We start from the raw sequence: 115,343 nt of genomic DNA, 5'->3' as shown, positions 1-115,343 counted from the left end.
AAACTGCATTGGTTAGTCCGCGAATATCCATTTCAACCTGCCCATTTAATTGATCTCGATGTTGAAGTCGACTTTAGTCAAGTAACCACGCCTGAGGATCGGGTTGCCGTGATTACAACGGAGCCTTTAACGCATAATGAAGCATGGACAGCATACCAAGCCGGGGAAATGATTTTATTTCAGCACGGTAAGCCGATTCTGCATGCCTTGACTCGAGTGGAGCGTTTAATCCGCGAGGCAGAAAACCCAGCCTTAAAACGAGTAACTAAAGCAGACCAGTATTAATATTTAAAAAGGTATTAATAATATATATATTAGATATACCTTTTATGAGTAAAACCTTTTTATTTTTTAGTTATTCTAATAAAATTAGATAGATATTTTTTCTAACTGGTTAAAAAATACTTGAGTGTTTTGATTGGTTAAAATATTAAAATAAATATAAAACAAGGGTTTAATTTATTTTTCTTATAAATAGTTAAAATCTGACAAAAATGCTGTGTTTTTATTTAATTGCTTTGTCGATATTATATTCTTATTCAATAAATCAAATATGGTTTGGGGTTCGATCTGGGTATGAAATGGTCTGTCGAATATAATACAGGAATCGAGGTGATTGATGATCAGCATCGTCGCATTCTCGATTATATTAATGAAATTGATGAATTAAATGAGGGCGATGATCGGGCGAAATTAAAAGGTATTTTGGATAATATCATTGATTATACCCAGTCTCATTTTACTTTTGAAGAAAGCTTACAAGAAGAAGCAAACTATAAATATCGCGTACCACATAAGCGTGTACATGACTTATTTATCAAAAAGATAGAGACTTATCGTCAACGTTTTGAGTTGGGGCAAGAAATTGATAGTGAGCTGCATGAAGCACTATCAAAATGGTTAATCAACCATATCCGCCATGATGATGCAGATTATGTGGGCGCTGTAAAGGAAAATATGATTGGAATCATTAAGGAAAATGAAAAGAAAAAAGGGAAAAACTGGTTTTCTCGATTCTTCTCATAATAATAAGACAATAATAAAAGACCCCTTATGATAAATAATAATAAGGAGTGGTATGAGTGAACATAAGGGGTTTACTTAATAATATAATAATTCGTGCGCAGCAAATCATCGTAAGGTGATTTGCTTCTTTCTTTCGATATCTTTTGTTTTGATTTTCAGGCGTGAGAAAGGCAAAATAGATTGAATATTTCATTGCAAACTCCATAAAGCGCAATGAGCTCAAAGATTTTTCAAGGAATGCATTATGCAGGACACAACTCTGTCACGCTGGCTTGCACCAGTGATGGCGTTTTGCCTATCTTTTGTCATGATTACCACATTGGCGCCTACTGTTGGAATCCAGATCGATCGTCAATTCGATTTCTGGCTACTGTGGTTAGGCACCATGATTTTATTGGCATTACCTATCGGTTATCTTGAAATTGCTTTAGCTAAACGTTCGCAAACGACTGCATTACAGGCACTTTCTAGCTTAACACGTGATGCAGATGCGTCACCAAAATGGCGTATTGTGGGATGGTTGGCGGTTGTTTTTGTCCCATTTTTTGCTGGCAGTATGCTGATGACAGCAACACAGGTGACCAGCCAACAACTTGGATTAGATCTCTCAAGCCAAGTGGTTTTTGCGATTTTTGCGGTTGTGGCATTGGCACTGTCTTTTATTCCTCGTCAGTTTTTAATCGTTTTAACCCTGCTCGGGGTACTCGCTGCACTCGTACTTGCCAATGTGATGGGAACCCATTTACAAGCATGGCATTGGACGGGTGTCGAGTTTAAGGAGTGGGGCAATGCGACAGTACTTGCTTTGGTCGCAAGTGGTTTAGGCCTCGGTTTATATTGGCAGAGTAGTTTAGCAGCAGTAAAGCAGCAAGATGCCGCTACAACTGCGGTATTGCCGATTTGGGTGGCACAACTGCTTGCGGTGATTGCATTTGGCTTTTTCTCAGTTCAAACACAGCTTCCAGCGTTAGTATGGGTTTTTGCGGCAACAATGTCTGCTGCCTTATTAATTCAATTTGCCAAAGAGCAATTGGCGCAGCGTCAACTTGCGATTGTGATGCAATGGCTCATTTTACTAGCGGCAATTGCTATTTGGGCTGTGCCACAAGTCGAGCAAATTTTTAATACCTTGTTAATGTTATGGGGACTAGTGATTTGCCTAGTTTATGCATTGTTTGCTGGCTGGATTATGAAGATTAGCCATTTGCGCAAAGCGATGGGCTTTAGCAATGAGCTGTTTTATAACCTCTGGCGTATTGCCATCCGTATCGTGTTACCACTTTCAATTGTGGTGGCAATGATTGCGGTGATTGGGCAAGTGCTGTAATGGAGCAGGTTCAACAGGTTTGGGTGGCTTATGCACCACCTGAGCAGCAATTTCATCTCGCAGTTCGTTTTCATGAGGGTATGACGGCGCAACACGCGATTGATGCCAGTGGCTTAGCTGAGCAGGTAAGCTTGCCAGAGCTTTTGCATTTGGGAATATTTGGTAGCAAGATTGAAGCAGATACCGTGTTGCATGCGGGTGATCGTGTTGAGATCTATCGCGCGCTTACCATTAACCCGAAAGATATTCGGCGTAAGCGGGCGGCGAAGAATCCAGTTGGGCGATTTATTAAAGGTAATCGTTTTAGACCATCAAGCTCATAAAGAAAACCCCTCACGATTGATTCGATGAGGGGTTTCTTTTTACGGGAAAGCCGTTATAGTGGTGGCGCAGTCAAAATCGCTTCTTTTGATGCCGGTAAACCAGGTTGTGACTCTGGAATCGTATCTAAACCTTCCAGGCGTTCGACATTACCATTCGCATCAAAATAAACTTTTAAATGTTGACCGTGAGCCGCAGGTATTTTTGCTTTTTTCGCATAAGTACCTGGGATATAGTTGTAGATGTAGTCCCAACGTTGTGGATTCAGTGGATCTGTCACTGTTGGACTACCAAGCAAGAAACGGACTTGCTGAAAGCTCATGCCCACTTGTACTTGAGAAGCTTGTGCTTTGGTTAATGGTGTTCCCTGTGGAATATCAACTTTATAAACACCAAAGACTGAACAACCGCTAAGTACTGAAGTGACGAACAACGCCAGCATGATTTTTTGCATTTTGCTACACTATCCTGATAAATGATGATGCATTTGGTTCAAGGATAGATCATACTGCATCTAAACTCTATTGCCTATTCCAACTTAAGATTTGTTGAGAGACCTTTTTTTATGCCGATTTCCAATCAAGACTTACGCAAAGCTGGACTTAAAGTTACCCTTCCTCGTATTAAGATTTTGGAATTATTAGAAAATTCAAAACAACATCATTTAAGTGCTGAAGATATTTATAAAACCTTGCTTGAACAAGGTGAAGATGTTGGCTTAGCGACGGTTTACCGTGTGTTAACACAATTCGAAGCTGCAGGTATTATTCAGCGTCATCATTTTGAAAACAATCACTCTGTTTTTGAAATCATGCAGGAAGATCATCATGATCACCTTGTTTGCTTAAATTGTAATAAAGTTATTGAATTTACAAATGATATTATCGAGAAAGAGCAACATTCAGTTGCAGACCAACATGGTTTTGCTCTAACTGGACACTCTTTAAACCTATACGGTTACTGTAGTGATGCAGAATGCCAAGAGGCTTATCGTAAAAAATAAGTTGTATTGAGTAAAAAATCTAAGTGTTCACGAAAACTGAACAAATAAAAAGGGAAGGTTACAAAAACCTTCCCTTTTTTAATGGCTTAATTTGAATTATTGGCCATCGAAGGTGATGTTACGGCTGGCACTCAATAACTGGTCTGCGCCTTCTTCTGACAGTTTGATGGTGAGACGTAAGTCGTTTGGCGAGTCTGCGTGTTTCAAGGCATCTTTATAAGTAATCTGACCTGCTTTATAAAGGTCGAATAGGGCTTGGTCAAAGGTTTGCATACCCAATTCGCGTGAACGTTTCATCAGATCTTTAATCTCATGAATTTCACCTTTACGGATATAATCCGCCAAAAGTGGTGTATTGATCAAAATCTCAATCGCAGCACGACGTGAATTACCATCCGGTGTTGGAATCAACTGCTGTGCGACGAGCGCTTTTAAATTCAGCGACAAATCCATATACAATTGACTATGACGGTCTGCTTCAAAGAAGTGAATAATACGATCCAGTGCTTGGTTAGCGTTGTTAGCGTGCAGGGTGGCAAGCACCAAGTGACCTGTTTCGGCGAAAGCGATGGCATAGTCCATGGTTTCACGTGAACGAATCTCACCAATCAAGATTACGTCAGGCGCCTGACGTAGTGTATTCTTCAGCGCAATCTCAAATGAATCGGTATCAATCCCGACCTCACGCTGTGTCACGATACAGCCTGCATGTTGATGCACAAATTCAATCGGGTCTTCAATGGTGATGATATGACCTTTGGAATTTTGATTACGGAAACCAATCATTGACGCAAGAGACGTCGATTTACCTGTACCTGTTGCACCTACAAAAATGATGATGCCACGTTTGGTCATCGCCAATTCTTTGAGTACTTCTGGCAGTTTTAGATCATCCATGCTTGGAATATGGGTTTCAATCTTACGCAGTACCATGCCTGGCATATCACGTTGCTGAAAAGCACTGACACGGAAACGAGCAGTCTTTTCACGGTTCATGATCGCGAAGTTACATTCACGTGTCTCTGCAAATTCTTTACGCTGCTTGTCGGTCATAATGGATTGCACCAGTTGACCTACAATTTCCCCTGAAAGTTTCGATTTGGAAACAGGCACGATCTGCCCGTTAATTTTCATTGAAGGTTCAACATCCGCAGTGACAAATAAGTCCGATGCATTTTGTTGAATCATCAAATTGAGTAAATCATTAAAGTCCATGATATTTCTCTAATCCATTTATTTTTATAGGAATGATTCAGGTTGTTTGGCCACGGTACGTGCAGTTTGAGGGCTAATTAAGCCTTTAGACACCAGTGTTTTTAGGCTTTGATCCAAAGTGGTCATTCCGTAGTTGGCACCTGTTTGGATCGCAGAATACATTTGTGCGACTTTGTTTTCACGGACAAGGTTACGAATCGCAGGAATACCGATCATGATTTCATGTGCAGCGACACGACCGCCGCCATTCTTTTTCAATAGTGTTTGAGAAATCACGGCTTGCAGAGATTCAGACAGCATGGCACGCACCATGTCTTTTTCTTCTGCAGGGAATACGTCGATGACACGGTCAATGGTTTTCGCCGCAGAGGTGGTATGCAGTGTACCAAACACCAAGTGACCTGTTTCCGCAGCGGTCAGTGCCAAGCGGATGGTTTCTAAGTCACGCATCTCACCGACCAGAATAATGTCAGGGTCTTCACGTAATGCTGAACGTAGTGCTGCATTAAAGCCGTGGGTATCGCGATGTACTTCACGTTGGTTGATTAGACATTTTTTCGATTGGTGTACAAATTCAATTGGATCTTCGACCGTTAGAATATGGTCATAACGGTTTTCGTTAATATAGTCGATCATCGCTGCAAGTGTGGTGGATTTACCCGAACCCGTTGGGCCTGTGACGAGTACAATTCCACGTGGATAATCACAGATTTCTTTGAAAATTGAACCTAAGCCCAAATCTTCCATCGTTAAAACTTTAGATGGAATGGTACGGAACACCGCACCTGCACCACGGTTCTGGTTAAATGCGTTGACACGGAAACGGGCAATATTCGGTACTTCAAATGAAAAGTCAGTTTCTAAATCTTCTTCAAAGTCACGACGTTGTTTATCATTCATAATGTCGTACACCAAGCGATGTACATCTTTATGTTCAAGTGCTGGTAAGTTAATACGACGAACTTCACCATCCACACGAATCATAGGAGGCATACCCGCTGAAAGGTGTAAATCGGAAGCACCGTTTTTAACTGAAAAGGCGAGTAGTTCTGTAATATCCATAATTTCCCCGAAACAAACTAAAATGTCTCATTATTTTGTAGAATAATATAAGGCTTTCATTCGGGCTTACCAACACCTTAAAGAATGGAAAGCAAAAAAAGATTTCGTAAATGAGAACTGTGTCAATGAATCAATCGCAACAATCCCGCCAATCTGTTTTAAATCAAATAGAACAAGCCTGTCAGCGTGTTCAACGTGATCCTGTAACAGTGCAATTGTTGGCGGTTTCCAAGACACATCCTGGTGCCAGCCTTCGCGAAATGTATGCAGTCGGGCAGCGTTGTTTTGGTGAAAACTATTTACAGGAAGCGTTAGAAAAAATTGAGGAATTAAAAGAACTAGAAATCGAATGGCATTTTATTGGACATGTGCAGCGTAATAAAACCAGGCATCTGGCTGAGAAATTTGATTGGGTACATGGGGTTGATCGTTTGATCATCGCTGAGCGTTTATCCAGTCAGCGTTTAGATACTCTACAACCCTTGAATATTTGTTTGCAGGTGAATATTGATGGGCAAGATTCTAAAGATGGTTGCCAACCTGCGGAGGTCGCTGAACTGGTTCAGCAAATCAGCCAGCTCCCCAATATCCGTTTACGTGGTTTGATGGTGATTCCTGCACCCGAAAATCATGCTGCATTTGCTGATGCTAAAGTGCTATTCGAGCAAGTGAAAGCGCAACATGCACAACCGCAAGACTGGGATACCTTAAGTATGGGCATGTCTGCTGATCTGGACGCTGCAATTGCGGCAGGTTCAACCATGGTGAGGGTAGGAACTGCATTATTCGGAGTACGGGATTATTCAAATTAATATAGCGTGAATTGAATAAAGAGCCGTATAAATAAAGAACAAATTACAATTATATAAAATATCTCTGCTGCTGAAAAAAACGGCATAAATTAGAATGACGTGTTTATTCATTTATATTCAACCTGAATATAAATGAATCACGATTATTTTTACAAAGATAAAAATTGAATTTAGGATCACGTTTAAAATGAAAAAACTCTATTTTTTAATCTCTTTTATTTTATGTCTATTTTTAGCAGCGTGCAGTAAAAAACAGAGTGATGTGGCTGCAGAGGCTGCCGATAGTAATGCTCAAGTGGCTGTAGATGAGAAACTGGGTACCAAATGGGGCGATGAGATTAGCTCTCATGTGACCGAGGTGAATTTAAGCCGTTTAACCGAGCAACCGATTGCTGAATCACAAGTCCGTTATGCCAACAAACAATATCAAGGCAAGACCGTTAACAGTATTTCGTTGGCAGCAGGGAAAATTAGTTTTTCTATTGTTGATGATACTGATCAACCCTTTGCTTTATCTCGTGATGGCCAAAACTATTATCTCTCAGCAAAAGATGGTCAAAGCTACCAATTAAAATATGAAAACCATACCGACAATACCTATGAAATCGTCGCAAGTGTTGATGGGATCGATGTTTTAGATGGCAGTGCCGCTTCACGAAATAATGCAGGTTATGTGCTGCATCCGCACAGTGAAATTACCATAGAAGGCTTCCGTAAGAGTGACTCTGCTGTCGCTTCTTTTACCTTTAGTAAGCCTGAGGATGCTTATGCAGCAAATTCGGATAATGGCTCAATTCAGAATACAGGCATTATTGGAACAGCGATTTATCAAGTTGAATCACTGAAGTCCGCTGATGCAGCTGCAGAAGAAAAGCCATCTAAGTATGCTCCTCCACCAAAGGCTTTCCCCGCTGATAAGAATGAATAATGGATAAAAACATCCCTAAAAGATTGGTTAGCTTGAAGGGATGTTCTTATTTAAAAATAAGAATTTCTATAAGACGTTTAAAATCATATAGATTTTGATCGGCCAATGATAAATGAATAGAAGGCAATCTAGCCTCTGTTATTTAAAATGTAGGTATATAAATGAATATCGCAAAATGCATATTGACTGTTTTAATTGTTGTTATATGTACTTCTAGTAAGGCAACTCCAACACCTGAAATTGAAAAAGCAGTTATTTCTGAGCATAAAACATATCAGGATTTTAAAGAAACTTTTATGTTTTTAATTGCAAAACTAGCGGAAAATACTGGAAATGATTCGCAACAAGATGAGGTCATTGATGCGCATTGGGCATGTGTACATCAAAATCAAATTGTTAAGATGTTTAATAATAATCAAAAATATAGAAAACAGTTTGACCAAGAGTTTGCCAAAGAATATACAACATTTGATGATACTTTAAAGGGCTTTCAAAAGTCTGTGCTCGAAACCAAATCTGTTTGTGCTGAGATGAAAACAGCCTACGACAAAATTTAAAGTTCAAAAAGGGGTGCAATTAGAACCTAATTCATCCCTTAAATGACTTCGAACTTGACCAAATGGTTATGCCTGAATTTTTAAAGGTCTTTGTGCATATTTTCTTTTTTTAAGTTATTTACTTTAAGCCTTTTAATGTTTCGATGAAGTTTTTAAAATCATGAAGATTTTGATCAGCTATTGCTGAGGAAATCGCTGGATTGGGATGAAAGAAAATGCTTTTCATCCCGACAGCCTGTGCACCTTGTATGTCTGCCAGTTCATTATCTCCGACAAAGATACAATCTTGTGGGCAAACACCAAGCTGCTGACAAGATAATAGAAAAATTGCGGGATCTGGTTTTCTCAGTCCGACTGCTTCGGAAATAATGATGCTCGAAAAGAATTCAGTCAGACCTAACGCATAAAAATTATGTTCTTGAAAGGGTGTTCTGCCATTAGAGATTAATCCAATTAAATAGCCTTGTTGTTTTAATTGGATGATGGCGTTTTCTACATGTTTAAAGCAGCATGAAAATTTATTAAAATCATTGATATAACTGGTTAAAAGAATTTCTTTAGAATGATGCTGAATTAAAAACTCCTGAATCAGATTTTCATACACATGGTCTTTCCAAACTTTGCCATTATCATCCAATTCAAGAAAGCGCTGGATAAATTTTTCTCTGTCATCGGCAGCAACCAATTGAAAGAAATTAATCTGCCACGTGAGGAATTTGATTAATGATGCCGTCCGATCAAGTAAGGTTTGATCGAGGTCGAAAATAACCGCTTTTTTCTGATTCATGTGATTTAAGAATAGTGATTATTTAATCATCATAATGCTTTAACCGACAATTTCAATCCGACTCGAACCTGACCCAATCGGTTGTACTTGAATTTGTACAGGAATACGCTCATGCATTTCCTGAATGTGTGAAATTAACACCACTTTACGACCCTGACTTTGCAGCTGATCTAAGGCATTCATCACCATATGTAAAGAGGAGGCATCCAGCGTCCCAAAGCCTTCATCAATAAACAGTGATTCGATTTTCATAGAACCTGAAGCCATATTGGCAATTGCCAAGGAAATCGCAAGGGCAGTCAGGAAAGACTCACCACCAGACAATGAAGCCACTGAACGGGTTTCTCCATCCATATCATGGTCAATAATGGCAAGGCTGAGGGAGTTCTCTAAACGTTTTAAGGTATAACGCTGTGACAACATACTGAGTTGTTGATTGGCATATTCAAGCAGAATATCCAAATTATATTGCTGGGCCAAATCACGGAAATCTTTACCTTTAGAATCACCAATCAAACTGGAAATTTTATTCCAGCGATGTTCCTGTTGCTGAATCTGCTGGATTTGATCTGCAAATTGTTTTTGCTTGGCAACATTTTGTTGATGGAGTTCCAATTTTAGTTTGAACTGATCGCGTTGTTCAGCTTGCTGCTGTAAGTTCTCATGATTGAGATGGATGTGTTCAAGCAGCTGAGTCTGTTCAATTGGCGGCTGTTGTTGCTGATGAGCATCTAATTGCTGTTGCAGTGTTTTGAGTGCGGAGGCGGCTTCATTGAGTGAGCGCTCTGCATTGTGTAGTGATGTTCGAATCTGCTGTTCTTGCTCAGCACGAATGGCAAGTAAATCTGCGAATAGATGTTCTTCAAACTCAGGATGCTGGCTGAGCCATGCTCGAGTTTCGGTTTTGGATTGGGCAAGGCTAGCTTGCTGCTGCTGTTGTTGAGCCTTGAGCTGTTGCAGTTCATTTTTTTGCTGTTCAAAGCTTTGACGAGCCTGTTCAAAACCTTGCTTGATCTGCTGATATTGATTTTGGAGTTGCTGACGCTGTTGATCATGCTGATTTAACCATTCATTGGCTTTAAGTTCGGTTAAACCTGTCATCGCTACAATCAATTGATGTGCTGACTCGGTATTGTGTTTGCCTTTAATCTCGATGTCTTTGAGTTGTTGGTTAAACTCGGTATGTTGAGTCAGTAAACCAACTAAATTGGACTTTAATAAATTCAGTTGCTGTTCGAGTTGGTCTTGTTGTTTGCTGAGTGTTTCAGCTTGTTCAAGCTGTTGGGCACGTTGTTGTAAATGCTGCTCAAGCTGTTGTGAGTAGGCTAAGGTTTGTTGCTGCCATAGGTTTTGTTCATCGCTATTCAGGCAATCTATAATATGCTGAATCTGTTGTTGTGACTGCTGTACGCTTTCCAGTTGATAGCGGATATTTTGAATGGTTTGGTTCAGGTGATAGTGGTCTTTATTGGCCTGATGCAATTGCTGTAACTCAAGTTCGATCTGCTGTTTGAACTGGGTTGTCTCATTGATGCATTGCTGTTGAGCTTTAGCCATTTCCACATGCGGCTGAGTTAAATCTAAGGGGACGTCGAACTGTGCTGCATGTTTGACTAACTCCTGATGTTGCAGTTTGAATTTATCATCCGCTTGTTGCATGGCAGATTGCAATTGAGTCAGTTCGGTACGAATCTGGGTAAATTGCTGCTGTGTGTTTTGCCAAAGTTGAAAGCATTGTTGCTCTTGTTGAATGGCCTGTTGCTCTTGCTGTTGTTGAAGTTCATACAAGGCTTTGGAGAGCTGACTGGCATCATCACGGTAGGGGTGTTCGGTGCTGCCACAGACCAGACAGGCTTCGCCGTGTTTGAGTTCAGCACGCAGATGTTCAATATTTTCAGCATGTAGTAAACGTTGTTGTTGCAATATTTGCTGCAATTTTTCCCGTTCAGTTTTGGCAGACTGGAATTCACCTTGGCTGGTTTGTAGTTGTTGTTCAATCTGCTGGTGTTGTAGCTGTGTGCTACTGAGCTGATGACTTAGTTCATCACATTCTTTTTTAAGTTCAAAATAATGCTGCAATTTTTGTTGAATGATATCCAGTTGATTTAGTCGAGCCTGTTGTTGCTCTCTGAGTTTTTGTTTCTGCTCAATTTGGTTTTCAATCTGTTGTGGTGTGCCAAATTTTTGAATGAGCTCATTCAACACGATCTGATCTTGTTCAAGCTTGGACTGAGCCTGTTGAATCGAACCTAAATTCTGTTCGACTTTTTGGTATTGCTGAATAAATTGCTTGAGTTGCTGCAGATGTGCATTCAAGCCTTTATCTAAAGCGGAGAATTGTGCGCTCTGTTGCAGCTGTTCAGAGCAACTTTGTTGTTGTATGGATAGGCTGTGGCGACTTTGTTCAAATTGCTGCTGTTGCTCAAGCAATGGTTGCTGTTGCGCTTCGTTTTGGTTTAAGCGGACTTTGGTTTTCTTATATTCATCAGCAATATATTCACGTTCCTGTACATATTTACGCACTTGAGTGAGTTCATGCTGATGGTTTTGTTCAAAGCTTTGAAATTGCTGTAAGGCCGTTTCAGCCTGCGTATAAGCTGCTTTTTCTTGCTCAAATTGGGTGCTTACAGCTGTAAATCGCTGCTGCTTGTGTTGAATCTGCGGTTCAAGCTGTTGCAGTGCTTTTTCCAGTTGTTGCTGTTGGAACACAACAGGACGAATGCCTGAGAAGGTTTCGAGTTGGCTGAGCCGACTGCGATCTGCTGCTAAAGCCTGATGTGCTTGAATTTGAATGTCATGCTGTTGCTGTTTCAGTGTGATTTCAGTTTGAAGTTTCTGTCGCTGTTCAAACCATTGTTGCTGTTGATTGAGCTGAACTTTGTCGGCTTCCAACTGCTGAACCTGTCGCTGTACCTGCTGGAATTGAGCCTGTAATTCAGCTATTTCTTCATCTGAGCGAATTTCGATATGACCGAGCACATTTTCGAGTTGCTTGCGCTGGTTACTGATTTCACGGGTCTTTTCAAAAGCCAGTTGTCCAATTTTGGCAAAAATACTGGAGTTGGTCAGATATTCAAGTAATTCTCCACGTTCATTATCGCGTGCCTTTAAAAATGCGGTCACTTCGGACTGCGCCAACAGTACCGCACGAGTAAATTGCTCAAAACTGAGTTGGGTAATCTGTTGAATATGCGCTTCAACCGCTTTGGTTTTATCTGCAATCACCACGCCATCGGTCAGACATTTGAGTGAACGTTGTACACTTTGTAGTTTGCCACTGGCATTTTCACGGGCACGTTTAATTTCCCAACGTGCGAGGTAATGTTTCTGGTCTTGCGCCACAAAACACAGTTCGGCAAAACCATGGCCTGTGCCGCGACGTAGAACCGTTAAAGGGGAGTTGGTCAGCAGTTCAGAACCATCGACATCTAACAGTTTGCCATCACTTTCTTTGAGACGGGGAATTTTATTAAATAAGGCCAGACACATGGCATCTAAAATGGTGGATTTACCTGCGCCGGTTTTTCCAACAATGGCAATTAGTCCAGCACTGGCCAAAGGCTCAGTTTCAAAATCAATAAAATGCTCATCTGCCAGAGATGCCAAATTTTTCAGTCGAATTGATAAAATTTTCATGGCAGGTCCTTAAACAGTCTGATCATCTTCAAGTTGCTTTTGTGCTTCTGCGACCAAACTCATAAAGTCTTGAGTGACTTCATCATCGGCGTGATAGCCTTTTTTCTCCCAAATTTGCTGAAATAGTTTTTCGGGTGTCGGTGGTTCTAAACTAATACTTTGCTTGCACTCTGCATTGCTTTCATTGGAGAGATATTGTCTGGAAATGCGCACCAGTCGATAACGATCTTTGGGCAGGGCATCTTCAAATTGTTGTCGTAAATTGGGTTGAGGTGGCGTCGTGGTGTGATATTCGATATCGACATATTCACGGTGCTCCAGATTTTCGATCGGTTCATTTGGTAGATTGCACAGACGTTGCATGACTACACTGAGTTCATCTTTAATTTTATGCAGTTGAATACTTCGGGGTATTGGCAACGCTTCAAAGCTAAACGCGTCTTCATTTTTTTTAGGATCAATGCTGACTTCAACCACTTGATGTTTATAGTTGATTTCACTAAATGAGAGTGGAATTGGTGAACCACTATAACGAATATGTGGATGCTGTACCTTTTGTGGTTTATGTAAATGACCCAGCGCTACATAATCAATGCTGTCATCGAACAGTGCTGTAGACAATGCTTCTTCATTGCCAATGATAATCGGCCGCTCTGAATCGGAAGTTTCACCACCTTGCATATGCGCATGTGACATTAGAATTAAGGCTTGATCATCAGTTTTACGGCGTTTGGCTTCTTCAATTAATTGTTGATGTAGATAAGCAATCGCATTTTGGCTATTGGTGGTGTGTTCATTAAAGCCTGTAATTTCAGCTGAACGTAGGAATGGCAGGGCAATACACCACGCCACAATCTGCTTTTGTTCATCATAAATCGGCAAAATTAAACGTTCTAAATCGAGGCTTTTATCTTGATTCCAACGAATCACCCCAACGGCTTTGGCATTATATTTTTCTAATAATGGCTCTACTTGTTCAATGCGATAACCCGAGTCGTGATTGCCTGCAATCATCAAGGTTTGCATCTGTGGGGCAAGCTCATGTGCATCGGCAAGGAATTGATACAGTTGTTTTTGTGCCTGTGAGCTGGGGTTGATCACATCAAAAATATCGCCTGCAATCAATAAGGCATGCGGTTGTTTTGCTTTGATTTGCTCCAGTAACCATGCCAGAAATTGTTCATGTTCGTAGTGGCGGGAATGATTATAAAAAAACTGCCCCAAATGCCAGTCAGACGTATGAAAAAAACGCACAGTCATAAATGAATCTAAAAATAAAATAAACCAGAATAAGGTAGCACGTATTCAGAGGGAAGGGAGAGTCTTACTCAGCAGAAAAGCACTACAAGATGCCGCTTGATCATTTTTAAGCGATGCTCTAGTTTGATCTCCAGACCATTATTTTAACAATGAGGAATATAAAATGAGCTTAGGTCAAGTAAGCCGCGAAATTATTGATCACATCATGCTGATCGGTCTGGATCGAGTTGCAAAGCGCAATGCCTTTGATAGCCATATGATTCAGGATTTATCCCTTGCTTTAACAGAATATGAAAACAATGCTGAATTGCGTTGCGCCGTGATTTTTGCGCATGGTGATCATTTTACCGCGGGCCTAGATTTGGTTGAATTACAGTCTAAAATTTCACAAGGCATTTTTAATTTTGCAGCGGATCAAGTGAATCCGTGGGGAACAGGCGGTCGACATCGGACTAAACCTGTGGTGGTGGCTGTACAAGGGATCTGCTATACCGCTGGGGTAGAGTTAATGCTGAATGCCGATGTGGTGATTGCCAGCGAAAATACAGTATTTGGTCAGTTGGAAGTATTACGCGGCATCATGCCATTTGGTGGTGCAACAGTGCGCTTTGTACAAGCTGCTGGTTGGCAAAAAGCCATGCCTTATTTATTGACGGGGAAGACCTTTAATAGCAAAACGGCATATGAGCTGAATCTCGTCTCGGAGGTGGTGGCGTCAGGGCAGCAACTTGAACGTGCCTTGGAAATTGCTAAAGAAATCTGTGTTTCTGCGCCGCTGGCAGTGCAAGCTTTATTGGCTTCTGCAACTGATGCAGTCGTGGAAGGGCAAACAGTTGCATTTGAAAAAATGAACAATTATTTAATGCCGCTGTTTGTATCTGAAGATGCTCAAGAAGGCGTTCGCGCCATGTTAGAAAAACGTCCACCGCAGTTTAAGGGGCGGTAATCATTTAAATTTAACTTGAATTTAGCAAGTTACTGCGCCTGTTCATCGATTTCACAAATCCCAAAGGTATTATGATCGAGGTCGATGAAATAGCCTTGCCAGCAGCGGTTAGGTATCGCAAATTTTTCCATGGCGATAATCCCACCTAAACTTAAAATTTGAGCTGCGGTTTCATCGAAATTTGCCACCTCTATACTACAGGTAAAGGCATTGGTTCCACACCCTGTTGCTGGTGTTGCTACAGGACGTTGTAATAAACCGCCATGAATTCCTGTTGTTGCGATACGATAATATTCAATGGGTAGGCCTTCTACTTTTTCAAATTTCCAGCCAAATACGGATTGATAAAAGTGAATGTCACGTTGTGGATCTGATGACTGAATTTCAAAATAAATAATGTTGTTCATTCCATCTGTCCTTAATTTTTATAGTAGTAGAATTATTCTAAAGAGATATGGAATTGAAGAACGAGAGATTTATGTAAGCAGATGCGCTTTTTGCGGTTTGATCATAAAATCGCATTGAATACATTTGAGTAAAGTATAAGAGGTTAATCCTGTATTGATGAAGATTATTAAATTAGCGAATCATCCTGAATTGCAAGAACAGGCTGCCATATGGTTTTCGAATCAATGGGGGATTCCTGTTGAGGCCTATCGAGACAGCATACAAAGCTCGATTGAGCAGCCAGAAGGAATTCCGCAATGGTATGTGATTCTGAATGAACAACAGCACATTATTGCTGGCACTGGGGTGATCGATAATGACTTCCATGAGCGCAAAGACCTGAGCCCAAACCTATGTGCTTTATTCGTAGAAAAGATTTATAGGAAGCAAAATATTGCCAGACAGTTGCTGGATTTTGCCCGAATGGAGATGAAAACATTAGGCATTGAAAAGCTCTATCTGGTGAGTGACTTAGATGATTTCTATGAAAAGTGTGGTTGGACATTTTTAACTATGGTGACAGAAGATGAGGGTGGGCTGATTAAAATGTATGTAGCCAATATCTGATCAAACTCAAATTTCAGGCAAATAAAAACCGACGATTCGAGTGATGATAAATCGTCGGTCAAAATCTTTTTCAATGGTTCTGGCTGCTAACACAACCATTGCGAAAGATGGAGAGTCATAATGAAAGGTCACCGAAAACATTGCGGATGCCGTGCAATGTACAATCGGTTGCTGCGACCTTATACCTTATATAACGACACTGGTTGAGGATTGGTTGACATAAAAATGAAAAAAAAGTGAAAAAAATTTATAATTATTTTCTAAAGCCAGTCTAATTAGGTTTATCTTTATGATTTCATTGCGTTTGTACTATATCTGGTTTTTTATAATTTGTTTTACTGCGACCTTGTTGGTCGGTGTACTGGCAGCTATTTTACCCAATAGTATTGGGGGCGTGTTGACTGCGATTCCTTATTTAATTGCCATCATTGTTATTTTATTCAAATTTTTGAAGAAACAGCGCCGTGCACCGACGCCACAGGAAAGGAAACGTTTAAGCATTGGATTTAGTCTGATCTTTTGGGGATACAATGTCTGTGGCTTATTGTTAGGGCTGTTTATTTTTGCACGTAAAGATCCCGAAGTTTGGCAAAACTTCTTGTTATATCTAAAACAACCTGCATTTCTGCTTAGTATTTTAGCAATGTGGTTTGTGATCGCCGTGCCGCTCTTCTTAATTACCTATTGGTTCTATGGGCCGCAAGCACAAAGAATGGCCAATAAAATGTTTAGCTAGTCGAATAAAGTTCACTTGTAATCTCCTTTTATTCTGCTAAGACTTAGATGTGGAGTTGGATCAATATCATGCGGGATGAGAGTGGGATGCAAAAACAGACAGTTTTAATCACAGGCGCAAGTGGCTTTATTGGCTCTCATTTGTTGCCTTTTTTATTGGAACGACAATATCAAATTATTGCGTTGACCCGACAACCCAATCGAGTTTCTCAGCATTCAGACCTGCGTTGGGTGAATGATCTTGATCAAATTGAAACGCAACAGATTGATTATGTAATTAATCTGGCGGGTGAAAATATTGGCGCAAAACGCTGGACTGAACAGCGTAAGCAGCAATTAATACACAGCCGTGTTGCGCTGACAGAACAACTGTATCAATGGTTGGAACAACGGCAAATTTTTCCGAAATGCATTATTTCTGGGTCTGCGATTGGTTATTATGGTATTGATCCACAAGAACAGTGGAAGTTGGTTTGTGATGAAAATACAGCACCGCAAGCGATTTTTATGTCTGAACTTTGCCAGAAGTGGGAGCAAGCCGCTTTAAAATTTAGCCAACAAAATACCAAGATCATTCGTTTGGGTGTGGTTTTTGGGCAGGGTGGGATTTTGCCACAAATGCTGTTGCCGATTCGATTGAATGCGGTTGCAAAAATTGGTTCAGGGCAGCAACCTGTGGTGTGGATTCATATCCAAGATGTACTGAATGCCATGGTTTTTTTGCTGCAATCTACTCATCCTCAACAGATATATAACCTAGTTGCACCTGAACAAATCAATCAACAACAATTTGCTCAAACGGCTGCTCATGTTTTAAAGCGCAAACCTTTTATGCGAATGCCTAAGTGTGTATTTACATCAATGCTTGGCGAACAAGCACAGCTTATTTTAAATGGCCAATATGTGACGCCCAAGGCCTTGCTGGAACAGGGCTTTCAATTTCAATATCCAGATTTAAATGTGGCATTAACTGCGATTCTAGCAAGAAATTAAATCCTGTCGCTTTAAGCGCAGAGGAGAATAAGCATTCGGATCAACCAATGTCTCTTGTCCTAAAATGAGTTGGCGCAGCAAACGTGCTGAACCTGAGCCCATACATAAACCATTGCGGAAATGTCCAAAATTGGCCCAGAGGTTTTCTAACTCAGGCATTGCGCCGATATAGGGAATACCTTGTGGAGAACTCGGGCGTAAACCCGCCCAGCGTTTTACAATCGGGAATTGCGCTAATTCAGGCACCATCTCTAAACAAGCGTTGAGAATATCCTGTTGGGTGTTTGCATCCACCGCGGTGCTAAAGCCTGTATCTGCCATGCTTGAACCACAGACGATATGACCATCTTGGCGTGGAATCAGATACATCACTTGATTCATGCACATGGTTGGTAGCCAGTTTTCAGGGGTTTTAAATAACAGCATTTGCCCTTGTACAGGATGTACGGGGATATTGCGCTGGATTTGTTGCTGCCATTGCTGACTCCAAGCACCCGAGGTAATCACGACATGATCTGCGCTAAATTTCTGACCCTCTGCAGTTTCAATTCCGAGCACTTTCTTATTCTGAATCATTAACTTTTCAACAGGGCAATGCTCAAAGAAACGAACAGCGGGATGTTGTTTTAAATAGCAAATTAACGATTGTAATAAACGTGGATTACGAACATTGGACAGGTGTGGGAAATAAATAGCTTGTTGGAATTGTTGGGAAATATAGGGATTAATCTTTTCGAGTTTGGGGCGACTGAGCAGTTCACAGTGTTGCATCGGTTCTTGATGTCGCGTGGCATAATTCAAACCAATTTCAAAATCTTCCTGATCAAAGATCAGCATGCCCGTATCGTGGATTTGAAAATCAATACCCGTAACAGGCAGCAGTTTTTCATTCCATGTTTGGTAGAGTGCCTTGCCGTATTGGGCCAGCTGATTCACTTCGGGCGCATAACGCCAAGGATACATGGGGGAAAGGATACCTCCACCCGCCCATGAGGCAGCCTGACCTGCAAGCTGTTGGTCAAAAATATCGACAGAGCAGCCTTGTTCAGCAAGTTCCAATGCTGACATTAAGCCACTAATACCCGCACCAATGATGGCAATATGCATAATAAAGTTAAGCCAAGTTAAAGATTCCCCTCTTTATCAAAGAGGGGTTAGGGGAGATTTTATTTCATCTCTTTTAATTTACGTGCTGCATCTTCTGCAAAATAGGTCCAGATCCCATCTGCACCTGCACGACGGCAACACATCAATGATTCTAGAATCACGTTGTCAGAGAGCCAACCGTTTTGAATCGCACCTGCAAGCATGGCGTATTCACCACTCACTTGATAGATAAAGGTTGGGACACCGAAGGTATCTTTAACTTCACGAACCACATCTAGATAAGGCATACCCGGTTTAACAATCACCATATCCGCACCTTCTTGCAGATCCAGCGCAATTTCATGCAGGGCTTCAGCACGGTTGCCAATATCCATCTGGTAATTGTATTTATTGCCACCTTTCAGGTTACTGGCAGAACCCACCGCATCACGGAAAGGTCCGTAGAAGCTTGAGGCATATTTGGCTGAATAGGCCATGATGTTGGTGTAGATAAAATCGTTTTGCTCTAATGCTTGACGAATCGCACCGATACGACCATCCATCATGTCACTTGGTGCAATTACATCGGCACCAGCGGCAGCATGACTGAGTGCTTGTTTCACTAAGCATTCAACGGTTTCATCATTCAGTACATAACCCGTATCATCAATAATACCGTCTTGACCATGTGTGGTATAAGGGTCCAATGCACCATCGGTAATCAGAACCATTTCTGGCAATTCTTTTTTAAGTAGGCGACAGGTCGTTTGAACCAAGCCATTGTCGTCCCAAGCAGCTTCTGCGGTTAAGCTTTTATCTTGTTGTGGTGTGACAGGGAATAAGGCAAGTTTTGAAACCCCGAGTTCAAGCAAGGTTTCTGCTTTTTTTAGTAATAAATCAGCCGACAAACGTTGCACATTGGGCATGCTTGGAATGTCTTGGGTTTGTTGTTGTCCTGGTAGTACAAACACTGGATAAATCAAGTGATCTGCCGTTAAATGAGTTTCGCTGACCATGGCACGAAGTTGGTCATTTTTACGGATACGGCGCATGCGAGTCGCAGGAAAAGCTGGACGATTGAACGTATAAGTCATAACAATCTCGATGTTCAGTATTACACTATAGGAATAATTGGGGTATTTCGTCACGCTAGGGAGAGCTTAGCGTTGTTGCCCAATTACAGAACCCCGCTATTGTAGCCCCATATTTTTAGATTTGTGCAAAATAATGGAAAGTTATTCTTTCCATTGAGTGTAGGCCGCGTATGAATGATGTAAAGAGAAACTGGACTGGGAATATTCAGCTAGGTGCCAAGGCAGACCACCAAGTGGTGTTGAAACAGCTGTGCAAGGCATTCAATGCCTGTCCATTTTTTAACTACAGTGGCATGGTCATGCGAGTGGTCGATGATCAAATTGAAGCCTATGTTGAGATGCAGCCAGAACTGGTGGGGAATGTGGCATTTCAGATTTTACATGGTGGCGTTGCTGCCACGATTCTGGACAGTATTGGTGGGGTGGTTGCGATGGAGCAGCTTTATCGCCGTGCCACGCCAGAAGATTTACCTGATACCATCAAAAAAGTATCGCGTTTAGCGACGGTGGATATGCGGGTGGATTATCTGGCACCAGGACGTGGCAAACATTTTATTGCCCGTGCGGAAACCTTACGCCTAGGTCGTAAAGGTTGCACTATGCGTATGACCATGGTCAATGATGAAGATAAAGCGATTGCAACCGCAATTGCCTCGTATGCCTATTAATTTAGATGGCACAACCTCTGTTGTCTTTTAGGCAGCAGCTTCTGTCCTGAACACCGCTTCCTTTTTTTGCATCGATATCGTATTTCTATCTTGAACGATTTAAGCGTCAGAAAAGGGAGCGTCATTGTGGCAAAGCCAATCCATCATTTCGATTTTCTCAGCCATAATCGTGCAGCTTGGGATCAGCAGGCGAGAGAGCAGCAAGCTTGGTCACGTCCTGTCAGTCATGAACTGATTCGCGCAGCTCGTCATGGTGATTGGGAGCTACATATCACGCCAAGACCATTATCCAAAGCATGGCTCGGTGAGATTGTCGGAAAAAACATCCTGTGCTTAGCCTCTGCAGGTGGTCAACAAGCACCTGTGTTGGCGGCTGCAGGCGCGAATGTCACGGTCTTTGATCTTTCTGATCAACAATTGCAGCAAGACCGAATGGTTGCTGAACGGGAAGGACTTCATTTAAAAACTGTTCAGGGAGATATGTGTGATTTGCAGGCCTTTCAGGAGGCTGAATTTGATTTGATCATTCAACCGATTTCAAACCTGTATGTTGCCGATGTTGAAGCGGTATGGCGGGAATGCTATCGGGTACTGAAACCGCAAGGGGTTTTGATCGCCAGTTTTTATAATCCTGTGGTTTTTATTGCAGATCGCAATCCTCAATATGCCAAACAGGGGCTGATTCACCCGATTTATAAATTACCTTATTCCGATCTTCAAGATCTGAGTGCAGAGGCGCTCAATGCCAAACTGCAAGCAGGTGAGGCGGTGGTGTTTGGACATAGCCTCACGGATTTAATTCAGGGGCAACTGGCCGCAGGTTTTCTGATTCAAAGCTTTTATGAAGATGATCAACCACAACCACGTTTTTTAGTGGATCAATTCATGCCAACCTTTTTGGCAACACGGGCGATTAAAAATTAGCGGCCTATCTTCCCTAAAGTATGATTCGATGAGTCGGGTTGGGGTGCGAATATTTCTACCTCAATTGGCTGCATCATCTTTCTATAAAGCGATCTAAAAATAATTCACACACTGGATAGAGATCTGGAAAAAGTGGATAGAGCTGGGCCATAAATCAGGCTTCAATCATGAAAAGGTTTTTATGGATTGGAGGAGATGAAAATGGCTCCACGTAATATTGCAGAATGGCAAGATTTCATCACAGGATGTTTGGATTTTCGCCCGAACGATGGCGTATTCCGTATTGCACGCGAGATGTTCACAGAGGCTGAGCTTTTCGATTTGGAAATGGAATTGATCTTTGAGAAAGTTTGGATCTACGCCTGTCACGAAAGTGAAATTCCCAATAATCATGATTTTTTAACGGTTCAGATTGGGCGCCAACCGCTGATTATTAGCCGTGATGGTCAAGGTCAATTACATGCCATGGTCAATGCCTGTGAACATCGTGGTGCGACCTTAACCCGTGTGGCCAAAGGCAATCAATCTACCTTTACCTGTCCGTTCCATGCGTGGTGCTATAAATCAGATGGTCGTCTGGTCAAGGTTAAAGCGCCTGCGGAATATTGTGAAGATTTTGATAAATCCAGTCGTGGTCTCAAACAAGGACGAATTGCCAGTTATCGTGGCTTTGTTTTTGTCAGTCTGGACACACAAGCAACAGATACCCTTGAAGACTTTTTGGGGGATGCCAAAGTATTCCTCGATTTAATGGTGGAGCAGTCGCCAACAGGTGAGTTGGAAGTCCTGCAAGGAAAATCTGCTTATACCTTTGCAGGAAACTGGAAGTTGCAAAATGAAAATGGTCTGGATGGCTATCACGTCAGTACTGTGCACTATAACTATGTCTCAACCGTACAACATCGCCAACAGGTTAATGCAGCTAAAGGCGATGATCTGGATACCTTGGATTACAGTAAATTAGGTGCAGGTGATAACCAAACCGATGATGGCTGGTTCAGTTTTAAAAACGGTCATAGTGTCCTGTTCAGTGAGATGCCAAATCCAGCCGTGCGTCCTGGCTATGACACGGTGATGCCTTATCTGCTGGAAAAATATGGTGCTAAGCGTGCTGAATGGGCGATGCATCGCCTCAGAAACCTAAACCTCTATCCAAGCTTGTTCTTTATGGATCAGATCAGTTCTCAACTACGGATTGTGCGCCCTGTGGCGTGGAATAAAACCGAAGTGATTAGCCAATGTCTGGCGGTCAAAGGAGAGTCAACAGAAGCGCGTCGTAACCGTATTCGACAGTTTGAAGACTTTTTCAATGTCTCTGGATTAGGTACGCCAGATGATTTGGTGGAGTTCCGTGAACAGCAAAAAGGTTTCCAAGCGCGTTTGGAGCGGTGGAGTGATATTTCTCGTGGACAGCATAAATGGTGCTATGAGTTGACGCAAAATGCACAGGATCTGGGGATTCAACCTGTGATCACGGGCCGTGAACTGACGCATGAAGGCCTCTATGTCAATCAACATGGTCAATGGCAGCGCTTAATGCTGGATGGCTTAAATCGCAAGGCCTTAAAAATGCAGGATATTACCTACCAGTTAGATACTGTGACAGAGGAGGTCTAAGCCATGACTGCTGAATTACATTTTGCTGTTTCACAATTTTTATATCAGAAGTCTGAACTGTGTGATCGTTATGATTGGGATGCCTATCTGGAATTGTATGATGAAGATAGCGAATATCACATTCCGCAATGGATTGATGACCATCGTTATGTCGAAGATCCGAATCAGGGCTTGTCTTATATTTATTATGCCGATCGTTCAGGTCTGGAAGATCGCGTATTTCGTATCCGTACTGGTAAGGCGGCATCGGCGACACCCTTACCCCGCACGCAGCATAGTATTCAAAATGTACAGGTTAAAACTCTGCCAGAGGGTTTGATTGAAGCCAAAGTCGGTTGGAGCACCTTATATAACCGTCAAGGACTGGAAGGTTGTTTCTATGGACATGCCACTTATCTGTTAAGACCTACGGCGGAAGGATTCCGTATCCGCCGTCAGCACACGATTTTGCTAAATGACAAAATTGATTCGGTCTTAGATTTTTATCATGTTTAAGGGAGCATCATGATGGGACATTCAGTTGCGCTTAATTTTGCCGATGGAAAAACCTTTTTTATTTCAGTTCAAGAGGATGAGTTACTGTTGAATGCCGCAATTCGTCAAGGCATCAATTTACCCTTGGATTGTCGTGAGGGCGTGTGCGGAACCTGTCAGGGTCAATGTGAAACAGGCATTTATGAACAGGAATATGTGGATGAAGATGCGCTGAGTGAACGTGATTTGGCTGAGCGTAAAATGCTGGCTTGCCAAACGCGGGTCAAATCCAATGCGGCCTTTTATTTTGATCATAGTTCTGAAATCTGCAACGCTGGTGAGACACTGAAAATTGCCAGCAAAGTGACTAAGCTTGAACTGGTTTCAGAGACTACCGCCATCCTGCATGTCGATGCCAGTGCCCATGCCAAGCAACTTGAGTTTCTGCCAGGTCAATATGCCCGTTTGCAAATCCCTGAGACAGAAGATTGGCGTTCTTATTCCTTTGCCAATCGCCCCAATCCAGATAATCAACTGCAATTTTTAATTCGCTTATTGCCTGATGGGGTAATGAGTAATTATTTACGTGAGCGCTGCCAAGTGGGGCAAACCATCATGATGGAAGCACCTTTGGGCAGTTTCTATTTACGTGAAGTGCAACGACCGTTGGTGTTTATTGCAGGTGGAACAGGTTTATCTGCTTTTTTAGGTATGCTGGACAATGTTGCCGAGCAAGCCAATGTACCTGCAATTCAGTTGTATTACGGGGTTAATCAGGAAATCGATTTATGTGAGCAGTCGCGGTTACAGGCCTATGCGGAACGGTTACCAGATTTTAACTATCAACCCATCATCACCCAAGCTTCAGAGACGTGGACAGGAAAAACAGGTTATATCCATCAGCACCTGAATCGGGAGCAACTGGCGGAACAAGCCTTTGATATGTATTTATGCGGGCCACCGCCGATGATCGAAGCGGTCAAAAGCTGGCTGGATGAGCAAGCATTAAGTAATTACCGTCTCTATAGCGAGAAGTTTTTACAAAGCAACAGTGCACGTATTGCACTCGATGCTTAATCGAAAAGGGGTGGAACATCGTAATGACCATCCCTTTTTTCATTCATCAAAAACATCATCCTCAACATTAAAAATATCGGATGTATGCAATCAGACGACTCTGAAGGAGAGATTGACTGCACATATTTAATTGATCCAACCAACAGAAGTTTTAACAGAATTTGCTTTTAAGGGAATAAAGATGAAGACAGTTGATGTTAATACCGTAATCAATCGTGACCGCTTATCGCCACTACAATGGCTGGTCTTTGCACTAGGTTTCTTGGTGTTTTTTTGTGATGGTTTAGATACTGGAATTATTGGTTTTATCGCACCTGCCTTACTGGATGATTGGGGCATCAGTAAACCTGAATTGGCACCCGTACTCAGTGCAGCGCTGGTGGGGATGTCGATCGGTGCAATTATTTCAGGACCATTGGCAGATCGGTTTGGGCGTAAAGGGGTGATCGTGTTCACCACTTTATTATTTTCCATATTTACCATCTTATGTGGTTTTGCTTCTTCCACGCAGGACTTGATGATTTACCGCTTTATTACCGGCGTGGGTTTGGGTGCGGCGATGCCAAATATCAGTACGATTGTTTCAGAATATATGCCTGCGAAACGTAAAGCCTTTCTGACTGGTTTGGCGGGTTGTGGATTTATGTTGGGGATTTCCTGTGGCGGTCTGTTGTCTGCTTATTTACTGGAAAATCTGGGTTGGGCCAAAGTGGTGATTTTAGGTGGCATTATTCCCTTGTTCCTCGTGGTGGCTTTATTGCTGAAATTACCTGAATCAGTGCCTTATCTGATCAAACGAGAGCAGCAAGCCAAAGCACAACAGATTCTGGCAAAGATTCAAGATCATGCTTTTGCTGATACGGTCAAAATCGAGTTGCCGCACCTTGATGTAGACCACAGTGAAAGCCCGGTCAAAACAGTTTTAGGTAAATATCTATGGGGTTCAGTGATGTTATGGCTGTGCTGTTTTATGAGTCTCTTGGTGTTCTATTTGCTAACCAGCTGGATGCCGACTATTTTAAAAACCGCAGGCTTTAGCACACAACAGTTTAGTTTAATTGCTGCAATATTCCCTTTTGGTGGGGTGATCGGGGCCATTATTATGGGCTGGTATATGGATAAACTGAATCCAACTCTGGTGATTAAATATGCTTACCTGACTGCATTTATCATGTTTATCGTTGCGGGCTTCGTTAGTTCCAGTATCTTACTGCTTGGCATCAGTATTTTCCTGATCGGAGCATTGCTGACAGGGGCGCAATCGTCTCTATTACCTTTGGCCGCTTTATTTTATCCATCGCAGTGTCGTGCGGTAGGCGTGTCATGGATGCATGGTATTGGCCGTGTCGGCGCCATCTTTGGGGCATTCTTCGGTTCTTATATTTTTACTTATGAAATTAGCCTTGGCGGAATTTTCTATCTGTTGGCCTTGCCGACCTTGATTGCTTTTATTGCTTTGAGTTTAAAAGCCATGCGTCAGAACAATAAAGCCAATCCAGTGTTAAGCACCAGTTAATGGAAAAAGCCCAGTATGTTGACTGGGCTTTTTTATATTTAAGAGTGTTCACTCATGTTTATTTCGGGTTTCACTTGGTTTTTCCCCAAATTCATCCTTATATTCCTGAGCAAAACGGCTGAGGTGGTTAAAGCCCCAATCATAAGCCAGTTTAGAGATGGAAATTTTTTGATGCTTGGCGGCATTGCTCAATATTTTATAGATTTGCTGTAGGCGATATTTACGTAGATAGGCCATTGGACTCAGGCCATAATGCTGCTGAAATTCTTCATAGAGTTTGGATTTAGACACACCTGCCAACGTGTGTAAGCTTTCGGCATTGAGGGCTTCATGGGCATGCTGAATGATAAAGTTTTTTACTTTACGCAGATAGGCTGGTTCAGCTCGGTTGCAGCGTTCATGTAGCGCCGCAGAATAATTATTCTCCTGAGACAGCAGCAGGGCTTTAATCACAAAATTTTCATAGTCCTCGGAAAACATGGGTAGGCCTGAGAAGTCAGCATAATGCGATTTTAACTGCAAGAAATTTTCAATATTGTGCCACCATGCTTGCATCAAGCCAGTCATCGACAAGGAAATTTCAGGGTTAAATACGATGGCTTCTTCAATTGGTTGATTGAGAAGTTCGGACAGCACCAGTTGCAAGCTATTTTCAGGAATGACCACCTGAAATTTTTGACAGTCCTGATTGATGACCAAATCCTGTAAGTCCTGATTGGAGACAATCAAACCAGTTTGTGCATCGGATTGGTATTTTGCGCCACGGATACTGAGCGTTTGTTTGCCGTGAAAGGGCAGGCTGATGCTATAGGCTTTTAGGTTGGCAATATTGATGGCGACATTGGCTCCATAGCTGATGGTCCCGATCGCCATTTTTTTATGCGGTAAACGAATCCCGTCATAATGAAAATCGAGTGTTTCTCGACATAGGGTATCCAAGCGGTGTTCACCACAGATCATTGACATCAGATCTTGAGCAAAGTCGGCCTGATGGGAATGATGGATAAGATCCATGTTTTGGCTGAGTGATGTCATCGTCCTTTCACCTAGCTAAGTGTTTGTTGTTTTAGCAGCAAGAAAAATGCCATTCTGATCCATAAATGACCGCGTTTTTCTCGCGTGGAAAAATGAATTGATGTGCAAAAATCAATATTCCACCTGAGTTCATTAGAACAAATCCAGCCAAATACACAAGCCTATTCCACGTATATCTTCATGCTTTATAGGTATGTTAAGCATTGTGGTGTCTGAGGAGACGACGAAGATCACTTGCTTAGAACCCAAACTTTAAGTTTCTTATTATCATTAAAATATCAATTTATAAGAATTGAACGCATCAGTTATTTTTTTTAATCTCGTCATATGATTTTTTATCGTTAAAATGCGAAATGGTTTTTGTTCTTATTTTTCATTTTGGGTTTTTTTAACATTCAGTTAAGTTTTCAAAATTAAACTGATCGGCTGATTAAACCAAAAGTTAAAAATCTCTTTAATTTTCAGGAATAACTTATGACTGACGCTCAAGCCAACCAGCAGGATGCTGCTTCAGATTCGGCATCAGATGATGCAATGAAAGCAAAACGTAAAAAATTCCTTGGATTTTTCGCACTCATTCTCATTCTCGCTGCAATTCTGTATGGCATTTGGGCGTTATTCTTTAATCATTCGGTTAGTACAGACAATGCTTATGTGGGTGCAGAAACTGCACAAATCACCTCAATGGTCAGTGGGCAGGTGGCTGAGGTATTGGTTAAAGAGACCCAACAGGTCAAACAAGGCGATGTGTTGGTGCGTATTGATGAACGTGATGCCAAGATTCAATTGGCACAGGCGCAGGCAGAACTTGCTAAAGCGCAACGCCAATATAAACAAAGCCAAGCCAATAGCAGTTCTTTAAATTCTCAGGTTGTGGTTCGTAATGATGAAATCACTAGTGCACAGGCACAAGTGACCAAAGCACAAGCCGATTATGATCGTGCTGCATTGGAATTGAATCGTCGTAATGAACTGGCTGCATCAGGTGCAATTTCTAAAGAGGAATTAAGCAAGGCACAAAGTGCGGTTTCAACAGCAAAAGCCAGTCTGGATTTGGCACAAGCAGGTTTGGCGCAAGCGACCTCAAGCCGTAAAGCGGCTGAAAGTACCTATGCGGCCAATGAAGCCTTGATTCAAGGGGTGAATGAAGCATCTACTCCAGATGTTTTAGTCGCAAAAGCACATGTGGAACAAGCGGCCTTGGATTTAGAACGTACGGTAATTCGTGCGCCTGTTGATGGTGTCATCGCCCGCCGTAATATTCAGATTGGACAACGGGTTGCGCCTGGAACCGTGATGATGTCGGTGGTGCCTGTCTCTGCACTGTATGTCGATGCCAACTACAAAGAAAGCCAATTGGCGAAAGTCAAAGCAGGGCAGAAAGTGACTTTACGCTCTGATTTATATGGTGATGACGTGGTTTATCACGGCGTGGTACAAGGTTTCTCAGGCGGTACAGGTGCAGCATTTGCCTTGATCCCTGCGCAAAATGCCACAGGGAACTGGATTAAAGTGGTACAGCGCTTACCTGTGCGTATCAGTCTTGATCCGAAAGAACTTGCAGAACATCCATTGCGTGTAGGGTTGTCGATGCAAGCGGATATTGATCTCGCATCGAAGTAATCAGCCATGAAAACGCAAAATCCATTTGCAGAATTGAGTGGCGGGCGCTTACTACTTGCCGCATTTGTTATCGCCCTATCAAATTTTATGGTGGTCCTAGATACCACCATTGCCAATGTCTCAGTCCCACATATTACTGGAAATCTTGCAGTTTCCAGTTCCCAAGGCACATGGGTGATTACCTCCTATGCTGTTGCAGAAGCGATTTGTGTACCGTTAACGGGTTGGCTCGCAGGGCGCTTTGGTACGGTTCGCGTGTTTGTTTTTGGTCTGATTGGCTTTACCATCTTTTCATTCTTGTGTGGTTTGGCAACATCTTTAGAAATGCTGGTATTTTTCCGTATCGGACAAGGTCTCTGTGGCGGACCATTGATGCCACTCAGCCAAACGCTATTGATGCGGATTTTCCCACCTGAAAAACATGCGCAGGCAATGGGATTGTGGGCGATGACCACGGTGATTGGCCCGATTCTTGGCCCGATCCTTGGCGGGCTCATCAGTGACAATCTGTCTTGGCATTGGATTTTCTTTATCAATATTCCTGTGGGTATTTTCTGTGTTTTAGCCGCGATACGTTTATTGTCTGTGGCTGAAACCAAAACTGAAAAACTGCGGATTGATGCGATTGGGTTAGGATTGTTAGTGCTCTGGATTGGCGCACTGCAATTGATGCTCGATCTGGGACATGAACGTGATTGGTTTAATAGCAGCAGTATTATCATGCTGGCTTTGATCGCAGTGGTTGGCTTTATCGTGTTTATGATTTGGGAGCTGACCGAGAAGCATCCCGTGGTCAATCTGTATGTGTTCCGACATCGGGGCTTCGCCGTGTCGGTATTGGCATTGGCCTTTGGCTTTGGTTCCTTTTTTGGCAGTATCGTGCTAATCCCACAGTGGCTGCAGATCAATTTGGGTTATACCGCTACTTGGGCTGGCTATCTCACCGCCACCATGGGCTTTGGCAGTCTGACCATGTCGCCAATTGTGGCCAAGTTGTCGACCAAATATGACCCGCGTGCCTTGGCGAGTTTTGGTTTAGCCTTGCTCGGTGTTGTAACTTTAATGCGTGCTTTTTGGGTGACTGATGCCGACTTTATGTCTTTGGCATGGCCACAAATCTTGCAGGGCTTTGCAGTGCCATTCTTCTTCATCCCACTGTCAAATATTGCAATGGGCTCAGTCTTGCCTCAGGAAATGGCATCGGCTGCTGGTTTGATGAACTTCTTGAGAACCATGGCAGGGGCGATTGGGGCTTCAATTGCTGTGACGATCTGGGATGATCATGCCAAAGTGGCGCGCAGTGAAATGGTGAATAACTTACATCCGCAAGAAGTACAAAATACCTTATTGCAGAATGGATTCTCCTCTGATGCGACACTCGCCACGATTGCCAATTTGGTGGATAAAGAGGCGATTACCATGTCTGCCAATCATGTATTTATGCTGTTGGCGATCGTGTTTGTGTTTGCCAGTGCTCTGATCTGGATGAGTCCAAAACCGAAACCTGTGGCTGGTGGGCCTGCACCACATTAACTTGGATCGGGACTTGAAAACGCAAGTTTCGCAACAATATAGGCTTATAAGCGCATATTTTGCTCGATGCTTAGAAATTAACATTTAAATTCTAGTCATCTATGCTATGATTGCGCTGTACTTTGGGGATGTTTCTGGCTTCGACGCTGGTAATGAAACTCATAGATGCATGCCGAGAGCGCATTTCCTCTCGTAAATCAAATTTGCATTTTTTAGTCGCAAACGACGAATCATACGCTCTAGCTGCCTAAGGGCAGCTTGTCCGCTTCACTGAATACTTGTGGTCAGTGAACCCGACTGAAGCGCACGCACACAAGTCCGTATAAAGCCAAGCCTCGGGGCTTTGTACTAAATTTAGAGGATCGCGATTTGTACCCTGTTCGTCGGGTCACAAAGAGTTAAAATAGTAGACGATATCTAAGCATGTAGTATTCTCGGGCGTAGTGCTGGCGGACGCGGGTTCAACTCCCGCCATCTCCACCAAAATATTATTCGGGATTTGTTTGATCCGATATAAAAAAGCCTTTAGGTTCAATACTTAAAGGCTTTTTTATTTGCCTGTTTATCCGATATCATCCGACTTGATTTGCCCCTATTTTTGCCTTCTCTGGGTAATTATTGGGAAAATTTACCCACAAGATTCAAAATGATTGAGGCCGGAAAAATGGCACTAACTGATGTGATGTGTAAAAAAGCACTGTCGCGGGAAAAACAGTACCGTCTTTCTGATATTAATGGTCTGTCGTTACGAGTCGATCCGAATGGGAAAAATACTGGTCTATCCGATATACGGAAAATGGCCAAAGGAAGTCTAAATCTTTAGGTGTATATCCTGAGATAAGTCTAAAGCGAGCTAGAGAGATCGCACTTGATCTTAGGTACAAAATCAAAAATACAGTGGAAGTTGAAGAGACGCAGCCTTTTTTAAAGGTGTTGCAGAAGATTGGTTTAATAATCAAAAAGAAAGTTGGTCACCTAAACACATTAGTAATGTGCGTGCATCGCTTGATGAACTTTATTTGAGCGTAGCCAATAAAAGGATCAATCAGATCCAAGCACCTGAGATATTGCAAGTCATTAAGAAGATTGAAGCAAGGGGGGCTTCTGAGGTTGCAAAAAGGACGTTGTCGCGATGTGGCATGGTGATGAAGTACGCCATTGAAGCCCTCTGCTCTAGTGACATTCAGCATCAGTTCTTCTGATATTTGACCTTGCGTATGAAGATACAAGGCATTTAAAAGTTTTGCAGTTCCTTTACCTTGGATTTGACGTTTCCCAGTTTGAATATGCTGAATAAGGTGTCTTGCATAGATAGGGGGTAAATCATCTAGACTAATAAAAGTTGTATTTTGATTTTTTAATTCTAGTAAGGATTTTGCTAAAGCGAACTTATAAGTTGCGGTATTTGCACCGATAAGAAATATAGATCGGAAGTGATTTACTAAGCTCTTATCTGAAGTATACGTCTTCATATTTAATTATTGACTGATAATTATTGAGCTCTATATTAGGGCTAATTCTACTTAAGTGTAAGTAGTGGAATTTATAATCTTAAAGAAGATATAATCTTTTAAATTTATAGAATTAGTAGTAAAAATGTCTTTAGAAATTCAAATGGAAAAATCGAATTCAATGTACTGGTTTGTTGGAGCATCATTTGGTAGTAATGATGATCAATTTGATCGCTTTATTAGCCAAGGTATTTGGGAAAATGGCTACGAAAATGAGTTGGTTGATAAAGTTAACGCTATGAAGGTTGGAGATAAAATAGCTATAAAATCTTCTTATGTTCGAAAAAAAACATTGCCATTTAATAGTAAAGGTAACTTTGTTTCAGTAATGGCTATAAAAGCGATTGGTACAATAACTGCTAATCGTCAAGATGGTCATTTCATAGATGTAGAGTGGCAAGTACTTAAAGAACCAAAGGAATGGTACTTCTATACGAATAGGACTACTTTATGGGGGGTAAAGTATGATTCGGAATATGCAAAAAAATTAATTGACTTTACATTTAATAATCAAGCCCAAGATTTTGACTATTTCCGTAATCAGCCATATTGGAAGAATCGTTATGGTGATTCCATCAAAAAAGAAATTACATGGCCTCCATTTTTTATTGAACTTTCGAATCAACTACTCACATACAAGCAAGATAGACAGGTTTTGGTTGAAAAAATAAAAGCAATTGCTGTTCAACATAAGTTGTCATATTTACTTAATAAAGATCTCAACGATATTTGTCCATTTACTGTAGTAGGTATGATCAATAGGCAAATGACGGTTGATAATAGGAAAGCTATTGCAGCTGATTTAGCACAAGCCCTATCTATAGATGTCAATCTGCCAAGTGATTTTGATGGCATACCTGTCCTCAACAACATGAAGTCTTGGTTTTTTTCCTTTGAGGAATTACAGCAACCAAACGATATACAAAATTTATGGGATTTTTTCGAGTTATCAATTTTATTTGCTGATGGGGAAGAGACTGCTCAAACAAAGCAATTGTTTATAGAGTCTTATGACAACCTGCTAATGCAAAAGGGGATTGGTTGGAACATTACCATGGCTTTGTTTTGGATACGACCGTGGGATTATTTAAGTTTAGATGGTAGTTCAAGAAAGTTTATCGAAGAAGAATTAAAAATTAAAATTCCATATAGTGGTTTTAAGAAAACAATAGATGGAAAAAAATATTTAGAACTGATGGCAGAACTGAAAGAAACCTTTGAAAATGATAAAGCTCTCGTAAAGAGTTTTCCAGAATTAAGTATTAAAGCTTATGATCCAGACCTTATTCAAGATGACGAAATTATAGATGCTGATTCTTTATTGGTGGAAGAAACCAAAGTATCTCTCGCTGATATTGTTGCTAATCAGTGTTTTGTTGATGAAGCCCGACTAGGGGAGATTGTTCGAAGGATTTTGACTAAAAAAAATGTCATATTTCAAGGAGCAACAGGTACAGGTAAAACATGGCTTGTACAACAGCTTGCTGAGTATGTTGTTGGAAAAGATAAAGAAAATTTTATTCATGTTCAATTTCATCCAACAACCTCTTATGAAGATTTTATTAGAGGATGGAGGCCTAATTCTGATGGTAAGCTACAGCTTATCGATGGGCCTTTTCTTGAATTGATTAACAGAGCACGCCATACCCCTTCACAAAAATTTGTCATTCTTATAGAAGAAATCAACCGAGGTAATCCATCTCAGATTTTTGGTGAAATGCTAACTCTAATTGAAAGTTCAAAGCGATCTCATGAAAATTCTTTAGAATTAATTTATAAGAAAGATAAAAATGAAAAAGTATATGTACCTGATAACGTTTATGTATTAGGGACAATGAATATTGCCGATCGCTCATTGGCAAAATTGGACTTAGCATTGCGTCGGCGTTTTGTATTTGAAGAATTAGAGCCAACGTTTAATAGCGTATGGATGAATGTAATAGAAAATATTTTTGAGGATGTGACTAAAGAAACACTTGAAAAGTTATGCTTAAATATTAAGTGCTTAAATAATATGATTTCTAGTGATCCTCGTCTGGGTAAACCTTTTTGTATAGGACATAGTTTCTTTACACCCAGTCCTTCTGAAATAACTCTTCAAGAATGGCTGTGTGATGTAATTGATTATGAAATAAAACCACTTTTACTAGACTACTGGCCTGATAATCCTAATCAAGTTGATGAGCAATGCAATGCTTTAAAGGATATTTAGGCATTATGTTAGATGTACATTTGCACTATATAACTAGATACGGGATACCTATAAGAAATATCTGGTTGTTAATATTATACGCCTCAGAAGTTTATAAAACTTCTGAGGATCGTTTTGCTGATATTGAAGAAAATCCAGATGACTTATATGGCATCATCTTAGAGTTGCTATGTAAGCAACTTGATCAAAGTGTTTCTAAGGGGTTATCTCGGGGCTATATTCAGAAGAATGAAAACTTAACTCGAGTTCGAGGCAGTATTGATTTTTTAAAAACAGAAAGTGCTATGTTGATGCAAAGGGGGAAAGTCAATTGCTCCTATGATGAGCTGACTTTCAATATTCCAAGGCATCAATATGTCTTAATTACTTTACAAAATGCACTATTCTTAAATGGGATAGATAAATTTAAAGAAAGAATATTTCAGAACATTAATATTCTTAAAGGGCTAGCAATTAAAAATCCCCAGGATCTAACATACGATCTTTATTCAGATAGATTTGGTCATTTCGATTACTCTGAAAAATCATTAATTCAAACTTGTCAGCTTTTAAATGAGTTACAAATTCCAGCAACGCATAAGGGAAATTATTTTCTGCCTGCTTTAGCTGAGATGAGTGAAGAGTGGTTAAGAAAACTATTTGAAAAAGCTGTTTATGGATTTTATCTACATAACCTTCCATGTTGTTTATGGGAAGTTAGTCATAATAAAAAATTAAAATGGAAGTTTGAGGAAGAGCATGTCTCGTCAGAGATGATGCCATCAATGGAAATAGATATTATCTTAAAAAATAAGCAAACGCATGATGCGATGATTATTGATACTAAATTCAATGAAATCTTAGTTCGCAATCGATTTGGGAACGAAAAATTTAGAAATGGTTATATTTATCAGATCTATACTTACTTAAGATCCCAAGAGCGAGCTGGCAGACCTATATTTCAAAGGGGAGTATTGTTACATCCTAGTGTAGGCTATGAAATATCTGATAAGGCAAAAATTCAGGGTTATTCAATAGAATTCCAGACGGTTGATTTGACTGCGACTGCGAAAGAAATTAAGGCTAGGCTAATAGAATTAGCTTAGCCTTAAATTAATTTTTAAGGCTTAAAGAAACAGATTTAAAAGATTCCAAAGCAGCTTCTAAATGTTCAATAATTTCTTGTTGCAGCACATCTGGAGCAGGTAAATCATCCAGATTATCAAGGCTATTATCCTTTAACCAGAAAATGTCTAAACTTGTCTTGTCACGGGCGATGATGTCTTCATAGCTATAATATTTGAATCGTTCAGTTTCTTTACGTTCAAAACGGTTTTCTGGGTTATAGCACTGAATAAAATCATCTAAATCAGATTTGCGTAACTGACGAGTCTTAAGTAGGGTAAGAATCTACAATTTATAATTTTTTAACACACAGATTTCGTTTGGAATTTTTGGTCAGTTAAACTGACGCCACCTCCACCAAAATTGTTTATATAAATTAGCCAATTTTTAAGAAGCTTTCAGTCGAAAAGCATTTAACAGGTCTAGTCTGTCTGTAGTTTACTCAACTTAATTGATATGCATCCAATTTGTATAGCCCCTCATTATCTAAAAAACAAAAAGATAAGCTGAGCAAGGCCACAAGATTCTATTAGGAAGCTTTAGATCATGTAGCACGACAGGGTAATGTTAATGCGTATTATAAGGTTGACGGTTATATCCGATGCTGACAATATTTTTGCACTTTCATAAGTTTAATGGTTAAGGCTGTATCAGCTTAGCTAGCCTTAACGCATTCATTCAAACATTTTTAAAATTTCCATTGCACTGCCAATGATGCATTCAATGGTTCACCAGGCTGTATCCACATCTCACTATAACTCGCCGTGTAATAGGTTTTGTCCAGAAGGTTATTCAGGTTGAACTGATAACGTATTTGTTCACTTGGCGCATAGTAAGCATTTAAATTAATTAATGTATATTCAGGAAGATTGAATCCGTTATCAGTGCTATGACCACTACGTTTCCCAACATAAACAGCTGTTGCCCCAACGCCTACATTTGAGTTGTTTGATAACATCCATTCATAGTTTGTACTGATTGAACCACTATGTTTGGGAACGTTGCTTAAGCGGGAACCCTTAACAAGTGTTTGATCCTTCTCAATTTGAGCATCTGTGTAACTATAGTTGGCGCGAAGTGATAACTGGTCATTCAGTTGTGTTTCGACATCTAGCTCTATCCCTTGGCTAGAGACTTCTCCCGCGGTTATCTGGAAGTTGTTATCTATTGGGTCTGTTGTGAGCACATTTTCCTTATCCATTTTAAATAATGCAACACTGATCAGACTTTGTGGGTTGAGTTGGTATTTACTGCCGATTTCATAACTTTGACCTTTTTCTGGGTTAAAGGTTTGATTATTGCGATCCATGCCACTATTAATTGCAAATGATTGGCCATAATTGGCATAGACTGACCATGCATCACTCAAACGATAGTTCAAACCAAAACGTGGACTGGTTTGTTGTAAGTCTTTTTGATTTGAGGTCGTGGCAATCTTATTCACAAATTCTTGTGTGACATGATCAAAGCGTAGACCAAGTAAAACACTCCATTGATCATTTAAAAATATCTGATCTTGGACATTGAAGGCGAAGTATTTTTGTCGATCCTCAGTGTCAATAAATAGGGGAAGGTCTGGTAAATATTTTCCATAGGTAGGTTGGTAAATATCAATGGTGTTGGGTATATCTGAACTATGATTACGGCGTAGCTGCAATTGGCGATATTTCATTTGTCCCATTTCCGCACTCAACAATATTTCATGTTTTGCCCAGTCTTGCTGGATCGTGCCTAACATTTCTGTTTGGAATAACACATCATCACTTTTATTATCCCGATAACGTCGCTGCCGCTCTAAAGTACGACCATCGCTTTGTATACGACGAGGTTCACTTGAAAAACCTTTTAACAAACTATCTTTAACACTCAAGGCACTTTTGACTTTCCAATCGTCATTTAACTGATGCGTGAGTCGAATTTGATAAAAATTATCAGTTTGTAAATGATCTCCATCATCTGGTTCACCTGTATAGGTTTTTGGATTCATCATAATTTTCTGCTGATAAGCACTAATACCACGATCAAATAATCCTTCTACACGGGTGAATTCTGTGTCTATGTCCAATTGAGTTCGATCAGATAACTTCCAGCTTAATTGCGGAGAAAAAAACCAGCGTGAATTACTCACATAGTCCCGAAAACTCTTATTATCTTCGTGTGCAATAGCAAAACGATATGCTAATTGGTCGTTAATCGGGGCGGTATGCTCAAAGCTAGCACGATATTTTTCTAGACTATTCGCTCGTAAATTGATTTCACTAGATGATTCCCATGCTGGCTTTTTAGTATTGATATTGAGTAAACCACCCGTTTCTCCTCGTCCATATAGTGCAGCCATTGGGCCTTTGAGAAACTCTAAAGATTCAATATTGACCATATCCCGAGACGCACTGAGACCCCGATTTACACTTAATCCATTTCGAATTATTTGCGGTCCGATATTCGGGTCAGTACTAAATCCACGAAATGAAAAATTATCCCAGAAGCCACCACCATAATTGGTTTGACTGAATACGCCACTGACTTGGTTTAAGGCATCATCTATACGTTGCACATCCTGCTGTTTTAAAACTTCCTGAGAAAGAAAGCTACGACTGGAAGGGGTATCAAGTACATCATGCGTAAATTTAGTTGATGCAGATGTTGTTAAGACATCTTGATCTGTTTTTTGTGCTTGTATGACGATTGTTGGAAGGGGAGTCGTCGAATCAGATGTTTGTGCCCAAACAAAGTTTGAGAGTAATGAACATGAAGATATTAGATAAAATTTGGAAAGCATAGTGAGAAAATATAAATTAAGTGTAATGTTATATTATTACATTTAAATGGTGTTTTGCATTTTATTTCTTAAATATTTCAGAAGATTGGAGGTGATTAGTTGTTCTAACCACTTCCAATTACCTATCTTAAACAGAGCGAAAACTTACATTCAGTTAGAAATACTTAAGCAGAGTGATATGCTTATTTCTATGTTTGAATTCAGAAAATTTATAAACAAGAGGATACAGTAATATACTGAGGACAATAGCAATTGCCCAAAGCGTTGAAACGCTTTCAACACCGTAATATTCGCCGTAATTTTTACCAAAAATATTGACAGCAATAAGGTATAGAACTTTCAATACATATAAGTGGACGATATAAAAAAACATCGGCACAGAACCAAATACAATTAAAGGTTTAACCCAATGCTTACTTTCAACTTTTTGCAACAAAACTAATAGAATCAGTCCAACACCCACATTGAAAAGCGTGAATAGAAGTGAGGGTGGGTATTTAGTAAGATTCATAAAACTCATTGCAGTCTCAGTAAATGAAGGCATTACGATCCAAGCTTGATCGCCATAAAAATTCAAATACCGTAAAAGAACGAAGGTTCCGATACTCGCTAGACCAAAGCTGAGTAAGATCTGGTTCTTCTGACGCATTGTTTTGGATTGATGAAATACTGTTGTACCAATGCAGTATCCTAGTGTAATGATCCCGATCCAAGGTAAAACAGGATAAGAAGTTCTCAAGCGAATGACATCTCCAAATATAATCCAGCCTCTTTCATGGAGGATTAACCACAAGTTATGCAGAATTGGAACATTTTCAAATGAAAGATGATCAAGTAAGTTGTGCCCAAAAATGATCAGCAAGCTAATGAACCAAAGCAATTTTCTAGGTAACCCAATGAGAGCTGCTAGGGCGAGCATGCTAATACCAATTGCCCAAATGACTTGTAAATAAACAACGTTAGGTGGGAAGGTTCCAGTCCATGCAAAATTAATGACAATTAGCTCGAGGAAAATTAAGAATAATCCCCGCTTTAAAAGAAACTCTCTTGTCATCGCTAGATTATTCTTTGCTTGATAAAGATAAGCGGATAGCCCCGTTAAAAGTACAAAAACAGGTGCACATAAGTGTGCCAATATTCGACTTAAGAAAAGAGATTCTTCAGTACCTGGGACAAGCATTGGATCAGGAACTTGATGATGAAGGTAAAAAGTCTCTCTAACGTGATCGACCATCATGATTAAGATAACCAAACCTCTAAGAGCATCAATTGCTTGTAAACGTTGAGAAGATATAGACATAAATTAAGTAAGAAATTAATGATATGTTATAATATATCATTAATTGGGTGGCTAATATAAATAATAAAACTCTGTTAGGAAATTTTAGATTGAATTGTGAGATATGATCATGTCAGCATTTAAAATGCATGGAGCAATATTGGGTGAATTTGTTTTTTATCAAAATTAAATTTAAATAAAACATTATTTTATTTTTCTAGTTCAACTGACGCCATCCTCAAAATATTTTCCAAGATCATTCGATCTTATACAAAAATTCTTTAAGAGAAGCATTTGATCATGTAGCAAGATAAGGTTAGATCAATGTTATTAGGTACGAAAAAAGGATTAGGTGTTTTTGTAGAGCAAGTGGAGTGAGAAAAGCATTTATAAAAGTAGAATTAGTGCTATGAATTTTAATTTTTTCCATATATTCAAATGAGTAGGACGTATCTATATTTTATTCTTTCTGTATTGAAGATATTAATTTCACAGTTTATTCACATCAGCATCTATTAACTTAAAAAATTATAAAAGTTAAGGGTGATATGTATGCAACTTATTAAACGAACAATGATTTTTTCTGGTTTGATTGCTTCTTTAGGATTTTTAGGCTCTTTTGCAACGCATGCAGAAACCAATACTCCTAGAGCAGTGGATAAGATTGAGGTCGATAAGTATATCGGCAAGTGGTATGAAATAGCACATTTTCCGATGTATTTTCAGCGAAAATGTGTGAGTAATACTACAGCTAACTATTCGCTCAACACTGATAAAACGATTGCTGTAATTAATAGTTGTCGTACAAAAAAAGGAGAAACCATTAGTTCTGAAGGTGTCGGTTATCCCCAAAATGAAGGGAATAGTATGCTAAAAGTTAGCTTCTTGCCTTCTGGATTACGATGGATTCCGTTCACCAAAGGAGATTATTGGATTCTAAGAGTTGATTCAAACTACCGTGTTGCATTGGTAGGGGGGCCATCTCATAAGTACCTATGGATCTTATCAAGAGATCCGAATTTGGATGCAGCAACGTACCAATCGTATGTGCAAACTGCACGCGATTATGGATATGATGTTTCTAAGCTGGTTCGCACTCCACAGAAACAATAAGTGGTAAATAGTTGAATTGGACTAGTTTTTAATTCAACTTAATTTTCAATGTTATTTATTAGACTTTTGAAATCTATTGATTGCATAGGTTGTAAAGACTTTCGTAAGCTCGGAATGATTTTCTGGAATTAATTGAGAGTTTTTAGGAGAGTTATACACTTTTGATAAATTTGCGTTTAACAACCAATCAATCACAATTCATTTAAGGTTTTAGTTGAATTGCTATCGAGACATATAATTCTTTTAAAGGATTGTATGTCTATCTCACAAATATTAATCATTCGAGCGATTACCAAAAACTATTCAGGTGAAAGTTTTAGCGTAGTTGAGAACATCTTAAGAATAGTGCGCATTAATCAAATATAAATTTATGTTTTTTAATGATTTTGTATTAAAATAGGGGTGGTCAGTCAAGCTTCACATAAAATTCATATCGAATTTTCTAAAATGATAATTATAAAAATGAGGTAGTCAGGAAGAATCAATGTTTAAATTTTTTCTGGGATGGATAGATAGTTGGTCAAATACAAATACGCTTGGATCAAATCCAGTTGATGGCCCAAAAAGCATTAAAGATACTCAAGTCCAATGGTTGAGAATTGTTCCATTTATTTTACTGCACATTGCTTGTTTAGCTGTCTTCTGGGTAGGCATTTCATGGGTTGCAATTATTTTTATGATCATGTTTTATGTGATCAGAATGTTTGCAATTACCGCCTTTTTCCATCGTTATTTATCCCATAAAACATTTCAAACTTCACGGCCAGTACAATTTATTTTTCTGCTTATAGGAACAATGAGTGCACAACGAGGCCCGCTCTGGTGGGCTGCACATCATCGGTATCACCATCATTTTACCGATACAGAACAAGACCCTCATTCATCTACCCATGGTTTTTGGTACAGCCATATTGGGTGGTTTTTGAATGAACAGAACTTTTCGACGCGTAAACATGTCATCAAAGACTGGCTAAAATTTCCTGAAATCATCTGGTTAGATCGCTTTAGTTTCCCCATTGTTCTAATGACTGCTCTTGCTGTCTATGTATTGGGCGAGTGGCTCGCTGCTAGTCATTCGAATTTAGGCACTTCTGGGCTGCAACTATTGGTGTGGGGCTTTGTTGTTTCAACCGTGCTATTGATTCATGCGACTTTATGTATTAACTCACTGGCTCATTTATACGGAAGCAGAGATTTTGATACCACGGATAATAGTCGTAATAATCTTTTTCTTTCAATTATAACGTTAGGAGAGGGATGGCATAACAATCATCATTATTATGCAGGTAGTACGCGTCAAGGGTTTTTCTGGTGGCAAATTGATATCACCTATTATCTTTTAAAAGTAATGTCTTGGCTGGGTTTAATTTGGGGAATAAAACCTGTACCACAACGTATTTATGCTGCTTATAACAGTCAAAAACTAAATCTTAAGATGAACCCAATCAAAACTCAAACCAAGGAGTCTTCATGAAAATTGCAATTGTTGGCTCTGGTATCTCTGGAATGTATGCTGCATGGAAACTCTCAAAAATGCATCATGTGACCATTTTTGAAAAGCAGGACTATTTTGGTGGGCATACTGATACCCATGAGTTTAGTGTTGATCAAAAGAATGTAAGCGTAGACAGCGGATTTATTGTCTTCAATGCCTATAACTATCCACTTTTTAGTGCAATGCTTGCTGAGCTTGGAGTCAAAGCACAGAACAGCGATATGAGTTTTTCCGTCAATAATCTGGTGACAGGACTTCAATATAATCCTTCAAAGAAATGGTCATTATTGGTTCGACCACAAAACTTTTTAAATAAAAACTTTCGGGTGATGCTGTCGGATTTACTTCGCTTTTATAAAGAAAATAAAGATGTTTCTGTTGAGGAAAGCCATCCTGAATTAACCATTGACGAGTATTTAAATCATCATGGATATTCTCAGGTGTTTAGAGATGAACACCTCTATCCAATGTGCGGGGCGCTTTGGTCAAGCCCTGTCGATCAAGTAGGCAATATTCCCTACAAGTTCGTGGTAAGTTTTTTTCAGCATCACCGTATGCTGCAATTAAAAGATCGACCGCTGTGGCAAACTATCAAAGGCGGCTCAATATCCTACATCTATGCAATTCAGCATCATTGCCCAACAATTATCTGGAAAAAAAATCAAGTAAAGCAAGTGATCAGAAGCAAAGATCATATCTCCATTGTGACAGCACATGGGCAAGAGCAATTTGATTGGGTCATTTTTGCAAGTCATGCCGACGACACTTTAAAACTATTAGTTGAGCCTTCAGACAGAGAGCGCGAAGTCTTAGGCAGTTTTGAATACCAAGATAATCGTATGGTAGTACACCATGATACATCGATTATGCCGAAATCTAGATCTCAGTGGGCAAGCTGGCATGTTCATGTGACACCCCAAGCTCAAAATGAACAATCGACCTTGACTGACAATGTTCACTTTGGTTTTACCTATTGGATGAACAGTTTGCAAAATTTGAACTGTAAAACACAGGTTTTTTCTACACTTAATCCCAATACACCGATCGCCAAAGATAAGATTTATATTGAAAGACATTATCGTCATCCCGTATTTAATAAAACTGCGCTTGAGGCCCAATCCCGTTGGCATGAATTAAACGGCAAAAATCGTAGTTCATTTTGTGGTGCGTATTGGGGGTGGGGATTTCATGAAGATGGGGCAAGAAGTGCTGAACGTGTTGTAGAACATTTAATGACTATAGCTGATGAATAGGGGGCTGAGTATGTTAGAAACTCCACTTGCTATCGCGAAAGCAAAAATCAGACATCGCCGATTTACCCCTAAGTCACATGAATTTAAAGCAACATTAAGCTATTTATATTTTGATCCTGATCAGATAACAACGAAACTCAGTGATTCATGGTTATGTTCAACAGCACACTGGAATCTTCTAAAGGTAGATGAAAATGATTTTTTGCAGGGTTATACAGGGAATTTAAGGCAAAGGATAAAAAAAATCTTATTGCAGCAAGTAGATGCGGTCTTGCCGATACAATCAGAAATTCGTGTATTGGCTTTACCACGAATGCTTGGTTTCAGTTTTAATTCAGTGGTGTTTTATTTTATTTTTAATAGTCAAAAACAGCTTCTTTTTATCTTAACTGAGATCACCAATACGCCTTGGAAAGAACGCAAAGTTTATGTGCATGATTGTCGTGATAAGTTAATACACCATTCTGAGTATCATGGTGCAGAATTCGAATTTCAAAAAAGTTTTCATGTTTCTCCATTTATGCCGATGGATATTCAGTACAAATGGCGCTTTAACTTTTCTGATGCTCAAAACGTCATTCATATGCAGCTATATCAAACACAAAAATTAATTTTTGATGCAACGATGCTGTTCGAATTAGAAAATATCACAGTTCCTTCACAGCTCAATCGTTATGCTGTTCATTATGTTTTTGAACCTTTCAAAATGCTCGCTTCGATTTATTTACAAGCATTTTATTTATGGCGAAAGAAAGTTCCATTTTATCGGCACCCTAAAAAAGATAAGGATTTAAAACAAGATGATCAAAACGCTTATTTTCGGTGAAAACGATTCACTGCCATTGGTTTTACGCAGCTTACTCAAACTTCGTCATGGTCAAATTCATTTCCGTGGTGCGTGGAATGGTACGGTAGGAGAAATTTCTGATTTAGAATCAACGGTGGATGTGCATAATAAAGCCCTCATTGATCTAATTTTTAAAAATGGTGTACTTGGGGCGGCAGAGGGTTATATTCAGGGATATTGGAGCAGTGAAAACTTAGTTGAACTGATCCAAATTTTAGCGAGAAACCGTCATGTTCTCGATAAAATTAATCAAAATATGCTTTCGCAAGCAAGCCAACTGATTTTAAAAGCGTGGTACAAAACACGTAAAAATTCATTATCAGGCAGTCGCAAAAATATTGCAGAGCACTATGATCTCAGCAATGATTTTTTTAAGCTCTTTCTAGACTCTTCCATGATGTACTCCAGTGCAGTCTATAAGCAAACGCACATGACATTAGAGCAAGCATCTGATTATAAAAAAGAATTGATCTGCCAAAAATTGCAATTGAAACCCATGGATCATCTCGTTGAAATCGGAAGCGGTTGGGGCGGTTTTGCGATCTATGCAGCCCAGCATTACGGCTGTAAAGTGACCACAATTACGATTTCACAGGCTCAGTACGATGAGGCAAATAAACGTATTGCAGCAGCAGGTTTAAGCCATCGTGTACAGGTTGAACTCAAAGATTACCGTTTATTAGAAGGTAAGTTCGACAAATTGGTTTCCATCGAAATGATCGAAGCTGTGGGTGAACAATATTTATCAACTTACTTTAATAAATGTAGATCCCTGCTTAAGCCAACTGGTTTGGGATTGATCCAAGCCATTACCATCGAAGATGCACGTTATAAAAAAGCATTAAGCACTGTGGATTATATTAAACGCTATATTTTCCCGGGTAGCTTTATTCCATGTATTAGTGTGCTGACCCAAGCCGCATCTGAACAGAAATTACGTTTAAAACATCTTGAAGATATTGGGCTTAGCTATGCTGAAACGATCCATCAATGGCGTGAACGTTTTTTAAATGCCAAACCAGAAGTATTGGCATTGGGATTTGATGAAAACTTTATTCGACTGTGGGATTTCTATCTTTGTTACTGCGAAGGTGGCTTTAAAGAAGGTGTAATTAGCAATGTACAACTTTTATTTGAAGCAAGTCCTTATTAAAAATAAAGTTATTTGATACGTCAAGGAGACAGTCATGTTGTGGCAATTGTTTGTACTTGATGTTGTCGTGATGACAGTTTGCTGGTTGTGGGCAATATATAACCGCCGTGCAGGTATTGTTGATGTGGCATGGAGTTTTTGTATTTTCCTGAATATTGTCATTACGGCTTGGTGTGTAGATGTTGCACCAGAGAATGTCACATGGTTTATCGGCATTCTGAGTTCTGTCTGGTTTTTACGATTGAGTGTGCATTTATTTCGCCGTTATATGGCAGAGCACGAAGAAGATCGTCGATATGCCAATATGCGTCTAGCGATGGGAAAATATCAACACCTTGGCTTTTTTGCTTTTTTTATGTTTCAGGCTGGTTTAGCAATTTTATTCAGTATTCCAATGTGGAGTTTACTGAATGTGCCAAGTACGGTTTGGAATAACCAAAGCAATGATCTTCTCATTATTGCAGGCATCATTATGGTGATTGCATTTATGGGAGAAGTAATTGCAGACCAGCAATTATACCGTTTCAAGCAAAATCCACAGAATCATGGAAAGACGATGGATCAGGGGCTATGGAAATATTCACGTCATCCAAACTACTTTTTTGAATGGATACATTGGTTTGCCTACCCAGTAATCGGGATTGCAGCAGGATTATATAGCCTATGGATTTATCCAATTTTGATGTGGTTCTTTTTGTATTACATCACGGGGATTCCATTTAGTGAACAGCAGGCATTAAAAAATCGAGGACAGAATTATCTCGATTATCAAAAACGAACTTCTATGTTTATTCCATGGAAACCCAAACAATAGGTGAGCGTATGGACTTTATTATTCAGCAATCATTGAAACTCGTTGAGAGTGGCCTAGTGCCCGATCAAGCGATTCGTGCAGCAATTCGTACATTAAGTAAAAAGCGTTTGATTCAAGAGGGGCGCTATGATCCAGAGCAAGGTGCTCAACGCTATATGGATGTGTTGAACATGTTGAAGCAGAGTGAAATTGCGATTGAAACAGACAAAGCCAATGAACAACATTATGAGTTGCCAACCGCTTTCTTTCAGGCAGTTTTAGGCAAAAGATTAAAATACAGTGCCTGTTTTTTTGCTGATGATACAACCCAATTAGATGAGGCGGAAGAATTCGCACTTCAAGTTTACAGTGAACGAGCGCAATTGCATGATGGTCAAAATATCTTGGAACTCGGCTGTGGTTGGGGGTCTTTTACCTTATGGATGGCGGAGCATTATCCGAACGCTAAAATTACTGCAGTATCCAATTCCGCAACGCAACGTCAACATATTTTAGCTGAAGCAGAAAAACGTGGTCTGGAAAATATTAAAATCATCACCTGTGATGTCAACATACTCGAATTAAAAGAAAATTCGTTTGATCGTGTTGTGTCTGTAGAAATGTTTGAGCACGTTAGAAACTATCAAAAATTATTTCAGAAAATTCAATTATGGCTCAAGCCTAATGGATTGTTATGGTGTCATATTTTTTGCCATCGCTTCTTACACTATCCATTTGAAATAAAAAGTGAATACGACTGGATGTCTCGCTACTTCTTTACAGGAGGATTAATGCCAGCAACGTCTACATTTTTGCATTTCCAAACAGATTTGGAGTTATCACAGCATTGGCAATGGTCAGGTACGCACTACGAAAAAACAGCAAATGCCTGGCTGGAAAACATGGATCGTAACGCTGGACAATTAAAACCACTGTTCGAGCAAGTATATGCACAGCATGCCGATGCTTGGTGGCAACGTTGGCGTATCTTTTTTATGGCTTGCGCGGAATTGTTTGGATTTGAACAAGGACAAGAATGGGTCATCGGTCACTTCCTGTTCAAAAAGAAAACCGTATAATTAAAATGAGAATCTATTAGTAGATATGTTTATGTTTAAATCCAATAAAAGCGGTGAAAATATTCATCCACTGAGTGAGATGTTTAATCGTCATTATTGGTTGCAAATCGGGTTAATCGCGCTGTCGATTATTATCGGTATTGCATGCAGTGCCTGGGTCATTAAAGGCTCACTGCTCAAAACAGCGCTTGAGCAAGAAATGGAACATTATTGGATGCGAGTTGATCGTAATCCCAATGCTGATTTACCTGATACAAAAAATTTATATGGCTATCGCTGGCTAAGTAAAGATCCACCTTTAGTGTTTAAAAATCAAACTTTAAAGCAGGGCGTTCACCGAGTCTTCGTCGATGGTAAAGATCGAATGACTGTTTATGGTGAAAGAAATGGACAACATGTCCTTCTTGTTTTTGGTGAAAGTAATGTCAACAAAATTGTGTGGATGTTTGGTTTAGCACCGTTAATGTTCAGCCTGATTGTACTGTATAGCATCTTATGGTTTTCAAATCGGCGAGCTAAACGTTATTTTTCACCAATTACACGACTGGCAAATGCTTTAGAGCATATTGATTGGGCACATCAAAATAAAGAAGCTTCTCCCTTTCAAGGGATCAGTACCAACGGTAATCTGGAAGCTGAATATTTAAAGCAAGCTTTAGAAAAATATCATCAAGTTTTAAACGATTTCATCAACCGAGAACGTGAGTTTACAGGGGATGTTAGTCATGAATTACGCACACCACTCACAATTTTAAAAGGTAGTGTACAGCTTTGTCAGGTTAAATATGGGGAAGATAAAGCACTGCATCGTATTTCTAATACCATTGAAGATATGCAATTGCTTGTCGAAACACTATTGGCGATCGCACGCAATACCACCAATACCTTAACTGCCGAACAAACCCGATTATCCAATATAATTAGTGATTTGCTAAAGGATCTAGAGCCTGTTAGTCAAAACAAAGGCGTTCAATTTTTTGTTCATTACGATCCTCAAGAGTTTCCTCGACTCATTTATCCCTCAATGACTAAAATGGTGCTGAGTAACATTCTGCGCAATGCATTGAATTATTCTCAAGGATCTAATATCCATATTATTCAACGCCAAAATAGTATTGTGATTGCTGATAATGGGATTGGGATTGAGATGCCGAATGATCGTAAAGTCCAGGAGTTAAGCTCACAATTTCAACTTACAGCCAAAGGGCATGGGATTGGTTTACAACTGGTTAGGAAGCTATGTACTCAGTTGGGATGGAGAGTTGAGTTATTTGACCGCCAATATTATTTAAGCACTCATCCTCATCTCCAATTAGAAAATACAACTGGTTTAATTGTTGTGGTGTATATGAATTAATGAGTACTCAAATCAAACGCAACTTTTAAACCAACGCCTGAAATGGTATGGATCAGTTTCTCTTGAAAAGGCTTATCAATCATTTTTCTTAAGCTATAGATATGACTACGTAATGCATCACTTTCAGGTTCTTCATCACCCCATAGTTCGATCACAATTTCTTGTTTAGTAATGACTTTGGGAGAGTTTCTCATCAAAATTTTAAGTAATTTGAATTGAATACGGGGCAGCTCAATCGACTGACCTGCACGTGTTACGGTTTGAGTCGAACTGTCTAAAATTAGGTCATGAATTTGGATTTTACTTGTCGATACCTCCCCAAGAGAGCGCTTAATAAGTGCCCGAATACGCATCACCAACTCATTAAAATCAAAAGGTTTGATTAAATAATCATCTGTTCCTACGGTGAAACCCTTTAGTTTATCATCCAATGTGTCTCTGGCCGTTAACATCAGAATTGGAATATCTTTGCCTTGATCAGTCCTCAGCCATTCACATAAATCATAGCCTGAACCATCGGGTAAATTAATGTCGAGTAAAAGTAAATGGTAAGGGTTTGTTTTTAAAAAAATGCGTGCAGCATCTAAATTACGGGCATGATCAATGACAAAGCCATGTTGTTCTAGAAACTCACAGACTGTTGCAGCAAGTTCGAAGTGATCTTCGACCATAAGAATAAATTGATTGTTCATAATAATTTGATCAAGTTATAGATTTAGTAATTGTTGCTTTAATTTAGCATTAAATGGTGAGTCCCCAAACCATATTTTAAAGTATTGATTCGCTTGAGAATCAGTAATTGAACCTAATCGTTTTTGGTTCAAAGACAAGCTTAGCTGTTTGCTCATTTGGTCATAATTTAAAGTGTAGAGGTCGCCCTTTTTGACAGGATGATATAAGTCAGTAATTCTGTTTAAAACCGATTCGTTCGAAAAATTAGTCACATTCTTTTTAAGGTAGTAAGTCGCCGCTTTTTTAAATGCCCATTCTGGAATATTTTGGTTATAAGTAAAATCTAACCTAATATTTTGATTTTCCCAGTTTTGACTGCAATTATTGGCATAATAGCTTACTGATCCCACATTTTTTGTCGTGACGACGAGAGGGGCTGTTTTACATAGTTGCGTGTTTGCATGTACTAAGCTTAAAGGTGTGATAAGACATGTGACGCTCAGTCCAATTTTTCTTAAATAATTAAGCATTTCGCACCTCTACTTTTATATTTAATTCAACAATCTATAGCTGTTCATTAATCTTATTTACTAGGCTGAATTTAAACTATTTTTTAAATGGTAAAAACAAGGAATAAGCATTTCCTACATAAGGTAGAGAACGATATAAACCATTAGCAGGGTCCCAATAATCTTGCTGAAAAATGATCAAACCCTTGTTGTTAATTTTGATTTGGCTAATTCCATATGAGGACATCGTTTTTATACGGCCAAACATTTTGAAGTCATACACCATATGCCAATGTATATAGGCAGAATCATCTGTGTGCGTTGCGCTCATTAATTTTACAGTGACATTGCTGACACGCTTGTTCATTCCTTCAAAATGTTTAATGAGCTCATTTTTAGTAGAAAATTGAGAAAGGGTATCATTGATGTATAAATGATCTGCATAGAGCCGGCTTGTGTTTTGAACAAAATCAATAGTTCCCATTGTATTAAATGCAGCTACAAAGCGCTGTCCGACAAGCTGAGCTTGTTGATCATTCAATATAATTCCTGAGATCTGCTTATTTGCTTTATCAAAGTCAGTGCTATAACTTGGTATACTTTTACAGCTAACCAATGAAAGTAATGCCAGTGTTGAAACTGTTACACTTCTTAGAAATGTCATATTGCTAAACTCTCTCCATTTTAAAATTAGCTTAAAACAGAAAGCGTGAATAGGATGTGAAATGCAATATAGATAGTTTTAGCTGAAGCTTTTCACCTCAAGAAAGTCGATGAAAAGAACAAATTAGTAGGTTTTTTATCAGAAGGGTTTATTTGTTCATAGGGTAAATAGGCGCTAATGTTTTTCAACTTTGGAGCTTGCGGCTAGTTTTGCGATGACTAGTGTAACTTTCGCAATTTCGGAGCAGGTGTGGAGCAAACATGACCAAGATATAAAAGTTGCATGTATAAAAGCCACACAGCATTAAAAATGCCAAGCCAGTGAATAATGTCTTGCTGTTTGATGATCGTGTTGGATATTCTTCACTTCTGATTCAAGGAAAATATCCGTAAGCACATATGAAAAACAAAAATGGATCAAGAGCTCTGTTTATGGAACAAGACATCTAAGAAAGCTTATTTAACTGAAGCAAACATCAAAGTACAGTGATGTGATCATGAAATGTCTAGTGCTTGATTTATTTAATAAATCGTTTATTTCTTTAATTTGACAGTCACCGTTTTCATAAACATTTAAACAAGCCCTTGATCTTTCAAGGGCTTGTTTATTTAAAGTTTTTATATCTCCGAATCTGTACTCATAGAACGTGCTTTACGGTCAGTTAGACGATCATAAAAAGCAGCCGCTGAGAAAGCGGTTTTAAAAGCACACCACTGCAATGGTTCAGGGAGGGTCGAAGGCGTTTTATGATACAGGGCTGTTAAAATAGGATTCTCAACGCCTTTGATTTTCTCGGCAAGTAACTGCCCCATAAAGGACTGAGTAGCAAGCCCATGCCCAGTACAGCCAGCAATATAGATAATATTTTGATGCGTTCCTGTAGTACCTACCACAGGCAGGAAATCATATGCTACGCTAACGTAACCACTCCAGCAATGCTTAATACCAAGACCTTGCAAGGTAGGATGACGTTCACGCAAGGTTTGTGCCAGTGCAGCATAGGCATCTTGATCTGGCACATTCGGAGTTTTTGAACCATAAACATAATTTAACTTCTTCACCGTCAACACCATCGTATTGTGTGCTGTGAGACGATGGCTCTCCATCATGAGATGCGGTGTAATAATTCCTTCTCTATTCTGCCAACCCAAAGATGCCAATTGCTTTGGAGACAACTGTTGGGTTTCAATTGCTGATACACGTATCGGCGCAACCTTATCACGTAGTAACCCTAACTGAGGTGTGAACGCATTTGTCGCCAATACTACGATTGGGGCAGTTGCACGACCCCGTGGAGTCTTGCAGGTTATTTCCGCGCCTTCACTGTAAGACAGCAAGGGCGTTTTTTCATAGAGCTTAACGCCTGCCTGAATTGCCGCACGACGTAAACCGCCGACATATTTACCAGGATTGAGCGTGCCGCCACGTTGCTCACTACCAAATAGAAACGCTGGTGGAATACCGCGAGTGCGCATCTCGGCTTGATCTACAAAGCGAGTGATTGAACCCAGTTCACGACCAACCTCCATACTGCGACGTAGCCATTTTTCCTGAGAAGGATCAATCGCAGCACGTATGATGCCAGAAGGATTGTAATCACATTGAATTTCCAACTCGGCTAGACGCTTTTCGACGTAGTACACGGCCTCGTCATAAAAAGTCACAAATTTTCGTGCGTGCTCAACACCGACGCGTTTTGCGAACATTTCAAACTCAATGCCCATACTGCCAAGCAGATAACCAGCATTACGGCCACTGGCACCGAAGCCACCGAACTCCTGTTCAAGCACAATCACTTTTGCACCACGGGCAGTCAGCTCAAGGGCAGTGGAGAGCCCCGCAAATCCAGCCCCAACCACAATGACATCAGCACTGTCGGAAGCTTCCAGTTCAGGCTGAAGATCACTTGGTTCTTCTACCCAGCCACCAAGAGATCGAAATGGCAATGTGCTTGGATTGTAGTTCTCCATTTCTTCATTGAAATGATTCATTTGCTATCCTTTTATCTTCACTGTACTTGCGTACAGGGTTTGATTTTAAAAGTAATTATTTGGTGGTTTGTTGGTTAGTGGGCTGGAATCAGAGATTCTCTGGAAAGTGTCTGGGAACGTGCTAGTGCGTTATAGGCGTAATACAACTGGATGACCGCATAAGCCCAAGTGATGAATGCCCAGGTCATAAAAATCATATGCGTATCATCGCCAGGGATCGGGAAGAAGTCATAGACGATTGCGACGGCGAGGCTGACGATCAAAGTGAATGTTGTCGCCACGGCATGCAGCGTTTCCCCAGCACGTACCAAGCAAAGAATGAAGTAGCAGAGATAGATCGCAAGAATCATCCACATGGCGACGTAAAAATACGGGCGTATCCCGTCAAAGAAATCGGCCAAGAAGATAACAAATGTGCCCGCGAATGCAGCGGCGAACAGCAGCACTTCATTCAACGCTGTGGGTTTATAATTATGGGTCAATGCCATTAAGCCTAGTACGGCAATGACGGGCATACCAAAGCTGCGTGAGAATGAATCTAGAAACATTGTAATTGAATAATGAACATGCCCACCCGTTAGCATATACAAAACAAAGTTTGTCGCAGAAAAAGCAACAATCCACCATTCTAGTCCAAGCAGGCAATTGTTTTTCTTGAGAAATTTTGCGCCGTAAATCCAGCCCGAAAGCGCCAATACAATACAGGCAACCAGCCCACATATATTGATAATTTCTAGAATAGCGGCATGCAGCATTTCACTATCAGTTAAGATTTTTGCTGTTGTAGCGTCCATTTCGCTACCGACAGCAAGTCCAAGAATTTTCATGATATGACTTCCTTTAATTAATTGACTGTCATGTCAGTAAAATAATATGGTATGATTAATTAGTAAACATTTTTTTTATTTATGACGATGATGGAAAACAAGATTGGAAGACCGAGTAAGGCGCATGAAAGGTCATATGAAATTCTTCAAGCTGCTGTCTCAGTAGTTGCAAAGGAAGGATTAGAAGGTATTACCTTTGCCAAAGTAGCCGAAGCTTCAGGCATGCAACGTACGCTAGTTCATCATTATTTTTCTTCACGTGCAGATTTAATCAATGCTTTCATAGAGCATTACATTGGCGAAATGGGGACTGAAATTATTCATCGTTTCAGTGGAAAACCATTGAGCGATAGAATCATCATGTTATTCACGCCCGAAGTTTATCGGACTCAGGATGATTTGATTGTTTGGCTAGAACTGGTTGCGCAAAGTGCCAGGAATTCCTTGATCAAGCAAATGTTGCATGATCTTTGGACACAGCATTGGCTACCTGATTTTGAAAGTCAGTTGGCACAGGAGTATCCCAAGGCAACTCAAGATGCGATTAGTTCGACCGCATATGTTCTTGCTTGTTTATTTGAAGCATATTGGGGATTTAGTGTTCAAGGTGTTACGGATACACAAAAACAAAAGCAAATGGAACAAACAGTATTAATGCTGTTGAATCGCTTGATGTAATTTGGTCAGCAGAAAAAATTGCGAAAGATTACTTGGGAAAAAATGCGCTGAATTAAACCAGCCCTCAAGATGCTTTATTTAGCTTATATACCGAGTGGGTGTCTTTCTCAGTAAACTATTACACAATGTATTGAAATGACGAGAAGAAATTCGTAAAAGAATACAGGAAAGCGAGAAATAAAAAGAAAAAAGCTAAAGTGTTCCCACTTTAGCTTTGGAAGTTTAGTTTTTCATTTTGTTTAAACCATGCTCGGTTAAATGTTGACTTAAGATACGGCGAAGTTCCAATACCGTTTCAGGCTTTATTTGAATAGAATGCCCGCCTTTAATGATTTTCTCTGAAATTGCACCTTCTAAATGGGCACTTTTATAAGGAACAATGCCATCCGTAATCGTATCAGTATCATTGCTTTTGGTGATATTGCCCATGATGGAATGAAAAACCAAACCTTTTTTAGGCTGTATATCTGAGGTGAGTTCCATAAACTCCGATTTATTACTTAGATCGCTAGGGCCATTTTGCAGCCTGTTATTGATGGTTCTTACAAAGTCTTTCAGATCATCATCATAACTTGTCAGTGTATCGGTTAATGTTTTTAAAAATGCTGAGGGCAGTCCAATAATCTTTCGTGCAGTTACGGTAAACCAGCGGTCGGCGTAGCTAGTTCCACGATGAGGCGCAGCGAGGAAAATGACGCGATCAAAGTTTGGAATCGGTTCCATCTTTAAGCGTTCGCCTATGATGGGATGTTTTCTCATCCGTGCTTGCACGTGGTTACTCATCATCGGTAAGGCTTCTTTTGAAATATCCGCATGACTGACTAAAAGGCGGCTAATAATTCCTCCCATGCTATGACCAATCAGAACAGCATTTTGAGATGCAGGGTCTTGGGGATTGAGAGAGGCAAACGTTTGTTTCAGTAAAGCAGAAATCTGAAAGCGACTTTCCAGAATAGGCATATTGGTTGAGTAAAATACCTGCCAGACCTGATAATGCTCACGTAGCGTCTTATCGCCCATAATTTCATTGGTCACCGCAATCCATGCCTCTGGGCTACTGGCGAGTCCGTGGATCAATACAATCACTTTTTTATTCGGATTATAAGGTTCAAGCATATATAGATGAGGCATGGTCAAACGTTGATTACGGTCAATCAAGGTTAGGTAGGCAGCAGAGCCCAAGTTATTCTCCGCTAACCATAAACCATAGGGTGCAGAGAAGTTCGCAGCAAGAGAATATTCTTTATCTTCAATTTTGATCTTTTCTACATTGTAAGGATCGTAGATTTTTATTTTGAAATCAGGCCGATTGAGTATCTCGCTGAGTGTGGCTTGCTCATCGACTGGCTGGGCAATCAGCGTCGACGCAAGATAATGGGCTTGATGGATATTGGGATTAACGCCATTTGGGTAAGCATAGCTCAGTGGATCAAGAATATATGGATTTCCATTTTTGGGATCATTTTCTTTAGTGTGCAAAACCGCGACGAAATCTGCACCGAAACCATCACGACGGTTAATGGTTCTTAATCCAGAGAAGTTCATGTTGTAGCTTGAGGTAAATTTCTCAAGCTTTTTACCTTGTAGTTTGGGATATGAATCAATATCAATCTTATAAGTACTTTCACCAATTTGAATGCTAGCTGGAATCGTCGCTGATGAATTCTTAGCACTGTACACATTTACTAACTGGTTAAGTGCCTGATTATAGAAGTCCCGAATTTGCACCTGACGGTTATCGAAAATACGGTCTTGAGGCTGACGAGAGGTCTTAAACAGATAGGCATAGCTATACCGAATACTTTTATCTAAAGCTTGCAGTTGTTGGTCTAAACATTCATTCACCTGTGGGGCGAGTTTAGCGCTGGTTTTAGGGTTTTTATTTATTTTGCAATCATTTGAGTCTGCAAGAGTCAGGGCTTTAGAGAGATATAACTCGCTAGCGGCTGATAATAATTGTTCTGTCTGTACCTGAGGAATTTTTTCCAGATCGACAATACATGCATCTGGATTTTTCATGCACAGTTTCATATCCATATCGGACATATAGAGCAGATTCAGGCTAGCGCCACTTAATTTATTTTGAGTGAGAATACTGTTACGTTCATTGGCAATGGTGGTATGCAGTGTCTGTTTTTTTAGGCTAACCACCTGACAGCCACTTGTTATCAGAACGCTAAATACAGCCAGAATACACAGTGGCTGATATAAAGGAAATGTAAGTCTTTTCATAAATTGGCTTTTCGGCATTCTGTCCAGATGAGGGGAGTTTTTGATGCTGCTATTATTTTGAATGTTTGTGTAATGACGATTATTAAAGTGTGGAAACAGTGTGGAGATCAGAGAATAAATTAGACTGCGATAAGAGAATTGATTTATCTATATAAAATTCAAAATAAGAATCTTTAAGGCTCGTCGTTTTGAATTGCTCATTAGTTTTTTCTGATAAAAATTCTAGTTTATCTAAATTATCCAATGTCAATTTGTAATTAGACAGGCAAAGCATTTCCTAGAAATTGTTTTTGAAACCATGAAAGACAATTCTATGATGCCTCTAACTTATCAAGACCATCGCTAAAGCTAATTTTAGACCTTCTCTCTGATAGATCCAACGGTCTCAATTACGTTTCCAATATGTGATTCGCTCCTAAGTTCTTCATATCTTTATTTTTAATTTACTCGTTGAAAGCTCGTATATCGATTAAATTGAAAATATTAAACTATTGTTCATATAGTTATATTTACTTTTTTATGATTAATTAAATATATATTGCTCAATAAAACTATATGTTATATAGTTTTATTGAGCAGGACTAAGACGAATAAGGAGAGTTACATGTCTATGCAATTAAGAAGAGTGGACAAAAATGTCGATTTACAAGAACTTTTTGGCATTCTAAAAGAAGATGGTGCAGTGATTTTAGAAGGATTTGCGAGTCTTGATCAGGTTAAGCAAATGAATCTGGATTTTGATCAACCTGTAATTGATACTGGGCCAGGAACAAAAAAAGATGATATAGATGAATTGCTTAAACAATTCCATGGCTACCAGACAACTCGAGTGAATAATTTAGTCACGCATAGTCAAACGTTTAGAGAGCAGATCTTGAATCATGATCTGATTCATGCGCTTGGTGAACATTTTTTTAGAGAAGAAAGTGGTGATTGGTGGCTGCAAGCGACTCAGTTAATTCAAATTGGCCCAGGTAATTCAGCACAAGCACTCCATCGAGACTTAGAAAACTATCCGGCTATTATTGGCTTGGGTAAAAGTGGACCATGTGTCACAGCAAATTGTATGATCGCTTTAACTGATTTTACCGAAGATAATGGTGCAACTCGTGTTGTTCCTGGTAGTCATCTTTGGGATGATTTTAATATGGCAGTTGAGGATCGTTTTAAACATGAAGATACGATTCCTGCACTTATGAAAGCTGGCGATATGCTGATTTGGGAGGGTAAGGTGGTGCACTCTGGTGGAGAAAATAAAACTCAAAATGAGTATAGACGCGGTATTACCATACCGTTGACTCCAGCTTATTTTACGCCAGAAGAAACTTATGCCTTCTCAATTGATCTAGAAATTGTGAAAACATTACCTGCGCGTGTGCAAAAAATGATTGGATTTAGATCCGTTTTTCCAATTACAGGTAATGGTTTATGGCAACATAATTATGAAAGATTAGAAGAGTATCTCGGTCTGGATTAATTTATTAAGCTACTCTTTATAAGAGAAAAGTTCAGAAATCAAAAAATGGTGGTCTAATCTATGTCAGGAGTTAGGCTGCCATTTATTCATAGGATTGAATTTGAAGGGAATGAGATCAAATACCTGTAAGTTTTTTAGGAAAACTTATAGAATGAATCAGCAAGAAAAAAATCAAATTTTTGTACTGATAATCGCTTTAAAGTTGGTAGAGTGTTGTGTCTAATAAAAGTGAAAAACGTAGTAGAGCTCCTCAGCAAAGGCAAATAGAAAGAACCAATCAAATTTTAGATTGCATGGAGTCTCTGCTCAGGGAAAAAGATCCTGATGATATTGGTCTGGCAGAGATTTCCAAAATCACAGGTATCGGCTTACCCTCTATCTATTATCATTTTCCTAATAAAAATAGTATCTTAATTGCACTTGCAGAAAGAGTTCATGAGCTTTGGAGAGAAAATATTCGTTCCTACCAAATTTCTCATACCGACTCTTGGCAAGCGTTAATTCTTCAGATTTTATGGATAGGTGCAAACTATCTAAATAACAATGCTTTTGTCCCTAAATTAATGTTGAGCAGTACTGCACCAGCTGAAACAAAAGCAGTAGATACCAATCAAAGTGCAAATTTAGCTATCGCGATTATGGACAAATTAGACACATATTACGAGGGTGTAAATAGAGAGCGGTATACTGAAAAGATGATTATTGCGATGTATATATTGGATGGGATCTGGAAGAATGCTTTTCTACAATATAATTCTCTCCCTGATGAAATTGTGAAAGAGTCCCATAAAGCGCTTATCTCTTATTTAAGATGCTATTTACCTGAAGATTTGGAACATAGAAATTAAGAAATGGGCAACTTTGAATGATGTCTGTTTAAGATTTTATCTGATGATTTAATCACTACTTATATGAGAATGTAATACAGGACATAGTTGGTGGTGAAAGACACCTATTTGATTATTCTCGTTTAAAAAAGAAGAAAATATGCGGTTAAATATTAAAGGATATTCAACCACATATTTGATTTATTCCTGATCAAGCCTTTTAGGGTGGCATCATTTAGAAGCTTGGCTTGAGAAGGTTTTCTTTAAGAAATTGATCTGATCAATCAGGACGGTTTCACCCCATGATTCAGTATAGAAATCAAAATGATCAATGGGATATTCCAACAATTCAGCTGGGCCTTGAATCAGACTTGCTGTTTTCCGGGCTGGGTTTGGTGGCGCAATCTGGTCATTGGCACCAACCTGAATCAAGGTTGGGCACTTCACGTTTTTTGCAAAAGCAACGGGTCGGTTGTATGAAACTTCCAGAGCTGCACGAGCACAGACCTCATTTCGCCAAGTTGGCCCCGCCATAGAGATATAGCTTTCTTCGGCGCCCGGTGTGCTGATCATTGCAGCCGTACCTGGTTGTCCCACAATTGGAATGAGATGAGGAGGGCGTTGAGTGATGGCATGTATTAAATCTTTTATGCCATGACCGATTGCAGTCGAAATCTGCTTTATTCCACCATATTGGAATACTTGTTTTAAAGCGGCTAAACCATCAGTTGCTGGATTCATGGATACAACAGCCGATATTTGGGGATCTTGTGCAGCAACCACTACCACATGGCCACCAGAATATGATGTACCCCACAGTGCAATACGATTTCGATCTACATTGGGTAAATTCCGTACAGCTTCGATTGCTGCATGATAATCTTCGCGTTGCTGAATATAAGATACATGTTGTCTTGGTAGTCCAGCAGACTCTCCAAATCCACGATAATCAAATGCGAAAGTATCAAAACCTGCCTGACTGAAAGGCTCGGCAAAATCAAGTAAACCCGTATCTTTAGTACCACCGAAACCGTTACCCAAAATAATACAAGGTCGTCCTTGAGAAGACTTGTATTCATCCGATTTTGCAGGGATGTACCATGCTGAACAGGTAATTCCTTTACTTGTAAATTTAATATTTTCCATCATATTTTTCCTGATTAATTTCGATCCCATATGGGTATTTTTCAATAAGGGACGAAAATGTGCATCGCCGTGTTAGGCCTGAATTTTAATCTGCGCTGTCATCGGTTCTTCAGTAACGACAGCGAGTTTTTTCTTGGGCTGGGTTTTCGTGAACTGTAACTCTTGATCCAACACTGATCCTTTATGAAGTCGTTCAAGATCGAATTTATAATCGTGTTTTAGTGTCCATGCACCTTCCGTTCCTGCCATCGGGAACTGTGTAATGCTGCGTTGAATGTAGCCCGAGTTCAAATCCACAAAGGGAACACGTTTCATGTTTTTATTACTTATTACAGGTGTGAATGTTCCGTAGTTATTTTCATCCATGTAATCCAGTAATCTACAAAAGTGTTTCCAGACCAGATCAACTTTTAGAGTCCAGGCGATATTGGTATAACCAAATGCGAAGGCAAAGTTGGGAATATCAGAAAGCATCATCGATTTAAAAATCGTGGTGTCTGGATAATTTATTTTTTTCCCGTCCACAATTAATTGCGTTTTGCTAAATGCAACAGCATTGAGACCAGTAGCCGTAATAATGATATCCGCTTCCAGCATTTTTCCTGATTTAAGTAAGATTCCATCTTTGTTAAAACGTTCAATATGATCAGTCACGATAGATGCTTTGCCAGAGGAAATTGCTTTAAACATATCGCCATCGGGGACAACGCATAAACGCTCATCCCAAGGATTGTATTTAGGTGAAAAATGAGTGGAGATATCGAAGTCTTTCGGGAGGTTACGTCGTACATCCGAGATTAAAAAACGACGCATCAGCTTCGGAAAACGGCGACTTAAGTTGTAGACGCCTCGAGTTAATGCAACGTTTTTACGGCGCACAAGATCAAACGCAAGCTGGGCAGGAAGAATACGATTGAGTGTATTGGCAATGGCATCGGTACTTGGTGCTGCCATGACGTAACTTGGCGATCTCTGAAGCATCGTGATGTGTTCAACTGTTTGAGCCATCGCTGGAATTAGAGTCACTGCTGTCGCACCACTACCAATCACGACTACTTTTTTCCCAGCGTAATTCAAATTTTCTGGCCAGTGTTGAGGATGGATAATTTGCCCTTGAAATTCTTCGGTTCCCTTAAACTCAGGTGTATACCCTTTATCATAGTCATAATAACCCGTACCCATGAGTAAGAAACGGGAGCGGAAGGTGGTTAAATTTTTTTGATCTTTACGTTTTACTTTAACAGTCCAAATACCTTCTTCTGATGAGAACTCCGCACTCATCATGTAATAGCCAAATTGGATATGTGGTCCAATTTCATTCTCATCAATGGTCTCTTGCAGATAATCACAAATCATTTGTGCGCTGCCGAAAACCCTTTTATTTGTCCACGGTTTAAAGCCAAATGCAAAAGACTGCATGTCTGAATCTGAACGGATACCTGGATAACGAAACAGGCTCCATGTGCCTCCGATTTTGTCACGACCTTCTAGTACAGTGAATGTTGTACCAGGTCTATACTTTTTTAAATGGTATGCTGCACTGATACCTGCAATCCCTGCGCCGATAATTAAAACATCAGTAATAGCAATTTGATCTGATGTACTCATATCTTTTTCCTCTTCACACAATTTTAATAAATTGAGCATCAGTTAGATTCTCTAAGATGATGATTTTTATAATCTTCATTTTCCCTGATGAACAAAGTCCTTGATCCAGTCCACTTTCACTTTGATTTAAATCAAGGTGAGGTTTAGGCATATCAATATTATTAATCCCATAATTACATAATGTCAATGACACAGTGTAATTATGGGGTGAAATGAAGATTTAGCTTGAAAGTAAACGAATGAAAAGAATGTAATATTTAAATTAAGATTATGAATTTTATCAATTATATTGAATTTTAAAATGAGCAGTTTTTTCTTTAGTTTGAGTTATTGTGAGATGTGATGAGAGTTATAAAGACTTGTCGAAAAAATTATTAATACCTACAATGGCCATATGCAAATGGGAAATAGGATCGTATGACAACCTCTCGCCGTAGACTTAAACATGATCCAAAAGAATCTGAGCGAGAAATATTAGAAGCTGCTGAACAGTTTTTAAATGAGCATCATTTTCGTGATCTGAATATTGATGAGGTCATGCGACGTACAGGTTTAAAACGCCCAGCTTTTTATGTCCATTTCCGCGATAAACATGATCTTACGCTACGTCTTGTTGAGAATATTGCTAGGGAATTATTCAATATCGCAGATAGGTGGCTGGCTGGAACTACCCCACAAGAAGATTTGCGGCGTGCTCTCGTAGATTCTGTACAAGTCTATGTACAACATGGACGTTTATTAAGAGCTTTTGTCGAAGCTGCAAGTGGGGATGAACGTGTTGAGAATGTCTATCGTACTTTAATACAGGACTTTATAACTGCTGCCGCTCAACATATTAGGGCGGATCAAGCAGCAGGGCAGATAAAAAAAGATATTGATGTTGAGGAAACGGCAAAAGCACTCATATGGCTGGAAGAACGATATCTTTCCGAGGCTTTTGGTCGTTCATCTCATGTAGAACCTGAGGTTGTTATTCGTGTACTTCAAAATATCTGGATTTCAACACTTTATGATCATAAATAGAAATTTAAGTGCATCAATTTAATAAACCACTGATTTAAAATACTTTGTTTATCAGATATTTGATGTGAAAAATATAAGCAATTAGAACAACTCTGCTCAATAAATTACACAGTGTCATTGACACTGTGTAATTTATTGAGCAGTATGTTATTTGTCCATTTTATATTGTCTTAATGATAGTGAATGGACTTGGAAATTTTTAATCGCTGTTGTGATTAAGCAAAAATTATAATTTCAGGATGAATTTAATAATGGAAAAATCTATAGGAAAGGAAAGTGTGGGCTTATCTTGGTTATTATCGAAAACCAGAGAAGTGAATCGACATAACGGCTTGAATAGCTCATTTTCTAAGATCCATCGGTTCCGCTTAGCTCCTATTATGTTCAGTATAATCGGAGTGTCGATCAGTAATTATACCCAAGCCTCTGCACTTGATCAGTCTGGTCAGTCGATACTGCCATTTTTAGAAAATGGTCATTATTTTGAAGTCAATGCCTTTGCTGTTGACGCTTCAGTTTCTGGTGTCGTGCATGATCGTCCAAATCTTGTGCGTGAAAATCAAAGCCGTGATACAGGAGATATTGGGCAAAATGTACAATTTTATACGGCTGCATTGAAGCTACAATTAACCGATCAGTTTAGTTTCGGCCTGCTTTACGACCAACCATTTGCCGCAAAAACCGCATATCCACTTCGCCCCAACAATAGCTATTCAGATAATGATTTTAGTCAAGAAGGTACATCCGTAAATGTGGAAAGTCAGGATTTAAGTTTTATATTTGGATATTCACCTTTTAAGAACTTCCAGATTTATGGCGGGCCTGTTTATCAAGAGGTTAAAGGAAAAGCTTCTTTTCGAGGCATGGCGTATACCGAGGCTTTTAATGGTTACGAGGCGAATTTTAAAGAAAAAGGAGAGTTGGGCTGGCTTGCTGGGGCGAGCTATCAAATTCCAGAGATTGCATTGAAAGCGGCTGTTACTTATCGCTCTAAAATCAAATATAAATTTCAGGTCGAGGAAAGTATATTTGGTGAACCTTTGCACTATGTCGAAGCAGCAAAAACGACAATCGAAACCCCTCAATCCGTGAATATCGATTTTCAAACCGGTGTTGCCGAAAACACAATTGCTTATATGAATTTAAGATGGGTGAATTGGAAAGATTTTAATATCCGCCCAACGCAATATAATGCGCTTACAGCAAGTTATCTGGATGAACTTACGGGAGGCGCATACACGAAAGGTGTTGATTTAGATTCTTATCAAAAGGATCAATATAATGCAACGATAGGAATTGGTCATCAATTTACAGAAAAATGGAGTTTTGCTACCGATGTTGGTTGGGATTCAGGGACGGGTAATCCTGCTTCTACACTGGGGCCAATGAAGGGATCATGGTCCATGGGACTCGGTGCGCAATTCAATCCTGCTCAGAATTATTTTATCGCTGCTGGTGTTAAATACTATTGGTTAGGAGATGCCAAGTCTGAAGATGGTGCTTACTATTTACCTATCGAAGGGATTAAAGAAATGGCAGAACAGGCTGAGTTCAAAAATAATCATGCTATCGCTTATGGTTTAAAAATTGGTTACCGGTTCTAGATGTAAGAGAAGGAGTGGTTGAGTTCAGCCACTCCTAAAAATACAAAAATGCATAGGGTCAAGTTTGGGTAAATTTGATTTTTATAAAAATAAAATCTAAATAAAACAGAATGTTATTTATTTGGTTCAACTCCCGCCATCTCCACCAAAATTCGTTATATAAATCAGCCACTTTTTTAAGTGGCTTTTTTATTGGACCGGCTTTTGACAGGTTCAGTCTGTTTGTAATTTTCCCATCTCTATTTTATTTTTGTCGCCATGTATCCACTTCGCATAGCGTTTCATCATCTATAAACTAGTCAATTAAATGACTAAAGACGCAGGATTTTATTAAGAGACTTTGGATTTTTGGCACGACAAGGTTACGGCAGTGAGGGTTATGACTTAGTAGGTGAAAAAGGGCTAGATAATATTGAAGACTTTTTTTGTATATAAAACCTCAAAATAACTTAGAATAGTTTCATATCTTAATGATAACTTTACAATTATAATACTTGGGCTCTGAAGTGAGAAAGGCTGAAATCAGCAGTTCAACTAGAGCCAGATCAAATCCATATCTAATCAGGCTCAAGTTGAGGCAGACAATTAATGATTAAAATGAATTGCGACTTTCAATCCACCTAAAACTTCAGATGTGTCTAGTTGAATGGCCGCATTGATAGACTCGATAGCAGATTGAACAATCGATAATCCTAAGCCACTTCCAAACACTTGATTTTGAGTTTCTTGTAATCTGACAAAACGTTGCATGACATGATCACGTTGATCTGGTTGGATACCAGATCCGCTATCATGAACTTCTAAATGAACATAGGGTTCTTTAACTGAAATTATGATTGCAACCTGCCCAAAGTCAGGACTGTATTTAATAGCATTATCAAGAAGATTAATAAGAATACTTTCTAAGGAAACATGTCTTGCTACAACGCTAATATTCTCGTGTTTTGCATCAAATTTTACATGTATCTCTATATTTTTTTTTCGAGCATTCACAAGAAGCTGAGCAACGCATTGACGTACGTAATCAATCAGATTCAAACTTTGTAAAGGTTCGTGTTGCTGTATTTCTTGATGAGCCAAAGCCATGAGTTGACCCACTAAATGCGACATACGTTTTAAACTTAAATTAAGATCAATAATATTTTCTTTATAAACAGGACTATTCGGTTGTGTTTTGATCAATAAATCAGTTTGTAGTCGTAATGCAGTTAAAGGTGTCCGTAATTCATGAGCTGCATTTGCAATAAATACTCTTTGCTGTAGCTGGGCTTCTTCTATTCGTAAAAAAAGGGAGTTTAACTCATCCATTGCAGGTTGAATTTCGATAGGCAAATTATTGATTTGAATTTTGGTCAAATCATTATAGTCTCGCTGAGAAAATGCTGTTTTCAACAGTTCGATAGGTCTTAAATGTAAGCGTATGAGCCAGTAAATAGCATAAATACTCAAAGGCATAAAAAACATATAAGGAATGAGCATATTAAATGCTAATTCTTTTGCTAAGTTTTTACGAACAATAAGCGGCTGGCTGATTTGTATTTGCTGGGTAGATGTAGGCGTTACATAGATTTTTAATGGCCCTCTTGAGGTTTTTTTTATAATAAATTGAGCCTGTTGGACTGCGGGAACAATATAATTATATTGTTGACTAATTTGGGGGAGCGATTTGTTGTCGGTAATATCAATAAAAACGTCTCTTTCGCCATATCGCTTATGAGGATCAAATACCGAACGAAGATTATTCTGTTCTCTACTTATCAAAAATTTTGACATCTCAATCATTTGCTGGTCAATAATTTCTTCTGATTCTTCCAGTGCGATCTTATAGGCGGATATTGCAATGAGGATAAGTAAAATTAAACTGATGATGGAAATACTCCACATCATTCTAGTGCTAAGTGCCTGATTTTTGTATGATCTAACTAGGTTGATAAATAACATAAATATCTCTTAAACATCAGGTTCTATACAGTAACCGAGACCTCTAACGGTTCTTATCAGGTCTTTACCAAGTTTTTGTCTGAGCTTGTGAATATGTACTTCAACTGCATTACTGCTGATGAGATCATCCCAATCGTACAGCTTGTGTTCAAGCATCTCACGGGAAAAAATTTGACGCTGGTACATGATCATTGGTTCTAAAATCGCCCATTCTTTGGGAGACAAAAAAACTTCCACCTGATTTTTTAATACTTTATGTGTATTTGGAAATAAACAGATATCTTTGGCGCAAAAACAAATATCCTCGATAACTTGATTAAACCTGCCTCTTCTTAATACAGACTCTATACGAGCAACTAATTCATCAAAATCATATGGTTTAACAATATAATCATCTGCACCAGATTTAAGTCCTTGAATTTTATCTTTACTTTGATCTCGGGCGCTAATGATAATGACACCCATATCGGTTAGATCTGCTTTATTACGGATATGCTTAAGAATGTCTAAACCTTCGAGCTCTGGTAATCCTAAATCAAGTAAAGTGATATGATAAACATTAGAGGATAAGAAGGCTAAAGCTTCGGTTCCTGTTTTGGCCCAGTCAATTTGAAATTTTTCATGTTGTAATAATTGAAATGTTGTTTTACCAATCATTACATCATCTTCAATATATAAAATCTTAATCACAAAAAACCTATTTCGTACCAAATATTTTCTAATCTTAAAAATACAGTTAGACATATTGAAGATTAGAAAAATGTTGTAGTGAAGGGAGAGGGTTATAATTCAGCCCATTTACGCATCAGGTTGTGATAAAGATTCGTCATTTTAATCACTTCTTGGTGGGTATCACCAAGCTGCATACGCAGATTTTGGATAGTCTGATCCAGTGTAAATAACATATTCCGTTCAGCATCATCACGGATCATGCTTTGCACCCAAAAGAATGAAGCCGTTCGACACCCACTGCTGATTGCAGTGACTTCATGCAGACTAGATGAAGGGTAAAGCACCATATCACCCGCGGGTAATTTGGCTTCGTGATAACCATAGGTATCTTCAATGACCAATTCCCCGCCTTCATATTCATCAGGTTCTGATAAAAACAAAGTGCAAGATAAATCGGTACGTAAGCGCTCTTTGGTACCGCGAATACGGCGAATTGAATTATCGACATGGAAGCCGAAAGCTTCCTGATTTTCATAACGATTGAAAAGTGGTGGGATAATATCCAACGGTAAAGCGGTAGAAAGAAACAGGGGATGCTTGCCCAATTCTTCTAAAATAATATTACTGAGGTGGTGGGTTAAGGGGAGATCTTCAGGCAGCTGTTGATTATTTTTCACAGTGGCAGAGAGGGTACCAGCGGTAACTTTTCCATTAGTCCATTCGATTTTATCCATTTCTTCACGAAAGTACTGCACTTGTTCTTTGCTTAATACATTTGGAATATGGTGGATCACGATAATTACCTTTGTGAAAATAATGAATGATAAAAAATAGCCTCATTATGAGGCTGTTTTTTCAATAAAATCCATAATTAAATTATGGATTTTATTGGTGCGATTAGTATTTAAAGTTCACAGACACTACTGCACTACGACCTTCAGCTTCTGATGCATAGTGAGATGCATAGGCTTTGGTAAAGTAACGTGTATCAGATAAGTTATTCACGTTAAGTTGGACGTTCACGTTTTTATTTACATCATACTTAGCCATCGCATCGTAGCGTACATAACCCGGAACCCATTTAGTATTGGTTGCATTACCATAGACTTTGTCCATCGCAACTGCACCAGCACCCAAGGTAACTTGTGGTAATACTTTATAAGTTGTCCATAAAGTAGCAGAGTTCTTTGGAACGTTTGGTAATTGTTTACCTTTCGCTGCATTTTCAGGTGTACAAACACCAGCACGGCTACAGCTAGGACCAGGATTGGTATTTTCACTGTCTAAATACGTATAACCTGCACTAACAGCCCATTTATCAGTGATATAACCATTTAAGCCAAGCTCGATACCGTCAACTTTACTATCACCACCGTTGGTATACGTGGTTGGGTCAAGTTGAATACGGGTGTTTTGCTTCTCTGTACGGAAAATTGCAGCAGTTGCATTGAGTTTATTGTTGAATAAATCCCATTTTGTACCAATTTCAAAAGTACGTGCTTTTTCTGGATCTAGATCTCGGTTGTTTGCATTCACTGCAGTTTCCGAGCCATCACCTGCATCAATACCGACTGGGTTTGCAGAAGTCGCAAAGCTTGCATAAATACTGCCATTTTCAGCAGGTTTAAAGGTTAAGCCAGCTTGGTAACTAAAGAAGTCAGTATTATTTTCTAATTTAACCCCAGTCGCATTGGTTTTTAGCTCAGTATCAAATTTATCCCAACGTACACCTAAGTCGAGTAACCATTGTGGAGTAATTTCGATGTTATCGAGCGCATAAACAGACGTCGATTCAGATGTCGTCGTTGTAACTGCTTTATTTGCAGTCACAGTTCCTAAGAAACGGTCATTAGAATTTGGGTTAAATGTTGACGTACACCAACCATTTGATGCAACTAAACCTAAGCTACACGCACCGTTTGCAACTGCACCACTAATTGATTTAGTGTTTGCATCAGTAACTGTATAGCTACCCTTATCTGATTCAGCTTTACTATATTCAGCACCGACATTAAAGCTATGTTTGAATGCACCAGTATTAAATTTACCTGTTAGCGCTAACTGATCAGAGAACGTATCTGTATCAGTAATACGTGTATTGGCACGGCGCCAAATACCCGTATCTTTCAGTTGACCCGTTGTTGGGTTAATGAAATTACCTTGGCTGTCATCAGGTTGAGTCCATACATAGTCATTTTTAGATTTGTTATAAACAGCTGTATTACTTAAAGTTAAGTTTTCGGTTAAGTCATGCTCTAACTTAAAAGTACCCACTTGGTTTTCTTGTCTTTGGAAATCACGATCTTTCCAACCATAATAGATGCCTTTTTTAACATCAATCGGTTTTCCTGAGCCTGCCGCAAAGTTATTTGGGTTGTTATAAGGAACACCAGCATCAGGCGTATCGTCTGTCTTTAAGTAGTAATAGCTTAAAGTTGCACGCGTAGCTGTATCTAAGCCAAAAGTAATGCTTGGAGCGATACCTGCACGCTTATATTCTGCACCGTCATCGCCTTGACCTGCTTTATTATTATGGTGTCCCATAACAACAACACGAGCTGCAATGCCATTACCAAAATCTTTGTTACCGTCAAGAGTAATACGTTGGTAGTCATCTGTACCACCTTGTACTGAACCTTCTAAAGCATCACCCTTTTTAGCAACTTTAGAAATAAGGTTGACGTTACCACCAACAGAACCACCGCCACCTAAAGAAGATGAAGAACCTTTTGATACTTCAACTTGTTCAACCGCAAACATTTCACGGTTTTGCGAAGAAGCATTGCGGATACCATCCACATACATTGAGCTTTCAGAGCTATAACCACGAATAAATGGGCGGTCGCCGTTTGGGTTACCACCTTCACCGGCACCGAGCGTAATACCAGGAACTGTACGTAAGGCATCACTTAAAGTTGTAACCTTGGTATCTTCAATCAGTTGTTTTGAAATCACAGAAACAGATTTTGGGGTATCCAAAAGTGGAGCTACAAACTTAGTATTTGCAGATTTATCTACTTTAAGACTTTGTTCTTGTTCAGCTTGCGCATGAATCGTTGGAAGTTGAACTGCCTGATCTTGTGCAATCGCTGGTACTGCAATAACTGAGAGTGATGAGGCTATTGCAGAGGAGACGAGTTTTTTCCGTGATTTGATAAATGACATGAATGGACCCCGAATTATATAAATTTCGCGAATGATAATGATTATTAACTATAATATCAATTTAGTTTTAATCGGAAATATTGATCGAAATTTATTATCCTTAAGGTTGAAGCTTAATAATAATCAATCCAAATAACTAGTTATTGTTTTTGCAGTTATTACAGCTTATCTGAAGTATAACTGAAAAAGATTTTAACTGAATTTCTCTGTTTGTTGTGATGGAGTGAATTTGCTGTTCTAATATAGAGTCATGTATAAAAAAACTTTGATTGCATTGATCGCAATATGCACGAATAGTGTTAGGGGTGTTCTTTATAGAGTAATAGGCTTGCTGGTCACCGAGTTTAAATTTTTGAATTAAATTAAACTTTTCAAGTGTTTTTAATACATTATATATTGTTGATATATATGTTTTTATTTTGTTTTTCAAAAATTATTTTTTCAATTTCATTGGCAGTTAATTCTCGGTTCTCTTCGAAGAGTATGCTTAAAACTAATACTCTTGGTAGGGTAGTCTTTATTTTTTCACTTCGTAAAATATTTGTGATGGTAGTGTTTAATTCACTTGAATTCATATCTTCTTTAGTTCCTTGCAATATCGAATAACTTGAAAATATTAGTTTGAATTCTTTAATTATTATTTATTGTTTGTTGCTTGTCTATATTAAGGAAACCTTAATATAGATGTGTTATTATGTTGTTTAATTATTATATTTAATAAAAATTAGCTTTAATTTGACAGGGTTTTCTGATTTTACAGAAAGAAATTACTTTTGCTAAGCAGGTGGTTGAACAAGTAATAAGGTAGGATTGAGCTAAGCTCAGCCTTGAAGTGTAGAGTGCTCTCATATTATTGTAGAGTTATTAAAAAAGAGCCAATGCTAGAGCAGCATCAACAGACTCATATCCAGGGTATTCAAAAAGGCTTCCAGCAGTCGTTGAAGACTTTGAATTAAAGGGGGATAAGAATCCGTTTCTAGATAAAAAAGCGAAGATCTATAGGCTTGTACTAGACTATCCATATGCCTATAGCTCATAGCGCTAAAGCCATTCAGAATTTTACTTTCAAAGATTATCACCTATAATAAATTCCTGAGACATTTCTCTGTTTTTTCCTTTTTATCTTTCTTTTATTATGTCCTTATTTTCTCAGTGTTTAGATCAGAAGAAGTTCTGTATTCTAGTTGAATATATATGCTCAACTAAAAATACATTCGCTGTAACACAAGACATTGCCGGTTTTCCAGCGATGATGACTTTGGCTGATCGCGTACATAGTGACGAAGATCCTGAACCTATAAATATTGCGAAACTGTACCCTCAATCCATTGAAAAAATTTTACATTTTTCAGGCAAGGGCAGGGATATTGCTGATTTTGAGAAATTTTTGGATCAGGCGGAACTGTCTGGTGAGCGTAATTTGCTGCTGCTCACAGGCGACAAACTTAAAAACCATAACTTTGGACTGGACATCCCTACACATAGGACTCGTTATTTAGAGTCAGTCGGGGCAGTTATGGCTGCGAAACAAAGGAATGGATTTAATATCGGTGTTGCTTTCAATCCATTTAAATATACTGAAGCTGAAAGTGATGCACAGTATTTAAAGCTGCATAAAAAAATTAAGGCTGGTGCCGACTTTCTCATTACCCAACTAGGTTTCGACTTAGATAAAATCAGACAAACCCAAAAGCGCCTAGCAGAAGAATATCCCCATTTCCCATTGATTGTCTGTGTGATGCCACTGACATTAAGACGGGCAAAATTTATGCATAGCCAACGGGTAGCGGGTATTGTTATTCCCAAGCATCTGATTCATGTGCTTGAACAAGAATACCAAGCTGACCCGATTCTGGCTGAAAAAAATGTCTATGCCCGCTGTGCCTTGCAGATCTTAATTTGTCAGCATTTAGGTTATGCCGGTATTCATTTATCTGCATGTCATAAACAGGATGAACAGCAGAAACTGGTACAGGCATTAAAACAATATCAGACACTTTCTTTAAGGCAGTGTGAGGTGGCTTGGAATACATTATGGCAGGCTGAAATCGAGAGCCTGTTTAAACCCGAAGTCAAAGTTTTTGTCCAAAAAGTCAGTATTGCACAATTGCTGAAATATAAAACCATGCATTGGATGCACAGTATGCTTTTTGATTCACGTCCTGCTATGGGAATGGGAAGGTTTGTATTTAGGGCATCATTTTGGAATAGACCGAAAGCCAATCATCTTTTACTCAAGGTTGAGCATCTGAGCAAACATAGTATTGTGGGCTGTGAAAGCTGTGGGCAGTGCCGTTTAGGTGAAACTCTGTATCTCTGCCCAGAGACTTGCCCTAAAGGACTGGCGAATGGACCATGTGGAGGAACGACTTTAGACCGCTGCGAATTTGGTGATCGTGAATGTATTCATTCGATCAAAGCTCGACTTGCCAAAGCGGTTAAGCAAACTGAACTGCTCAAAACTGAATTGATTCCAACCGTTGCGATTAAGACTCGGCAAAGCAGCTCTTGGAAAAACTGGTATTTGGCGAAAGAGGCTTAAGTTTCATCATCCATTGTATTTGAATAAAATCTCACATCAATCTTGATGCGATCATGATCGTTGCAGTATGTGTTAGAGGCAAAACATCTATTTAACTCATATTTCGGATATTCAGAATGATAAAGGGTCAAAGTTAGGATAAATTTGATTTTTATCAAAATTAAAAATAAATAAAACAGTAGTTCATTAATCAAGTGCAATTGACGCTATCTCCACCAAAATTCGAAAGAGCCCTAAAATGAAAGTTTCGGGGCTTTTTATACTGAAATTTAAGTATATAAAATTTAAATAAAATATTATTTATTTCAACTAGCTAGAGCTTAAAAATAATAGCCAATATTAACGTTGACTTGATTTTCCCATTGATTGCTTCCACCTGCAGCAAGACTCTGTCCATAACTACTAACACCGATATACGGATTATTTTTTCCAAATAACCATTCGGCGGCAATATACACATTCTTTTTATAATTAAATGCAGAACCTAATACCAACTGCTCTGAGTCTAGAAATGCTTTTTTTGCTTTATCGTATCGGCTGTAATGCAGATACACATTGAAATCATTGATCTCCTTTACATTAAATTCTGGAATCTTATAGTTGAGATCTAAGCTGTAGAGCACACCTTTGTTGGCGACATTAAAAGTTCCATCGTAGGAGCCAAAAGTCGTCTGATCATAGGGAGTATCAATCTGATTAAATATGCTGATAAATTTAAGCCCTAGACGATCTTTATTTAGCCCATAATGCAGTGCGTAGATGCCACGATGACCTGCTTTATCCTCTGTCTGTTTTGACTTTAGCTGAGCATAGTATGCAGAGATCCCATAGTTTGCTGACCAATTGTCATCGTTTTGAGTATAGTTGTATTGTAACGCAACGGCATCTTGCTCTTTATAGTGTGTGCCATTCTCTAGATTTTCATCGGCAGGAATAAGCTGATTAGAATAATATGCCCCTTGGCTTGTTCCTTTACCTTTCCAAGGATTGGCAGCATAGTATGCTGCATAGACTTCATGATTGTCTTTTTTATAATTATATTTTGCACCTAAGCGATATAAGTCCTCAATCCCTGCGATATAAGCCATCGATTCAATAACGGTACTGGTGTAATAGGGCTGAAAACCAATCGGAACTTGATTTAAACCGACTTGAATTGATTGCTGAGGATTTACCGCGTATTCAAGATAAGCTTTTTTAGTGAAGTTCACATCACCAATATGATTGGTATAATCATAAGGATATGCGCCGCCTAAAAAACGATGCTCGATATGGCCAGAGAGTTGATCATCATAAAAATCGAGCGTCACGATCGCTGTATCAAAACTTAATTTACGGATATCTCGGTCAGGATCGTAATCCAAGCGCATACGTACAGCTCCACCGAGGTCTACACGATTTTGGGAGGCTTGCACGGTATTGATTGTTTCATCGGCAGAACTTACAGCACTGAAAAGCGTGCCTGCACTCAACAAAATAATGGCTGAAATGTGCTGTGATTGAAATGTTTGGGTCGATACAGTACATCTCATCAAGGATGAGATAGTTGAAAAATGTTGCATATTTTGTCCTTAAATTAGTTTGATCTGCCTTCCAACGGCAAGACTTATTCCCTCGAGAAATCGAGTGTTTTAAATTAGTTTTTGAAGATAAAGAAAGTTGTCCCGATCAAATCCTGTTTAATCGGGAGGAAATGACAACTTATTCGACAGGTTTGTCGTAGAAAAAGGTTTTAATAATTGAGAGCAGTTGCAGCATAAAAATAAACAGAACACAGAAGCCGCCACAAACGGCTAAATATTTAATCCCATCAATCCCTTGGCCACCGCCACCAAAGGCACTCATGATGATGGCAATAGAACCAATTAAAACACCCCAGATAATACGTTGGTACGATGGCGCTTCTTCACCAATCGGGACATTTTTGCTACACATACCTGCGATTGTGGTCGTAATACTGTTTGCAGCAACGGCGGAAGAAAACAGGGTCAAAACTAAAATTAGCGGGACGATGACAATACCTAATTTAAATGGAAGGTGTTGTAAGAATGCCCATAAACCAGACACTGCACCATTATCTTTAATGATTTGGACTAAATCTAATACACCGCTTTGCTGTAAATAAAGCGATGTGCCTCCCCACACTGAAAACCATACTAGGGCAAAGCAAGAAGGCATTATCCAGTTTACGATAATGAATTCTTTTAAAGTACGTCCATATGCAATCAGTGCCAAGAACATTCCCATCAAGGGGGCATAAGCGACCCAAACCGCCCAGTCAAATAGCGTCCACCATTGGGTTAAGGCTGGACCACCAATATCAATGGGATCTAGACCCCAAAGGAAGAAGTTATCTAGCCAAATTGCCATACCAGCGGTAGATGATCTGAGGATGTAAAAGGTTGGGCCAGTAAGGAATAATAAAATCAGCAAGAAGTATAAAACTTTCGATTTAATACTCGCTAATATCTTAAAGCCTTTGTCTAAGCCCAAATAAGAAGAAAAGGTAAATAAGAAGGTGGTTAATGCGCCCAAGACGACCCATAAAACTGTAGTGGCATGGTAGCCATAAGCAACTTTCAAACCTGTCACGACCACCGTTAAACCCGTACCTAGGCCTGATGCTAAGCTTAATACGATCGCCATGGTGGCAAGCACATCAATGATATCTGCAATAATTCGATTTTGTGCGTATTTTCCCAATAAAGGATCTAAGGTTGCTGCTACTGACAAGCCTTTTTTCTTGTTGTAATACATATAAGCGGCGATTAAACCCGAGAGGGTATACATGGAGTAAGGGATAAAGCCCCAATTGTAAAAGACACGGCCCAGACTCCAAATCGCAGCACTATGTGTCAATGGTTCTACCCCAACTTGGTTCAGCTCTCCATACACATTACCAAAATAGATAATCGGTTCGTTCACCCCATAGGTGATTAAACCAGTTGCAACGCCACTGCTGAGTGCCATGGCAAACCATCGACCAAAGCTGGTGCTGGCTTTGGCATCTTTTCCCCCGATACGGATATGCCCATAGCGAGATACTAATAAGATTCCGACCAAGATGAGCGAAATCATGGAGACCCATTGATATAACCAACCAAAGTTTTGTAGTGACCAGTTAAAAAAATCTTTGGTCAGGTTAATTAACGCTTCGCTATGCGAAATGCCTAAAACAACAGCGGAAGACATTAATAAAAATAAGGGAACGAAGACACCCCAGCGTACGGTTTTTACCTGTTTTGAAACACCTTCCATATACTCATCCTTATGTATTCGGTGGGAATAGGCTCATGACTTGCCACGGGGATATCCATGTGACGATGGTTTTTTGTGCAAGATAAACATTACATGCTTTATCATGTATATACAACTAAAGTTTGAATTTTAACCCTATGTTTTTTAATGGGATTAAAATAATTTAAGTGAACAAGTTTCTATCCAAGTGAATTGAATAAATGGATGTGGATTAACGAGGCTTTGATCTTAAAACTCAGTTTGAAAATAGAATAAAACGACTTTTAAGTTTATAGAGCTTAAAAGTCGTGCTGATTTAATCTAATTTTTCAATCTTATCTTCAATAATGTTTAAAAGCGTACCATCGTGAATCATTCCTTTGATTTCATTGATAAAGCTGTAGAGGTAAGTATCTTGGTCTGAGATTTTGATACGTTTCTCTAATGCGTCGATCATTGCCTGCATCGCAGGACTTCGTTTCTTATCTTTTGACAGAAATTGATGAGCGTAATATCCCGATAACAGCTCAATGGCCAGAATGTATTCTAGCTTGTCGGCAATGGAGATTGCTTTTTTTGCGGCATTATAACCCATTGCCACATAGTCTTCTTGATTGCCACAAGTTGGGGTATTATCAATGGTTGCAGGGTGGGATAAGATGCGCATGTCATTCAAAAGCGCAGCTTGCGTATATTGTGGAATCATCAATCCAGAATTTAATCCAGGTTGTTGAATCAGGAAATATGGAAATCCAGACAAACTACCATCAATCAAACGGTTATTTCTGCGTTCAGACATTTTGGCTAAATTTGTAGCCGCAATTGCTGCCGTGTCCATTGCCATGCCCACATAAGATGAGTCTGGATTACAGGCTGAAATGATTTCTTGCTGATTTTGATCATGCCAAACGATAGGATTATCGCAACATGCATTCATTTCAATTTCAATTGTGATTAGCGCATCATTTAAAACTTTCTTGGCAGCACCATGCAGTTGTGGGATACATCTGAGTGAGAGTGCATCTTGTAATTTGGTTGGATGTTTAAGTAGGGCCAGTTCTGAATCTTTTAGTAAACGTCGAATATTTGATGCCGTTTGTGCCTGCTCAGGATGAGGGCGAACCTTCATCACGCGTTCATCAAAGGCAATGAGGATTCCTTCCAATGATTCGAGACTAAGAGCCGCAATAATATCCGCAGACTTGGCCGCATTTTGCAGGTCATATAAAGCTAAACTGGCAAGGGCGGTAGTCGAGGTAGTACCTGAGATTAAGGCTAAGCCTTCTTTTGCTTGCAACTGTAGTGGTGGGATATTTTCCGCTGCTAATACCTCTTGGGTTGCACGTAACTGTCCATGGTAGTAAAGCTGACCACGTCCCGTGAGCGTCAGTGCTAAATGTGCCTCAGGCGCCAAGTAGCCAACCGAGCCTTCTTTGGGCATCCAAGGAATTAAATTCAGGTTTAAAAATTGGCGAATCCTCTCGAGTACTTCAAAACGTACACCGCTATAACCTTGACCTAGGTTTTGTAGAATCATCAGCATACAGGCGCGTGCTTGCTCTTCGTTGAATGGTTCACCAACGGAAACGGCATGAGATAAAATTAAATTTTCTTGTAATTCTGCGGTTTGTTGTTGAGAGATTTTTTCTGAACACAGTGCACCAAAGCCAGTGGTAATCCCGTACATCGGTTCATCACGAGACATCATGTCTTCAAGAACAGCCCGTGATTTTTTGACACGTACAACGTAGTCTTCGGAAAATTCAAGTGGGGCTTTAAAGCGGGCAATTTGAATAAAGGTGTTTATATCAATTTTGTCGCCTAATTGAATGGTCATCGTTTCGTCCTGATACGTTGCTTTCATGTTTGCAAACAGATGCATTTCTTTTGATATTGCTCAAGAAAAGCATTTCCCTCGCTTTTCACTATAAGAAGGTTTTATTTCCTACGTTTGTGCATAAAGCACAGTTTTTTATACAAATTTTTGTATGCCTACTCTGATCTCGGCATTGTTGGTCTACAGCACATACACTTTTTCCATAAAAACTCAGAAAAGAATCATTATGAAAGATTGAGATGTGTTTACTTGTATATACATATGTATACTAAATTGAGCCTGAGTTGAAAACTTATTTTTAAAACTATTTTATATCTTTTTGATTTTATAAGTTAAATTTTATAACTAAGCTTTGTTTATGGTACTTGGTAAAGTGGAAGTGATTATTTGGATGGATTGTTCGCATGGTTGTTGTGCTTAGAACGCAAGAAGAGGTATTGAAATAAAGGGACTCGATTTGGACTTTTTAAGTTAGCCCGTTTAAGGAAATCTCTAATAAAGGGCTTTGCAGGAAATTTACATGATGTTCGAGTGTCGTACTGGTGGGTGTGGGGTCAACTCTCGCTACAATTTAAGATTATGGAAAGCCTCTAGGAATAAATAAATTGGCTAAACCCAAACTGACTATGGTCAATAGCAAAAAAATTACAAATAAAGCGAATCTATTTCTTGTGATTTTAGAAAACTTTTCTGGTGCAATGGGTGCATAAACAGCCAATATAAAAAATAAAGGGACTAGACACCCAAAAAAATAAACCAGAGCATCGGTAAAAAAGTTTGAATGATCAATCATAGTTTTCTCTTACTTCGACAACTTATCTTCGTCAATTAAACCTTTCTCAATTGTATCCAAAATAATTCGTCCATTCCTGTATGCTACACGTTGCTGCCACATATATGATTGCTCTGATGTAGTGGTCTTAGATCCTTTAATCAAAGGGCTGGCATTCGTTGTATGCCCTATAACGGATGATTGTGATTTAAAATCCAAAAGCTTTAACCTGTTGGAAAAGAATAATAATAATTCCAAGCATGTACATGATTGGGAATAGGAACAATATAAGTAAGATAAATGCACCTTCGAAACGAAATTTTATTATGTCTACACGCTTTAACCCTTTAAAAGTTTTTAAAATATCGCTTGTTTTATTATCTTCTTTTTCAGGATTTTTCATCAATCGTATACGGTCAAAATTTTCACTTTGACGCCATAAATAGTCTCGATAATCATTATATAAAATAGAGGCATTGCTTAAGGCTAAATATATAGACCATAGCAATAGCAAGAAACCGACAATATATAAACTGAAAAATTCATACCAAATTAAATCAGGTTTAGTATCTGCTCGATATAAAAATAGTAAACCTGTTCCTCCACTGAGAATTTGAAATGCGATATTTCGTGAAAATGATTGCAACTCTTTATTCATTGGATTGTCAAAAAGCATGGTGTACCTATATTTTTAGTTGTCTTAGCTAAAGTAACTTACTCGTCTGGCAAAACAAGTTGAGCATATAAGTAGAACGTCAAATAAAGTCGCAATGATGATTGTTTGATAAAATATAACTTAAAAAAAAATGATAAATATGCCAAAGTATCCACATTCTAAAATGATGATTTTGGTTACTTTTTAACATGACTCAAGTACAGCTCCAAGAACTGCAAAAACAACTATGGAATATTGCCAATACTTTGCGCGGCAAAATGGGCGCAGATGAATTTCGTGACTATATTTTAGGTTTTATCTTCTTTAAGTATTTGTCTGAGAAAGCCGTTAATTTTGCCAATGAATTGCTTGATGGCGAAGACATCGGCTTTTTAGAGCTTGATGAAAAGAATGCTGAGCATGTGCCATACATCGAAGAAATTAAAAAAAATGCCATCGAAGAAGTGGGTTATGCGCTGACACCAAAACAACTGTTTCATACACTTGCGGAACGTGGCCGTAAAGGTGATTTCATTTTAGATGATTTGGCTGCAACGCTAAAAGCGATTGAACAAAGTACGCTGGGTTCTGACTCTGCCGATGACTTTGCCAATTTGTTTGAAGACCTCGACCTAAACTCGACCAAGCTGGGTAATACGGCAAGTGACCGTAATGAGTTGGTGGCGAAGGTGCTGAGCCATTTAGATAATATTGATTTTGATATTTCCAATACTGAATCAGATATTTTAGGTGATGCTTATGAATATCTGATTGGTGAGTTTGCATCAGGTGCAGGTAAAAAAGCAGGGGAGTTCTATACGCCGCAAACGGTATCGACTTTGCTGGCGAAGATCGTAACCCAAGGTAAAACTCGTTTACGTTCAGTCTATGATCCGACTTGTGGTTCTGGTTCGTTGTTGTTACGTGTAAAGCGTGAAGTGCAAGATGTCGATATGATTTACGGTCAGGAGATGAACCGTACCACCTACAACTTGGCACGTATGAACATGATCTTGCATGATGTGCATTTTGCCAAGTTCGATATTAAGCAAGAAGATACCTTGATTCGACCGCAGCATTTGGACAAGCGTTTTGATGCGGTGGTTGCCAATCCGCCATTTTCAGCAAAATGGTCTGCTGATCCGTTATTTTTACAAGATGAACGTTTTGCGGCTTATGGCAAACTTGCACCAAGTTCTAAGGCAGACATGGCATTTGTTCAGCACATGCTACATCAATTGGATGAGCATGGCACGATGGCCGTTGTGCTACCGCACGGTGTTTTATTCCGTGGTTCGAGTGAGGGTGTAATTCGTCAGTACTTGATTGAACAGCTCAATGTGATTGATACCATTATTGGTTTACCTGCCAATATTTTCTATGGGACGTCTATTCCGACTTGTATTTTAGTATTGAAGAAAAACCGTGAGCACAAAGACAATATTTTGTTTGTTGATGCTAGCAATGAGTTTGAGAAGCAGAAGAATCAAAACAAATTATTGCCTGAGCATTTGGACAATATTATTGGGGCATTTGAAAACCGTCAGAATATTGAAAAGTATGCGCATGTAGCGACTTTAAAAGAAGTTAAAGAAAACGACTTTAATCTGAATATTCCGCGTTATGTCGATACTTTTGAAGCTGAGGATGAGATTGACCTTGATGCGATTGCTCAAGCGTTACAGGCGTTGGAAGAAGAGAGTCAAAAGACTGATGCGGTTATAACTGAGTTTTGCAAAGAGCTTGGGATTGCTTCGCCGTTTGCGGAGGTGAAGTGATGACTGTACCTAAATTACGTTTTAAAGAGTTTGATGGGGATTGGTTAAGTTCAAATCTAGGTGAAATCTCTGATATTAAAACAGGTCCATTTGGCTCAACTTTACATCAAGAGGATTATGTCGATATTGGAACCCCCATTATTACAGTTGAACATTTGGGTGAAATAGGAATAACTAATCAGAATTTACCATTAGTTTCTGATGCAGATAAAACACGTCTTAAATCATATTTATTAAAAGTAGGAGATTTGGCTTTTAGCCGTGTAGGCTCTGTAGATAGATGTGCAATTGTTACTGAAAAAGAAAATGGTTGGCTTTTTTCAGGTCGTATTCTAAGAGTAAGGCCTAATAATGAGTTAATTGATTCTAAAAATTTAATGTATGCCTTAAAAACAGAAGATGCACAGTATCGAATTAGAAGTGTTGCTGTTGGTCAAACAATGCCTTCACTTAATACAGAGATTTTGAAGAATTTTCCTGTAATATTAAGTAATTCTAAAAAAGAACAAACCAAAATCGCCTTTTTCCTTTCAGCCGTCGATGAAAAAATTAGCCAACTAAATCAAAAACATGAGCTACTCAGCCAATACAAACAAGGCATGATGCAGAAGTTGTTTAGTCAGAAGATTCGTTTTAAAGCGGATGATGGGAGTGATTTTAGGGAGTGGGAGAAAACTTTACTATCTGAATTTCTAACTGAGAGTTTAATTAAAGGGCTTAAAGGTAATGAAGCTAAAAAACTCACAGTAAAATTATGGGGAAAAGGCATTGTTCCCAAAAATGAAGTGTTTGAAGGTAGTGAAAATACACAATACTATAAGCGTTTTGTTGGTCAGCTTATTTATGGGAAGCTTGATTTTTTAAATTGTGCTTTTGGTATTATTCCTTCCCATTTGGATGGCTATGAGACAACCATTGATGCTCCATCATTTGATATCAATACAGAAAAAGCTAATGCATATTTTTTATTAAATCGTTTTCTACAGAAAGATTTTTATAAAAAAAATGGTGAGGAAGCAGATGGTAGTAGAAAAGCCAAACGTATTAACCAAAGTGTTTTTCTTGCTATGCAGATTGATTTACCGTGCCTAGAAGAACAAACCAAAATTGCCAATTTCCTATCTGCGATTGACCAAAAAATTGAAGTCGTAGTGCAGCAAATTGAACAAGCCAAACAGTGGAAAAAAGGCTTGTTACAGCAGATGTTTGTTTAATATTTTTATATCAGCAAAGTGAAAAGTCTCTTTGCTTTTTAATACTTTATAAAACTTAAAACAGGATCATGATGAAAAAACTTATACTTGTTGCTTTAATGACATTGCCAGTGTTGGCACAAGCTCAAAGCTTTAAATATCAAAAAGATATTTCTGGTTTTAAGCACTACAAAGGAAATGTGACCTTAACAGGAACTTACTCACGTACTTTAGATCCTGAATATTTAGAATATATGGGCGATGGGGTTTGCTTTGAACCTGATAAAAAATCATCTGCACTTGTTCCTCGTCCAAAAGGTGATGAACGAACTGCATGGTTCTGCTTTAGCAATTTTGAACAAGCAAAGAAAACATTTAAATTGCCAGATAGCATTAAAAAAGAGTTTTGCAAGTATGAGGGTAAGGCAACCATAACTATTAAAGACTACAACTTGTTCGTGGAAGAAACAGAAGGTTTTGATTTAACCCAGCTTGTTTCAGCAAAAAATATTACACCTGCGAAAGCAGTTAAATGTGAAACCAATAATTAAATTTCATTGCCTATATTGGCGATGGGAAAACTAAATTTTAGGGGAATATTTTGAGCTGATACTAAAATGATCAGTTCAAAATATATAAAAATCTGTGATAGCAGATAGGAACATAGAGCAAAAAAATGCAGGAAATAGAAGACCAACTGATTAAAAAATATGAGAATTTATTGCTTAAAGCCCAGCAATATAAAAGACCTGAACGCGAAATGACGATTTTTGATACAGCATTAAACAATCACCATGAAAACCCAATCACTGAACTATTGGCTTTCTTTCTCAATCCAAATGAGAAACATCAACTAGGGGATAGTTTTTATCAAGGTTTTATGAACGCTCTAAAACAGTATGAGCAATATCAAGACTTTGAGTTTGGCGAGTTTAAGCAACTCTCTACTCAGCAGATAACTGATCAAGGTAAATTTATTGATTTATGGGTGGAGACCGATAACGCTTTAATCATTGTAGAAGTGAAAGTGTATCATCATCAAAATAACCCTTTTAAAGAATACGAAGCTTGGGCAAATAAGAAAATTGAGTATCAAAATCGACAAGATCAGGAAAAACGTCTCATCAGCATTGTGTTATGCCCGAATGGTAAATGTACGATAGCGAATTGGTTAGGTTTGTCCTATACCCAACTGACGACATCGATTAAACCGCATGTATCACAATATGCATTTAATCAAAATTTAAACAAATGGGCTGTTTTTGCCCGCGATTTTTTATTACACCTAGATAGCTTTAATTATTTATTGGACATAGATATGAGTCGTTTAAATTTTGTTGTCGATAATATGTATAAAATTCAAGAATTAATTGATTTAAAGCAAAGCGTTTTTCAAGATATTATTAGGCATATTAATACACAACTACAGATCGCATTAGGTGAAAATTATCAACCAGAAGTTAAGGAAAGAACTTGGCCAAATGGTCCAGCTTTCTATTTTAGAGGGCAAAGTTGGAAAGCTGCTTCGAGTTCAATCTTATATTTGCGCTTAAATAATAAGCCAATGAGTTGTTCTGTTCGTATGTACGTTCACAAACCTACGAGCGAATTACGAGAGCAGATTAAAATATTATTAGATGACTCTAAATACATGCTTTCAGGTGAATGGGATGAACAAAATAGTAAATGGTGGTGTCTGAAGTGGGATTTTTCAGAATTTGATTTAGATACAGTCACAGATCATATTATCTTTATGCATAAAATTTTAAATCGTGTTGAGCTTGAGTGGAAAAAATAGATTCTCTAAAATAATATTTGACTAGATAATATTATATTTGAGAATGCTTAATGCAGCAGAAAATAAAGCACTGTTTCTTATTTCAATTAAGTAACATTTAAGAGGGGGAAGTATGGCGCATGGGAAAAGTATAAAAATGTTTTTGGCAGATGGGTCTCCGAATGGGATTCTTACAGCCGAAATCATTAACTGGACGGGTCATGTACTTTCCGCACCGCGTACAAAGCTATCAGAACTTATTCAACGTGAAGAATGTTCACGGACAGGTGTATATTTCCTAGTGAGTTATGATCCTGAGAATCCACTTTATCCGAAAGTGTATATTGGTGAATCAGATGATGTTGCAAATCGTTTAAAGCAGCATAATCGTACTGAAGAAGCAGGTGGTAAAGATTTTTGGGAAAAAGTTTGTTTGGTTACAGGTAAAGATCAAAATATTACTAAGACGCATATAAAGTATTTGGAGAGTCGTTTAATTGAGATTGCACGAAGGAATGGTCAATGTCAGTTAATGAACGGAACATCTCATGATTACAGTAAATTACCTGAATCTGATACAGCAGATATGGAATATTTTCTTGAACAAATTCAAGTGATATTACCAGTTTTAGGCTATGAGTTTTTGAAAGAAATTAAACGTTCAAGTTTTAACTCCTTAGTTCCGAATGTAATGACTGGCGATGTTGGAGCTGATTTTTATCTAGCCATCAAAGATGTAAATGCAAAAGCAAAAATAGTTGATGGAGAGTTTTATGTTCTTCAAGGGTCTCAAGTGCGTCGAGAAGTAAGTCAACCTACCCACAACTATATGAAAAATCTAAGACCCCGACTTTTTGAAAATAATATAATTTCTTCAGATACCTACACATTTAATCAAGATCATTTGTTTTCAAGTCCTTCAGCGGCAGCAGCAGTGATACTTGGCCGCTCAAGTAATGGACGAAGACGCTGGAAGCAGTTAGGGACAGATTTAACTTATGAGGAATGGCAGCAGAAACAAGTAGATGACATTCAAATTTAACTATTAATCATCACCATAATATCAAGGGGAACTTTATGAAAATTGAACTGAATTGGATGGAGCCAATCGAATTAGGTAGCTCTAGTACCTTACGAGAAAACATTAAAAATTTAAACCTAAAATCTATTCCAGATATTGCTGGAGTTTATATTTTTTATCGAGAATATGGTGGAAAACAATACGCGCTGTATGTAGGTAAGTCTGAGAATATCCGTACTAGAATGAAATCTCATTTTAACAGCTTAAGTTTGATTGAGGGTTTAGAAAATACACCTCAAGGCGCAAAAAAGTTAATTTTTGCTGAAGTAAAAACACGTTCTGATTTAGGGCGAGCGTTGAACCAAGCTGAAAAGGGTTTAATTCAATATTACATTGATAAAGGTCATCCTTTACTTAATAAAAAACTGATGGCAGATCATTTCGATGAAATTATGCCTAAAGGAGAGGTGATTGATTTGGTTAATGAAGAGATTTGGGTTTATTCAACTCAAAGTACACGCTAATAATAGATTTTGGTATAGAGGTAAAAATGACAGTACAAAGCGAATATCAACTTGAAAATGAGCTGATTGCACAATTACAAGGGTTGGGTTATGCAACCGTCGTGATTAAAGATGAAAGCCAATTACTGTCTAATCTAAAAACACAAATTGAACGTGCTAATGGGCTTACAGCATTGTCAGAAACTGAGTGGAAGCAGGTCATTAGCTTTCTCAATACAGGCACAGTATTTGAACGTGCTAAAAACCTACGTGACCAGTTTCCTGTCAAATTTGATGATGGTTCAAGCAAGCACATCTTCTTTTTATCAAATGACTCAAGTAAAAATGTATATCAAGTCACCAATCAAATCACGGTAGATCATCGTGATTTTAATGGTCGAACCAGCCGTTTCGATGTCACGCTCTTGGTCAATGGTCTACCGCTGGTGCAAATTGAGCTGAAAAAGCGCGGCATGGAAATTGCCGAAGCCTTCAATCAGACGCAACGTTATATTCGGGAAGCGTATTGGGCAGGGCAAGGGCTGTTTGGTTTTATTCAGCTTTTTGTCATCAGTAACGGTGCAAATACTCGCTATTATTCAAATGGTACGACTGGAATTGAGTTTGCCTTTCCTTGGGCAGATGTTGCCAATAAACATATCAATGAAATTGTCGATTTTGCGGATGCATTTTTAAATCACTCACATCTTACAGATATGCTGACTCAATACATGGTGATGTTGGAAACCAGTAAAAGTTTGATGGTGCTGCGTCCTTACCAAATTTATGCTGTGCAGAAGATCATTACTCATGTACAAACTTCACAGCAAAACGGCTATATCTGGCATACCACAGGCTCAGGTAAAACGCTGACATCATTTAAAGCCAGTCAGCTCATCATGAACATGCCCGATGTGGAAAAGGTATTGTTTGTGGTGGATCGTAATGACCTTGATACTCAGACGTCACGAGAATTTAATGCTTTTAAAGCCGAGAGTGTGGATAGCACAGACAGCACGCACACTTTGGTTAAACAACTCGATCAACGCCATGACAAGCTGATCGTGACCACCATTCAAAAGCTGAATCGTGCGATTAGCACGGACCGATATTTAGAACACATCAATTATCTAAAAGATAAAAAAGTGGTGTTCATTTTTGATGAATGTCACCGTAGCCAATTTGGTGATACCCATCAAAACATTAAAAAATTCTTTAGCAATGCACAAATGTTTGGATTTACGGGCACACCGATCTTTGAGGAAAATAGCCAATCTAAAGCAGGTTTGAAGCTCACTACAGAATACTTATTCAATCAGTGTTTGCATCAATATGTGATTGTGGATGCGATTCGAGACCGCAATGTATTGCAGTTCCAAATTGATTATCGTGGCAAATATACCGCCAAGGGGATGCAAAATAATCTCGATAATGGGGATGAGGTTGAGGGGATAGATACCCAAGAGCTTTATGACAATCCACAGCGATTGGAAATGATTGCCCGTTATATTGTTGAGACGCACGATACCAAAACCAAGAACCGTGAATTTACGGCAATGTTCTGTGTCGGTTCAGTGGATACCTTGACGCAGTATTATGAGTTATTTGAAAAAATACAAGCCGAGAAGCAGCAGCAAGATGAAGAGCTAGGTCGATTATTTAAACCACTCAGTATTGCGACTATTTTCTCTTATGCTGCAAATGAAGCGGTTGAAAATCTTGATCAAAATGGATTGATTCAAGAAGAATCAACTGCTACACCTAGCCAAATAAATCAGTCTAGTCGTGACAAACTGGATCGGTATATTGCCAATTACAATGCCCAGTTCGGTACGAATTATAATTCGGGCGAAGGATTCTATGCTTATTACCGTGATATTGCAGAGCGAGTAAAGAAAAAGCAGATCGATATTTTACTGGTTGTGAATATGTTCCTTACTGGCTTTGACTCAAAACCTTTAAATACCTTATATGTGGATAAAAATCTTAAATATCATGGTTTGATTCAGGCTTTTTCACGAACCAATCGTGTGCTCAATGATAAAAAACCATTTGGGAATATCATCAGCTTCCGTAATTTAAAACGTGCTACAGATGAAGCATTGGCATTGTTTTCAAATAAAGAGGCTCGAAAGACTGTCCTTGTCCCATGTTTTGATGAAATCAAACAAGACTATGAGTTAGCAGTTGAAAGGTTATTGAGTATCACGCCTGATTATCAGGCTGTTGATGCTTTGATAACAGAAGAACAGCAACTTGAGTTCATCAAGGCATTTCGAGAAGTCATGCGCTATAACGCTCAGCTACAAACTTTTGTGGAATATGACCAAGATCAAACGGGATTAGATAAACAGCACTTTGCAAATTTTGCGTCTAAATATGCAGATCTATGTCGAGCGATTCGTAAAACCACCAAGAAAGAAAAAGTCTCAGTACTCGATGATGTCGATTTCCAATTGGATTTACTGCACAGTGATCGTATCAATGTAGGGTATATCCTGACACTGCTACAGATGGCGGTGAATGCTGAAACAGATGAGCAGCGTAAGAAGTATGAAGCTCAGGTACATGACCTGATTGGCGGTGATATTAGTTTGCATGACAAGCAGGACTTGATACAAAAGTTTATTGAAGAAAATATGCCAAAAATGATCAATGGGCAAAGTGTTCAAGTGGCTTTTGCTCAGTTCTGGGATATAGAAAAAGAGCAAGCCTATCAGCATTTTTGTGAACAAGAAAATCTAAAACCTGAAGCAATGAAACAAGTTTTAGATAATTATGAATTCAGTAAACGCTTACCAAGAAAAGAAGAAATGAAAGAGTTACCAAACTACAAGGTCAAGCTATTTGAGCGAGACAGTGTATTAACCAATTTGTTGGTGAAAACACGTCAATTGATTGAGAGGTTTTATGTGGGGCTGTAACTTATTCATCGGATTCGGGTTTTAGGATTTTCAAAAAACCAGATCTATAAACTATAGAATAAGGGAGTTACAAACTCCCTTATTTATTGGCTAATTAAGAAGAAGTAGCTTCCTCTCCATCCTCACCCGTCACATAAACAGGTGACATTTGTCTGGCATCAAGAGGCTGCTTGCAGCAATCACAGGTTAGACTTGGACTGGTCACATGCCCACAGCTTTTATGCAAATAACGCAATTCAGGAAATTGTTTATTTTCATTTTGCCAAATATTGCCCCATGTACTCATGGTCACAATAATCGGATACAGGGCTAAGCCTTTTTCCGTCAGCTTATACTCATAGCGTTTTGGTGCTTCATGATAAAGCACTTTCTCAAAAATCTTGTGTTCCACCAAACGGTTAATACGCTCGGTCAGCAAATGACGGGTAATACCCAACTGCTTTTGAAAATCATCAAAACGTCGGGTTTTCATAAAGGCATTACGAATAATCAGCAGAGTCCAGCGGTCACCAAAAATCGATAAAGTCCGTGCAATAGGACAATTCATTTCACCGAGTTCATGCCATTTCATCGCAATACCATCTATATGTCTTTACAGGAAGCAGGCTGTCATTTTAGGACAACTTGAACGATTAAGATATCCGCTTTATTGACAACTTATCATAGCAGCTATATTTTTCAATTAAGTTCTTTTTTGGAACTTAATATTTTGAGATCTATTCTTGAGGTGAGTTATGTCTGCGTCAACGTTAAAAGAAAAATCAAAGCAAAAGATACCTGCATCATTTCCAGTCCGCCGTATGGATTATGAATTTCAGGATATGCCCAAATACTGGTGTAATGATGAGCCAAGTTTTACCCATTATTTCACAGGTCTTTCCACCCTATTTCCAGAAGGAGAGTCTTACTTTGTCCGTTCAGTCAGGGCTTTACGTGATCAAGTCAAAAGCAACCCGCAGCTGGATCGTGATATTGGGGCTTTTATTGGTCAGGAAGCGATGCATTCCAAAGAGCATCATGCCTTTCATGTCAGTGCGCAACAATATGGCCTAGACCCTGAATCACTGGAAAAAGTCACAGGCATTATCCTTAAAGCCATTGAACGTACCTTTCCGAAAAAGTGGAATCTCTTGGTCACAGTTGGGTTGGAGCATTACACCGCAGTATTGGTGGTGGAGATGATGAAAAACGTCAATGAATTAATGACTGATACCACGATCCGTAATTTATGGCTGTGGCACAGTGTCGAAGAAACCGAACATAAAGCGGTTGCCTATGACATGTATGAATATCTCTATGGCAAAGGACTAGATGCCTATATCCCACGCGTAGCGATTTTTAGCCTGAGTTTGGTCCTCATCACAACCTTCTCGAACGTCTACCAAGTGGTATTGATGTCCAGAGATAAGCAATTACTCAATCTGAAATCGTGGGCTAAATTTGCAGGCTTTACCGTGCAGGCCTATCGAAAACTGGTGCCACAATTTTTCTCTTATTATCGTCGTGATTTCCATCCTAATGATACCGATGAATCGGATATTGTGGCAAAAACCAAAATCAAAATTGGTTTATCGCCAGAACAATCGACTTTTATTCATTAATCGGCGCGAAAAAAATCACCCGCGCTTACACATCACCAAAGGGATAAATATCTGTAAGATAAGTTGAGCTCGCTTTGCATTGCGGGCTTATCATCCAGATCAATTCAATAAAAGATGGAAATATAACAATGAGTACAGTGGTCTTACATCAATGGGAAATTTCACCGTTCTGCAAGAAAGTTGCGCGGATGTTGCAGTTTAAAGGCATTGCATTTGAAACTGTAAATTATAACGGCGTATTGGGGGCTAAAGTCCCAGGACTCAGCAAAGTCGGCAAAGTCCCTGTGCTGGATATCAACGGACAACGCATTCAGGACAGTACTAAAATTGCCCGTTTTCTAGATGATGCTTATCCAGAGTTGCCCCGTTTATATCCTACGGATCCGCTGCAAAAAGCCTATGTGGAATTGTGGGAAGACTGGTCGGACGAATTGTTATATTTCTATGAAGTATATTTTCGGGTCAGTGATGCCGATGCCTTGAATCATGCGGTGGCGATTAGTGCGGAAGGTCGTCCTAAGCATGAGATTGTATTAATGAAACCTTTGCTCAAAGCCGCGCTGAATCTGCAAGTGAAGATGCAAGGTACAGGACGAATGGCGAAGGCGGATATCGAGGCAGAATTTACTCGGCATTTAGAACGCATCGAGTTGGTATTGGGTCAAACGGGCTGGCTCGTCGGTGAGAGCAAAACCATTGCCGATATTGCAGTGGGTTCACAACTGTTAGAGGTAGTACGTACCAGTAAAATCTGGGGACCTAAAATTAACAGTTATCCGCATATTCAGCATTGGATACAACAATTATGAATCGGTCGAAGCAAGAGATAACGCAGCCAACTGCGATTGTTGCGGTGGTTGGCGTGGGTGCGGAGCAAGGCATTGGTGCAGCTGTTTGTCGCCGTTTTGCTCAGGAAAAATTCAAAGTCTATGTGGTGGGGCGAACGTTAAATAAGGTCGAAAAGGTCGCTGCAGCGATTAATCGCCAAGGTGGGCAGGCTGTTGCCTATGCGCTGGATGCTGAAAACGAGCAGCAGCTGCAGACCTTATTTGATCATTTAAACGATCAGCCAGAAGCATTGGCCGCGGTGATCCATAATGTGGGTGGTAATATTCCTTCGATCTTTTTACAAAGCACTCTGAAGTTTTTTAGCCAAATGTGGCGTTCCACCTTTTTATCTGCGGTGTTGGTGGCGCAGCGTAGTTTAAGCATTTTTCAAAAACAGCAGCAGGGCACGCTGATTTTTACCGGTGCCAGTGCTTCTTTGCGAGGTAAACCTTTTTTTGCAGCATTTACCATGGGCAAGTCTGCGCTGCGAAGCTACGCCTTAAATTTGGCTGAGCTCTACCGCCCGCAAAATATCCATGTGGCGCATGTGGTGGTGGACGGCATGGTTGATGGTGATCGTGTTAATAAAGCCTTATGGGGCTTGGGACGGCTGGCACGGTTAACCCGTGGTACGGGTGGTTTAAATATTGAGGCAATTGCTGAAAATTACTGGATGCTCTATCAGCAAAATGTTGATTTATGGACGCATGAACTAGATTTACGTCCTTATCAGGAGAAATTCTAAGATGAGTAAGTTGCTGCCACACTGGTTGAAAGCCCAACAAAAAGTGCAGGGCTGTGCGGTGATCGTGGGTAATGATGTACAAGCTTTGAGCCCGCTTTTTAGCCCTGAGATACCTGTTTATCAACTTCAGCATGATGTGACCCAAACACAGCTACAGCTTGAGGTTCAAGCACAGAGGCTGATCCGTGTACGACTGAATCTGTTGGATGCTGCTGCGCTAAAAAAATGCATGCAACAGATTCAAACAGCAGGGCATTTTGTCGATTTATGCATCTTTCAACCTGACTTTGTGCTGCCTGAAAATAACCATGCATTGTCCGCTGCACAGCTTGAGCCCCATTGGCAAAACACGGGCTTAACCGCGGTGAGTATTGCCCAAGCTGTGATTCGACAGATGCTGTCCAAACAACAAGGGACTTTGATTTTTTTAGGGCAACAGCAGCCTATTCAATCTGAGCAAGATTTATTCAGTCAAAGCCTATCTGCCAGTATTCGAGCCTTGGCTCAGTCATTGGCGCGAGAGTTTCAGCCGAAGGGAATTCACGTGGTCTATTGTGCGCTGGCACATTGGCAAAGTGCTAACCATGCATTGATGCAATCGCTGCAACAGACCTGTTGGCATCTGTATCAACAACCCAAATCGACGTGGAGTCAGGAGTTACGCTTAGGATTATAAAATCACGCGTATTCAAGCTTTGGACTGAAATGCAGTATAGAGCAGGCTGATGATGTTTGAAATTTCAGTTTCATTGATGGCGGCATAGCCAAAACGGATATGAAAATGCTGATTTGATGCTTGGCTTTCAGCCGCAAAATGCGCTTCAGCATCAATATGCAACTGATTCAGAAGCTCATTATATTCAGAACGATAGGGAAATTTGAATTTGACCCATAGCGCCATGCCTCCCAACGGAGGGTTAATGTCTACTCGATCGTTAAATACCGCTTGGAAGCGGTTCACTGCAAAGTCACGCCGTTGTTGGTAAATTTTGCGCATCTTGCGGATATGGCGCTTAATTTCTCCCTGTTGCATCAGTTCTGCCATCGCCAATTCAGTGATGATATTACCTTGTTTATCAATCAACAGAATCTCCTGATTCATGGCTTGGATGATGTCTCGATTGGCGACCACATAGCCAATCCTTAAACTCGGCGCAAACACTTTGGACAGTGAACCAATATGAATGACTTTTTCTGCATGCGGCAAACTGATCAGCGGTGGAATTGGGCGGCTGTCATAATGAAACTCGTGATCGTAGTCATCTTCAATAATATAAAAATCAAAGCTTTTGGAGAGTTCCAATAATTTTAAGCGCCGATCCATTGCCATGGTCACGGTGGTTGGATATTGATGATGCGGGGTGGTATAGATTGCAGCCACATCATATTGTTTTAGTAGTTCTTCAAGATGCTTAATATCAAGACCATGTTGATCCAGCCCAACTCGAACGATGTGATAATGATGCGATAAAAAAGTTTCAATCGCAGGTGGATAAGACCATTGCTCCACCACAATCACTTTGCGTTGAGCAGAACGCCCAGCCAGTACACGAGCCGCTAAAAAAATCCCCATTTGGCTGCCGCGAACCACACCAATATTGTCGATGCTGGTTTTAATAAAGCGTTCCATTGACAGCATTTTCAGCAATGCCTGACGTAACTCAATACTGCCTTGTGGGTCGCCATAGCCCATGATTTGAGAGCGGGTCACTTGAATCAAGGCATGTCGATAGGCTCGTGAAAATAATTCATAAGGAATTAGACGCGTATCTGGAATGCCATCATTTTTAACTGCTGTTAGGCTTGCTGTACTCGGTGAGGGATTAAGTTCTAGTGCAGCATTGCTCTTTTTATGTTTTAACTCAGGCAAATTCTCTGCCACAAAGGTGCCTTGTCTTGGCTTGGAGATCAACCAGCCTTGTGCTTCTAAATCTTCATAAACCGACTGTACGGTTTTACGATTAATCTTTAATTCTTCCGCAAGCGAGCGGGAGCCAGACAGACGTGAACCTGAGCTGAGCCGTCCAGACAGAATCTCTTCAATAATCTGATTGGCCAACTTGAGAAAGATGGTTTTTTCTTCTCGCTCTTCAAGATGAAGACGAATCTTCCACGGTTGCTGCATGCTGATCTGGACCATATAAGTTTTATAAACTGGATATTTTAACTCATCCACTGACTTCGTATTCTGCATCTGTCCCATCCACAAATCAACCGTAGCGAGGTGGTCTTATGCAAACCGCATTACTCAGCAAACAGCAATTGATGCAAACTGCACAGCAGAATATGAATTTGATCCAAGAGGTCAGTTATACGGATCGACAGAAGTTAGCTTTAACTTGTCGTATTTTATTTGATCATGGCCATGATGCAGGCTTGGCGGGGCAAATTACCTGTCGTGCCGAACAAGAAAATACCTTTATCACACAGCGTTTTGGTTTGGGTTTTGACGAAATTACCGCAGCCAATTTATTGGTGGTCGATCAAGACCTCAAACCTTTAGATCAGCAAGGCATGGCCAACCCAGCCAACCGTTTTCATACTTGGATTTATCAGCAACACCCTGAAGTGAATTGCATTATCCATACCCATCCCACTCATATTGCAGCCTTGTCGATGCTACGTGTGCCACTGGCCATTTCGCAAATGGATACCTGTGCCTTGTATGAAGATTGCTCTTTTGTCTGTGAATGGCCGGGGGTGCCAGTCGGCAATGAAGAAGGCATTTTTATTTCTGAAGCTTTAGGAAAAAATCGGGCGGTGTTGTTGTCTCATCACGGTCAACTGGTTGCAGGCAAGAGCATTGAAGAAGCTTGTAATTTAGCGTTGTTGATTGAACGTGCTGCACGTTTGCAATTGTTGGCGATGTCAGCAGGGCAAATCCAGCCGATTCCACATGAACTGGCAAAAGAAGCCCATGACTGGTTGTCTACTGATAAGCGCAACAAAGTTAATTTTGCCTACTACGCACGTAAGGCGTTGAAAAACCATCAAGATTGTATTGAGGAATAAATCACATGAAAATTGAAGGCATTATTGCTTATCCCGTCACGCCATTTAAAGCGGGCGGGCAACAACTTGATCTTGAGGCCCTAACGATCAGTCTCAATGCATTGCTTGAATCACAGTGTGATGCGATTGCACCTTTAGGCAGTGCAGGGGAAAGTGCTTATTTAACTTGGCAAGAATGGCAGCAGGTGGCACAAACCACCATTGAGGTGGTGAATCAACGTGTTCCTGTGATTGTTGGAATTTCTGAACTGACCACTGCGATGGCGATTCAAAAAGCCAAGAAAGCAGAAGAATTAGGCGCAGATGTGATTATGGTGATTCCAGTGTCGTATTGGAAACTCACCGATCAGGAAATTTATGATTATTATCAACAGATTGCCGCATCGGTAAAATTGCCAATTATGGTCTATAACAATCCTGCCACCAGTGGAATTGATATGTCACCTGAATTGATCGTGAAAATGTTTAATGAGATCGACAATATTTGCATGGTCAAAGACAGCACCGGTGATATTCAGCGTATGCATAAATTTCATGCTTTAACGCAGGGGCAGTTGCCATTTTATAATGGTTCTAATCCATTGGCGCTAGAAGCCTTTTGTGCTGGGGCGGCAGGTTGGTGTACGGCAGCACCCAATTTGCTCGGTGACTTGCCAAAGCAATTATATCAAGCGATTCAACAAGGCGATCTGCCAAAAGCTCAGGCGATATTTTATCAGCAATTACCTGTGCTGAGCTTCATTGTCAAAGGGGGCTTACCGAAAACAGTGAAATCGGGGCTCAATCTATTGGGCTTTTCGGTCGGGGTGCCAAGACCACCTTTGCAAGGTGCGACAGGGGCTGAAATTGAGCAGTTAAAAGGCTTGATACAAGCGGCTGTAAAATAAGCATGTTCAAGTCAGGTCGAGATTGATCGACCTGACGTCACTTGTTTGTGCTCTAAATTGGGTTTTGACGAAATTGGCTCGGTGTTACACCACTCCATTTTTTAAAGGCACGGGCAAAGTTGGCAGGCTGTAGATAGCCTAAGTACAGTGCAATATCCTGTATTTCCATATGATTGTTATGCAGAAGTTTTTGTGCTTCTTGATATCTGATTTCATCTAATAGACCCAGATAGGAATAACCGGCTTCATCCAGATGTCGTCGTAAGGTGCGACTCGACATATGCAGACGTTCCGCAACTTGATCTAGACTTGGATAACCTTTTTGCGGCGTGAGAACTAATTCTGTTTTAACACGTAAGCCAATATCTTGAATGGTTTCAGAAAAACGAATTTGTTCAGCTTCACATTGCGCTAAAGCCTGTTGAAAAGCAGTGGGATCTGCCATTTTGGTGACATGGTTGAGGATGGATGCTGGGTAGCAAATTTGGTTTTGGGCTTGATCAAAATGGATCTGCGGAAGTTGAGCTTGAAACTGTTGATGGTAAGGTGGTTCAGACCAATCTACCTGAAGTTGGACCTCAGCAAAATCACGCTCGGTTAATGAGCGTCCCGTTTGTACAATGCCAATCATCAGGCATTCATAGAAAAAGCGTCTTAAAATTTCCGCCTGTTCAGCATGCTGACTGACGACGGGGTGAGTCTGCTTGATTTCAATGGTGGAGTGTTGTTGGTGTTCAAAAAAATCAATTCGGTAATCTTTGAGCCGCATATTAAAAAATTGCGTTGCAAGTTCAATCGACTGTCGTAAAGAAGGGCTACTCATTAGCGCATAGCCCATTGGACCATGGGCGGTGAGACGCAGTTTTAGCCCATATTCGTAGCCTAAACCAGTATCTTTGGCCAAACTTAAACAGATCCAAGCCAATTTTGACCATTGTTTGGGACTGATACGCGCATCTAATTGATGCAGCAATGCCGAAGCTATTTTACTTTGCTGCAGAATCTCGGAAGCAGAGAAGCCTTTTTCAACCATAATTTCCAAGAGTAAATGCACATAAGAAATCGGAATACTGGCTTTGGATAAGCCATAGGGATCTTTCATTTCTTGTTTTAATTTGGCCGAAAATGATTAGCAGTATGGCTGAATTACCGCTCACGCTCAAGTTTTAGCTCTTAGATACTAGGATTATTCTATTGATCTGAGTATGGATGATGAGTTTAGCACCCCCTTTAAAAGATTCCCCAGTTGTGATTACCGGTGCTTCTTCGGGTATTGGAGAAGCATTGGCACAACAATTTGCAGCACGAGGCTATTCACTTATTTTGGTTGCACGACGTGTCGATAAACTAGAAGCACTTGCCAGTCATCTACGTGAAAAATACCAAGTCGAGGTGACTTTACGTCCTTGTGATCTTGCGGATCGCCAAGATAGAACCACTTTCCGCAAAGAGTTAGAGCAGATCAATGTCGCTGTGTTATGCAATAACGCAGGCTTTGCCACTTTCGGACGTTTGCATGAGTTGGATGCGGATCGGGAGCGTGAACAGACCGAAGTGAATACGGTGGCCGTGCAGGATCTGACTTTAGCGGTATTGCCGAAAATGATTCAGCGTCGAACAGGTGCGATTCTGATTGTGGGTTCGACCTCGGGTCATCAACCGACACCAGCCAACGCAACCTATGCTGCAAGCAAAGCCTTTGCCAATTCTTTTGCCGAATCACTCCATAGTGAGCTGAACGGCACAGGCGTGAGTTGTACCTTATTGGCACCGGGCCCAACCAAAACAGGGTTCAATGAAGTGGCAGGCATCAGCAAAATTGACGGCATTGGAGGCAATCTGGTCTGGGTGTCGGCAGAACGTGTTGCCAAAGAAGCCATTCAAGGCATGGCTTGCAATCGTCGGATTGTGATTCCTGGATGGCTTGCCCAAGCCCAGACTCTTGGAGGACGCTATACCCCACGCATCATCCTATTACCGATATTAAAGCAGGTCTTTTCGAGGTTAAAAGCATGAGACAGTTGATAAATGACCTACGCACACCTATTGGTCTCGCCAATTTAGGCAATAAGCTCTATCACAATGCCCAATATTTAACTGCGGTGGTCGAGGTGAATGAAAAGGCGATGGCCCGTTGGTTACCTGCTGGCATGAAGTTGGCCAAACCTGCCAGAGCGGATTTGTTTTGTGCCTATTTCCCCGAAAATGTCTATACGGGGGCGTATCACGAGGCAGGCTTATTTGTACATATTCAGGTCGGTAATAAAACCGGCATCTTTTGCCCGTGGATGATCTTGGATGATGACCGTGCCATGATTATTGGGCGGGAATTGCTGGGCTATCCGAAAAAAATCGGGGAAATCAGTTGGGACAATGATGGTTCACGGATTATCAGTCAGGCATCGCGCCGTGGAACGGTCTTGATTGAAATGGAAGCCAAACTGGGTGAGCTAATAAAAGACGCACCCCCCATTTTAGGTTTGCCGCATCGCAATATTACAGGCGGTTTAGGCTTAGGTTTACCCCGAGAAGTGCGATTCACGCCGAAAGAACATCCTGTTGAAGTACGTCGTGTTGAAATGAAATTATGCTTTAGGGGGACGGTGAATGATCCTTTGCATGAAATGGGCTTAGGCAAAGTGGTGGATGCACGTTTGCATCGGGTGGACTTATCAGGTGGTCTTATTCCACCGATTCAGATTCCACGGTTACGCACCCCATTATTTTTACTGCGCCAATTTAATCCGCGTGTTTTATAGCTGAGGGCCACCTGATGAATCTTGTTGCTGTTTCTTCAAAGCCGACGGTTGCTGACTATCGTCAAGTTTCTGCTTCGATTGAGATCCAAGTACGTAACATGGATTTTGCTTTTCCAGATGACATTCCAGAATTTTGGTTTCACCAGAATCCTTTACTGAGCATGTTGCTGACCGCCTTATCCAGTGCATTTCCTGAGGGAGAGCGGCAGTTTATTCATAGCGTGCGCCTTTATCAATCACAGATCAAAGATCCTGTCTTACTGAAACAAGTGCGTGCCTTTATTGGTCAAGAAGCACATCACGGTAAAGAACATGATGGATTGAATACCATGATGTTGAAAAAAGGTTATCCAGTCGATCGAATTTATAAGCGATTTAAAAAGATGAATCGTTTGATGCAGACACAATTTTCTCCTGCGCATCAGTTGGCGTGTACGGTATGCATGGAGCATCTAACCGCAATTCTTGCAGATTATTTTATCGCGACTGCACCTGAAGATTTGGCTCTGTTTAATGCACAGGTGAGAAAAATCTGGGCTTGGCATGCCATTGAAGAAACCGAGCATAAAGCAGTGGCCTTTGATGTGTATCAAAGTTTGGTTAATCGACCCTATTTCCTAAGGTTGGTCATGCTGGAAACAACACTTTCTTTTGTAATGATCACCACCCGTGGAACCATTGAGCTTTTACAGCACTCAGGCCAACAAGGTGATTTAAAGGGGGTATATCAAGGGCTTCATTATCTGTTTGGACGTAAAGGTTTAATCAGAAGGATAAGCAGGCCATACCTCGACTTTTTCTCAGCAGATTTTCATCCTTGGCAGCATGACAACCGTGATCAAGTGAATCGGCTTAAACAGCAATATTTAGCATGAGCTTCTGGCAGCGCATTGGCTCAGATCAGCATCGCGCTGCTTAGCTATAGATTAATATTTTAGGAAGAATGAAAATGACAGCATCAGTATCCTCAAATTCTACTTTACAACAACCACTACGATTGGCATGTGGCATCAGCATCCCAAACCGAATTGCAAAATCAGCCATGAGTGAACAATTGGCAGATCGACATGGCTCGCCCACCACGGATTTACAGCAGCTTTATGCCGCATGGGCCAGAGGTGGAACAGGTCTGTTAATCACCGGCAATGTGATGATTGATCATCGTGCCTTTGTTGAGCCAAGGAATGTGGTGTTGGAAGACGAGCAATTCTTGCAAGCGCATAAACTCTGGGCACAAGCAGCACAGGCCAATGGCAGCAAGATTATTATGCAAATCAACCACCCAGGTCGTGTTGCGGTCTTACCCTTATTGAAAAAGCCGATTGCACCCTCAGCGGTGGGGCTGGATTTGCCTGCAATGAATCTGATTCGTGTGCCACGTGTGATGTCTGAAACAGAAATCCTGGAACAAATTCAGCGTTTTGCAACGACGGCAGCACTTGCTGTGAAAGCAGGTTTTGATGGGGTACAAGTCCATGCCGCCCATGGCTATTTGTTGTCGCAATTTTTATCCCCTTTGGCGAATACCCGTAGCGATCAATGGGGTGGAAGCCCAGAAAATCGTCGTCGTATCTTGATTGAAACGGTCCGAGCTGTGCGTCAAGCCATTGGTAAAAATAAAATTCTCAGTGTCAAACTGAATTCTGCCGATTTCCAAAAAGGGGGCTTGAGTCAGGAAGAATCGGTGCAGATTGCCTTGGCCTTGGAAGCTGAAGGGATTGATTTACTGGAAGTGTCAGGTGGAAATTATGAGTCACCGGCTCAACTGGGATATGCACCTGAGCGTCAGGCTCAGCGTGATGCCTATTTTCTGGATTATGCCAGCGCTTTGCGCCAACACAGCAGATTACCCTTGATGCTCACGGGTGGGCTACGCAATGTCGAGCTGATGAATCGTATTGTGGCTGATGGCACTGTAGATTTGGTGGGACTTGCTCGACCATTTGCAATGCAACCTGATCTAGCCAAACAGCTCTTGGCTGGTAAATCCGTTGTTGCTGATGCAAAAATTCCAGCGATTGGCTATAAGCCCGTCGATGCCTATCTACAACTGGCATGGCATGCCGCTCAATTCCGCCGTATCAGCAGTGGCCAGAAACCAAAGGCGATTAAGGGTCTCGTCCGTACTTTGCTGGCATTTGGACCACGGATGGGTTTTAACATTTTGACGCAGGAATAGTCGTCACGGTTATTTAGATAAGGAGTTGTCTTATGCGTGGATTAATGAAAGAAACCCATTCAATTATTCCTCGACGTCCAGTATTTGATTTTGCAGCAACACCGAGCCACTGGATCTATGATGATCCAATGGCATCGCAGATGCTCAATGTGATTAATCCGATTACACCTGCACCAGAACGCTGGTTTTGTCAGACTTTTAGAGATGCACTGCCTTTCGTTCAAGATCAACAATTAAAAGCAGCTGTGATGGCTTTTATTAAACAGGAAGGGGCGCATAGTTATGGACATACTTTGGGCACGCGGCATATTGAAGCATTAGGGATTGATTTAAGCCAGTATAGCGAAATGATGAGCTGGATCTTTAATGACCTACTTGGCTCTAAACCCTTGGGTTATGCATTAAAACACGCTCGATTGAAATCCATGTGGCTAAACACACGCCTTGCCATGGTCGCAGCGGCAGAGCACTTAACGGGGGTGCTGGGACATTGGGTACTCAATGCTGAGGGACTACAGCAAGCACCTGTTGATCAACAAATGCTGCGTTTATTGCTATGGCATGGTGCAGAAGAAGTAGAGCATCGTGAAGTGGCGGATGCGATGTTTCGGCATTTGAGCAATAATCTTGTATTACGAACAGGCGCAGCTGTTTTTACTTTCCCTCTATTTATTGTATTGGCCTATATCGCCGTTGAAACTTTGGTGGCTAAAGACCCTCAATTGCCACATCGTTTCCGCTATAACGATTATTTTCGTGCAGCGAGACAGGATCGCGTGCCGCGAGCAAGCTATATTGCACGTGCCTGTTTACGCTACTTCCATCCCAAGCATAGTCCCTTAAATGAAGGCTCAACAGCACAAGCCTTGGCTTATTTAAACAATATGCCTGAGTTTAAGCCAACTTAGATAGGAACGCTTCTTTCACTTTAGGCGATGCCTGCCATCATCATTTGAATTGCAGCATCGCTATATTTTTTGAGCACATCAGAATCAGCAGGCGCGGATAAGAACTTAAATGCACCCGCGATAATCATGCCGACGATGGCATGCCCAGTCATTTCGGTATCCAGATCCGCTTTTAAATAACCGCACTTAACGCCATTTTTTAAATAGTCTGCGGTAAGTAAGCCACCGAGGTGTAACAGGTTATGCACCTGTGCTGTCATTTCTTTATCAATTGAAGTGGCTTCGAGCAGAATTAAGCGCACAGCGCGTGGATTATCTTTGGCAAATTCCTGAAATTTACTGGAAATCCTTTCACATTGCGTTCGATAGGCGTCTAAGGTCGATACTGCATCTGGCGCATTTTCATCGGCCAGTAAGGCGGTAATTTTAAACATGGTATCGACAATGACTTTATCCAGAATGTCTCGCTTATTCTCAAAATGACGATAGAAAGTGCCATGACCAATCCCCAGTCTTTTGGCAATGTCAGAGATCGCAGTTTGATGATAACCGCGTTCAGAAAATTCCAAAAAAGCAGCTTCAATAATTTCTGCTTGTAATTGAATACGTTGGCGTTCAGCACGCGAGAGAGTTGTTTGATCATTCATGCTAAAAATTTTATCAGAACTTTATCGGAAATACGATAAAACAAAATTTAAGAAAATTGACACATCATTCCGTAAATGACATTATGTTCCGAATTGGTGATTTTTTGACTAATAAAAGGAACTGCACATGGGAAAAAAATACAGTTTTTTAAACAAAGTAGTGCTGATTACAGGTGGAGGGAGAGGGATTGGTTTAGCCACCGCCGTTGCCTTTAGAAAACTCGGCGCCAAAGTGGCAATTGGCGATATTGATCTGGAGTTGGCTCAGCAAGCCGCCACTAAAGTGCAAGGTTTTGGTGGCTATTTGGATGTGCGGTCACAGAACTCATTTCATGACTTGATTGTGCAGATTGAAAAAGCACTTGGGCCAGTAGATATCTTGGTCAACAACGCAGGCATTATGCCAATGGGGGCGATGGTCGAGGAAAGCCAAGCCATCACCGATGCGCAAATTGATATTAATTTACGTGGGGTGATTCATGGCATGAAAGCAGTACTGCCCAAAATGCTGGCGCGACAAACAGGTCATATCGTCAATGTCGCTTCTCTGGCAGGTAAATATCCGATTCCGGGTGCTAGTATTTATTGTGCAACTAAATTTGCAGTGGTAGGGCTGACCGCTTCTATGCAACAGGAGCTCAGAGATACGCCGATTGGTGTATCCGCTGTTTTACCTTCTAAGGTCTTAACTGAATTGTCCTCTGGAACAGGAGACAGTTTGCCGATTCCGACCGTAGAACCGCAAGATGTAGCGAATGCGATTATCCAAGCAGTAGCGCATAATCTGGCTGAAATTGCGGTGCCGAATTATTTAACCCATACCCCGAAAGCGTATGGATTGGTACCGCACTGGTTGAATACAGGGTTTCGTAAATTCATCGGGGATGATCGAATTTTAAAAGGTCTCGATCAGAATGATCGTAAAGCATATAGCCAACGTTTAAGCCAACTGGCACAGACAAAATAAGGATTACAACTCATGGCGAAGATCGAAAAATTTCATGTGGTGATTATTGGGGCTGGCTTTGCAGGGATTGGCGCCGCGATTAAATTACAGCAAGCGGGTTTTACAGATATCGTAATCTTGGAAAAAGCTGATGAAATTGGTGGTGTCTGGCGTGCCAACACCTACCCAGGTTGTGCTTGCGATGTCCCATCAGCGTTGTATTCCTATTCTTTTGCACCAAATCCACAATGGAGTCGGGTGTTTGCACAGCAGCAAGAAATTAAGACCTATATACAACATGTTGCACAGCAATTCGATGTGAAAAAGTATGTCCGCTTTGGCTATGAAATGCTGGAAAGTGCTTGGGATGATCAGGCCAAGCATTGGGTGATGAAAACCAATCAAGGTCTCATCCATGCCCGTTTTGCGATTATGGCAGGTGGACCAATGCATCAACCTGTATTGCCGAAAATTAAAGGTTTGGAGACCTTTAAAGGGGCCCAGTTCCACTCGGCAGAATGGAACCATGCTTTTGACTTAAACGGTAAAAAGGTTGCTGTTGTTGGGGCAGGCGCTTCGGCAATTCAATTTGTACCTGAGATTCAAGCCCAAGTCGCAAAACTTACTTTGCTACAGCGTACCCCACAATGGGTATTGCCAAAAATGGATCAGAGTCTACCCAAGCTTGCACAGGCACTGTTTAAAGTACTTCCCATTACACAACGTTTAACCCGTTATGGTGTCTATGGTGTATTTGAATCGTTAAATTCTAGTATGCATCATCCAAAATTGGTCAGCCAGATTGAACGCTTAGCCCAATTGAATATTCGTTTAGGGGTGAAAGACCCAGCATTAAGAGCAAAACTTCTGCCTGATTTTACCATTGGCTGTAAACGCGTCTTACAATCGAATCAATGGTATCCCGCATTAGCAAAACCGAATGTCGAGGTGTTGCGCTGTGGAGTCGAAGAAGTACGTGGTAATACGCTAATCGCCAGTGATGGATCAGAACATGAGGTCGATGCGATTATTTTTGGTACAGGTTTTGAAGTGAGTAATCCACCGATTGCCAAACAGATCCGTAATAAACATGGCAAAAGCATGGATGAAGTCTGGCAGGGCAGTGCTAAAGGTTATCTCGGTACCGTGGTTGAAGGTTGTCCGAATGCCTTTGTGATGTTTGGTCCTAATATTGCGGTCAGCTCATCCGCACTGATCATCATTGAGGCGCAATTGGCGTATATCTTGGACATGCTGAAAAAAGTACAGGCACAACAGATTGAAACTATTGAAATTCGTGCTGAGGTATTGGAACAGTACAATGATGAAATCCAAGCCGCATTAAAAAATACAGTCTGGAATACGGGCGGATGCAGCAGCTATTTTATCGATCGCAATGGACGTAATAGTACCTTATGGCCGTGGACGACTTTTGAAATGCGATCTCGCTTAGCGCATTGTGATCTTAACGACTATGTCCTTGGTTTTACTGAGTCTGAAACTGATAAAAAAGCCAGTTAAAGGATGACTCGGTGATGTCATGAATAGGAGCACATGATGCAGCAAAAGATAATTGAAACAGGTCTGAAAATAGGTTTGCGACTGAGTTTTAAACTGGCTAGTGGTCTGGCTTTACCATTTCCAGTGTTGCGTACTGCAATGGAAGTCGGCTCAACTATTTTTAAACCTAGAGCCGATGTTTGGGTCAAACAGATTAAATTGAGAGATGCACGGGATCAACGTATTGTTTTCGCCGAAGTGGCAACACCTGAAAATGAAGCGCAAGGGGTACTCTTACACTGTCATGGTGGGGCATTCTTTGCAGGTTCGTCTCGGACGCATCGCGCTTTATCGACCGAGTTCGCTGCACGGGGCAAGCTCATCGTATATATGCTGGATTATCGACGTGCGCCTGAACATCCTTACCCAGCGGCATTGAATGATGTGAAGTCGGTCTATCAACATTTATTGAATGATGGTTGGAAGCCTGAACAGATTATTTTGGGGGGAGATTCCGGTGGTTGTGCTTTGGCCTTAGCTTTAGCCGTTGAACTGAGATCGGCAGGAGATGCTTTACCTGCTGGAATGGTGATGATCTCGCCTTATGTCGATATCAGCTTAAGTTCGGCTTCTGTTTATAACAATGCCAAACGAGATCCAATGATTCGCGCCTATGCCTTAAAACGTGGTGGGGATGGATATCGTGGGCAACTACAATCCAAGGATCCACGCATTTCACCTATTTTTGCTGATTTAAGCGGTCTTCCACCGATGTTGGTTCAAGCAGGCAGCGAGGAAATTTTGGTCGATGATGCGACCCATTTAGCTGAACGTGCCCAGCAATCGGGTGTGCAGGTTCATCTGCATGTTTATGAAAATATGTGGCATAACTTTCAGATGTTTAATCGCTTTATTCACAAGTCTGAACAGGCCCTAGATGAAATTGGGAGCTTTATGCAGAAGGTTTTAAGCAAGGAGAAATAATGGTTTCGCTTTTAACTTAAATTTTTAACAACGGTTCATTTTAATTTTAAAGCCTATATTTTTGATTGAGATTAAAGCCAGCATAATTTTAAAAATAAAAACAAGTATGTCACTCGAACAGATTTAAAACGCATCACTTTACTGCACATTTTTATTCAGGCCAACGCTTAAACATGTTGCTTATTTGAGAACATATATAGTGTTTCAAGAATAGCCTAAGCTATCCTTGAAACATCCTATCATTATTGTTGTGCGAGACCTCCACCCAAGACTTTATAGAGTTCAATCTGATTATTCAGTCGTGCCTGTTCTAGCATTAGTAAACTTTGCTCAGCAGCATAATGAGCGCGTTGTGCATCCAAGACACTTAAATAGCTATCAATCCCTGCACGAAAACGGGTGTTTGAGAGCCGATAGGTGGTTTGTGTCGCATTGACCAAACGCCGTTGTGCTGAAATCCGTTCATCCATATAGGCACGCGTAGCAAGGCTGTCATTGACTTCTCTAAAGGCTGATTGAATGGATTTTTCATAATTCGACAGCGCAATTTGCTGCTCGATTTTTGAAATTTTGAGATTGGCCTGACGGGTGCCCCAGTCAAAGATTGGCAGATCTAGACTAGGACCAATCGACCAGACCGCATGACCTGATTTAAATAGATCACTGAGTTGAGTCGATGCATAGCCTGCTGAACCCGTTAAACGAATGCTGGGAAATAGTGCCGCTTTAGCAACCGCAATATTGGCACCCGCTTCGTGCAATTGATACTCAGTCAGTTTGAGGTCTGGACGATTATTCAGTAAATCACTGCTTAAACCAGTGCTTAACACTGTGGTGCTGCTGATGTTTTGAACAGGTTGTTGTGGCAAGAGATGCACTGGAAGCGGCTGACCGACCAACAGGTTAAGTAAATTCTGCGCCTGTGCCAGCTGAGTTTGCGAGTTGGCCGCATCATGACGTGCAGTTTCGACTGAGATCTGTGCCTGACGCAAGGGAATTTCACTGTCAGTGCCAGCATTGAAACGCTTTTGATTGAGCTGATAAGCATTCAATTGTGCCGCCAGTGTTTGTTGAGCAAGTTTGAGCTGCGCATTGCTAAAGGCATAATCTAACCAAGCTTGGCTGACTTGACTGATCAAACTGATTTGCATGGCATCACGCGCACTTTGGGTCGCCAGATAACGATCCAGTGCTGCCTCTTTCAGATTGCGAACCCGTCCCCAAAAGTCCAGTTCATACGCCGTCAAACCAAGGCCGACTTGAACGCTTGAACTGGGATTGTTGGGGTCAAGTGTCGGAGAGACTTGGCGAAGCAGCTCTGCACGACCAGCAATCATCGGGAACTGATCATTTTTGCTGATCTGATAATATTGCTGTGCGCGCTGAATATTCAGACTTGCGCTGCGTAAATCACGATTATGACTGAGGGCTAGTTCAATCACTTGCACTAAACGTGGATCGGCAAGAAACTGTTGATAGCCTTGACTAGCAATGGAGTTGCCTTGAATCGAATGATCATAACTGTTCGGAATATCAGCATTGGCGATGGGAGGTTGTGGTTGAAGGTTTTGGCAGCCACTGAGTGACAGAGCCAAAGCTGCCATGATGAGTCCAGTGCTTATGACCTGCTTGTATGAATGATGCTGGGAGCTTTTGGCGAAGACTAGATCGTTATTCATGCTTCGTACTCCATCGCATCAATTTTCTGTAGTTCCTGTACACGAGCCGAACTTTGGTTATGTTGACGCGCCAGTAGGCTATAAATGGTGGGCAATACAAACAGGGTAAAGAAGGTACCAATCAACATGCCGCACACGATCACGACACCAAGACCAAAACGGCTATGTGCACCTGCTCCAGTGGCAAACAGCAGTGGAATAAGACCAAATACCATTGCTGCCGTGGTCATCAGAATCGGGCGTAAGCGAATTTGTGCTGCTTTGAGAATGGCGGCACGTTTATCCAACCCTTCATGCAGTTGCAATTCATTGGCAAATTCAACCATGAGAATGCCATGTTTACTAATCAGACCAATCAGGGTGACCAGTCCAATTTGGGTGTAGATATTGACAGTGGCATAACCTAAAGCCAAAGGAATCAAAGCACCGCAAATCGACAGGGGCACGGTAATTAAGATAATGAACGGGTCGACCAGACTTTCATATTGCGCGGCCAAGACCAGATAAATCACCACCAAGGCAGCCAAAAAGGCAAATAACAAGGTATTGCCTTCCTGCATATATTGACGGGCATCGGCTTGCCAGTCATGACTAAACCCTGTGGGCAACTCGGCTGTGACTTGTTCAAGGAAGGCCAAGGCTTGACCGAGTGAAACCCCAGGTGCAGGAATGGCTTGGAAGGTTGCTGCATTTTGTTGGTTAAACTGGGTCAGCTTATTCGGTTCAACGGTTTCGTTTAAATGCACAACAGTAGACAGGGGAATCAGTGTTCCTTGATCGGTGCGTACAAATTGCTGGGTCAATGCTTGCGCAGTCAGACGCTGGTTTTTGATACTTTGCGGAATGACATCATAAGCACGGCCCAACATACTGAAACGGTTGACATAGTTTTCACCCACGAGCGTGGCGAGCGCCTCGCCAATATCCTGCATTCGAATGCCCAAGCTATTGGCCTTGGCACGATCGACTTCAATTTTCAGCATCGGATTATTGAAATCAAGATCACTGTCTACCACCACAAACAGACCAATTTCACGGGCTTTTTGTTTGATATTTTCCATGGTTTGATAAATGGTGGCATAGTCTTGGGCGCTACGCAGCACCATCTGAATTGGCAGTCCACCTGTTGAACCAGGCAAGGCTGGATTTTGGAAGACAAAAATACTGCTTCCTTCTACAGCGCCCACTTTGCTTTGTAATTCCTGTTGAATTTCATCTGCAGAACGGCTACGTTCAGCCCAAGTGGATAAGGTGGTACCCCCAAAACTGGCTGCTGGGCCATCGGTTCCATTAATAATCCATGTGGTACTGGTTTCAGGTAGCGTCCAAAATACTTTATCCAATTCGGCATTGAAATGTTCGGCGTAGTTCAGGTTGGCATGCTGTGGTGCTTTAATTGCAGTGAGGACACTGGCTTGATCTTCTAGTGGTGCTAATTCCTTTTGTGGGAGTTGATAGAGTAGAGGCAGGCTGGCAAAAACAGCAACGGCAAAGCCCACGGTAATCCAGCGATGCTGCAATGAAAATTGCAATACCTGATGGTAAATGTGGGTCAAGCGTTCAAAAAACCATTCTGCGGCTTTGGCCATGCGGCCTTCGTCCTGCTTGGATTGCAGCAGATAGGAACTCATTACAGGGGAGAGCGTCAGGGCAATAAGTCCAGAAACCAGAACAGCACCTGCGAGTGTTAAGGCAAACTCCTTAAATAATGAGCCCGTTAATCCACCCATCAGACCAATCGGCGCATAGACGGCAGCAAGGGTAATGGTCATGGCAATCACGGGGCCTGCGACTTCACGTGCACCTACCAGTGCGGCGGCAATAGGTGACAAGCCTTCTTCAATATGGCGGTGTACATTTTCCACCACCACAATGGCATCATCCACCACCAGTCCAATTGCCAGTACCATCGCTAATAAGGTCAGTAAGTTGATACTAAAGCCAAAAATCAGCATCAGGCCTAAAGCGCCCAGCATTGAGAGTGGAATTGTCACCACAGGAATCAAGACACTACGAAGTGAACCTAAGCACAGATAGATCACAGCAATGACAATAATCAGGGCTTCGATAAAGGTATGCAGCACTTCATCAATCGAAGCATCAATAAAACGTGCGGTTTCATAAGCCAGATTGGCTTTGACACTCGGCGGTAAGGTTTTCTGTATCTCAGGCAATTTATCCTTGATGCCTTGAACAATCACCAGTGGATTACCTGTTGGAGTGGCCTGTAAACCAATAAAAATTGCGGGTTGCCCGTCCATCGAGGCACTGGTTTCGGTAGATGCTGCACCGAGTTCAACCGTGGCGACATCCTGCAAACGAATCAGGTTCTGCCCATCATTACGGATCACCAGATTTTTAAAGTCTTGAATACTGGTTAGCTCGGTTGACACGTTGACATTGGAAACCACCAATTCACCTTTGATTTGACCGGGGGCGGCTTGGTAGTTGTTTTGACGAATCGCACTGGCGACATCGGCAGCGGTCACGCCACGACTGGCCAAACGGTCTGCATCCAACCAGATCCGCATCGCGAGGCGTTGGCTACCATAGGTTTGAACTTTTGCCACGCCTTCAATGGTGGATAGCATCGGTTCAACCACCCGTGATAGGTAGTCGGTCAACTCGGGCATAGACAGTTGTTCACTGGAAAAGCCGATATAAGCCACGTCGGTCGATTCGCCTGAGGAGCGTTCAATCACAGGGTCAAATGCCTGTTCTGGCAATTTATAGCGAACTTGGTTGACCTTGGCCATGACTTCGGTCAGGGCTTGAGTGGAGTCTCGATTGAGTTGCATGCGCAGGGTGATGACACTGCGGCCTTGTACTGAGGACGAACTGAGGTAATCAATACCTTCAACCGAAGAGACCGCTTGTGCAATCGGTTGCGTGACAAAACCTTGCATCAGTTCAGCTGATGCACCCGGATATTCAGTGCTGATGCTGATGGTTGAACTTTCTAATAAGGGATATTGGCGAATCGGCAGTTTATTCAGGGAGAATAGACCCGCCAATAAAATCAGGGTACTGACCACCAGAGCCAATACAGGGCGTTTTACAAAAAGATCGGTAAATTTCATCTGTACGTCCCCTTACACTTTGGCTGTGCTTGGGGAGGAGGGCGACTGCTGCAAGGTATTTTCTGTGGGTTCAACTTGCATACCATCACTAAGTCGGACTTGTCCTGAAACCACCACTTGGTCACCAGCTTTGACACCCGATTGCACTTCGACCCAACCTTGATGACGTTCGCCGAGTTCGACCGCAACACGTTGAACTGTCAAAGTGTTGTGGTCTTTTTTGACCAGAAACACTGTATTGCCATAGGCGGTATAGGTAATCGCTGTTTCAGGGATCACCAGACTCGGCAGATTGGCTTCCTGTATTTCTATTTTTGCGTACATGCCTGGTTTTAACTGTTGATGCTGATTATTGAGCAGTGCCTGTCCCATCATGGTTCTGGATTTACTCACCATCGGATCAATCGCACTCACCACCGCAGAAAAACTTTGTTCAGGAAAGGCATCTATTTTCAGTTGAACGGCTTGGCCGGTTTTTAAGCGTGCAGCCAGTTGTTCATCCAATGTGAAATTGGCAAGCAGTTGCTGTGTATCGACCAGATTGGCAATACTGCTGCCTGCTTCCAGATATTGCCCTTGATGCACTTGGCGAATCCCGATTACACCAGAGAAGGGCGCACGGATGGATTTCTGTTCAATCAGGGCTTGTAGCTGCTGGATTTCAGCACGGGTCATATCTCGATCCGCTAATGCCGTATCCATTTCAGCGCGTGAAATCGCATTGCTACCAATCAGTTGCTTGGTGCGGTGATAGGCCATTTCGGCCTGTTTGAGTTTGGCTTGTAGCCGCCCTAAATTGCCTTGCTCGACATTGGTTTTTAGTTGAACCAGTAATTGCCCCTTTTTGACGTATTGTCCTGATTGAAAATAAATCTGTTCAATCACGCCTGTGGTTTCCGCAGACACTTGCACTTGCCGTACTGCTTCTAACTCGCCAATACTGGACAGAATACGGGGCGTGACTTGTTGCTTGACGGTGGTCAGCGCGACCTTGACCGGTGGATAACGATAGCTGGAAACATGCTCGGCTGTGCGGGATTTAAAATAAAAATAAGCAGCTACAGCAATGATGATTAACATGCTGATGATCAGCACAATACGCAGTTTGGTTCTCATGCGATCACTCCAACATCTTGAAGCTGTTGACGAAAATGGCTGGCAATCGCAATGCCGATTAAACCTCCAATCACTGAAATATGTTCAAGTGCAAAATACAGCGAGATTTGTGCTTGTACCCCTGACATATTCCAAAAGCGATGTACCAGTACAATCGTAATCACTAGAAAAACAGACAGCAGTGCAGCACCTAACCAGAGGTAGCGATCAAATAAAACACTGTAACTGCCCACCAGTAAAATCAGTGCCGAGGCATAATTAAACAGCCAAGCGGGTTCTAAACCTGCCGCTTGCATTTCTTGAAAGCCTGCATCGACATCCAGCACTTTGCTGAGACCTGAGCTAAAAAATAACAGTGCCAAAAAGCATCGGCTAATGATCCATAACCATTGGCTTTCTAAACTTGATTTAATGAAGTACGGCATAGGCGTATTTCCTGAGTAGATTCAGACAGACTGCTGAAAAACATTAAAAATGAATTGCTTAATTGCATTTGGGGGATGCAGTGTTCAGCAGTCTAAAACCTCAAGTTATATTGAGGTCAATGGGTTGTGCTGTAAAATTAAAAAGTGGAAAAGGGGATGTTGAAAATGAGATAACGCGTAATTGATGTGGATTTATGCATTTGTTTTTTAATGTTTATTCTTACTGTTTTAGCATAATGTTCGGGATCAAATTGACAAATCACGTTGCTGTGAACTATAAAACCTAAAGTAATCTTGAGATATTGAGTCATGACACTCGAACGAAAAATTGATATCAATCGAATGCTAACCGTTGGAGAGGTGGCTAAACGAAGTGGCGTCGCCGTTTCCACCCTACATTTTTATGAGTCTAAAGGACTGATTAAAAGTATTCGCACCAATGGCAATCAACGTCGTTATCCTTTGTCTGTGCTGCGCTATATCGGAATTATTAAAGTCGCGCAAAAAGTTGGGATTTCATTGGAGGAGATTAAAAAGGCGTTGAGTGTTTACCCGATAGGCAGCAAGTTAACGGCTGAGCAGTGGGCAGAATTATCCACCTGTTGGCGTAAGGACTTGGATGAGCGAATCCAGAAGCTGACTCGTTTAAGGGATGAAATGGACTGGTGTATTGGCTGTGGGTGTTTATCTTTGGAACAATGCCGTTTGCGTAATCCAGAAGATATTCTGGCAGAGCAGGGCTCAGGTCCGCGTATTTTAGAGCGCGAGGATGATTCAATCATAGAACTTTAATTTATTGAAAAATAATAATTATAAATAGCATTTAAGCTTAGCTCTAGGAGACTTTAATAGCATCACCAAAATTGTCTATTGGGGTGAGCCACGTAATCTGACGTTATCGCTACGTGCAAGATTCTAAGCCATAAAATAATAGGAATTTGTTGAAATAAAAATCAGGGCATATCGCTCAGGATATGCTTTGATTAAAAATAATAAAAATGAATTGAGTAGAATTCTCGTCTTTGTACAGGTGACATTAACTTGATCGGGAATTCATCGTTAAATTAAAACAAGCGCTATTATTTTTTTGTTTCAAGCAACGCTAATGTCCCAATAATTAAAGCCTGCATACTGTCCATAAATTCGACCTCCATTTCAGCCTCTTCACTGGCACGGTCTGGTGCTTGAGTGGGTGCTTTCCCTGCCACCGTATAGATCGTATCCGCCACAGCAATACAGTGAAAGGCGATGGTGGAATTGAGCCAACGGGCTTGATCAAGCGACAACGAGTAGGCTTGAGCAACGACTTGGTGATGCGTACCAATTTTAGCCACCATCGATGGGGTGGAAGCCATTCTACGAATTAAGTAAGGCGTCAGTCCCGGGTTTGACTTTACCAGTTCACGAATAGAGTGCATGAATTCAAGCAGATAATCTTTGAGTGGCATAGCACGGGTTGCAGATGGTAACGGTATTTGCCATCGGGTGAAAATCTCTTCAGCAATCATGTACTTGAGTTCTTCAAGGCTGGAAATGTGTTTGTACAAAGCCATATGGCTGATTCCCAAAGCCGCAGCAACGCCGACAAAGGTGATGTTGAGTAAACCGATCTCAATACCTGCATTCATGATGCGCTCATGTGTAATTGTCCTTGGGCGTCCGCGTGCGGGAGATTTGTTGAGAGAGGTCATCTGTATTCCATAAAATTCAATTTTTTCATGTTGCCATGACAATGTTAGAGGGTCAAATCGTTTACTTTATTTAATTAGTTTACTACAATGCAACTAAATCTATTGATATTAATTCTCATTTGTATTTGAGGGGGATTGCCGCTTGTTGGTATGAAGGATGAGTGGCAAAACTTGAATGAAAAAATGAGCAAACACAGGATTGATGCTGCTATGTGTGCAAGTCGTGTAGAACAAGTTCGGCCCCAAGATTCCAATCCTTTAAATTTCATATTGAAGCCAATACGTGGGTATTTAGTTTTAGCCTCATTGACTGCGGCACTGGGGGCGATGTTAAGTTTGGTTCCTGTGATCGGTGTTGTTTATCTGGTCAAAGCACTTTCAGTCAATATCAGCATTCTAGAGACCGGACAAATCACTGCCGATACCGTCACATGGATTGTGCTGGGAATATGCTGTTTGCTGATTGGTATGCTTTTGATCACGTTCAGTGAGTTCATTGCTCATTTGGCTGACCATAAAATTACTGGTTTATTGACCCAGAAAATTACCCAACGTTTGACTCAAGTTCCGTTGGGTTGGTTTACCAGTCGAAACTCTGGCGAAGTGAAACAGCTGATGCAGGATGATATTGGTTTACTGCATAGTTTAACGGCACATTTTTTTCCAGCATTTGGTCGAGCCATCGGGACGATTTCAATCGCTACCATTTTTCTATTCATGATGGATTGGCGTATGGCAATTTTAGCCTTATTGCCATTTGTGGGCTTTTTCTTTTTCTTAGGCAAAGCTTTACATGCCAGTGAAAGCAATATTCAGGAGTTTGCTACACAGCTCGGTCGTATTAATAGTGCTGCGATTGAGTTTATTCATGCAATTCCAATTGTAAAAACTTTTGGTCAGACGGGACAGGCCTCTGCTTCTTATCAACAAGCTGTGTATTCATTTGCTCAGGCCTTTAAATCCTTTACTCGTCCACTAATAAAGTCTATGGCACATGCGCACGCGCTCATTTCACCGATTACTATTTTGGGTGTCGTGTTGATCTGTGCTGCTTTATTGACTTATTTAGGTTGGTTACATCCGCTTGATGTACTGCCTTTTGTGCTGGTTGCGCCAGCGATTTCTGCGCCTGTGCTACTGCTGCATACCTTGTTGCACGATGTGCATGCCAGTCAGGGGGCGGCACAGAGGGTATTAGCACTATTAAAAACACCCATATTAGATGTTGTTTCACCGCAGCAATCCTCGCCAATTCAGGACAGCCAGATTTGTTTTAATCAGGTGAGTTATGCCTATGATGCAAAGCATTTTGTGGTTTCTCAGCTGAATTTTTCGCTTGAGCCTAACACTGTTACTGCAATTGTTGGACCTTCTGGGGCTGGAAAGTCAACCATTGCCCAATTGTTATTACGATTTTTTGATCCAACTGAAGGGCATATCACATTGGGTGGTGTTGATCTTCGGGAAATTGCGCTATCTGTGCTGTATCAGCATATTGGCTTTGTGTTGCAGGACACACGACTGATTCATGCCAGTATTGCGGAGAATATTGCACTCGGGCGTTCGGCTGCGACTCAGGCAGAAATTGAGCAGGCTGCAAAAGCTGCAAATATACATCAACGTATTATGGCCGAAGCCAAACAATATGCTGCGATTGTGGGTGACGATATTCAGCTATCGGGTGGTGAACGGCAAAGAATCGCGATTGCCCGTGCAATTTTGTTGAATTCACCAGTACTGGTTTTAGATGAAGCAACAGCAGCAGCAGATGTCGAAAATGAAATTGCCATTCAAGAGGCACTTGCAGTTCTGGCACAAGGGCGAACGGTTTTAGTGATTGCACATCGTTTGAATACGATTATGCATGCAGATCAGATCATTGTGCTTGATCAAGGCAAGGTGATTGAACAAGGGACACATACCACACTGTTAAACAACCGAGCCTTGTATGCCCAATTATGGACGCATACAGAAAAACATGCCTCACGCTTACAGGGAGTGGAGACATGCTAAAAACTTTTTCTCGATTACTGGGCGATGACATAGCTATTTTTTATCGTTACATCGGCATCACTGTATTCTATGGCGTGATTTGTGGCGTGAGCATTCTGCTATTGGCCTCTATCTTGTCACAATTATTGCTCGGACAGTTTGATCAAATCATGCTGTGGCTGAGTGTATTGGTGATCATTGTTATTCTCTGTTGGTTGCTCCGACGGATTGTAGAGCAGATGGGCATACAGGTGGGGATTGCCGTTTTAGAGCGTGCGCGTTTGGGTCTTGGCAACCATGTCGCTGGCTTAGCGGTGGGCTGGTTTAATCCGCAAAATACGGCAAGTTTTAATCATCTGGTGACGCAGGGCATGATATCTGTGGCGCAACTGCCTGCACACGTTTTTACCCCCTTAATTACAGGCATAGTTACGCCACTGATTATTGTCATTGCTTTATTGGTGACCCATAGCCTGCTTGGATTGATCGCACTCATTGCAATTCCTGTTATGGTCGTGGTGTTCTGGTTAAGTTCAAAAATTGCGCATCATAGCGATCAGGTTTATCAACAAAGATTTGCTGAAACAAGTCAACGGATGGTGGAGTTTGCACAGGCTCAATCGGTTTTTCGTGCCTTTAATGGAGAAGGCGATAGCCAGCGATTTTTAGACGATGCAATCAAGCAGCAACGTCGCTCAGGTCTCAAACTCATCATATTGTCATCTTGTGCAGCCGTTTTAAATATCTGGGTGATTCAAGCTGTTTTCATCTTGATGTTGATGACGGTAGTATTCTGGTTGCCGTTTCAAGCCGTTGATACCACCACCGTGGCTGCATTTGCCAGT

Annotated in this window: 97 protein-coding genes, 1 other RNA gene and 4 pseudogenes (2 of these 102 only partly in view); 64 read left to right on the top strand and 38 right to left on the bottom strand. The window is 40.4% G+C overall.

The features are described 5' to 3' along the window. From NG55_RS05920 to NG55_RS05905, 4 genes are all read left to right on the top strand, one after another. Positions 1 to 285, top strand: the 3' portion of a protein-coding gene (locus NG55_RS05920) for a class II glutamine amidotransferase (RefSeq protein WP_032865781.1). 564 nt of this gene lie to the left of the window's left edge; 285 of the gene's 849 nt are visible here — the last part of the coding sequence; the start codon falls outside the window, past its left edge; its stop codon occupies positions 283 to 285. A 285-nt stretch (positions 286 to 570) separates the two neighbouring features. Further along, entirely contained in the window at positions 571 to 1,026 is a 456-nt protein-coding gene (locus tag NG55_RS05915; protein WP_004655155.1) for a bacteriohemerythrin, read from the top strand. A gap of 244 nt (positions 1,027 to 1,270) precedes the next feature. Next, a complete protein-coding gene (locus NG55_RS05910; RefSeq protein ID WP_016541954.1) occupies positions 1,271 to 2,353 on the top strand; it encodes an SLC5/6 family protein in 1,083 nt (360 codons plus the stop codon). Next, positions 2,353 to 2,676, top strand: coding sequence for an RnfH family protein (locus NG55_RS05905; protein WP_065342670.1), 324 nt, complete (start codon positions 2,353 to 2,355; stop codon positions 2,674 to 2,676). The genes NG55_RS05910 and NG55_RS05905 overlap by 1 nt, the downstream gene beginning before the upstream one ends. A gap of 53 nt (positions 2,677 to 2,729) precedes the next feature. Here the strand turns inward: NG55_RS05905 and NG55_RS05900 are convergent, their stop codons facing one another. Next, positions 2,730 to 3,128, bottom strand: coding sequence for an outer membrane protein assembly factor BamE (locus tag NG55_RS05900; RefSeq protein ID WP_004655148.1), 399 nt, complete (start codon positions 3,126 to 3,128; stop codon positions 2,730 to 2,732). Positions 3,129 to 3,239: 111 nt separating this feature from the next. Between NG55_RS05900 and fur the strand changes: the two genes are divergently transcribed. Further along, positions 3,240 to 3,677, top strand: a complete 438-nt coding sequence (gene fur, locus NG55_RS05895; protein ID WP_004655147.1) for a ferric iron uptake transcriptional regulator — start codon at positions 3,240 to 3,242, stop codon at positions 3,675 to 3,677. Between the two features lie 96 nt (positions 3,678 to 3,773). On the opposite strand, the gene NG55_RS05890 is transcribed toward fur, so the two are convergent. Then, positions 3,774 to 4,892, bottom strand: a complete 1,119-nt coding sequence (locus NG55_RS05890; protein WP_004805191.1) for a PilT/PilU family type 4a pilus ATPase — start codon at positions 4,890 to 4,892, stop codon at positions 3,774 to 3,776. Between the two features lie 24 nt (positions 4,893 to 4,916). Continuing rightward, on the bottom strand, positions 4,917 to 5,954 hold the full coding sequence (locus NG55_RS05885; RefSeq protein WP_004655144.1) for a type IV pilus twitching motility protein PilT: 1,038 nt from the start codon (positions 5,952 to 5,954) through the stop codon (positions 4,917 to 4,919). Between the two features lie 125 nt (positions 5,955 to 6,079). On the opposite strand from NG55_RS05885, the gene NG55_RS05880 reads away from it, so the two are divergent. The 3 genes from NG55_RS05880 (at position 6,080) to NG55_RS05870 (ending at position 8,251) form a co-directional block, all read left to right on the top strand. Further along, positions 6,080 to 6,766, top strand: coding sequence for a YggS family pyridoxal phosphate-dependent enzyme (locus NG55_RS05880; protein WP_065342669.1), 687 nt, complete (start codon positions 6,080 to 6,082; stop codon positions 6,764 to 6,766). Positions 6,767 to 6,953: 187 nt separating this feature from the next. Then, positions 6,954 to 7,694 (top strand): hypothetical protein, encoded by a 741-nt coding sequence (locus tag NG55_RS05875; protein ID WP_065342668.1) that lies wholly within the window; start codon positions 6,954 to 6,956, stop codon positions 7,692 to 7,694. 161 nt (positions 7,695 to 7,855) lie between these two features. Further along, positions 7,856 to 8,251, top strand: coding sequence for a hypothetical protein (locus NG55_RS05870; RefSeq protein ID WP_065342667.1), 396 nt, complete (start codon positions 7,856 to 7,858; stop codon positions 8,249 to 8,251). A 118-nt stretch (positions 8,252 to 8,369) separates the two neighbouring features. Here the strand turns inward: NG55_RS05870 and NG55_RS05865 are convergent, their stop codons facing one another. From NG55_RS05865 to NG55_RS05855, 3 genes are read right to left on the bottom strand one after another with little or no spacing between them, the layout of a single operon-like run. Further along, positions 8,370 to 9,038, bottom strand: coding sequence for an HAD family hydrolase (locus tag NG55_RS05865; protein WP_065342666.1), 669 nt, complete (start codon positions 9,036 to 9,038; stop codon positions 8,370 to 8,372). Between the two features lie 39 nt (positions 9,039 to 9,077). Then, positions 9,078 to 12,674, bottom strand: coding sequence for an AAA family ATPase (locus tag NG55_RS05860; protein WP_065342665.1), 3,597 nt, complete (start codon positions 12,672 to 12,674; stop codon positions 9,078 to 9,080). A gap of 9 nt (positions 12,675 to 12,683) precedes the next feature. Next, a complete protein-coding gene (locus NG55_RS05855) occupies positions 12,684 to 13,934 on the bottom strand; it encodes an exonuclease SbcCD subunit D (RefSeq protein WP_065342664.1) in 1,251 nt (416 codons plus the stop codon). Between the two features lie 163 nt (positions 13,935 to 14,097). On the opposite strand from NG55_RS05855, the gene NG55_RS05850 reads away from it, so the two are divergent. Beyond that, on the top strand, positions 14,098 to 14,880 hold the full coding sequence (locus NG55_RS05850) for a crotonase/enoyl-CoA hydratase family protein (RefSeq protein WP_065342663.1): 783 nt from the start codon (positions 14,098 to 14,100) through the stop codon (positions 14,878 to 14,880). 29 nt (positions 14,881 to 14,909) lie between these two features. On the opposite strand, the gene NG55_RS05845 is transcribed toward NG55_RS05850, so the two are convergent. Further along, the gene (locus NG55_RS05845) at positions 14,910 to 15,287 is read right to left on the bottom strand and encodes a VOC family protein (RefSeq protein WP_065342662.1); all 378 of its coding nucleotides are present in this window, start codon (positions 15,285 to 15,287) and stop codon (positions 14,910 to 14,912) included. Between the two features lie 157 nt (positions 15,288 to 15,444). Here NG55_RS05845 and NG55_RS05840 point away from each other — a divergent pair, with 157 nt between their 5' ends. The 3 genes from NG55_RS05840 to NG55_RS05830 all read left to right on the top strand — a co-directional run bounded on the left by NG55_RS05840 (position 15,445) and on the right by NG55_RS05830 (position 17,622). Continuing rightward, positions 15,445 to 15,894 (top strand): GNAT family N-acetyltransferase, encoded by a 450-nt coding sequence (locus NG55_RS05840; protein ID WP_065342661.1) that lies wholly within the window; start codon positions 15,445 to 15,447, stop codon positions 15,892 to 15,894. A gap of 289 nt (positions 15,895 to 16,183) precedes the next feature. Continuing rightward, complete coding sequence (locus NG55_RS05835) at positions 16,184 to 16,630, top strand: ABZJ_00895 family protein (RefSeq protein WP_065342660.1); 447 nt, start codon at positions 16,184 to 16,186, stop codon at positions 16,628 to 16,630. 86 nt (positions 16,631 to 16,716) lie between these two features. After that, positions 16,717 to 17,622, top strand: a complete 906-nt coding sequence (locus NG55_RS05830; protein WP_065342659.1) for a TIGR01777 family oxidoreductase — start codon at positions 16,717 to 16,719, stop codon at positions 17,620 to 17,622. Here the strand turns inward: NG55_RS05830 and thiO are convergent. Together thiO and hemB are read right to left on the bottom strand one after the other, a co-directional pair. Further along, positions 17,608 to 18,729, bottom strand: a complete 1,122-nt coding sequence (gene thiO / locus NG55_RS05825; RefSeq protein ID WP_065342658.1) for a glycine oxidase ThiO — start codon at positions 18,727 to 18,729, stop codon at positions 17,608 to 17,610. The two genes, NG55_RS05830 and thiO, sit on opposite strands and share 15 nt — an antisense overlap. Before the next feature lie 59 nt (positions 18,730 to 18,788). Next, positions 18,789 to 19,802, bottom strand: a complete 1,014-nt coding sequence (gene hemB, locus NG55_RS05820; RefSeq protein ID WP_065342657.1) for a porphobilinogen synthase — start codon at positions 19,800 to 19,802, stop codon at positions 18,789 to 18,791. Positions 19,803 to 19,972: 170 nt separating this feature from the next. Between hemB and NG55_RS05815 the strand changes: the two genes are divergently transcribed. The 6 genes from NG55_RS05815 to NG55_RS05790 all read left to right on the top strand — a co-directional run bounded on the left by NG55_RS05815 (position 19,973) and on the right by NG55_RS05790 (position 26,078). Next, the gene (locus tag NG55_RS05815; protein WP_065342656.1) at positions 19,973 to 20,470 is read left to right on the top strand and encodes a thioesterase family protein; all 498 of its coding nucleotides are present in this window, start codon (positions 19,973 to 19,975) and stop codon (positions 20,468 to 20,470) included. Positions 20,471 to 20,596: 126 nt separating this feature from the next. Beyond that, positions 20,597 to 21,394: a class I SAM-dependent methyltransferase gene (locus tag NG55_RS05810; RefSeq protein WP_065342655.1), complete on the top strand. Its 798-nt coding sequence runs from the start codon at positions 20,597 to 20,599 to the stop codon at positions 21,392 to 21,394. A gap of 201 nt (positions 21,395 to 21,595) precedes the next feature. Continuing rightward, the gene (gene antA / locus NG55_RS05805) at positions 21,596 to 23,011 is read left to right on the top strand and encodes an anthranilate 1,2-dioxygenase large subunit (protein ID WP_065342721.1); all 1,416 of its coding nucleotides are present in this window, start codon (positions 21,596 to 21,598) and stop codon (positions 23,009 to 23,011) included. Positions 23,012 to 23,014: 3 nt separating this feature from the next. Continuing rightward, positions 23,015 to 23,506, top strand: coding sequence for an anthranilate 1,2-dioxygenase small subunit (antB, locus tag NG55_RS05800; RefSeq protein ID WP_004805221.1), 492 nt, complete (start codon positions 23,015 to 23,017; stop codon positions 23,504 to 23,506). 6 nt (positions 23,507 to 23,512) lie between these two features. Further along, positions 23,513 to 24,562, top strand: a complete 1,050-nt coding sequence (antC, locus tag NG55_RS05795; RefSeq protein ID WP_141669882.1) for an anthranilate 1,2-dioxygenase electron transfer component AntC — start codon at positions 23,513 to 23,515, stop codon at positions 24,560 to 24,562. 181 nt (positions 24,563 to 24,743) lie between these two features. Then, positions 24,744 to 26,078 (top strand): MFS transporter, encoded by a 1,335-nt coding sequence (locus NG55_RS05790; protein ID WP_065342653.1) that lies wholly within the window; start codon positions 24,744 to 24,746, stop codon positions 26,076 to 26,078. A 48-nt stretch (positions 26,079 to 26,126) separates the two neighbouring features. Here the strand turns inward: NG55_RS05790 and NG55_RS05785 are convergent, their stop codons facing one another. Further along, positions 26,127 to 27,113 (bottom strand): AraC family transcriptional regulator, encoded by a 987-nt coding sequence (locus tag NG55_RS05785; RefSeq protein WP_016541933.1) that lies wholly within the window; start codon positions 27,111 to 27,113, stop codon positions 26,127 to 26,129. A gap of 474 nt (positions 27,114 to 27,587) precedes the next feature. Between NG55_RS05785 and NG55_RS05780 the strand changes: the two genes are divergently transcribed. From NG55_RS05780 to NG55_RS05755, 6 genes and pseudogenes are all read left to right on the top strand, one after another. Next, entirely contained in the window at positions 27,588 to 28,736 is a 1,149-nt protein-coding gene (locus NG55_RS05780; RefSeq protein ID WP_065342652.1) for an HlyD family efflux transporter periplasmic adaptor subunit, read from the top strand. A 6-nt stretch (positions 28,737 to 28,742) separates the two neighbouring features. After that, on the top strand, positions 28,743 to 30,269 hold the full coding sequence (locus NG55_RS05775; RefSeq protein ID WP_005190871.1) for a DHA2 family efflux MFS transporter permease subunit: 1,527 nt from the start codon (positions 28,743 to 28,745) through the stop codon (positions 30,267 to 30,269). 124 nt (positions 30,270 to 30,393) lie between these two features. Next, positions 30,394 to 30,752, top strand: a transfer-messenger RNA (tmRNA) gene (gene ssrA, locus NG55_RS05770). A gap of 181 nt (positions 30,753 to 30,933) precedes the next feature. Beyond that, a pseudogene (locus NG55_RS21235) lies at positions 30,934 to 31,429 on the top strand (tyrosine-type recombinase/integrase); the annotation flags it as partial. A gap of 436 nt (positions 31,430 to 31,865) precedes the next feature. After that, complete coding sequence (locus tag NG55_RS05760) at positions 31,866 to 33,992, top strand: McrB family protein (protein ID WP_065342651.1); 2,127 nt, start codon at positions 31,866 to 31,868, stop codon at positions 33,990 to 33,992. Positions 33,993 to 33,997: 5 nt separating this feature from the next. Then, on the top strand, positions 33,998 to 35,077 hold the full coding sequence (locus tag NG55_RS05755) for a 5-methylcytosine restriction system specificity protein McrC (RefSeq protein WP_171257923.1): 1,080 nt from the start codon (positions 33,998 to 34,000) through the stop codon (positions 35,075 to 35,077). Between the two features lie 707 nt (positions 35,078 to 35,784). On the opposite strand, the gene NG55_RS05750 is transcribed toward NG55_RS05755, so the two are convergent. Together NG55_RS05750 and NG55_RS05745 are read right to left on the bottom strand one after the other, a co-directional pair. Further along, positions 35,785 to 37,875: a TonB-dependent siderophore receptor gene (locus tag NG55_RS05750; RefSeq protein WP_065342649.1), complete on the bottom strand. Its 2,091-nt coding sequence runs from the start codon at positions 37,873 to 37,875 to the stop codon at positions 35,785 to 35,787. Between the two features lie 154 nt (positions 37,876 to 38,029). Next, positions 38,030 to 39,175 (bottom strand): acetyltransferase domain-containing protein, encoded by a 1,146-nt coding sequence (locus NG55_RS05745; protein ID WP_065342648.1) that lies wholly within the window; start codon positions 39,173 to 39,175, stop codon positions 38,030 to 38,032. Positions 39,176 to 39,727: 552 nt separating this feature from the next. Between NG55_RS05745 and NG55_RS05740 the strand changes: the two genes are divergently transcribed. From NG55_RS05740 to NG55_RS05705, 8 genes are all read left to right on the top strand, one after another. After that, on the top strand, positions 39,728 to 40,267 hold the full coding sequence (locus NG55_RS05740) for a lipocalin family protein (RefSeq protein WP_378319684.1): 540 nt from the start codon (positions 39,728 to 39,730) through the stop codon (positions 40,265 to 40,267). Between the two features lie 484 nt (positions 40,268 to 40,751). Beyond that, on the top strand, positions 40,752 to 41,741 hold the full coding sequence (locus NG55_RS05735; RefSeq protein ID WP_065342647.1) for an acyl-CoA desaturase: 990 nt from the start codon (positions 40,752 to 40,754) through the stop codon (positions 41,739 to 41,741). Next, on the top strand, positions 41,738 to 43,015 hold the full coding sequence (locus tag NG55_RS05730; RefSeq protein ID WP_065342646.1) for an NAD(P)/FAD-dependent oxidoreductase: 1,278 nt from the start codon (positions 41,738 to 41,740) through the stop codon (positions 43,013 to 43,015). The genes NG55_RS05735 and NG55_RS05730 overlap by 4 nt, the downstream gene beginning before the upstream one ends. Before the next feature lie 10 nt (positions 43,016 to 43,025). Then, positions 43,026 to 43,841 carry a DUF1365 domain-containing protein gene (locus NG55_RS05725; protein ID WP_065342645.1) on the top strand — a complete coding sequence of 272 codons (816 nt, stop codon included), beginning with the start codon at positions 43,026 to 43,028 and terminating at the stop codon, positions 43,839 to 43,841. Next, positions 43,816 to 45,015 carry an SAM-dependent methyltransferase gene (locus tag NG55_RS05720; protein ID WP_065342644.1) on the top strand — a complete coding sequence of 400 codons (1,200 nt, stop codon included), beginning with the start codon at positions 43,816 to 43,818 and terminating at the stop codon, positions 45,013 to 45,015. The genes NG55_RS05725 and NG55_RS05720 overlap by 26 nt, the downstream gene beginning before the upstream one ends. Positions 45,016 to 45,049: 34 nt before the next feature. Further along, positions 45,050 to 45,829 carry a DUF1295 domain-containing protein gene (locus NG55_RS05715; protein ID WP_065342643.1) on the top strand — a complete coding sequence of 260 codons (780 nt, stop codon included), beginning with the start codon at positions 45,050 to 45,052 and terminating at the stop codon, positions 45,827 to 45,829. Between the two features lie 8 nt (positions 45,830 to 45,837). Further along, positions 45,838 to 46,887, top strand: coding sequence for an SAM-dependent methyltransferase (locus tag NG55_RS05710; protein WP_065342720.1), 1,050 nt, complete (start codon positions 45,838 to 45,840; stop codon positions 46,885 to 46,887). Between the two features lie 31 nt (positions 46,888 to 46,918). Further along, the gene (locus tag NG55_RS05705; protein ID WP_065342719.1) at positions 46,919 to 48,244 is read left to right on the top strand and encodes a sensor histidine kinase; all 1,326 of its coding nucleotides are present in this window, start codon (positions 46,919 to 46,921) and stop codon (positions 48,242 to 48,244) included. Here NG55_RS05705 and NG55_RS05700 read toward each other — a convergent pair. From NG55_RS05700 to NG55_RS05690, 3 genes are all read right to left on the bottom strand, one after another. Continuing rightward, positions 48,241 to 48,936: a response regulator transcription factor gene (locus tag NG55_RS05700; RefSeq protein ID WP_065342642.1), complete on the bottom strand. Its 696-nt coding sequence runs from the start codon at positions 48,934 to 48,936 to the stop codon at positions 48,241 to 48,243. The two genes, NG55_RS05705 and NG55_RS05700, sit on opposite strands and share 4 nt — an antisense overlap. A gap of 15 nt (positions 48,937 to 48,951) precedes the next feature. After that, positions 48,952 to 49,446 (bottom strand): chalcone isomerase family protein, encoded by a 495-nt coding sequence (locus NG55_RS05695; protein ID WP_065342641.1) that lies wholly within the window; start codon positions 49,444 to 49,446, stop codon positions 48,952 to 48,954. A 76-nt stretch (positions 49,447 to 49,522) separates the two neighbouring features. After that, the gene (locus tag NG55_RS05690) at positions 49,523 to 50,089 is read right to left on the bottom strand and encodes a nuclear transport factor 2-like protein (protein ID WP_065342640.1); all 567 of its coding nucleotides are present in this window, start codon (positions 50,087 to 50,089) and stop codon (positions 49,523 to 49,525) included. A 190-nt stretch (positions 50,090 to 50,279) separates the two neighbouring features. On the opposite strand from NG55_RS05690, the pseudogene NG55_RS21230 reads away from it, so the two are divergent. Then, positions 50,280 to 50,578 (top strand): annotated as a pseudogene (locus tag NG55_RS21230) (hypothetical protein). Positions 50,579 to 50,706: 128 nt separating this feature from the next. On the opposite strand, the gene NG55_RS05685 reads toward NG55_RS21230, so the two are convergent. Together NG55_RS05685 and NG55_RS05680 are read right to left on the bottom strand one after the other, a co-directional pair. Further along, entirely contained in the window at positions 50,707 to 52,080 is a 1,374-nt protein-coding gene (locus NG55_RS05685) for an NAD(P)/FAD-dependent oxidoreductase (protein ID WP_065342639.1), read from the bottom strand. A gap of 74 nt (positions 52,081 to 52,154) precedes the next feature. Further along, on the bottom strand, positions 52,155 to 52,907 hold the full coding sequence (locus tag NG55_RS05680) for a thioredoxin domain-containing protein (RefSeq protein ID WP_065342638.1): 753 nt from the start codon (positions 52,905 to 52,907) through the stop codon (positions 52,155 to 52,157). A gap of 81 nt (positions 52,908 to 52,988) precedes the next feature. On the opposite strand from NG55_RS05680, the gene NG55_RS05675 reads away from it, so the two are divergent. After that, complete coding sequence (locus NG55_RS05675; RefSeq protein ID WP_065342637.1) at positions 52,989 to 53,585, top strand: TetR/AcrR family transcriptional regulator; 597 nt, start codon at positions 52,989 to 52,991, stop codon at positions 53,583 to 53,585. Positions 53,586 to 53,807: 222 nt separating this feature from the next. Here NG55_RS05675 and NG55_RS05670 read toward each other — a convergent pair whose 3' ends face one another. Beyond that, positions 53,808 to 55,817: an esterase/lipase family protein gene (locus NG55_RS05670; RefSeq protein ID WP_065342718.1), complete on the bottom strand. Its 2,010-nt coding sequence runs from the start codon at positions 55,815 to 55,817 to the stop codon at positions 53,808 to 53,810. A gap of 604 nt (positions 55,818 to 56,421) precedes the next feature. Between NG55_RS05670 and NG55_RS05665 the strand changes: the two genes are divergently transcribed. Both NG55_RS05665 and NG55_RS05660 read left to right on the top strand, forming a co-directional pair. Further along, positions 56,422 to 57,294: a phytanoyl-CoA dioxygenase family protein gene (locus NG55_RS05665; RefSeq protein WP_005273480.1), complete on the top strand. Its 873-nt coding sequence runs from the start codon at positions 56,422 to 56,424 to the stop codon at positions 57,292 to 57,294. Positions 57,295 to 57,509: 215 nt separating this feature from the next. Continuing rightward, a complete protein-coding gene (locus tag NG55_RS05660; protein WP_065342636.1) occupies positions 57,510 to 58,142 on the top strand; it encodes a TetR/AcrR family transcriptional regulator in 633 nt (210 codons plus the stop codon). A gap of 210 nt (positions 58,143 to 58,352) precedes the next feature. Here NG55_RS05660 and NG55_RS05655 read toward each other — a convergent pair whose 3' ends face one another. Beyond that, positions 58,353 to 59,267, bottom strand: coding sequence for an alpha/beta hydrolase (locus tag NG55_RS05655; protein WP_171257941.1), 915 nt, complete (start codon positions 59,265 to 59,267; stop codon positions 58,353 to 58,355). 72 nt (positions 59,268 to 59,339) lie between these two features. Further along, a complete protein-coding gene (locus NG55_RS05650) occupies positions 59,340 to 60,875 on the bottom strand; it encodes a flavin-containing monooxygenase (protein WP_171257922.1) in 1,536 nt (511 codons plus the stop codon). 417 nt (positions 60,876 to 61,292) lie between these two features. Between NG55_RS05650 and NG55_RS05645 the strand changes: the two genes are divergently transcribed. Further along, entirely contained in the window at positions 61,293 to 61,898 is a 606-nt protein-coding gene (locus NG55_RS05645; RefSeq protein ID WP_065342633.1) for a TetR/AcrR family transcriptional regulator, read from the top strand. 251 nt (positions 61,899 to 62,149) lie between these two features. After that, the gene (locus NG55_RS05640) at positions 62,150 to 63,502 is read left to right on the top strand and encodes a transporter (RefSeq protein WP_065342632.1); all 1,353 of its coding nucleotides are present in this window, start codon (positions 62,150 to 62,152) and stop codon (positions 63,500 to 63,502) included. Positions 63,503 to 64,087: 585 nt separating this feature from the next. Here the strand turns inward: NG55_RS05640 and NG55_RS05635 are convergent. The 5 genes from NG55_RS05635 to NG55_RS21445 all read right to left on the bottom strand — a co-directional run bounded on the left by NG55_RS05635 (position 64,088) and on the right by NG55_RS21445 (position 69,710). Next, positions 64,088 to 65,443: a sensor histidine kinase gene (locus tag NG55_RS05635; RefSeq protein ID WP_065342631.1), complete on the bottom strand. Its 1,356-nt coding sequence runs from the start codon at positions 65,441 to 65,443 to the stop codon at positions 64,088 to 64,090. A gap of 9 nt (positions 65,444 to 65,452) precedes the next feature. After that, positions 65,453 to 66,133: a response regulator gene (locus tag NG55_RS05630; RefSeq protein ID WP_065342630.1), complete on the bottom strand. Its 681-nt coding sequence runs from the start codon at positions 66,131 to 66,133 to the stop codon at positions 65,453 to 65,455. A 92-nt stretch (positions 66,134 to 66,225) separates the two neighbouring features. After that, positions 66,226 to 66,909, bottom strand: coding sequence for a Fe2+-dependent dioxygenase (locus tag NG55_RS05625; protein ID WP_065342629.1), 684 nt, complete (start codon positions 66,907 to 66,909; stop codon positions 66,226 to 66,228). A gap of 103 nt (positions 66,910 to 67,012) precedes the next feature. Beyond that, on the bottom strand, positions 67,013 to 69,280 hold the full coding sequence (locus NG55_RS05620) for a TonB-dependent receptor (protein ID WP_065342628.1): 2,268 nt from the start codon (positions 69,278 to 69,280) through the stop codon (positions 67,013 to 67,015). A gap of 136 nt (positions 69,281 to 69,416) precedes the next feature. Further along, complete coding sequence (locus NG55_RS21445) at positions 69,417 to 69,710, bottom strand: transcriptional repressor (protein ID WP_081408962.1); 294 nt, start codon at positions 69,708 to 69,710, stop codon at positions 69,417 to 69,419. 705 nt (positions 69,711 to 70,415) lie between these two features. Here NG55_RS21445 and NG55_RS05610 point away from each other — a divergent pair. After that, positions 70,416 to 71,822 (top strand): methylenetetrahydrofolate reductase C-terminal domain-containing protein, encoded by a 1,407-nt coding sequence (locus tag NG55_RS05610; RefSeq protein ID WP_171257921.1) that lies wholly within the window; start codon positions 70,416 to 70,418, stop codon positions 71,820 to 71,822. A gap of 320 nt (positions 71,823 to 72,142) precedes the next feature. Here NG55_RS05610 and NG55_RS05605 read toward each other — a convergent pair whose 3' ends face one another. The 4 genes from NG55_RS05605 to NG55_RS05590 all read right to left on the bottom strand — a co-directional run bounded on the left by NG55_RS05605 (position 72,143) and on the right by NG55_RS05590 (position 78,326). Beyond that, the gene (locus NG55_RS05605) at positions 72,143 to 73,384 is read right to left on the bottom strand and encodes a hypothetical protein (RefSeq protein WP_065342626.1); all 1,242 of its coding nucleotides are present in this window, start codon (positions 73,382 to 73,384) and stop codon (positions 72,143 to 72,145) included. Between the two features lie 139 nt (positions 73,385 to 73,523). Continuing rightward, on the bottom strand, positions 73,524 to 75,080 hold the full coding sequence (locus NG55_RS05600) for a BCCT family transporter (protein ID WP_065342625.1): 1,557 nt from the start codon (positions 75,078 to 75,080) through the stop codon (positions 73,524 to 73,526). A 295-nt stretch (positions 75,081 to 75,375) separates the two neighbouring features. After that, entirely contained in the window at positions 75,376 to 76,896 is a 1,521-nt protein-coding gene (locus NG55_RS05595) for an HAL/PAL/TAL family ammonia-lyase (RefSeq protein WP_141669881.1), read from the bottom strand. Positions 76,897 to 77,876: 980 nt separating this feature from the next. Further along, entirely contained in the window at positions 77,877 to 78,326 is a 450-nt protein-coding gene (locus tag NG55_RS05590) for a hypothetical protein (RefSeq protein WP_141669880.1), read from the bottom strand. 206 nt (positions 78,327 to 78,532) lie between these two features. Between NG55_RS05590 and NG55_RS05585 the strand changes: the two genes are divergently transcribed. The 8 genes and pseudogenes from NG55_RS05585 (at position 78,533) to NG55_RS05555 (ending at position 87,519) form a co-directional block, all read left to right on the top strand. Next, positions 78,533 to 80,101: a type I restriction-modification system subunit M gene (locus NG55_RS05585; RefSeq protein ID WP_065342623.1), complete on the top strand. Its 1,569-nt coding sequence runs from the start codon at positions 78,533 to 78,535 to the stop codon at positions 80,099 to 80,101. Then, positions 80,101 to 80,613 (top strand): annotated as a pseudogene (locus NG55_RS21440) (restriction endonuclease subunit S); the annotation flags it as partial. The gene NG55_RS05585 and the pseudogene NG55_RS21440, both read left to right, overlap by 1 nt. After that, positions 80,602 to 81,315, top strand: a pseudogene (locus NG55_RS21435) (restriction endonuclease subunit S); the annotation flags it as partial. The pseudogenes NG55_RS21440 and NG55_RS21435, both read left to right, overlap by 12 nt. A 71-nt stretch (positions 81,316 to 81,386) precedes the next feature. Further along, a complete protein-coding gene (locus tag NG55_RS05575; RefSeq protein WP_065342621.1) occupies positions 81,387 to 81,845 on the top strand; it encodes a hypothetical protein in 459 nt (152 codons plus the stop codon). Positions 81,846 to 81,970: 125 nt separating this feature from the next. Then, positions 81,971 to 83,092 (top strand): PD-(D/E)XK nuclease family protein, encoded by a 1,122-nt coding sequence (locus tag NG55_RS05570; protein ID WP_065342620.1) that lies wholly within the window; start codon positions 81,971 to 81,973, stop codon positions 83,090 to 83,092. 112 nt (positions 83,093 to 83,204) lie between these two features. Then, complete coding sequence (locus NG55_RS05565; RefSeq protein WP_065342619.1) at positions 83,205 to 84,113, top strand: GIY-YIG nuclease family protein; 909 nt, start codon at positions 83,205 to 83,207, stop codon at positions 84,111 to 84,113. A gap of 35 nt (positions 84,114 to 84,148) precedes the next feature. Further along, positions 84,149 to 84,616: a GIY-YIG nuclease family protein gene (locus tag NG55_RS05560; protein WP_065342618.1), complete on the top strand. Its 468-nt coding sequence runs from the start codon at positions 84,149 to 84,151 to the stop codon at positions 84,614 to 84,616. Between the two features lie 26 nt (positions 84,617 to 84,642). Continuing rightward, positions 84,643 to 87,519, top strand: coding sequence for a type I restriction endonuclease subunit R (locus tag NG55_RS05555; protein WP_065342617.1), 2,877 nt, complete (start codon positions 84,643 to 84,645; stop codon positions 87,517 to 87,519). A gap of 94 nt (positions 87,520 to 87,613) precedes the next feature. Here the strand turns inward: NG55_RS05555 and NG55_RS05550 are convergent, their stop codons facing one another. Further along, on the bottom strand, positions 87,614 to 88,090 hold the full coding sequence (locus NG55_RS05550; RefSeq protein WP_065342616.1) for a winged helix-turn-helix transcriptional regulator: 477 nt from the start codon (positions 88,088 to 88,090) through the stop codon (positions 87,614 to 87,616). 163 nt (positions 88,091 to 88,253) lie between these two features. Between NG55_RS05550 and NG55_RS05545 the strand changes: the two genes are divergently transcribed. From NG55_RS05545 to NG55_RS05530, 4 genes are all read left to right on the top strand, one after another. After that, positions 88,254 to 89,120 carry a metal-dependent hydrolase gene (locus tag NG55_RS05545; RefSeq protein ID WP_065342615.1) on the top strand — a complete coding sequence of 289 codons (867 nt, stop codon included), beginning with the start codon at positions 88,254 to 88,256 and terminating at the stop codon, positions 89,118 to 89,120. Positions 89,121 to 89,248: 128 nt separating this feature from the next. After that, a complete protein-coding gene (locus tag NG55_RS05540; RefSeq protein WP_065342614.1) occupies positions 89,249 to 89,929 on the top strand; it encodes a glutathione S-transferase family protein in 681 nt (226 codons plus the stop codon). Continuing rightward, positions 89,926 to 90,693: an SDR family NAD(P)-dependent oxidoreductase gene (locus NG55_RS05535; RefSeq protein ID WP_065342613.1), complete on the top strand. Its 768-nt coding sequence runs from the start codon at positions 89,926 to 89,928 to the stop codon at positions 90,691 to 90,693. The genes NG55_RS05540 and NG55_RS05535 overlap by 4 nt, the downstream gene beginning before the upstream one ends. A 1-nt stretch (position 90,694) precedes the next feature. Further along, entirely contained in the window at positions 90,695 to 91,369 is a 675-nt protein-coding gene (locus NG55_RS05530; protein WP_065342612.1) for an oxidoreductase, read from the top strand. A gap of 12 nt (positions 91,370 to 91,381) precedes the next feature. Here the strand turns inward: NG55_RS05530 and pdxR are convergent, their stop codons facing one another. Then, positions 91,382 to 92,887, bottom strand: coding sequence for a MocR-like pyridoxine biosynthesis transcription factor PdxR (pdxR, locus tag NG55_RS05525; RefSeq protein ID WP_065342716.1), 1,506 nt, complete (start codon positions 92,885 to 92,887; stop codon positions 91,382 to 91,384). A 38-nt stretch (positions 92,888 to 92,925) separates the two neighbouring features. Between pdxR and NG55_RS05520 the strand changes: the two genes are divergently transcribed. Then, entirely contained in the window at positions 92,926 to 93,705 is a 780-nt protein-coding gene (locus NG55_RS05520; protein ID WP_065342611.1) for an aldolase, read from the top strand. Positions 93,706 to 93,710: 5 nt separating this feature from the next. Next, complete coding sequence (locus tag NG55_RS05515) at positions 93,711 to 94,592, top strand: dihydrodipicolinate synthase family protein (RefSeq protein ID WP_065342610.1); 882 nt, start codon at positions 93,711 to 93,713, stop codon at positions 94,590 to 94,592. 52 nt (positions 94,593 to 94,644) lie between these two features. Here the strand turns inward: NG55_RS05515 and NG55_RS05510 are convergent, their stop codons facing one another. After that, the gene (locus NG55_RS05510; RefSeq protein ID WP_065342609.1) at positions 94,645 to 95,694 is read right to left on the bottom strand and encodes a helix-turn-helix transcriptional regulator; all 1,050 of its coding nucleotides are present in this window, start codon (positions 95,692 to 95,694) and stop codon (positions 94,645 to 94,647) included. A gap of 110 nt (positions 95,695 to 95,804) precedes the next feature. Here NG55_RS05510 and NG55_RS05505 point away from each other — a divergent pair, with 110 nt between their 5' ends. From NG55_RS05505 to NG55_RS05485, 5 genes are all read left to right on the top strand, one after another. Continuing rightward, positions 95,805 to 96,608 (top strand): SDR family NAD(P)-dependent oxidoreductase, encoded by an 804-nt coding sequence (locus tag NG55_RS05505; protein WP_065342608.1) that lies wholly within the window; start codon positions 95,805 to 95,807, stop codon positions 96,606 to 96,608. Next, positions 96,605 to 97,351: an acetoacetate decarboxylase family protein gene (locus NG55_RS05500; protein ID WP_065342607.1), complete on the top strand. Its 747-nt coding sequence runs from the start codon at positions 96,605 to 96,607 to the stop codon at positions 97,349 to 97,351. Before NG55_RS05505 ends, NG55_RS05500 begins: the two co-directional genes overlap by 4 nt. Positions 97,352 to 97,365: 14 nt before the next feature. Then, a complete protein-coding gene (locus NG55_RS05495; RefSeq protein ID WP_065342606.1) occupies positions 97,366 to 98,226 on the top strand; it encodes a metal-dependent hydrolase in 861 nt (286 codons plus the stop codon). Between the two features lie 74 nt (positions 98,227 to 98,300). After that, on the top strand, positions 98,301 to 99,530 hold the full coding sequence (locus NG55_RS05490; RefSeq protein ID WP_065342605.1) for an NADH:flavin oxidoreductase/NADH oxidase family protein: 1,230 nt from the start codon (positions 98,301 to 98,303) through the stop codon (positions 99,528 to 99,530). 32 nt (positions 99,531 to 99,562) lie between these two features. Continuing rightward, the gene (locus tag NG55_RS05485) at positions 99,563 to 100,438 is read left to right on the top strand and encodes a metal-dependent hydrolase (protein ID WP_065342604.1); all 876 of its coding nucleotides are present in this window, start codon (positions 99,563 to 99,565) and stop codon (positions 100,436 to 100,438) included. 20 nt (positions 100,439 to 100,458) lie between these two features. Here NG55_RS05485 and NG55_RS05480 read toward each other — a convergent pair whose 3' ends face one another. After that, a complete protein-coding gene (locus NG55_RS05480; protein ID WP_016652807.1) occupies positions 100,459 to 101,085 on the bottom strand; it encodes a TetR/AcrR family transcriptional regulator in 627 nt (208 codons plus the stop codon). Between the two features lie 127 nt (positions 101,086 to 101,212). On the opposite strand from NG55_RS05480, the gene NG55_RS05475 reads away from it, so the two are divergent. From NG55_RS05475 to NG55_RS05465, 3 genes are read left to right on the top strand one after another with little or no spacing between them, the layout of a single operon-like run. Further along, a complete protein-coding gene (locus NG55_RS05475) occupies positions 101,213 to 102,052 on the top strand; it encodes an SDR family oxidoreductase (protein WP_065342603.1) in 840 nt (279 codons plus the stop codon). A 12-nt stretch (positions 102,053 to 102,064) separates the two neighbouring features. Next, positions 102,065 to 103,552: a flavin-containing monooxygenase gene (locus NG55_RS05470; RefSeq protein ID WP_065342602.1), complete on the top strand. Its 1,488-nt coding sequence runs from the start codon at positions 102,065 to 102,067 to the stop codon at positions 103,550 to 103,552. A gap of 36 nt (positions 103,553 to 103,588) precedes the next feature. Next, entirely contained in the window at positions 103,589 to 104,515 is a 927-nt protein-coding gene (locus tag NG55_RS05465; protein WP_065342601.1) for an alpha/beta hydrolase, read from the top strand. 242 nt (positions 104,516 to 104,757) lie between these two features. On the opposite strand, the gene adeC is transcribed toward NG55_RS05465, so the two are convergent. The 4 genes from adeC to NG55_RS05445 are packed head-to-tail and all read right to left on the bottom strand — an operon-like array spanning position 104,758 to position 110,815. Beyond that, complete coding sequence (gene adeC, locus NG55_RS05460; RefSeq protein WP_081408960.1) at positions 104,758 to 106,194, bottom strand: AdeC/AdeK/OprM family multidrug efflux complex outer membrane factor; 1,437 nt, start codon at positions 106,192 to 106,194, stop codon at positions 104,758 to 104,760. Then, positions 106,191 to 109,274 (bottom strand): MexW/MexI family multidrug efflux RND transporter permease subunit, encoded by a 3,084-nt coding sequence (locus NG55_RS05455; RefSeq protein ID WP_065342600.1) that lies wholly within the window; start codon positions 109,272 to 109,274, stop codon positions 106,191 to 106,193. The genes adeC and NG55_RS05455 overlap by 4 nt, the downstream gene beginning before the upstream one ends. Positions 109,275 to 109,286: 12 nt before the next feature. Next, a complete protein-coding gene (locus tag NG55_RS05450; protein ID WP_065342599.1) occupies positions 109,287 to 110,390 on the bottom strand; it encodes an efflux RND transporter periplasmic adaptor subunit in 1,104 nt (367 codons plus the stop codon). Then, positions 110,387 to 110,815, bottom strand: coding sequence for a DoxX family protein (locus NG55_RS05445; RefSeq protein ID WP_016541875.1), 429 nt, complete (start codon positions 110,813 to 110,815; stop codon positions 110,387 to 110,389). Before NG55_RS05445 ends, NG55_RS05450 begins: the two co-directional genes overlap by 4 nt. A 309-nt stretch (positions 110,816 to 111,124) precedes the next feature. Between NG55_RS05445 and soxR the strand changes: the two genes are divergently transcribed. After that, on the top strand, positions 111,125 to 111,607 hold the full coding sequence (gene soxR, locus NG55_RS05440; protein WP_065342598.1) for a redox-sensitive transcriptional activator SoxR: 483 nt from the start codon (positions 111,125 to 111,127) through the stop codon (positions 111,605 to 111,607). 287 nt (positions 111,608 to 111,894) lie between these two features. Here soxR and NG55_RS05435 read toward each other — a convergent pair whose 3' ends face one another. Then, positions 111,895 to 112,443 carry a TetR/AcrR family transcriptional regulator gene (locus NG55_RS05435; RefSeq protein WP_228704159.1) on the bottom strand — a complete coding sequence of 183 codons (549 nt, stop codon included), beginning with the start codon at positions 112,441 to 112,443 and terminating at the stop codon, positions 111,895 to 111,897. Between the two features lie 273 nt (positions 112,444 to 112,716). Between NG55_RS05435 and NG55_RS05430 the strand changes: the two genes are divergently transcribed. Further along, positions 112,717 to 114,519, top strand: coding sequence for an ABC transporter ATP-binding protein (locus tag NG55_RS05430; RefSeq protein ID WP_065342714.1), 1,803 nt, complete (start codon positions 112,717 to 112,719; stop codon positions 114,517 to 114,519). Continuing rightward, positions 114,513 to 115,343, top strand: partial view of an ABC transporter ATP-binding protein gene (locus NG55_RS05425; RefSeq protein ID WP_065342596.1) — the start only. It continues 948 nt past the right edge of the window; only the first 831 of its 1,779 coding nucleotides appear in the window; the start codon lies at positions 114,513 to 114,515; its stop codon lies off the right edge, out of view. Before NG55_RS05430 ends, NG55_RS05425 begins: the two co-directional genes overlap by 7 nt.

This window comes from Acinetobacter gyllenbergii, assembly GCF_001682515.1.
GTDB classification, from domain to species: Bacteria; Pseudomonadota; Gammaproteobacteria; order Pseudomonadales; family Moraxellaceae; genus Acinetobacter; species Acinetobacter gyllenbergii.
The sequence above is the reverse complement of the archived record's forward strand: the minus strand, read 5'-3'. Positions and strand labels throughout refer to the sequence as shown.

Excerpts from the sequence above, each read along its gene's own strand:
- NG55_RS05910 (WP_016541954.1), top strand. The coding sequence starts at position 1,271 with ATGCAGGACACAACTCTGTCACGCTGGCTTGCACCAGTGATGGCGTTT.
- NG55_RS05905 (WP_065342670.1), top strand. The coding sequence starts at position 2,353 with ATGGAGCAGGTTCAACAGGTTTGGGTGGCTTATGCACCACCTGAGCAG.
- NG55_RS05900 (WP_004655148.1), bottom strand. The coding sequence starts at position 3,128 with ATGCAAAAAATCATGCTGGCGTTGTTCGTCACTTCAGTACTTAGCGGT.
- fur (WP_004655147.1), top strand. The coding sequence starts at position 3,240 with ATGCCGATTTCCAATCAAGACTTACGCAAAGCTGGACTTAAAGTTACC.
- NG55_RS05890 (WP_004805191.1), bottom strand. The coding sequence starts at position 4,892 with ATGGACTTTAATGATTTACTCAATTTGATGATTCAACAAAATGCATCG.
- NG55_RS05885 (WP_004655144.1), bottom strand. The coding sequence starts at position 5,954 with ATGGATATTACAGAACTACTCGCCTTTTCAGTTAAAAACGGTGCTTCC.
- NG55_RS05880 (WP_065342669.1), top strand. The coding sequence starts at position 6,080 with ATGAATCAATCGCAACAATCCCGCCAATCTGTTTTAAATCAAATAGAA.
- NG55_RS05875 (WP_065342668.1), top strand. The coding sequence starts at position 6,954 with ATGAAAAAACTCTATTTTTTAATCTCTTTTATTTTATGTCTATTTTTA.
- NG55_RS05870 (WP_065342667.1), top strand. The coding sequence starts at position 7,856 with ATGAATATCGCAAAATGCATATTGACTGTTTTAATTGTTGTTATATGT.
- NG55_RS05865 (WP_065342666.1), bottom strand. The coding sequence starts at position 9,038 with ATGAATCAGAAAAAAGCGGTTATTTTCGACCTCGATCAAACCTTACTT.
- NG55_RS05860 (WP_065342665.1), bottom strand. The coding sequence starts at position 12,674 with ATGAAAATTTTATCAATTCGACTGAAAAATTTGGCATCTCTGGCAGAT.
- NG55_RS05855 (WP_065342664.1), bottom strand. The coding sequence starts at position 13,934 with ATGACTGTGCGTTTTTTTCATACGTCTGACTGGCATTTGGGGCAGTTT.
- NG55_RS05850 (WP_065342663.1), top strand. The coding sequence starts at position 14,098 with ATGAGCTTAGGTCAAGTAAGCCGCGAAATTATTGATCACATCATGCTG.
- NG55_RS05845 (WP_065342662.1), bottom strand. The coding sequence starts at position 15,287 with ATGAACAACATTATTTATTTTGAAATTCAGTCATCAGATCCACAACGT.
- NG55_RS05840 (WP_065342661.1), top strand. The coding sequence starts at position 15,445 with ATGAAGATTATTAAATTAGCGAATCATCCTGAATTGCAAGAACAGGCT.
- NG55_RS05835 (WP_065342660.1), top strand. The coding sequence starts at position 16,184 with ATGATTTCATTGCGTTTGTACTATATCTGGTTTTTTATAATTTGTTTT.
- NG55_RS05830 (WP_065342659.1), top strand. The coding sequence starts at position 16,717 with ATGCAAAAACAGACAGTTTTAATCACAGGCGCAAGTGGCTTTATTGGC.
- thiO (WP_065342658.1), bottom strand. The coding sequence starts at position 18,729 with ATGCATATTGCCATCATTGGTGCGGGTATTAGTGGCTTAATGTCAGCA.
- hemB (WP_065342657.1), bottom strand. The coding sequence starts at position 19,802 with ATGACTTATACGTTCAATCGTCCAGCTTTTCCTGCGACTCGCATGCGC.
- NG55_RS05815 (WP_065342656.1), top strand. The coding sequence starts at position 19,973 with ATGAATGATGTAAAGAGAAACTGGACTGGGAATATTCAGCTAGGTGCC.
- antA (WP_065342721.1), top strand. The coding sequence starts at position 21,596 with ATGGCTCCACGTAATATTGCAGAATGGCAAGATTTCATCACAGGATGT.
- antB (WP_004805221.1), top strand. The coding sequence starts at position 23,015 with ATGACTGCTGAATTACATTTTGCTGTTTCACAATTTTTATATCAGAAG.
- NG55_RS05790 (WP_065342653.1), top strand. The coding sequence starts at position 24,744 with ATGAAGACAGTTGATGTTAATACCGTAATCAATCGTGACCGCTTATCG.
- NG55_RS05785 (WP_016541933.1), bottom strand. The coding sequence starts at position 27,113 with ATGACATCACTCAGCCAAAACATGGATCTTATCCATCATTCCCATCAG.
- NG55_RS05780 (WP_065342652.1), top strand. The coding sequence starts at position 27,588 with ATGACTGACGCTCAAGCCAACCAGCAGGATGCTGCTTCAGATTCGGCA.
- NG55_RS05775 (WP_005190871.1), top strand. The coding sequence starts at position 28,743 with ATGAAAACGCAAAATCCATTTGCAGAATTGAGTGGCGGGCGCTTACTA.
- NG55_RS05760 (WP_065342651.1), top strand. The coding sequence starts at position 31,866 with ATGTCTTTAGAAATTCAAATGGAAAAATCGAATTCAATGTACTGGTTT.
- NG55_RS05755 (WP_171257923.1), top strand. The coding sequence starts at position 33,998 with ATGTTAGATGTACATTTGCACTATATAACTAGATACGGGATACCTATA.
- NG55_RS05750 (WP_065342649.1), bottom strand. The coding sequence starts at position 37,875 with ATGCTTTCCAAATTTTATCTAATATCTTCATGTTCATTACTCTCAAAC.
- NG55_RS05745 (WP_065342648.1), bottom strand. The coding sequence starts at position 39,175 with ATGTCTATATCTTCTCAACGTTTACAAGCAATTGATGCTCTTAGAGGT.
- NG55_RS05740 (WP_378319684.1), top strand. The coding sequence starts at position 39,728 with ATGATTTTTTCTGGTTTGATTGCTTCTTTAGGATTTTTAGGCTCTTTT.
- NG55_RS05735 (WP_065342647.1), top strand. The coding sequence starts at position 40,752 with ATGTTTAAATTTTTTCTGGGATGGATAGATAGTTGGTCAAATACAAAT.
- NG55_RS05730 (WP_065342646.1), top strand. The coding sequence starts at position 41,738 with ATGAAAATTGCAATTGTTGGCTCTGGTATCTCTGGAATGTATGCTGCA.
- NG55_RS05725 (WP_065342645.1), top strand. The coding sequence starts at position 43,026 with ATGTTAGAAACTCCACTTGCTATCGCGAAAGCAAAAATCAGACATCGC.
- NG55_RS05720 (WP_065342644.1), top strand. The coding sequence starts at position 43,816 with ATGATCAAAACGCTTATTTTCGGTGAAAACGATTCACTGCCATTGGTT.
- NG55_RS05715 (WP_065342643.1), top strand. The coding sequence starts at position 45,050 with ATGTTGTGGCAATTGTTTGTACTTGATGTTGTCGTGATGACAGTTTGC.
- NG55_RS05710 (WP_065342720.1), top strand. The coding sequence starts at position 45,838 with ATGGACTTTATTATTCAGCAATCATTGAAACTCGTTGAGAGTGGCCTA.
- NG55_RS05705 (WP_065342719.1), top strand. The coding sequence starts at position 46,919 with ATGTTTAAATCCAATAAAAGCGGTGAAAATATTCATCCACTGAGTGAG.
- NG55_RS05700 (WP_065342642.1), bottom strand. The coding sequence starts at position 48,936 with ATGAACAATCAATTTATTCTTATGGTCGAAGATCACTTCGAACTTGCT.
- NG55_RS05695 (WP_065342641.1), bottom strand. The coding sequence starts at position 49,446 with ATGCTTAATTATTTAAGAAAAATTGGACTGAGCGTCACATGTCTTATC.
- NG55_RS05690 (WP_065342640.1), bottom strand. The coding sequence starts at position 50,089 with ATGACATTTCTAAGAAGTGTAACAGTTTCAACACTGGCATTACTTTCA.
- NG55_RS05685 (WP_065342639.1), bottom strand. The coding sequence starts at position 52,080 with ATGAATCATTTCAATGAAGAAATGGAGAACTACAATCCAAGCACATTG.
- NG55_RS05680 (WP_065342638.1), bottom strand. The coding sequence starts at position 52,907 with ATGAAAATTCTTGGACTTGCTGTCGGTAGCGAAATGGACGCTACAACA.
- NG55_RS05675 (WP_065342637.1), top strand. The coding sequence starts at position 52,989 with ATGACGATGATGGAAAACAAGATTGGAAGACCGAGTAAGGCGCATGAA.
- NG55_RS05670 (WP_065342718.1), bottom strand. The coding sequence starts at position 55,817 with ATGAAAAGACTTACATTTCCTTTATATCAGCCACTGTGTATTCTGGCT.
- NG55_RS05665 (WP_005273480.1), top strand. The coding sequence starts at position 56,422 with ATGTCTATGCAATTAAGAAGAGTGGACAAAAATGTCGATTTACAAGAA.
- NG55_RS05655 (WP_171257941.1), bottom strand. The coding sequence starts at position 59,267 with ATGGAAAATATTAAATTTACAAGTAAAGGAATTACCTGTTCAGCATGG.
- NG55_RS05650 (WP_171257922.1), bottom strand. The coding sequence starts at position 60,875 with ATGAGTACATCAGATCAAATTGCTATTACTGATGTTTTAATTATCGGC.
- NG55_RS05645 (WP_065342633.1), top strand. The coding sequence starts at position 61,293 with ATGACAACCTCTCGCCGTAGACTTAAACATGATCCAAAAGAATCTGAG.
- NG55_RS05640 (WP_065342632.1), top strand. The coding sequence starts at position 62,150 with ATGGAAAAATCTATAGGAAAGGAAAGTGTGGGCTTATCTTGGTTATTA.
- NG55_RS05635 (WP_065342631.1), bottom strand. The coding sequence starts at position 65,443 with ATGTTATTTATCAACCTAGTTAGATCATACAAAAATCAGGCACTTAGC.
- NG55_RS05620 (WP_065342628.1), bottom strand. The coding sequence starts at position 69,280 with ATGTCATTTATCAAATCACGGAAAAAACTCGTCTCCTCTGCAATAGCC.
- NG55_RS05610 (WP_171257921.1), top strand. The coding sequence starts at position 70,416 with ATGTCCTTATTTTCTCAGTGTTTAGATCAGAAGAAGTTCTGTATTCTA.
- NG55_RS05605 (WP_065342626.1), bottom strand. The coding sequence starts at position 73,384 with ATGCAACATTTTTCAACTATCTCATCCTTGATGAGATGTACTGTATCG.
- NG55_RS05600 (WP_065342625.1), bottom strand. The coding sequence starts at position 75,080 with ATGGAAGGTGTTTCAAAACAGGTAAAAACCGTACGCTGGGGTGTCTTC.
- NG55_RS05595 (WP_141669881.1), bottom strand. The coding sequence starts at position 76,896 with ATGACCATTCAATTAGGCGACAAAATTGATATAAACACCTTTATTCAA.
- NG55_RS05590 (WP_141669880.1), bottom strand. The coding sequence starts at position 78,326 with ATGAATAAAGAGTTGCAATCATTTTCACGAAATATCGCATTTCAAATT.
- NG55_RS05585 (WP_065342623.1), top strand. The coding sequence starts at position 78,533 with ATGACTCAAGTACAGCTCCAAGAACTGCAAAAACAACTATGGAATATT.
- NG55_RS05575 (WP_065342621.1), top strand. The coding sequence starts at position 81,387 with ATGAAAAAACTTATACTTGTTGCTTTAATGACATTGCCAGTGTTGGCA.
- NG55_RS05570 (WP_065342620.1), top strand. The coding sequence starts at position 81,971 with ATGCAGGAAATAGAAGACCAACTGATTAAAAAATATGAGAATTTATTG.
- NG55_RS05565 (WP_065342619.1), top strand. The coding sequence starts at position 83,205 with ATGGCGCATGGGAAAAGTATAAAAATGTTTTTGGCAGATGGGTCTCCG.
- NG55_RS05560 (WP_065342618.1), top strand. The coding sequence starts at position 84,149 with ATGAAAATTGAACTGAATTGGATGGAGCCAATCGAATTAGGTAGCTCT.
- NG55_RS05555 (WP_065342617.1), top strand. The coding sequence starts at position 84,643 with ATGACAGTACAAAGCGAATATCAACTTGAAAATGAGCTGATTGCACAA.
- NG55_RS05550 (WP_065342616.1), bottom strand. The coding sequence starts at position 88,090 with ATGAAATGGCATGAACTCGGTGAAATGAATTGTCCTATTGCACGGACT.
- NG55_RS05545 (WP_065342615.1), top strand. The coding sequence starts at position 88,254 with ATGTCTGCGTCAACGTTAAAAGAAAAATCAAAGCAAAAGATACCTGCA.
- NG55_RS05540 (WP_065342614.1), top strand. The coding sequence starts at position 89,249 with ATGAGTACAGTGGTCTTACATCAATGGGAAATTTCACCGTTCTGCAAG.
- NG55_RS05535 (WP_065342613.1), top strand. The coding sequence starts at position 89,926 with ATGAATCGGTCGAAGCAAGAGATAACGCAGCCAACTGCGATTGTTGCG.
- NG55_RS05530 (WP_065342612.1), top strand. The coding sequence starts at position 90,695 with ATGAGTAAGTTGCTGCCACACTGGTTGAAAGCCCAACAAAAAGTGCAG.
- pdxR (WP_065342716.1), bottom strand. The coding sequence starts at position 92,887 with ATGCAGAATACGAAGTCAGTGGATGAGTTAAAATATCCAGTTTATAAA.
- NG55_RS05520 (WP_065342611.1), top strand. The coding sequence starts at position 92,926 with ATGCAAACCGCATTACTCAGCAAACAGCAATTGATGCAAACTGCACAG.
- NG55_RS05515 (WP_065342610.1), top strand. The coding sequence starts at position 93,711 with ATGAAAATTGAAGGCATTATTGCTTATCCCGTCACGCCATTTAAAGCG.
- NG55_RS05510 (WP_065342609.1), bottom strand. The coding sequence starts at position 95,694 with ATGAAAGATCCCTATGGCTTATCCAAAGCCAGTATTCCGATTTCTTAT.
- NG55_RS05505 (WP_065342608.1), top strand. The coding sequence starts at position 95,805 with ATGAGTTTAGCACCCCCTTTAAAAGATTCCCCAGTTGTGATTACCGGT.
- NG55_RS05500 (WP_065342607.1), top strand. The coding sequence starts at position 96,605 with ATGAGACAGTTGATAAATGACCTACGCACACCTATTGGTCTCGCCAAT.
- NG55_RS05495 (WP_065342606.1), top strand. The coding sequence starts at position 97,366 with ATGAATCTTGTTGCTGTTTCTTCAAAGCCGACGGTTGCTGACTATCGT.
- NG55_RS05490 (WP_065342605.1), top strand. The coding sequence starts at position 98,301 with ATGACAGCATCAGTATCCTCAAATTCTACTTTACAACAACCACTACGA.
- NG55_RS05485 (WP_065342604.1), top strand. The coding sequence starts at position 99,563 with ATGCGTGGATTAATGAAAGAAACCCATTCAATTATTCCTCGACGTCCA.
- NG55_RS05480 (WP_016652807.1), bottom strand. The coding sequence starts at position 101,085 with ATGAATGATCAAACAACTCTCTCGCGTGCTGAACGCCAACGTATTCAA.
- NG55_RS05475 (WP_065342603.1), top strand. The coding sequence starts at position 101,213 with ATGGGAAAAAAATACAGTTTTTTAAACAAAGTAGTGCTGATTACAGGT.
- NG55_RS05470 (WP_065342602.1), top strand. The coding sequence starts at position 102,065 with ATGGCGAAGATCGAAAAATTTCATGTGGTGATTATTGGGGCTGGCTTT.
- NG55_RS05465 (WP_065342601.1), top strand. The coding sequence starts at position 103,589 with ATGCAGCAAAAGATAATTGAAACAGGTCTGAAAATAGGTTTGCGACTG.
- adeC (WP_081408960.1), bottom strand. The coding sequence starts at position 106,194 with ATGAATAACGATCTAGTCTTCGCCAAAAGCTCCCAGCATCATTCATAC.
- NG55_RS05455 (WP_065342600.1), bottom strand. The coding sequence starts at position 109,274 with ATGAAATTTACCGATCTTTTTGTAAAACGCCCTGTATTGGCTCTGGTG.
- NG55_RS05450 (WP_065342599.1), bottom strand. The coding sequence starts at position 110,390 with ATGAGAACCAAACTGCGTATTGTGCTGATCATCAGCATGTTAATCATC.
- NG55_RS05445 (WP_016541875.1), bottom strand. The coding sequence starts at position 110,815 with ATGCCGTACTTCATTAAATCAAGTTTAGAAAGCCAATGGTTATGGATC.
- soxR (WP_065342598.1), top strand. The coding sequence starts at position 111,125 with ATGACACTCGAACGAAAAATTGATATCAATCGAATGCTAACCGTTGGA.
- NG55_RS05435 (WP_228704159.1), bottom strand. The coding sequence starts at position 112,443 with ATGAATGCAGGTATTGAGATCGGTTTACTCAACATCACCTTTGTCGGC.
- NG55_RS05430 (WP_065342714.1), top strand. The coding sequence starts at position 112,717 with ATGTGTGCAAGTCGTGTAGAACAAGTTCGGCCCCAAGATTCCAATCCT.